At 69.3% G+C, this 111,046-nt stretch carries 113 protein-coding genes and 1 tRNA gene (2 of these 114 only partly in view); 81 read left to right on the top strand and 33 right to left on the bottom strand.

The features are described from left to right. Together QRN40_RS01970 and QRN40_RS01965 are read left to right on the top strand one after the other, a co-directional pair. Window positions 1-1,092: the 3' portion of an amidase gene (locus tag QRN40_RS01970; protein ID WP_285113802.1), read on the top strand. 336 nt of this gene lie to the left of the window's left edge; only the last 1,092 of its 1,428 coding nucleotides appear in the window; its start codon lies beyond the left edge, outside the window; the stop codon is at window positions 1,090-1,092. 71 nt (window positions 1,093-1,163) lie between these two features. Next, window positions 1,164-2,543, top strand: coding sequence for a pyridoxal phosphate-dependent decarboxylase family protein (locus QRN40_RS01965; protein ID WP_285113801.1), 1,380 nt, complete (start codon window positions 1,164-1,166; stop codon window positions 2,541-2,543). 30 nt (window positions 2,544-2,573) lie between these two features. On the opposite strand, the gene QRN40_RS01960 is transcribed toward QRN40_RS01965, so the two are convergent. Together QRN40_RS01960 and QRN40_RS01955 are read right to left on the bottom strand one after the other, a co-directional pair. After that, window positions 2,574-4,370, bottom strand: a complete 1,797-nt coding sequence (locus QRN40_RS01960; protein WP_285113800.1) for a gamma-glutamyltransferase family protein — start codon at window positions 4,368-4,370, stop codon at window positions 2,574-2,576. Between the two features lies 1 nt (window position 4,371). Further along, window positions 4,372-4,746, bottom strand: a complete 375-nt coding sequence (locus QRN40_RS01955; RefSeq protein ID WP_285113799.1) for a DUF1844 domain-containing protein — start codon at window positions 4,744-4,746, stop codon at window positions 4,372-4,374. A gap of 267 nt (window positions 4,747-5,013) precedes the next feature. Here QRN40_RS01955 and infC point away from each other — a divergent pair, with 267 nt between their 5' ends. Genes infC through rplT form a run of 3 tightly spaced genes read left to right on the top strand, consistent with a single transcriptional unit; the run spans window position 5,014 to window position 6,298 of the window. Further along, window positions 5,014-5,670 carry a translation initiation factor IF-3 gene (gene infC, locus QRN40_RS01950; protein ID WP_285117424.1) on the top strand — a complete coding sequence of 219 codons (657 nt, stop codon included), beginning with the start codon at window positions 5,014-5,016 and terminating at the stop codon, window positions 5,668-5,670. Next, entirely contained in the window at window positions 5,670-5,864 is a 195-nt protein-coding gene (rpmI, locus tag QRN40_RS01945) for a 50S ribosomal protein L35 (RefSeq protein ID WP_064111236.1), read from the top strand. Before infC ends, rpmI begins: the two co-directional genes overlap by 1 nt. A 41-nt stretch (window positions 5,865-5,905) precedes the next feature. Then, the gene (gene rplT / locus QRN40_RS01940; protein ID WP_285113798.1) at window positions 5,906-6,298 is read left to right on the top strand and encodes a 50S ribosomal protein L20; all 393 of its coding nucleotides are present in this window, start codon (window positions 5,906-5,908) and stop codon (window positions 6,296-6,298) included. Between the two features lie 67 nt (window positions 6,299-6,365). Here the strand turns inward: rplT and QRN40_RS01935 are convergent, their stop codons facing one another. Further along, a complete protein-coding gene (locus tag QRN40_RS01935) occupies window positions 6,366-6,656 on the bottom strand; it encodes a hypothetical protein (protein ID WP_285113797.1) in 291 nt (96 codons plus the stop codon). A 75-nt stretch (window positions 6,657-6,731) separates the two neighbouring features. Here QRN40_RS01935 and QRN40_RS01930 point away from each other — a divergent pair, with 75 nt between their 5' ends. The 11 genes from QRN40_RS01930 to QRN40_RS01880 all read left to right on the top strand — a co-directional run bounded on the left by QRN40_RS01930 (window position 6,732) and on the right by QRN40_RS01880 (window position 19,189). Further along, window positions 6,732-7,532, top strand: a complete 801-nt coding sequence (locus QRN40_RS01930) for a TrmH family RNA methyltransferase (RefSeq protein ID WP_285113796.1) — start codon at window positions 6,732-6,734, stop codon at window positions 7,530-7,532. Between the two features lie 82 nt (window positions 7,533-7,614). Continuing rightward, complete coding sequence (gene pheS / locus QRN40_RS01925) at window positions 7,615-8,655, top strand: phenylalanine--tRNA ligase subunit alpha (protein WP_285113795.1); 1,041 nt, start codon at window positions 7,615-7,617, stop codon at window positions 8,653-8,655. Continuing rightward, window positions 8,655-11,198, top strand: coding sequence for a phenylalanine--tRNA ligase subunit beta (gene pheT / locus QRN40_RS01920; RefSeq protein ID WP_285113794.1), 2,544 nt, complete (start codon window positions 8,655-8,657; stop codon window positions 11,196-11,198). The genes pheS and pheT overlap by 1 nt, the downstream gene beginning before the upstream one ends. 304 nt (window positions 11,199-11,502) lie before the next feature. Next, complete coding sequence (locus QRN40_RS01915; protein ID WP_285113793.1) at window positions 11,503-12,600, top strand: N-acetyl-gamma-glutamyl-phosphate reductase; 1,098 nt, start codon at window positions 11,503-11,505, stop codon at window positions 12,598-12,600. Between the two features lie 37 nt (window positions 12,601-12,637). Then, entirely contained in the window at window positions 12,638-13,792 is a 1,155-nt protein-coding gene (gene argJ, locus QRN40_RS01910; RefSeq protein ID WP_285113792.1) for a bifunctional glutamate N-acetyltransferase/amino-acid acetyltransferase ArgJ, read from the top strand. 5 nt (window positions 13,793-13,797) lie between these two features. Further along, on the top strand, window positions 13,798-14,724 hold the full coding sequence (gene argB / locus QRN40_RS01905) for an acetylglutamate kinase (protein WP_285117423.1): 927 nt from the start codon (window positions 13,798-13,800) through the stop codon (window positions 14,722-14,724). Window positions 14,725-14,747: 23 nt separating this feature from the next. Further along, window positions 14,748-15,971 carry an acetylornithine transaminase gene (locus QRN40_RS01900; RefSeq protein ID WP_502878931.1) on the top strand — a complete coding sequence of 408 codons (1,224 nt, stop codon included), beginning with the start codon at window positions 14,748-14,750 and terminating at the stop codon, window positions 15,969-15,971. A 69-nt stretch (window positions 15,972-16,040) separates the two neighbouring features. Then, window positions 16,041-16,979: an ornithine carbamoyltransferase gene (gene argF / locus QRN40_RS01895; RefSeq protein ID WP_285113790.1), complete on the top strand. Its 939-nt coding sequence runs from the start codon at window positions 16,041-16,043 to the stop codon at window positions 16,977-16,979. Then, window positions 16,976-18,436, top strand: coding sequence for an argininosuccinate lyase (argH, locus tag QRN40_RS01890; protein WP_285113789.1), 1,461 nt, complete (start codon window positions 16,976-16,978; stop codon window positions 18,434-18,436). The genes argF and argH overlap by 4 nt, the downstream gene beginning before the upstream one ends. After that, on the top strand, window positions 18,436-18,558 hold the full coding sequence (locus QRN40_RS01885; protein ID WP_285113788.1) for a hypothetical protein: 123 nt from the start codon (window positions 18,436-18,438) through the stop codon (window positions 18,556-18,558). Before argH ends, QRN40_RS01885 begins: the two co-directional genes overlap by 1 nt. A 1-nt stretch (window position 18,559) precedes the next feature. Beyond that, window positions 18,560-19,189 (top strand): DNA-3-methyladenine glycosylase, encoded by a 630-nt coding sequence (locus QRN40_RS01880; RefSeq protein WP_285113787.1) that lies wholly within the window; start codon window positions 18,560-18,562, stop codon window positions 19,187-19,189. 90 nt (window positions 19,190-19,279) lie between these two features. Here QRN40_RS01880 and QRN40_RS01875 read toward each other — a convergent pair whose 3' ends face one another. Then, entirely contained in the window at window positions 19,280-19,885 is a 606-nt protein-coding gene (locus QRN40_RS01875; RefSeq protein ID WP_285113786.1) for a hypothetical protein, read from the bottom strand. Next, entirely contained in the window at window positions 19,882-20,520 is a 639-nt protein-coding gene (locus tag QRN40_RS01870) for a DNA-binding protein (protein WP_285113785.1), read from the bottom strand. The genes QRN40_RS01875 and QRN40_RS01870 overlap by 4 nt, the downstream gene beginning before the upstream one ends. 132 nt (window positions 20,521-20,652) lie before the next feature. On the opposite strand from QRN40_RS01870, the gene tyrS reads away from it, so the two are divergent. The 8 genes from tyrS (at window position 20,653) to xerD (ending at window position 29,110) form a co-directional block, all read left to right on the top strand. Continuing rightward, window positions 20,653-21,990 carry a tyrosine--tRNA ligase gene (gene tyrS, locus QRN40_RS01865; protein WP_285113784.1) on the top strand — a complete coding sequence of 446 codons (1,338 nt, stop codon included), beginning with the start codon at window positions 20,653-20,655 and terminating at the stop codon, window positions 21,988-21,990. 38 nt (window positions 21,991-22,028) lie between these two features. Then, window positions 22,029-22,202 (top strand): hypothetical protein, encoded by a 174-nt coding sequence (locus tag QRN40_RS01860; protein WP_285113783.1) that lies wholly within the window; start codon window positions 22,029-22,031, stop codon window positions 22,200-22,202. Beyond that, complete coding sequence (locus tag QRN40_RS01855) at window positions 22,189-22,989, top strand: TlyA family RNA methyltransferase (protein ID WP_285113782.1); 801 nt, start codon at window positions 22,189-22,191, stop codon at window positions 22,987-22,989. The genes QRN40_RS01860 and QRN40_RS01855 overlap by 14 nt, the downstream gene beginning before the upstream one ends. A 98-nt stretch (window positions 22,990-23,087) precedes the next feature. Continuing rightward, the gene (locus QRN40_RS01850) at window positions 23,088-24,005 is read left to right on the top strand and encodes an NAD kinase (protein WP_285117422.1); all 918 of its coding nucleotides are present in this window, start codon (window positions 23,088-23,090) and stop codon (window positions 24,003-24,005) included. Further along, the gene (gene recN / locus QRN40_RS01845; RefSeq protein ID WP_285113781.1) at window positions 23,998-25,740 is read left to right on the top strand and encodes a DNA repair protein RecN; all 1,743 of its coding nucleotides are present in this window, start codon (window positions 23,998-24,000) and stop codon (window positions 25,738-25,740) included. Before QRN40_RS01850 ends, recN begins: the two co-directional genes overlap by 8 nt. Window positions 25,741-25,800: 60 nt before the next feature. Continuing rightward, window positions 25,801-27,567 (top strand): CTP synthase, encoded by a 1,767-nt coding sequence (gene pyrG / locus QRN40_RS01840; protein ID WP_285117421.1) that lies wholly within the window; start codon window positions 25,801-25,803, stop codon window positions 27,565-27,567. Beyond that, entirely contained in the window at window positions 27,567-28,208 is a 642-nt protein-coding gene (locus QRN40_RS01835) for an NUDIX domain-containing protein (protein WP_285113780.1), read from the top strand. The genes pyrG and QRN40_RS01835 overlap by 1 nt, the downstream gene beginning before the upstream one ends. Continuing rightward, window positions 28,205-29,110: a site-specific tyrosine recombinase XerD gene (xerD, locus tag QRN40_RS01830; RefSeq protein WP_285113779.1), complete on the top strand. Its 906-nt coding sequence runs from the start codon at window positions 28,205-28,207 to the stop codon at window positions 29,108-29,110. The genes QRN40_RS01835 and xerD overlap by 4 nt, the downstream gene beginning before the upstream one ends. 212 nt (window positions 29,111-29,322) lie before the next feature. Here xerD and QRN40_RS01825 read toward each other — a convergent pair whose 3' ends face one another. Next, complete coding sequence (locus tag QRN40_RS01825) at window positions 29,323-29,841, bottom strand: GNAT family N-acetyltransferase (protein WP_285117420.1); 519 nt, start codon at window positions 29,839-29,841, stop codon at window positions 29,323-29,325. A 154-nt stretch (window positions 29,842-29,995) separates the two neighbouring features. On the opposite strand from QRN40_RS01825, the gene QRN40_RS01820 reads away from it, so the two are divergent. The 7 genes from QRN40_RS01820 (at window position 29,996) to der (ending at window position 36,413) form a co-directional block, all read left to right on the top strand. After that, window positions 29,996-30,856, top strand: coding sequence for a ParA family protein (locus QRN40_RS01820; RefSeq protein ID WP_502878930.1), 861 nt, complete (start codon window positions 29,996-29,998; stop codon window positions 30,854-30,856). Further along, window positions 30,840-31,676 carry a segregation and condensation protein A gene (locus tag QRN40_RS01815; RefSeq protein ID WP_285113777.1) on the top strand — a complete coding sequence of 279 codons (837 nt, stop codon included), beginning with the start codon at window positions 30,840-30,842 and terminating at the stop codon, window positions 31,674-31,676. Before QRN40_RS01820 ends, QRN40_RS01815 begins: the two co-directional genes overlap by 17 nt. Then, window positions 31,666-32,295 (top strand): SMC-Scp complex subunit ScpB, encoded by a 630-nt coding sequence (scpB, locus tag QRN40_RS01810; RefSeq protein WP_285113776.1) that lies wholly within the window; start codon window positions 31,666-31,668, stop codon window positions 32,293-32,295. The genes QRN40_RS01815 and scpB overlap by 11 nt, the downstream gene beginning before the upstream one ends. Next, window positions 32,285-33,040 (top strand): pseudouridine synthase, encoded by a 756-nt coding sequence (locus QRN40_RS01805; protein ID WP_285113775.1) that lies wholly within the window; start codon window positions 32,285-32,287, stop codon window positions 33,038-33,040. Before scpB ends, QRN40_RS01805 begins: the two co-directional genes overlap by 11 nt. Window positions 33,041-33,158: 118 nt before the next feature. After that, entirely contained in the window at window positions 33,159-34,247 is a 1,089-nt protein-coding gene (locus QRN40_RS01800; protein ID WP_285113774.1) for a prephenate dehydrogenase, read from the top strand. After that, on the top strand, window positions 34,244-34,915 hold the full coding sequence (gene cmk, locus QRN40_RS01795) for a (d)CMP kinase (RefSeq protein ID WP_285113773.1): 672 nt from the start codon (window positions 34,244-34,246) through the stop codon (window positions 34,913-34,915). Before QRN40_RS01800 ends, cmk begins: the two co-directional genes overlap by 4 nt. Next, window positions 34,908-36,413: a ribosome biogenesis GTPase Der gene (der, locus tag QRN40_RS01790; protein ID WP_285113772.1), complete on the top strand. Its 1,506-nt coding sequence runs from the start codon at window positions 34,908-34,910 to the stop codon at window positions 36,411-36,413. Before cmk ends, der begins: the two co-directional genes overlap by 8 nt. Before the next feature lie 26 nt (window positions 36,414-36,439). Here the strand turns inward: der and QRN40_RS01785 are convergent, their stop codons facing one another. After that, window positions 36,440-38,359: a hypothetical protein gene (locus QRN40_RS01785; RefSeq protein WP_285113771.1), complete on the bottom strand. Its 1,920-nt coding sequence runs from the start codon at window positions 38,357-38,359 to the stop codon at window positions 36,440-36,442. Between the two features lie 450 nt (window positions 38,360-38,809). On the opposite strand from QRN40_RS01785, the gene QRN40_RS01780 reads away from it, so the two are divergent. Both QRN40_RS01780 and QRN40_RS01775 read left to right on the top strand, forming a co-directional pair. Further along, window positions 38,810-38,883, top strand: a tRNA-Pro gene (locus QRN40_RS01780). A 303-nt stretch (window positions 38,884-39,186) separates the two neighbouring features. Beyond that, complete coding sequence (locus QRN40_RS01775; protein WP_285113770.1) at window positions 39,187-40,116, top strand: TIR domain-containing protein; 930 nt, start codon at window positions 39,187-39,189, stop codon at window positions 40,114-40,116. Between the two features lie 424 nt (window positions 40,117-40,540). On the opposite strand, the gene QRN40_RS01770 is transcribed toward QRN40_RS01775, so the two are convergent. The 4 genes from QRN40_RS01770 to QRN40_RS01755 all read right to left on the bottom strand — a co-directional run bounded on the left by QRN40_RS01770 (window position 40,541) and on the right by QRN40_RS01755 (window position 43,372). Next, on the bottom strand, window positions 40,541-40,777 hold the full coding sequence (locus QRN40_RS01770) for a hypothetical protein (protein ID WP_285113769.1): 237 nt from the start codon (window positions 40,775-40,777) through the stop codon (window positions 40,541-40,543). Next, window positions 40,747-41,772, bottom strand: a complete 1,026-nt coding sequence (locus tag QRN40_RS01765) for a hypothetical protein (protein ID WP_285113768.1) — start codon at window positions 41,770-41,772, stop codon at window positions 40,747-40,749. Before QRN40_RS01765 ends, QRN40_RS01770 begins: the two co-directional genes overlap by 31 nt. Before the next feature lie 35 nt (window positions 41,773-41,807). Next, on the bottom strand, window positions 41,808-42,596 hold the full coding sequence (locus tag QRN40_RS01760; RefSeq protein ID WP_285113767.1) for a hypothetical protein: 789 nt from the start codon (window positions 42,594-42,596) through the stop codon (window positions 41,808-41,810). A gap of 560 nt (window positions 42,597-43,156) precedes the next feature. Then, window positions 43,157-43,372 (bottom strand): hypothetical protein, encoded by a 216-nt coding sequence (locus QRN40_RS01755; protein ID WP_285113766.1) that lies wholly within the window; start codon window positions 43,370-43,372, stop codon window positions 43,157-43,159. Window positions 43,373-43,660: 288 nt separating this feature from the next. Between QRN40_RS01755 and QRN40_RS01750 the strand changes: the two genes are divergently transcribed. The 9 genes from QRN40_RS01750 to QRN40_RS01710 all read left to right on the top strand — a co-directional run bounded on the left by QRN40_RS01750 (window position 43,661) and on the right by QRN40_RS01710 (window position 52,916). After that, a complete protein-coding gene (locus QRN40_RS01750) occupies window positions 43,661-44,938 on the top strand; it encodes an ABC transporter substrate-binding protein (RefSeq protein ID WP_285113765.1) in 1,278 nt (425 codons plus the stop codon). Beyond that, complete coding sequence (locus QRN40_RS01745; protein ID WP_285117419.1) at window positions 44,938-45,891, top strand: carbohydrate ABC transporter permease; 954 nt, start codon at window positions 44,938-44,940, stop codon at window positions 45,889-45,891. The genes QRN40_RS01750 and QRN40_RS01745 overlap by 1 nt, the downstream gene beginning before the upstream one ends. Next, window positions 45,888-46,727 (top strand): carbohydrate ABC transporter permease, encoded by an 840-nt coding sequence (locus tag QRN40_RS01740; RefSeq protein ID WP_285113764.1) that lies wholly within the window; start codon window positions 45,888-45,890, stop codon window positions 46,725-46,727. The genes QRN40_RS01745 and QRN40_RS01740 overlap by 4 nt, the downstream gene beginning before the upstream one ends. 65 nt (window positions 46,728-46,792) lie before the next feature. After that, window positions 46,793-47,839 carry a LacI family DNA-binding transcriptional regulator gene (locus tag QRN40_RS01735; RefSeq protein ID WP_285113763.1) on the top strand — a complete coding sequence of 349 codons (1,047 nt, stop codon included), beginning with the start codon at window positions 46,793-46,795 and terminating at the stop codon, window positions 47,837-47,839. Between the two features lie 13 nt (window positions 47,840-47,852). Then, entirely contained in the window at window positions 47,853-48,833 is a 981-nt protein-coding gene (locus QRN40_RS01730; protein WP_285113762.1) for a glycoside hydrolase family protein, read from the top strand. After that, window positions 48,830-49,744 carry a carbohydrate kinase family protein gene (locus QRN40_RS01725; RefSeq protein ID WP_285113761.1) on the top strand — a complete coding sequence of 305 codons (915 nt, stop codon included), beginning with the start codon at window positions 48,830-48,832 and terminating at the stop codon, window positions 49,742-49,744. The genes QRN40_RS01730 and QRN40_RS01725 overlap by 4 nt, the downstream gene beginning before the upstream one ends. Window positions 49,745-50,048: 304 nt before the next feature. Further along, a complete protein-coding gene (locus tag QRN40_RS01720; protein ID WP_285113760.1) occupies window positions 50,049-51,251 on the top strand; it encodes a NosD domain-containing protein in 1,203 nt (400 codons plus the stop codon). 70 nt (window positions 51,252-51,321) lie between these two features. Beyond that, window positions 51,322-51,504, top strand: coding sequence for a twin-arginine translocase TatA/TatE family subunit (gene tatA / locus QRN40_RS01715; RefSeq protein WP_285113759.1), 183 nt, complete (start codon window positions 51,322-51,324; stop codon window positions 51,502-51,504). A gap of 44 nt (window positions 51,505-51,548) precedes the next feature. Next, on the top strand, window positions 51,549-52,916 hold the full coding sequence (locus QRN40_RS01710) for a right-handed parallel beta-helix repeat-containing protein (RefSeq protein WP_285113758.1): 1,368 nt from the start codon (window positions 51,549-51,551) through the stop codon (window positions 52,914-52,916). On the opposite strand, the gene QRN40_RS01705 is transcribed toward QRN40_RS01710, so the two are convergent. Beyond that, entirely contained in the window at window positions 52,906-57,099 is a 4,194-nt protein-coding gene (locus tag QRN40_RS01705) for an nSTAND1 domain-containing NTPase (protein ID WP_285113757.1), read from the bottom strand. The two genes, QRN40_RS01710 and QRN40_RS01705, sit on opposite strands and share 11 nt — an antisense overlap. A 147-nt stretch (window positions 57,100-57,246) precedes the next feature. Between QRN40_RS01705 and QRN40_RS01700 the strand changes: the two genes are divergently transcribed. The 3 genes from QRN40_RS01700 to QRN40_RS01690 all read left to right on the top strand — a co-directional run bounded on the left by QRN40_RS01700 (window position 57,247) and on the right by QRN40_RS01690 (window position 58,942). Next, on the top strand, window positions 57,247-57,453 hold the full coding sequence (locus QRN40_RS01700) for a hypothetical protein (RefSeq protein ID WP_285113756.1): 207 nt from the start codon (window positions 57,247-57,249) through the stop codon (window positions 57,451-57,453). Window positions 57,454-57,536: 83 nt separating this feature from the next. Then, complete coding sequence (locus QRN40_RS01695; protein WP_285113755.1) at window positions 57,537-58,460, top strand: S1C family serine protease; 924 nt, start codon at window positions 57,537-57,539, stop codon at window positions 58,458-58,460. Window positions 58,461-58,534: 74 nt separating this feature from the next. After that, complete coding sequence (locus QRN40_RS01690; RefSeq protein WP_285113754.1) at window positions 58,535-58,942, top strand: hypothetical protein; 408 nt, start codon at window positions 58,535-58,537, stop codon at window positions 58,940-58,942. 88 nt (window positions 58,943-59,030) lie between these two features. Here QRN40_RS01690 and QRN40_RS01685 read toward each other — a convergent pair whose 3' ends face one another. Next, window positions 59,031-59,498 carry a winged helix-turn-helix transcriptional regulator gene (locus QRN40_RS01685; RefSeq protein ID WP_285113753.1) on the bottom strand — a complete coding sequence of 156 codons (468 nt, stop codon included), beginning with the start codon at window positions 59,496-59,498 and terminating at the stop codon, window positions 59,031-59,033. A gap of 102 nt (window positions 59,499-59,600) precedes the next feature. Here QRN40_RS01685 and QRN40_RS01680 point away from each other — a divergent pair, with 102 nt between their 5' ends. Together QRN40_RS01680 and QRN40_RS01675 are read left to right on the top strand one after the other, a co-directional pair. After that, entirely contained in the window at window positions 59,601-60,557 is a 957-nt protein-coding gene (locus QRN40_RS01680) for a hypothetical protein (RefSeq protein WP_285113752.1), read from the top strand. Window positions 60,558-60,693: 136 nt separating this feature from the next. Continuing rightward, complete coding sequence (locus tag QRN40_RS01675; protein WP_285113751.1) at window positions 60,694-61,557, top strand: alpha/beta fold hydrolase; 864 nt, start codon at window positions 60,694-60,696, stop codon at window positions 61,555-61,557. A 27-nt stretch (window positions 61,558-61,584) separates the two neighbouring features. On the opposite strand, the gene QRN40_RS01670 is transcribed toward QRN40_RS01675, so the two are convergent. Beyond that, entirely contained in the window at window positions 61,585-62,148 is a 564-nt protein-coding gene (locus QRN40_RS01670; RefSeq protein ID WP_285113750.1) for a DUF302 domain-containing protein, read from the bottom strand. A 190-nt stretch (window positions 62,149-62,338) separates the two neighbouring features. Next, window positions 62,339-63,007, bottom strand: a complete 669-nt coding sequence (locus QRN40_RS01665) for a TetR/AcrR family transcriptional regulator (protein WP_285113749.1) — start codon at window positions 63,005-63,007, stop codon at window positions 62,339-62,341. 23 nt (window positions 63,008-63,030) lie between these two features. Between QRN40_RS01665 and QRN40_RS01660 the strand changes: the two genes are divergently transcribed. The 3 genes from QRN40_RS01660 (at window position 63,031) to QRN40_RS01650 (ending at window position 65,705) form a co-directional block, all read left to right on the top strand. Next, window positions 63,031-63,699, top strand: coding sequence for an NADPH-dependent F420 reductase (locus tag QRN40_RS01660; protein ID WP_285113748.1), 669 nt, complete (start codon window positions 63,031-63,033; stop codon window positions 63,697-63,699). 92 nt (window positions 63,700-63,791) lie between these two features. After that, complete coding sequence (locus QRN40_RS01655; protein WP_285113747.1) at window positions 63,792-64,664, top strand: alpha/beta fold hydrolase; 873 nt, start codon at window positions 63,792-63,794, stop codon at window positions 64,662-64,664. A 144-nt stretch (window positions 64,665-64,808) separates the two neighbouring features. Next, window positions 64,809-65,705 (top strand): LysR family transcriptional regulator, encoded by an 897-nt coding sequence (locus QRN40_RS01650; protein WP_285113746.1) that lies wholly within the window; start codon window positions 64,809-64,811, stop codon window positions 65,703-65,705. A 6-nt stretch (window positions 65,706-65,711) separates the two neighbouring features. Here QRN40_RS01650 and QRN40_RS01645 read toward each other — a convergent pair whose 3' ends face one another. After that, window positions 65,712-66,641, bottom strand: a complete 930-nt coding sequence (locus QRN40_RS01645; RefSeq protein ID WP_285113745.1) for an NmrA family NAD(P)-binding protein — start codon at window positions 66,639-66,641, stop codon at window positions 65,712-65,714. 8 nt (window positions 66,642-66,649) lie between these two features. Continuing rightward, window positions 66,650-67,399 (bottom strand): alpha/beta fold hydrolase, encoded by a 750-nt coding sequence (locus tag QRN40_RS01640; protein ID WP_285113744.1) that lies wholly within the window; start codon window positions 67,397-67,399, stop codon window positions 66,650-66,652. A 193-nt stretch (window positions 67,400-67,592) separates the two neighbouring features. Between QRN40_RS01640 and QRN40_RS01635 the strand changes: the two genes are divergently transcribed. Beyond that, window positions 67,593-68,009: a GNAT family N-acetyltransferase gene (locus tag QRN40_RS01635; protein WP_285113743.1), complete on the top strand. Its 417-nt coding sequence runs from the start codon at window positions 67,593-67,595 to the stop codon at window positions 68,007-68,009. Window positions 68,010-68,030: 21 nt separating this feature from the next. On the opposite strand, the gene QRN40_RS01630 is transcribed toward QRN40_RS01635, so the two are convergent. Beyond that, entirely contained in the window at window positions 68,031-70,865 is a 2,835-nt protein-coding gene (locus tag QRN40_RS01630) for a helix-turn-helix transcriptional regulator (protein WP_285113742.1), read from the bottom strand. 123 nt (window positions 70,866-70,988) lie between these two features. Here QRN40_RS01630 and QRN40_RS01625 point away from each other — a divergent pair, with 123 nt between their 5' ends. After that, window positions 70,989-71,237, top strand: a complete 249-nt coding sequence (locus QRN40_RS01625) for an SCO4226 family nickel-binding protein (RefSeq protein ID WP_285113741.1) — start codon at window positions 70,989-70,991, stop codon at window positions 71,235-71,237. Between the two features lie 102 nt (window positions 71,238-71,339). Here QRN40_RS01625 and QRN40_RS01620 read toward each other — a convergent pair whose 3' ends face one another. Further along, a complete protein-coding gene (locus QRN40_RS01620) occupies window positions 71,340-71,585 on the bottom strand; it encodes a hypothetical protein (RefSeq protein WP_285113740.1) in 246 nt (81 codons plus the stop codon). Between the two features lie 60 nt (window positions 71,586-71,645). Between QRN40_RS01620 and QRN40_RS01615 the strand changes: the two genes are divergently transcribed. Continuing rightward, window positions 71,646-71,975 (top strand): hypothetical protein, encoded by a 330-nt coding sequence (locus QRN40_RS01615; protein ID WP_285113739.1) that lies wholly within the window; start codon window positions 71,646-71,648, stop codon window positions 71,973-71,975. Between the two features lie 6 nt (window positions 71,976-71,981). Here the strand turns inward: QRN40_RS01615 and QRN40_RS01610 are convergent, their stop codons facing one another. Further along, complete coding sequence (locus QRN40_RS01610) at window positions 71,982-72,158, bottom strand: hypothetical protein (protein WP_285113738.1); 177 nt, start codon at window positions 72,156-72,158, stop codon at window positions 71,982-71,984. A 10-nt stretch (window positions 72,159-72,168) separates the two neighbouring features. Further along, window positions 72,169-72,387, bottom strand: a complete 219-nt coding sequence (locus QRN40_RS01605; protein WP_285113737.1) for a hypothetical protein — start codon at window positions 72,385-72,387, stop codon at window positions 72,169-72,171. 89 nt (window positions 72,388-72,476) lie between these two features. Here QRN40_RS01605 and QRN40_RS01600 point away from each other — a divergent pair, with 89 nt between their 5' ends. From QRN40_RS01600 to QRN40_RS01585, 4 genes are all read left to right on the top strand, one after another. After that, window positions 72,477-73,208 (top strand): LuxR C-terminal-related transcriptional regulator, encoded by a 732-nt coding sequence (locus QRN40_RS01600; RefSeq protein ID WP_285113736.1) that lies wholly within the window; start codon window positions 72,477-72,479, stop codon window positions 73,206-73,208. A gap of 149 nt (window positions 73,209-73,357) precedes the next feature. Then, on the top strand, window positions 73,358-74,098 hold the full coding sequence (locus QRN40_RS01595; protein ID WP_285113735.1) for a response regulator transcription factor: 741 nt from the start codon (window positions 73,358-73,360) through the stop codon (window positions 74,096-74,098). Between the two features lie 7 nt (window positions 74,099-74,105). Beyond that, window positions 74,106-74,630: a response regulator transcription factor gene (locus QRN40_RS01590; protein WP_285113734.1), complete on the top strand. Its 525-nt coding sequence runs from the start codon at window positions 74,106-74,108 to the stop codon at window positions 74,628-74,630. Between the two features lie 502 nt (window positions 74,631-75,132). Continuing rightward, entirely contained in the window at window positions 75,133-75,336 is a 204-nt protein-coding gene (locus QRN40_RS01585) for a hypothetical protein (protein WP_285113733.1), read from the top strand. A gap of 112 nt (window positions 75,337-75,448) precedes the next feature. Here the strand turns inward: QRN40_RS01585 and QRN40_RS01580 are convergent, their stop codons facing one another. Next, window positions 75,449-76,084, bottom strand: a complete 636-nt coding sequence (locus QRN40_RS01580) for a response regulator transcription factor (RefSeq protein WP_285113732.1) — start codon at window positions 76,082-76,084, stop codon at window positions 75,449-75,451. Further along, window positions 76,081-77,292 (bottom strand): histidine kinase, encoded by a 1,212-nt coding sequence (locus QRN40_RS01575; RefSeq protein WP_285113731.1) that lies wholly within the window; start codon window positions 77,290-77,292, stop codon window positions 76,081-76,083. Before QRN40_RS01575 ends, QRN40_RS01580 begins: the two co-directional genes overlap by 4 nt. A 189-nt stretch (window positions 77,293-77,481) precedes the next feature. On the opposite strand from QRN40_RS01575, the gene QRN40_RS01570 reads away from it, so the two are divergent. After that, window positions 77,482-78,108 (top strand): putative glycolipid-binding domain-containing protein, encoded by a 627-nt coding sequence (locus QRN40_RS01570; protein ID WP_285113730.1) that lies wholly within the window; start codon window positions 77,482-77,484, stop codon window positions 78,106-78,108. Window positions 78,109-78,125: 17 nt separating this feature from the next. On the opposite strand, the gene QRN40_RS01565 is transcribed toward QRN40_RS01570, so the two are convergent. Both QRN40_RS01565 and QRN40_RS01560 read right to left on the bottom strand, forming a co-directional pair. Then, window positions 78,126-78,344, bottom strand: coding sequence for a hypothetical protein (locus QRN40_RS01565; RefSeq protein ID WP_285113729.1), 219 nt, complete (start codon window positions 78,342-78,344; stop codon window positions 78,126-78,128). 35 nt (window positions 78,345-78,379) lie between these two features. Next, on the bottom strand, window positions 78,380-79,822 hold the full coding sequence (locus QRN40_RS01560; RefSeq protein ID WP_285113728.1) for a GmrSD restriction endonuclease domain-containing protein: 1,443 nt from the start codon (window positions 79,820-79,822) through the stop codon (window positions 78,380-78,382). 176 nt (window positions 79,823-79,998) lie between these two features. On the opposite strand from QRN40_RS01560, the gene QRN40_RS01555 reads away from it, so the two are divergent. Genes QRN40_RS01555 through trxA form a run of 3 tightly spaced genes read left to right on the top strand, consistent with a single transcriptional unit; the run spans window position 79,999 to window position 82,741 of the window. Beyond that, window positions 79,999-80,562, top strand: coding sequence for a PadR family transcriptional regulator (locus tag QRN40_RS01555; RefSeq protein ID WP_285113727.1), 564 nt, complete (start codon window positions 79,999-80,001; stop codon window positions 80,560-80,562). Between the two features lie 5 nt (window positions 80,563-80,567). After that, complete coding sequence (locus QRN40_RS01550) at window positions 80,568-82,316, top strand: ABC1 kinase family protein (protein WP_502878889.1); 1,749 nt, start codon at window positions 80,568-80,570, stop codon at window positions 82,314-82,316. Between the two features lie 38 nt (window positions 82,317-82,354). Continuing rightward, window positions 82,355-82,741, top strand: a complete 387-nt coding sequence (gene trxA, locus QRN40_RS01545) for a thioredoxin (protein WP_285113725.1) — start codon at window positions 82,355-82,357, stop codon at window positions 82,739-82,741. 32 nt (window positions 82,742-82,773) lie between these two features. Here the strand turns inward: trxA and QRN40_RS01540 are convergent, their stop codons facing one another. Continuing rightward, complete coding sequence (locus QRN40_RS01540; protein ID WP_285113724.1) at window positions 82,774-83,079, bottom strand: hypothetical protein; 306 nt, start codon at window positions 83,077-83,079, stop codon at window positions 82,774-82,776. Window positions 83,080-83,497: 418 nt separating this feature from the next. On the opposite strand from QRN40_RS01540, the gene QRN40_RS01535 reads away from it, so the two are divergent. Both QRN40_RS01535 and QRN40_RS01530 read left to right on the top strand, forming a co-directional pair. Then, the gene (locus QRN40_RS01535) at window positions 83,498-85,897 is read left to right on the top strand and encodes an excinuclease ABC subunit UvrA (protein ID WP_502878929.1); all 2,400 of its coding nucleotides are present in this window, start codon (window positions 83,498-83,500) and stop codon (window positions 85,895-85,897) included. 11 nt (window positions 85,898-85,908) lie between these two features. Then, window positions 85,909-86,325 (top strand): DUF4186 domain-containing protein, encoded by a 417-nt coding sequence (locus QRN40_RS01530; RefSeq protein WP_285113723.1) that lies wholly within the window; start codon window positions 85,909-85,911, stop codon window positions 86,323-86,325. Here the strand turns inward: QRN40_RS01530 and QRN40_RS01525 are convergent. Then, the gene (locus tag QRN40_RS01525; protein ID WP_285113722.1) at window positions 86,287-87,300 is read right to left on the bottom strand and encodes a LacI family DNA-binding transcriptional regulator; all 1,014 of its coding nucleotides are present in this window, start codon (window positions 87,298-87,300) and stop codon (window positions 86,287-86,289) included. The two genes, QRN40_RS01530 and QRN40_RS01525, sit on opposite strands and share 39 nt — an antisense overlap. A gap of 142 nt (window positions 87,301-87,442) precedes the next feature. On the opposite strand from QRN40_RS01525, the gene QRN40_RS01520 reads away from it, so the two are divergent. From QRN40_RS01520 to QRN40_RS01480, 9 genes are all read left to right on the top strand, one after another. After that, window positions 87,443-88,975, top strand: coding sequence for a sugar ABC transporter ATP-binding protein (locus QRN40_RS01520; RefSeq protein WP_285113721.1), 1,533 nt, complete (start codon window positions 87,443-87,445; stop codon window positions 88,973-88,975). Window positions 88,976-89,022: 47 nt separating this feature from the next. Beyond that, the gene (locus QRN40_RS01515) at window positions 89,023-90,009 is read left to right on the top strand and encodes an ABC transporter permease (protein WP_285117417.1); all 987 of its coding nucleotides are present in this window, start codon (window positions 89,023-89,025) and stop codon (window positions 90,007-90,009) included. Next, a complete protein-coding gene (locus QRN40_RS01510) occupies window positions 90,006-91,043 on the top strand; it encodes an ABC transporter permease (RefSeq protein WP_285113720.1) in 1,038 nt (345 codons plus the stop codon). Before QRN40_RS01515 ends, QRN40_RS01510 begins: the two co-directional genes overlap by 4 nt. Window positions 91,044-91,091: 48 nt before the next feature. Then, on the top strand, window positions 91,092-92,132 hold the full coding sequence (gene rhaS / locus QRN40_RS01505; protein ID WP_285113719.1) for a rhamnose ABC transporter substrate-binding protein: 1,041 nt from the start codon (window positions 91,092-91,094) through the stop codon (window positions 92,130-92,132). Window positions 92,133-92,220: 88 nt separating this feature from the next. Further along, window positions 92,221-92,595, top strand: a complete 375-nt coding sequence (locus tag QRN40_RS01500; RefSeq protein WP_285113718.1) for an L-rhamnose mutarotase — start codon at window positions 92,221-92,223, stop codon at window positions 92,593-92,595. Then, window positions 92,592-93,755, top strand: coding sequence for an L-rhamnose isomerase (gene rhaI / locus QRN40_RS01495; RefSeq protein ID WP_285113717.1), 1,164 nt, complete (start codon window positions 92,592-92,594; stop codon window positions 93,753-93,755). Before QRN40_RS01500 ends, rhaI begins: the two co-directional genes overlap by 4 nt. Before the next feature lie 5 nt (window positions 93,756-93,760). Beyond that, window positions 93,761-95,812, top strand: a complete 2,052-nt coding sequence (locus QRN40_RS01490; RefSeq protein ID WP_285113716.1) for a bifunctional aldolase/short-chain dehydrogenase — start codon at window positions 93,761-93,763, stop codon at window positions 95,810-95,812. Then, a complete protein-coding gene (locus tag QRN40_RS01485; protein WP_285113715.1) occupies window positions 95,809-97,245 on the top strand; it encodes a rhamnulokinase in 1,437 nt (478 codons plus the stop codon). The genes QRN40_RS01490 and QRN40_RS01485 overlap by 4 nt, the downstream gene beginning before the upstream one ends. An 8-nt stretch (window positions 97,246-97,253) precedes the next feature. Further along, complete coding sequence (locus QRN40_RS01480) at window positions 97,254-98,516, top strand: alpha-hydroxy acid oxidase (protein WP_285113714.1); 1,263 nt, start codon at window positions 97,254-97,256, stop codon at window positions 98,514-98,516. A 99-nt stretch (window positions 98,517-98,615) separates the two neighbouring features. Here QRN40_RS01480 and QRN40_RS01475 read toward each other — a convergent pair whose 3' ends face one another. Further along, on the bottom strand, window positions 98,616-98,909 hold the full coding sequence (locus QRN40_RS01475) for a hypothetical protein (RefSeq protein WP_285113713.1): 294 nt from the start codon (window positions 98,907-98,909) through the stop codon (window positions 98,616-98,618). 99 nt (window positions 98,910-99,008) lie between these two features. On the opposite strand from QRN40_RS01475, the gene QRN40_RS01470 reads away from it, so the two are divergent. From QRN40_RS01470 to QRN40_RS01460, 3 genes are read left to right on the top strand one after another with little or no spacing between them, the layout of a single operon-like run. After that, window positions 99,009-99,494: a MarR family winged helix-turn-helix transcriptional regulator gene (locus tag QRN40_RS01470; RefSeq protein WP_285113712.1), complete on the top strand. Its 486-nt coding sequence runs from the start codon at window positions 99,009-99,011 to the stop codon at window positions 99,492-99,494. Next, window positions 99,491-100,156 (top strand): NADPH-dependent F420 reductase, encoded by a 666-nt coding sequence (locus tag QRN40_RS01465; protein ID WP_285113711.1) that lies wholly within the window; start codon window positions 99,491-99,493, stop codon window positions 100,154-100,156. Before QRN40_RS01470 ends, QRN40_RS01465 begins: the two co-directional genes overlap by 4 nt. Window positions 100,157-100,188: 32 nt before the next feature. Then, complete coding sequence (locus QRN40_RS01460) at window positions 100,189-101,262, top strand: LLM class flavin-dependent oxidoreductase (RefSeq protein ID WP_285113710.1); 1,074 nt, start codon at window positions 100,189-100,191, stop codon at window positions 101,260-101,262. A gap of 18 nt (window positions 101,263-101,280) precedes the next feature. Here the strand turns inward: QRN40_RS01460 and treS are convergent, their stop codons facing one another. Then, the gene (gene treS, locus QRN40_RS01455) at window positions 101,281-103,482 is read right to left on the bottom strand and encodes a maltose alpha-D-glucosyltransferase (RefSeq protein WP_285117416.1); all 2,202 of its coding nucleotides are present in this window, start codon (window positions 103,480-103,482) and stop codon (window positions 101,281-101,283) included. Window positions 103,483-103,660: 178 nt separating this feature from the next. Continuing rightward, window positions 103,661-104,080, bottom strand: a complete 420-nt coding sequence (locus QRN40_RS01450; protein ID WP_285113709.1) for a hypothetical protein — start codon at window positions 104,078-104,080, stop codon at window positions 103,661-103,663. A 117-nt stretch (window positions 104,081-104,197) separates the two neighbouring features. On the opposite strand from QRN40_RS01450, the gene QRN40_RS01445 reads away from it, so the two are divergent. Further along, window positions 104,198-104,554: an ArsR/SmtB family transcription factor gene (locus QRN40_RS01445; protein WP_285113708.1), complete on the top strand. Its 357-nt coding sequence runs from the start codon at window positions 104,198-104,200 to the stop codon at window positions 104,552-104,554. Next, window positions 104,554-105,447 (top strand): SRPBCC family protein, encoded by an 894-nt coding sequence (locus tag QRN40_RS01440; RefSeq protein WP_285113707.1) that lies wholly within the window; start codon window positions 104,554-104,556, stop codon window positions 105,445-105,447. Before QRN40_RS01445 ends, QRN40_RS01440 begins: the two co-directional genes overlap by 1 nt. 9 nt (window positions 105,448-105,456) lie before the next feature. On the opposite strand, the gene QRN40_RS01435 is transcribed toward QRN40_RS01440, so the two are convergent. Continuing rightward, entirely contained in the window at window positions 105,457-106,098 is a 642-nt protein-coding gene (locus QRN40_RS01435) for an NAD(P)-dependent oxidoreductase (RefSeq protein ID WP_285113706.1), read from the bottom strand. Window positions 106,099-106,217: 119 nt separating this feature from the next. Between QRN40_RS01435 and QRN40_RS01430 the strand changes: the two genes are divergently transcribed. From QRN40_RS01430 to QRN40_RS01420, 3 genes are all read left to right on the top strand, one after another. After that, entirely contained in the window at window positions 106,218-107,393 is a 1,176-nt protein-coding gene (locus QRN40_RS01430; protein WP_285113705.1) for an alcohol dehydrogenase catalytic domain-containing protein, read from the top strand. An 80-nt stretch (window positions 107,394-107,473) separates the two neighbouring features. Further along, entirely contained in the window at window positions 107,474-107,791 is a 318-nt protein-coding gene (locus tag QRN40_RS01425) for a hypothetical protein (protein ID WP_285113704.1), read from the top strand. A 72-nt stretch (window positions 107,792-107,863) separates the two neighbouring features. Then, window positions 107,864-108,448, top strand: coding sequence for a YdeI/OmpD-associated family protein (locus tag QRN40_RS01420; RefSeq protein ID WP_285113703.1), 585 nt, complete (start codon window positions 107,864-107,866; stop codon window positions 108,446-108,448). Between the two features lie 21 nt (window positions 108,449-108,469). On the opposite strand, the gene QRN40_RS01415 is transcribed toward QRN40_RS01420, so the two are convergent. Together QRN40_RS01415 and QRN40_RS01410 are read right to left on the bottom strand one after the other, a co-directional pair. Next, the gene (locus QRN40_RS01415) at window positions 108,470-109,930 is read right to left on the bottom strand and encodes an MFS transporter (RefSeq protein ID WP_285113702.1); all 1,461 of its coding nucleotides are present in this window, start codon (window positions 109,928-109,930) and stop codon (window positions 108,470-108,472) included. Between the two features lie 20 nt (window positions 109,931-109,950). Next, window positions 109,951-110,616: a TetR/AcrR family transcriptional regulator gene (locus tag QRN40_RS01410; RefSeq protein ID WP_285113701.1), complete on the bottom strand. Its 666-nt coding sequence runs from the start codon at window positions 110,614-110,616 to the stop codon at window positions 109,951-109,953. Window positions 110,617-110,675: 59 nt separating this feature from the next. Here QRN40_RS01410 and QRN40_RS01405 point away from each other — a divergent pair, with 59 nt between their 5' ends. Next, window positions 110,676-111,046: the start of an SDR family NAD(P)-dependent oxidoreductase gene (locus QRN40_RS01405; protein WP_285113700.1), read on the top strand. The gene runs 496 nt beyond the window's last position; only the first 371 of its 867 coding nucleotides appear in the window; its start codon is at window positions 110,676-110,678; its stop codon lies beyond the right edge, outside the window.

Raw genomic sequence — 111,046 nt, 5'->3', positions numbered from 1 at the left:
GGCGCCGTCAGCCTGGGCAAGACGAACGCGCCGGAGTTCGGGCTTCCCGCCTACACCGAGTCGCTGGCGGCTCCGCCCGCCCGCAACCCGTGGAACCCGGAGCGCGGCGCAGGAGGGTCGAGCGGGGGAGCCGCGGCCGCGGTGGCGGCGGGGATGCTCCCGTTCGCCCCGGGCTCTGACGGCGGCGGATCCATCCGCATCCCGGCCGCGGCCTGCGGGCTGGTCGGTTTGAAGCCGTCGCGCGGTCTCGTCCCGGCGGGCAGCGGTATCGCCTCCCTCGCTGGGCTCGTCGTCGACGGCCCGATCGCCCGCACGACGACGGATGCCGCCCTCCTGCTCGACGGGATGATCGCGAAGCGCAACGGGCGGATCGACCACCACTACACGCTGCGCGCGCCGTACGACGACGACGGTCCGTTCCTCGGCACGGCCGTGCGCGGCGAGGGTCGGTACCAGCTGGGCGTCATGACGACCTCCGCCTGGGACGGCGCCTACGACATCGCGATCGCGCCGGAAGCGACCGACGCGCTCGCCGCGGCGGTCGACGCGTTCGCGTCGCTCGGTCATGGGGTCGAGGAGACGGCGCTCGAACCGGACGACACCTACGCACCGGCCTTCCGGACGATCTGGCAGGCGGGCGCGGCGCGCATCCCGGCCGAGGGAGAAGTGCTCGACCTGCTCGAACCGCTGACCGCGTGGCTGGTCGAGCGGGGGCGCGCCCTCAGCGCGCGCGAGCTCAGCGAGGCCCTGTCGACGCTCACCGCGTACGAGCGTTCGTTCATCAGGCAGCTGTCGTCCTTCGACGCCGTGCTGACGCCCGCGATGGCGATGACCCCGCGTCCGATCGGCTGGTACGACCAGCAGGACGGGGAGCGCAACTTCGAGCAGCAGGTCCAGTACACCCCCTTCACGTCGATGCTCAACGTGACCGGCCTCCCGGCGATCGTGCTGCCCGTGTCGCAGACGGACGACGGCCTTCCGATGGGCGTTCAGCTGATCGGCCGGCCGGGCGGGGAGCGGACCCTGCTGTCGCTCGCCACCCAGCTGGAGCGCCGCATCCGCTGGGCGGACCGCCGTCCGCCGGTCTGGTAGGTCCGACGGCGTCCTGTTTCGCGTCCGGCACTCCCTGGCCTCGCGGCATCGGCCGCCGCTAGCATGCGCGTGTGAGCGATCGGGAAGCGTACGGCCCGGCCCTCGACGATGCTGTCTCGCTCGCCGGGCGCTGGCTCGGCGGTGTGCGCGAGGAGAGCATCCCGCCGACGGCCGATGTGGATCAGGTGAAGGATGGGCTGGGGCGCGAGCTGCCGGACCGGGGTCCGGGGGCGCCGGAGGTGCTGCGGCGCATGGCCGAGGCGATCGAGCCGGGACTGATGCGGATCGGGTCGCCGCGCTTCCACGGCTGGGTCATGGGCGGTGTCCAGCCCGTGTCGCTCGGGGCCGACTGGCTCGTCTCCGCATGGGACCAGAACACCGGACTGCGGACGGTGACCCCGGGTGTCGTCGCGGCGGAGGAGCTGGCGGCCGCCTGGCTGAACGACGTGCTCGGCCTGCCGACGACCGCGGAGGTCGGTTTCGTGACGGGTGCGACGGTCGCCAGCCTGGTCGGCCTGGTCGCCGCGAGGGATGAGGTGCTCCGGCGCGCGGGCTGGGATGCCGCCGCGCAGGGGCTCGCCGGGGGGCCGCGCATCCGATTCCTCGTCGGGGCGGAGCGGCATGGATCGGTGGACAGCTCGGGCCTCGTCGCGGGCCTCGGACGCGGCCGGGTGGTCGAGGCGGACGACCAGGGCAGGATGCGCGCGGACGCGCTGCGGGCGGCGCTCGCCGAGGGCAGTGGCCCGGCGATCGTGTGCCTGCAGGCGGGGAACATCCACTCGGGCGCATTCGATCCGCTGGGGGAGCTCACCGATATCGCGCACGAGGCGGGGGCGTGGGTGCACGTCGACGGCGCGTTCGGGCTGTGGGCCGCTGCCGCGCCGGGCCTGCGGCACCTGACCTCGGGTCTCGAACGCGCCGACTCCTGGGCGACGGATGCGCACAAGACGCTCAACGTGCCCTATGACTGCGGGATCGCGGCCGTGGCCGACGCGGAGGCGCTGCACCGGGCGGTCGCGCAGCACGCAGCGTACCTGGCGTCGTCGGCCGACGTCGCCGACCCGGCGGACCGCGTGCTGGAGCTGTCGCGCCGTGCGCGCGGGCTGCCCGTCTACGCGACGCTCGCCCAGCTCGGACGGGACGGCGTGGCCGAGCTGGTGCAGCAGCTCGCCGACTCCGCGCAGGTGATCGCGGACGGCATCCGCGCGATCCCCGGGGCCGAGGTGCTCAACGACGTGGTCTACACGCAGGTGTGCGCGGCGTTCGGGACCGACGAGCGAACCCGCGCGGTCGGCGCGGCGTTGCTGGCCGGAGGCGACGCCCTCGCCTCGCCGTCGGTGTGGCACGGACGGGCCGTCCTGCGGTTCTCGGTGAGCAACTGGCTGACGGATGCCGCGGAGGCCGGGCGAACGGTGGCGGCGGTGCGTCGCGCGGTGGAGGCGGCGGGCTGACCTTCTCCGGTCGAGTGCGGCCGGCGGCATTCAGCGCCCTGCCGCGTACCCCTGCATCCCGCGTGGATTGGCCGCCGCCGAGAGCAGTCCGGTCGCCGGTTCGCGGCTCACCGAGCTCAGCCGTCCCAGCGTCCAGTCGCCGGCGCGCGTCACCCGGTGGCCGCGCGCTTCGAGCGCCGCGATGACCGCGTCACCCAGCCGGTCCTCGACCACGGCACCGGCGGGCTCCCACGTCCGCGGCCAGAACGACTCCGCGATCGACGTGGTGTGCAGGGCGGGAGCGTCGATCGCCTGCTGCGGGGTGTAGCCGCCGACGATCGTGCGCAGCAGGTAGAGCAGCTGCCACTGGTCCTGCTGGTCGCCGCCCGGGGACCCCAGCGCGGTCACCGGCACCCCGTCGCGCAGCACGATCGTGGGGGTGAGCGTCGTGCGCGGACGGCGGCCCGGGACGAGGGTGGAGGCGCCGCCCTCTTCCAGCCAGGTCATCTGCAGGCGCGTGCCGAGGCAGAATCCGAGCTCCGGGATGGTCGGCGACGACTGCAGCCAGCCGCCGGACGGCGTCGCCGACACGATGTTGCCCCAGCGGTCGACGACGTCGATGTGGCAGGTGTCGCCGCGCGTCTCGCCGCTGCGGGAGACCGTCGGCTCGCCGACGCCTTCACTCGCGACGCCCGACGGCGGCGTGTACTCCGTCCGGAGCGGGAGCGCGAACGGCTCGACGCCGGGGACCGCGCCGGGCCGGAACTCCGCCGACGCCCGCTCGCCGATCAGCGCGCGGCGCTCGGCGGCGTACGCGGGGGAGAGCAGGGTGTCGAGCGGCACCTCCGTGTCGCCGAAGTAGGCGTCCCGGTCGGCGTACGCGAGCTTCTGGGCCTCCAGCACCGTGTGCGCGCCGAGCTCGGTCGAGGGGTCGAGCCGCTCGTCCGGGAAGCCGTCCAGGATGGCGAGGGTCTCCAGCAGCGCCGGGCCCTGGCCCCAGGCGCCCGTTTTCGCGATGGTGTGACCGCGGAACTCCAGGGTCACCGCATCCTCGTAGCCGGCCCGGTAGCCGGCGAAGTCGGACTCGGCGATCACGCCGGCATGGTCGGCGCCGTCCGAGTGGCGGTGCGGAGTGCGGACGAAGGCGGCGATCGCCTGGGCGACCGTCCCCGTGGCCCACTCGGTGCGGGCCGCTTCGATGCGCTCCTCCCGCGTCGCCGCGCCGTCGCCTGCCGCGATCAGGCCGCGGAGCACCCGTGCGTAGGCGGGGTCGACGACGAGGTCGCCCGGCTCCGGGATGCGACCGCCGGGCATCCAGCGCTCCGCCGACGTCGGCCAGTGCTCGGCGAAGAGCGGCGCCACGCGCCGGATCGTCGCACACACCCGCTCCAGCACGGGATGCCCGCCCTCGGCGTAGCCGATGGCGAACGCGAGCACGTCCGCCAGTTCCCACGTGCCGTGGTCCTTCAGGAGCAGCAGCCACGCATCGACGGCGCCCGGGACGGCCGCGGCCAGAGCGCCCGAGCCGGGCACCAGCTCCAGTCCCTCGGCCAGATAGTGCTCGCGCGTCGCGCCGGCCGGGGCCGGTCCCTGGCCCGAGAGCACCACCGGCGTCGGGTCATCGGCCGTGGCGAAGAGCGCCACGAGGTCGCCGCCCGGACCGTTGAGGTGCGGTTCGACGACGTGCAGCACGAACGCACCGGCGGCTGCCGCGTCGAACGCGTTGCCGCCGCGCTCCAGCACGGCCTGGGCCGCCGCCGTCGCCAGCCAGTGGGTGGATGCGGACATCCCGAACGTGCCCTGCAGGGTGGGGCGCGTCGTGAACGCGGGAGGCGGCGTGAAGGCCATGTCAGCTGACGGGGCCGGTGTACTTCTCGCCGGGGCCCTTGCCGATCTCGTCCGGGATGGCGGACGCCTCGCGGAACGCCAGCTGCAGGGAGCGCAGGCCGTCGCGCAGGCTGCGAGCGTGCTGGTCGCCGATGTGCTGCGCGCTGGCCGTGACCAGGCCCGCGAGGGCGTCGATGAGCTTGCGCGCCTCATCCAGGTCCGTCTGGTGCTCCGGGTCGTCGGCCAGCCCGCACTTGACGGCGGCCGCGCTCATCAGGTGCACGGCCGTGGTGGTGATCACCTCGACGGCGGGCACCTCCGCGATGTCGCGCGTCGCCTCGGCAACGTCGTCGTCATGGTGCTCCGCGTCGGAGAAGGCGAAGGATGTGTCGCTCACTGCATTCCTCTGTTAGAATCGTTCGGGCTCCGGGACTTCTGTCCCGGTACGAAAGTGGAGATTCCTCCCACCCGCGCTTGACCGTTTTACAGGTTACCGGGTCGTTGCACTCCGCCACTGCGTGTGAACGCGGTGGTAGTCAGGGTGCTGTACCAGGCTTGCGAAGAACGATTCGCAGGCCGTGCTGGTGCGTGGAACCTCCTCTTTCGCCGAATCGTCGCCAGACGATCCGAGGCTTGAAGAATCGCTCGATCAGAGGAGAAAAACATCAGCGATCCCCGTACGAATGACCGTATCCGCGTCCCCGAAGTTCGACTCGTCGGCCCCAGCGGAGAGCAGGTCGGCGTGGTCAAGATCGAGGTCGCACTGCGACTGGCGCAGGAGGCCGACCTCGACCTGGTCGAAGTCGCGCCCAACTCCAAGCCGCCGGTCGCCAAGATCATGGACTACGGCAAGTTCAAGTACGAGGCTGCGCAGAAGGCCAAGGAGGCCCGGCGCAACCAGGCGAACACGATCCTCAAAGAGGTCCGGTTCCGCCTCAAGATCGACAAGCACGACTACGAGACCAAGCGCAAGCGCGCCGAAGGCTTCCTGAAGTCCGGCGACAAGGTGAAGGCGATGATCCTCTTCCGCGGCCGCGAGCAGTCGCGTCCGGATCAGGGTGTCCGCCTCCTGCAGCGCTTCGCGGAAGACGTCGCCGAGCTCGGCACCGTGGAGTCCAACCCCACGATCGACGGCCGCAACATGGTGATGATCATCAGCCCGCTCAAGAACAAGTCCGAGGCCAAGGCCGAGGCCAATGCAGTACGTGCCGCATCCAAGGCGCGCGCCCAGGGGCGCGAGCAGGATGAGGTTGCTGAGTCAGCCGACGCTGCTCAGTCCGATGAGAGTTCGCCCGCCCAGGCGACGAACGAGGAGAAGTAATGCCCAAGCAGAAGACCCACTCCGGCGCCAAGAAGCGCTTCAAGATCACCGGCAGCGGCAAGGTCATGAAGCAGCAGTCCGGGATGCGCCACAACCTCGAGGTGAAGTCGAGCAGCCGCAAGCGCCGCCTGAACGCCGAGCAGGTCGTCCCCGAGGTGGACGCCAAGGTCATCCGCCGGATGCTCGGCAAGTAACGACTCGCACGCAGACTTTCACACACTAAGGAAATCGACTAATGGCAAGAGTGAAGAGGGCGGTCAACGCCCACAAGAAGCGTCGGGTCATCCTCGAGCGCGCCGAGGGCTACCGCGGACAGCGGTCGCGCCTCTACCGCAAGGCCAAGGAGCAGGTCACCCACTCCCTCGTCTACGCATACCGTGACCGCCGCCAGAAGAAGGGCGACTTCCGTCGCCTCTGGATCCAGCGGATCAACGCCGCGAGCCGTGCCAACGGCCTCACCTACAACCGCTTCATCCAGGGCCTGGGCCTGGCGGGCGTCGAGGTGGACCGTCGCATCCTCGCCGACCTGGCCATCACCGAGCCCGCGACCTTCGCAGCGCTCGTCGAGACCGCCAAGAAGGCGCTCCCGGCCGACACCTCCGCCCCCAAGGCGGACGCCGCCGCGTAACCCGCGTCACGTCACGAACGGCCCGGTCGACTCACGTCGGCCGGGCCGTTCTGCGTCCCGCGGGGGATCAGTCGTCGGCGCCGTGGCCGCCGGAGCCGTGGTCGTCTCCGATGTCGTGCGTGGCCGGGTCGTCGGAGCCGTGGTCGTCGACTGCGGTGGGCACGGGCGCCGGAAGGTCGCTCGGTGTCGGGCGATCGAGACGGTCCTCGAGCACCGGGGCGGGTGTCCCGCTGTGCTCCACCACCCCCGGCGCGTCGTCGCCTCCACCGCCCGTCGCGGCCACCGCCGCAGCCGTCCCGAGCCCGAGGGCCAGGGCCGCTCCGCCGGCGATCAGCGTCAATCTGATGCTCGACCTCATCGTTAAGCCTCCATCCGCTTTTCCTTAACACGAGACGCGAGGCCGTTCGGATCAACGGCACCCTAAGCTGGTGCCATGCTGGACAACCCGCGCTCACCGCGCGTCAGGGCCGTCGCCAAGCTCGCCAAGCGCCCCGCCCGTGCCGAGACCGGGCTGTTCCTCCTCGAAGGACCGCAGGCCGTCGAGGAGGCCCTCGCCTTCCGTCCGGAACTCCTGGTCGACCTGTTCGCCACGCCGACCGCGCTGGAGCGCTATCCCGAGATCGCTCGCGCGGCCGCCGACGTCGATGTCGAGCTGGAGTTCGTCAGCGAGCACGTGCTGGATGCGATGGCCGACACCGTCACCCCCCAGGGGTTCGTCGCCGTCGCCCGGCAGTTCCCCACCTCGGTGCGCGACATCTTCGCCGGCTCGCCGCGTCTCGTCGCCGTCCTCGAGGAGGTGCGCGATCCGGGCAATGCCGGAACGATCATCCGCGCCGCCGACTCCGCCGGTGCCGACGCCGTCGTGCTGAGCGGCCGCACCGTCGACCTGTACAACCCGAAGGTCGTGCGTTCGACGACGGGCTCCCTCTTCCACCTGCCGGTCGCCGTCGGAGCGGACGTCGCCGACGTCGTCGGACGCGCCCACACCGCCGGGATGCAGGTGCTCGCCGCGGACGTCAAGGGCGAGGACCTCCTCTCCGCCCGCCGCGACGGCGAACTCGGGCGTCCGACCGCCTGGGTGTTCGGCAACGAGGCGCACGGACTGGCCGACGAGCTGCTCGGGCTCGTGGACCGGGTCGTCACCGTCCCGATCTACGGCAAGGCCGAGTCGATGAACCTGGCGACGGCCGCATCCGTCTGCCTCTACGAGTCGGCGTTCGCCCAGCGCGCCTGACGCGCTGTCCCCAGCCGACCGTCTCTCCACAGGTCCCGCGCGGACGGGGACACGGGGTGCACGCCGACTAGACTGAGTGACCGTGTCAGATTCCACGGAGATCACCGAATCCGCGGTCGAGTCGGCCGTCTCAGCGGCCCTCGCCGCGATCGATGCCGCCCACGACTCGGCGGCGCTGAAGGCGGTGCGCCACGACCACACCGCCGAGGGTTCGCCGCTCGCGCGGCTGAACGCCGGCATCCGCTCGCTGCCGGGCGACCAGAAGGCCGCGGCCGGCAAGCTCGTCGGCGGTGCGCGTGCCCGGGTCACCCAGGCATTCGCGGCGAAGGAGGCCGAGATCGCGGCGGCGGAGGAGGCGGCGCAGCTCGCGGCGGAGGCCGTCGACGTGACCGCCCTGCCGTCACGCTGGACCCCCGGCGCCCGCCACCCGCTGAGCCTCCTCCAGGAGCGTGTCGGCGACGTCTTCGTCGGGATGGGCTGGGAGATCGCGGAAGGTCCCGAGCTCGAGAGCGAGTGGTACAACTTCGACGCCCTCAACTTCGACGCGGATCACCCGGCGCGCGCCATGCAGGACACGTTCTTCGTCGAGCCCACCGACGCGCACCTCGTGCTGCGCACCCACACCTCCCCGGTGCAGCTGCGCGCTCTGCTCGGCGACGAGCTGCCGGTCTACCGCATCGCGCCGGGCCGCGTGTTCCGCACGGACGAGTTCGACGCGACGCACCTCCCGGTCTTCCACCAGACGGAGGGCATCGCGGTCGACAAGGGACTGACGATGGCACACCTGCGCGGCACGCTCGACCACTTCGTGAAGACGCTCTTCGGCGAGGAAGCGCGCGTCCGCCTGCGCCCCAACTACTTCCCCTTCACCGAGCCGAGCGCCGAGCTCGACCTGTGGCATCCCACCTTCAAGGGCGGTGCCCGCTGGATCGAGTGGGGCGGCTGCGGCATGGTCAACCCGAACGTCCTCCGGTCGGCGGGCATCGATCCCGACGTCTACTCGGGCTTCGCGTTCGGTGTCGGCGTCGAGCGGGCCCTGATGTTCCGCAACGACGTGAAAGACATGCGCGACATGGCCGAAGGCGATGTCCGGTTCTCCCAGCAGTTCGGAATGGTGGTCTGATGCGCGTCCCCCTGAGTTGGCTCGGCGAGTTCGTCGACCTCGAGCCCGGCACGACGCCGGAGGAGGTTCACGCCGCCCTCGTGTCCGTCGGTCTGGAGGAGGAGGACGTCCACACGTTCGAGATCTCCGGCCCGGTGGTCGTCGGCGAGGTGCTGGCGTTCGAGGAGGAGCCGCAGACCAACGGCAAGACCATCCGCTGGTGCGAGGTGCGCGTTGCGCCTGAGGGTCAGAGCGCGGCGGACGGCGGTGGCGACGTGCGCGGGATCGTGTGCGGTGCCCGCAACTTCTTCCCCGGCGACAAGGTCGTAGTGACCCTGCCGGGCGCCGTGCTGCCCGGCCCGTTCCCGATCGCAGCGCGCAAGACCTACGGTCACGTCTCCGACGGCATGATCGCGTCGGCGCGAGAGCTGGGCCTCGGAGAGGACCACGACGGCATCCTGCGCTTGACCACCCTGGGCCTCGACCCGGAGGTGGGCACCGATGCGGTGAGCCTGCTGGGCCTCGACGACGCCGCAGTGGAGGTGAACGTCACTCCCGACCGCGGGTACGCGTTCTCGATCCGCGGCGTCGCCCGCGAGTACTCCCACGCAACGGGCGCGGCCTTCCGCGACCCGGCGGACGCGGTGCCGGTCAGTGCTGTGGCCGACCACCCCAGCGGCTTCAGCGTGACCATCGACGATACGGCCCCGATCCGCGGCAACGTCGGCGCGAGCGTCTTCGTCACCCGCGTGGTGCGCGATGTGGACGCCACCCGTCCGACCCCCGCGTGGATGATCGCGCGGCTCAAGCTCGCAGGCATGCGCTCGATCTCGCTGATCGTCGACATCACGAACTACGTGATGCTCGAACTCGGTCAGCCCATCCACGGCTACGACCTCGACAAGGTCTCCGGAGGGATCGTCGTCCGCCGGGCGAAGCCGGGGGAGACCCTTGTCACGCTGGACGACCAGACTCGGAAGCTCGATCCGGAAGACCTCCTGATCACCGACGATTCGGGCGCGATCGGCCTGGCCGGCGTCATGGGCGGCGCTGCCACCGAGATCGGTGCGGACACGCGCAACGTGCTCATCGAGGCGGCGAACTTCGACCCCGTCTCCATCGCCCGCACCGCTCGCCGGCACAAGCTGCCGAGCGAGGCGTCGAAGCGCTTCGAGCGCGGCGTCGACCCGCAGGTCGCCGTCGCGGCGGCTGCGCGCGTGGTGCAGCTGCTCGAACAGCTCGCGGGCGGACACGCCGACGAGCTCGGTTCGCTGCTCGACGCGTCGCAGGCGGCGGACGCCATCCACCTTCCCGAGGGCTACATCTCGTCGCTGATCGGCGTCGACTACACCGACGACGAAGTGCGCGCGGCCCTCGCCGAGATCGGCGGCACCGTCACCGAGACGGCCGACGGTCTGCTCGTCGTCCCGCCGACCTGGCGCCCCGACCTGCGCGACAAGGCCGACCTGGCGGAGGAGGTCGCCCGGATCGTCGGCTACGACCGCATCCCGTCCATCCTTCCGGTCGCCCCTCCCGGCCGCGGCCTGACCCGCGAGCAGCGGCTGCGGCGCGCGGTGGCGCAGACGCTCGCGGACAACGGAAGCACCGAGGTGCTGTCCTTCCCGTTCACCAGCGAGGCGCAGAACGACCTCTTCGGCTCGGCCGAGGCAGGCCCCGTGCCGGCCGTCCGCCTGGCGAACGCCCTGGATGCGACGGCGCCGTACCTGCGCACGTCCCTGCTGCCCGGCCTGCTGGACGCCGCCAAGCGCAACCTCGCGCGCGGACTCGTCGACCTCCGCGTGTACGAGCTCGGCACGGTCTTCCGTCCGTCCGAGGGCTCCATCGGCAGCGAGTCGCTGCCGCCGGGCGCCGCTCTGCCGAGCTCCGACATCCTCGCCGGGCTGAATGCGGGCATCCCGGCGCAGCCGCGCCACCTCGCGGGCCTCGTCGTGGGCAACGTCGTCGACAAGCAGCCCGGGATGACCGCCGCTCCAGCCGGCCTTGTCGACGCGCTGGACATGGTGCGGCAGACCGCCGCAGCGGTCGGCGTCACGGTCGACCCGGTCCAGTCGTCGCACCAGGCGCTGCACCCGGGACGAACGGCCCGGCTGGTCGCGCGCGCGGCCGACGGCTCGGAGACGCCGGTCGGCTACGCGGGTGAGCTGCTGCCCGCGCTCGCCCACGAGCTCGACCTGCCCCGCGTCGTCGCCGTGTTCGAGCTCGACCTCGACGCGCTCATCGCTGTAGCGCCCGCGGACATCATCGCGGGCGTCATCGCCGGCTTCCCGGCGGCGACGCAGGACCTGTCGCTGGTCGTCGGCCAGGACGTGCCCGCCGGTGACGTCCTCCGCGCGGTGCGCGAGGGGGCGGGCAGCCTGCTCGAAGACATCCGGCTGGTCGACGACTACCGCGGCACCGGGCTGCCGGACGGCCACAAGAGCCTGACCTTCGCACTGCGCTTCCGAGCCGCCGACCGCACCCTCACCGCCGCCGAGGCGAGCGAGGCGAAGCTGGCGGGCTCCGCTCGCGCCGGCGACCTGTTCGGCGCGACCATCCGCGAGTAGCGCGCGAGTACCTCATCCAGTTGACGCGACACGCCGTCCGCACCGCCGGTGCGACGGCGTGTCGCGTCACCTCGTTGGGGCCGCGGCCGGATTTGGCGGCGGGCGGGGCGGGAGCGCTAGGGTTGTCCCATGCTTTCCGTCCGGTGCACCGCTTCGACGCGTGCGGCTCTCGCCGCCCGTCCCCTGCGCCGACGCCTGCGCGACCGCCGAAGCTAGGCGGCGTTCAGGGCGGTCCTCGTGCTGTGGATCGACGTGGGCGTCGCCGTCGCCGAGACAACCGTCGTCCACTCGAAAAGGAAGAAGCATGACTTTCTCGGTCGCCGTCGCAGGCGCATCCGGATACGCGGGCGGTGAGCTGCTGCGCATCCTCGCCGGGCACCCCGACTTCGAGATCCGCACCGTCACCGCGCACCAGAACGCCGGTCACCCGCTGATCGCCCACCAGCCGCACCTGCGCTCGCTCGCGCACCTGACCCTGCAGGACACCACCGCGGAGACGCTCGCCGGGCACGACGTCGTGTTCCTCGCGTTGCCGCACGGCACCTCGGGCGAGATCGCGGCGCAACTGCCCGAGGACACGGTCGTCGTCGACTGCGGCGCCGACCACCGGCTCGAGGATGCGGCCGACTGGGCCGCGTTCTACGGCGGCGAGTACTTCGGCGCCTGGGCGTATGGAGTGCCGGAGCTGCCGATCGCAGGCGCTGGCGCTGGCGCAGGCACAGAGGCAGGCGCAGGCGCAGCTGCGCACCGCGCCGCCAAGCAGCGCGACCGGCTCGTCGGCGCCCGGCGGATCGCCGCTCCCGGCTGCAACGCGAGCGCGGTCTCGCTCGCGCTCGCCCCCGGCATCCTGGCCGGCATCGTCGAGGACGAGGACATCGTCTCCGTGCTCGCCGTCGGCCCGTCCGGGGCGGGCAAGTCGCTCAAGACGATGTACCTGGCCAGTGAGATCCTGGGGTCCGCCAACCCGTACGCGGTCGGCGGGACGCACCGGCACATCCCCGAGATCCAGCAGAACCTCCGCGCAGCGGGCGCCGCATCCCCGACCCTGTCGTTCACTCCGGTGCTCGTGCCCATGTCGCGCGGGATCCTCGCCACGTCGACCGCGCGCGTGAAGCCCGGTGTCACCGCCGAGCAGGTGCAGGCTGCCTGGGAGGAGGCGTACGCGGGGGAACCGTTCGTGCAGGTCCTCCCGGCGGGCTCCGTGCCGCGCACGGCCGACGTGCTGGGCTCGAACACGGTGCTGATCGGCGTCGCCCTCGACCAGGCGGCCGGCCGGGTCGTCACCGTGCTGGCGATCGACAACCTGTACAAAGGGACGGCCGGAGCCGCCGTCCAGTCCGTCAACCTCGCCCTCGGACTCGACGAGACCGCGGGCCTCACCGTGAACGGAGTCGCACCGTGACGAGCAGCACCGCATCCACCCCGACGGGAGCCCGTTCGTGAGCGTCACCGCCGCCTCCGGATTCGCCGCCGCGGGCGTGGTCGCCGGCCTCAAGGCGAGCGGCAACCGCGACCTCGCGCTCGTGCGCAACCTCGGCCCGCTGAACGCCGCGGCCGCCGTGTTCACCACCAACCGCTGCAAGGCGAACCCGGTGCTGTGGAGCGAGCAGGTCATCCAGGACGGCGTCGTCTCCGCCATCGTGCTGAACTCGGGAGGCGCCAACTGCTACACCGGCGCCCAGGGGTTCCAGACGACGCATGCGACGGCCGAGGCCGTCGCTGAGCAGCTGGAGGTGTCGGCCGGGGACGTGCTGGTCTGCTCCACGGGCCTGATCGGCGAGCAGCTCCCGCTCGACAAGCTCGTCGAGGGGGTGTCCCGCGCCGCGCGGGCTCTCGCGACGGATGCCGGGCTGGGCGCCGCGCAGGCCATCATGACCACCGACACGCGTCCGAAGCAGGCCGAGTTCCGGTCGCCGGACGGCTGGACCGTCGGCGGGATGGCGAAGGGCGCCGGGATGCTCGCACCGGGCCTCGCCACCATGCTGGTCGTCCTCACGACCGACGCCGTCCTCACCTCCGAACAGCTGGATGCGGCTCTGCGCTCGGCGACGCGGGTCACCTTCGACCGGCTCGACTCCGACGGCTGCATGTCCACCAACGACACCGTCGCCCTGCTCGGCTCGGGCGCCAGCGGAGAGCAGCCCGACGAGGCCGCTTTCGCGCAGGCCCTCACCGGCGTCTGCCGCGACCTGGCCGAGCAGTTGCAGGCCGACGCCGAGGGGGCGTCGCACGACGTCGCGATCGAGGTCGTCAACGCGGCCAGCGAGGACGACGCGGTCGTCGTCGGCCGCGCCGTCTCTCGGAGCAACCTGCTCAAGGCCGCCATCTTCGGCAACGACCCCAACTGGGGCCGGGTGCTCGCGGCGGTCGGCACCACGGACGCCGCTTTCGATCCGTACGGCATCGACGTCGCCATCAACGGTGTACAGGTGTGTACGGCGGGTGAACCCGACCAGCCGCGCGACCTCGTCGACCTGACGCCGCGCGCGGTGCACATCCTGATCGACCTGCACGCGGGCGAGGAGACGGCGACCATTCTGACCAACGACCTCACGCACGACTACGTGCACGAGAACAGCGCCTACGCGAGCTGATGACGATGACGGACCAGACGATCGACGACGCGACGGACGACGACGCCCTCAACGACCACGACACCGCCGCGGAGAAGGCGGCGACCCTCATCGAGTCGCTGCCGTGGCTGCAGACGTTCCACGACCGGATCATCGTGGTGAAGTTCGGGGGGAACGCGATGGTCAGCGCTGAGCTCCAGCGCACCTTCGCCGAGGACATGGTCTACCTGCGCTATGCCGGCATCCGCCCGGTGGTGGTGCACGGTGGCGGCCCACAGATCTCGGCGATGCTCGACCGGCTCGGCATCGCATCCGAGTTCCGGGGCGGCTACCGTGTCACGACACCGGAGGCGATGGAGGTGGTCCGCATGGTGCTCACCGGGCAGATCAACCGCGACATCGTCGGCAACATCAACAAGCACGGTCCGCTCGCGGCCGGCCTCTCCGGCGAGGACGCGGGACTCTTCCAGGGTCGTCGCCGTGCTGCAGTGATCGACGGCGAAGAGGTCGACCTCGGGCTCGTCGGCGACGTGGTCGCCGTCGACCCGGAGGCCGTGCACGCGCAACTCGCGGCAGGCCGCATCCCGGTCGTCTCGTCCATCGCGCCCGACATCGATGACGCCGGCCAGGCGCTCAACGTGAACGCGGACGCCGCGGCGGCGGCGCTCGCCGTGGCGCTCGGCGCGGCCAAGCTCGTGATCCTCACGGACGTGGCCGGCCTCTACAGCGACTGGCCGAACCGCGACTCGCTGCTGTCGAAGATCGGCGCGGACGAGCTGCGCGAGCTCCTGCCCGCACTGGAGTCGGGCATGATCCCCAAGATGGCCGCCTGCTTGGACGCGGTCGACGGGGGAGTGGAGAAGGCGGCGATCATCGACGGACGCGTGCCGCACTCCATCCTGCTCGAAGTGTTCACGCAGTCCGGGATCGGTACGGAGGTGGTGCCCGCGTGAGCGAGGATCAGGATCGGAGCGCAATGATCACCGAGGCGGAGACGGCCGGGGCGCGGTGGCGCGACGGCGCATGGAAGGCGCCGTTCGGGGATGCGCTGATGCGCACGCTCGCCACGCCCAAGATCATGCTGGCGCGCGGCGAGGGCTGCCGAGTGTGGGATGTGGACGGCAACGAGTACCTCGACTTCCTCGCTGGCATCGCGGTCAATTCGCTGGGGCACGCGCATCCGGCCCTGGTGGATGCCGTGAGCAGCCAGGTTGCGACGCTCGCCCATGTCTCCAACTACTTCTCGACGGCCCCGCAGCTGGAGCTCGCCGCACGCCTGCGCACCATCACGGGCGCCGGCGACCGTGGCCGCGTCCTGTTCGGCAACTCGGGCGCGGAGGCCAATGAGGCGGCGTTCAAGCTCGCCCGGCTCAACAGCAAGGGACCGCACGGCCGCCGGACACGCGTGCTGGCCCTGCACAACGCCTTCCACGGACGCACGATGGGCTCGCTCGCCCTCACCGGGAAGCCCCCGATGCGCGAGGCGTTCGAGCCGCTCCCCGGAGGGGTCGAGCACATCGACTCCACCGTCGCCGCTCTCGAAGCGGCCATCGACGACCGCGTCGCCGCGCTCTTCGTCGAGCCGATCAAGGGAGAGGCCGGCGTGCTCGACCTGCCTGCCGGCTTCCTGAAGCGCGCGCGAGAGCTCACCGAACAGCATGGCGTGCTGCTGATCGTCGACGAGATCCAGACCGGCGTCGGGCGCACCGGCGAGTGGTTCGCCTACCAGCACGACGGCATCCTTCCCGACGCGGTCACCGTCGCGAAGGGCATCGCCGGCGGCATCCCGATCGGAGCACTGGTCACCTTCGGCTGGGCCTCCGACCTGTTCACGCAGGGGCAGCACGGCTCGACGTTCGGCGGCAACCCGCTGTCGACCGCGGCCGGCAACGCGGTGCTCGCGGAGATCGAGCGTTCCGACCTGGTCGGCAACGCCGCGCGCCGCGGCGAGGAGCTGAAGGCGATCATCCGCGCGTACGACTCCCCGCTGATCGGGGAGGTGCGCGGCCACGGCCTGCTCATCGGCATCGGCCTGACCGACGGAGAGGCGCACCGTCTGTCCGACGCGGCCCTGGCGCAGGGGCTCATCATCAACGCGCCCAACGAGTCGAGCATCCGGCTGGCGCCCCCGCTGATCGTGGGGGATGCGGAGCTCGCGGAGTTCCGCGAGCGCTTCGGCCGCGCCCTCGCGGCGCTGTGACCGCGGCGCTGTGACCGCCGCACGGCGACCATCCCCATCCCCACTCCGAACCATGAAAGGGCGGGCAGCATGACCCGGCACTTCCTCCGCGACGACGACCTCTCGCCGGCCGAGCAGGCCGAGGTCCTGACCCTCGCCGCCGAGCTCAAGCGCGACCGGTTCTCGGCGAAGCCCCTGGCCGGTCCGCAGACCGTCGCCGTGATCTTCGACAAGACCTCCACGCGCACCCGGGTCTCCTTCGCCGTCGGCATCGCCGACCTCGGCGGCAGCCCGCTGATCATCCAGAGCGGTGAGAGCCAGCTGGGCGGCAAGGAGTCGCTCGCCGACACCGCCCGCGTACTGGAGCGGATGGTCGCCGCGATCGTGTGGCGGACGTATGCGCAGTCGGGGCTGGACGAGATGGCGGCCGGGACGCGGGTGCCGGTCGTGAACGCGCTGTCGGACGACTTCCACCCGTGTCAGATCCTCGCCGACCTGCTCACTGTGCGCGAGCACAAGGGCCGCACCGAGGGCCTCACCATGAGCTACTTCGGCGACGGCGCCAACAACATGGCGCACTCGTACCTGCTCGGCGGAGTGACGGCGGGGATGCACGTCCGCATCGCCGCTCCCGCCGGCTACACGCCGGCCGAGGCGATCGTGGCCGACGCGCGCGCCATCGCGGAGCGCACCGGAGGCTCGGTCTCGGTGGTCACCGACCCGGCCGAGGCCGCGGCGGGGGCGGACGTGATGGTCACCGACACGTGGGTCTCGATGGGCAAAGAGGATGAGAAGGCCGAGCGGGTCTCCGTCTTCGGGGACTACACGGTCGACTCCCGGCTGATGGGGCTCGCCGCCCCCGACGCGATCTTCCTGCACTGTCTGCCCGCGTACCGGGGATACGAGGTCAGCGAGGACGTGCTCGACGGCCCGCAGTCCGTCATCTGGGACGAGGCGGAGAACCGCCTGCACGCGCAGAAGGCGCTCCTCGCGTGGCTCCTGCAGAAGAACGAGGAGTCCGCAGCATGAGCGACCAGAACGGCACCGACGGCGTCGGGCGGACCGGTGAGGGCTCGCTCTGGGGCGGGCGCTTCGCGGGCGGCCCTTCGCCCGAGCTCGCGGCGCTCAGCAAGTCGACCCACTTCGACTGGGAGCTCGCCGCCTACGACATCGCCGGGTCACGCGCGCATGCGCGAGCCCTCGCCGCGGCCGGCTACCTCACGCCGGAGGAACTGGACGGGATGCTCGCCGCGCTCGACAAGCTGGACCGCGACGTCCTCTCCGGCGCCTTCGCCGCTGCGGGGACCGACGAGGACGTGCACGGCGCGTTGGAGCGCGGACTCATCGAGCGGGCGGGAGCGGACCTCGGCGGCAAGCTGCGCGCGGGCCGCAGCCGCAACGACCAGATCGCCACGCTCATCCGGCTCTACCTCCGCGATCACGCCGGGGTCATCGCCGAGCAGCTGATCGCACTCGTCGATGCCATCGCCTCCCAGGCGGACGCGCATCCCACCGCCGTCATGCCCGGGCGCACGCATCTGCAGCACGCACAGCCCGTGCTGCTGGCCCACCACCTGCTGGCCCACTGCTGGCCGCTGGTGCGCGACCTCGAGCGGATCGCCGACTGGGACAAGCGCGCGGACGTGTCGCCGTACGGCTCCGGCGCGCTCGCCGGCTCCACGCTCGGCCTCGACCCGCTGCTCGTGGCGCGGGAGCTGGGCTTCGCCCGCAGCTCCGAGAACTCGATCGACGGCACGGCGGCCCGGGATGTCGTGGCCGAGTTCGCGTTCGTGGCCGCACAGATCGGGGTCGACCTGTCGCGGTTCGCGGAGGAGATCATCATCTGGAACACCCGGGAGTTCGGCTTCGTCACGCTCGACGACGGCTACTCCACCGGGTCGTCGATCATGCCGCAGAAGAAGAACCCGGACATCGCCGAGCTGGCGCGCGGCAAGGCGGGCCGGCTGATCGGCAATGCGACCGGGCTGCTCACCACCCTGAAGGGCCTGCCGCTCGCGTACAACCGCGATTTGCAGGAGGACAAGGAGCCGGTGTTCGACTCGGTGCGCACCCTCGAGACGGTGCTGCCGGCCTTCACCGGCATGGTGGCGACGCTGCGGTTCCACACCGACCGGATGGCGGAGCTCGCGCCGCAGGGCTTCTCGCTGGCGACCGACGTCGCCGAGTGGCTTGTCAAGCAGCACGTCCCCTTCCGCATCGCCCACGAGCTGAGCGGGAGTCTCGTGCGCTTCGCCGAGGAGAACGACCTCGAACTCCACGAGGTGGACGACGAGCAGCTGGCCGCCATCTCGGTGCTGCTCACGCCCGAGGTGCGCTCAGTCCTCTCGGTGGAGGGATCGGTGGCGAGCCGGGACGGCGTCGGCGGGACCGCCCCCGACCGCGTCTCCGAGCAGCTCGCGGCCCTCACGGACCACGTTCGCAAGGCCGCGCTCGCGCTGCGCGCATCCCGGCGGGACCTCGTCTGATGGCGCGGTTCGAGCCGGAGCGGAAGCACCCGTGGATCATCACGGTCATCGTCGTGGTGGCCGTGGCGGTCGTCGTGGTCGGACTGATCGTCGCCGTCGCCGCGGGCGGCCGGATCTTCTGACGTGACCCTGTACCGGCCCGAGCGCGACGTATTCCTGGCGTCGTCGCTCGAGGTCGCGCCGCGTCTCCTCGGCGCTGTGCTGCGCCACGACTCGCCGGAGGGCGCCGTCGCGCTGCGCATCACCGAGGTGGAGGCGTACATCGGCGACGGCCTCGACCCGGGCTCGCACGCGTTCCGCGGGCGCACGAAGCGCAACGGCGTCATGTACGGACCGCCCGGGCATCTGTACGCCTACTTCACGTACGGGATGCACGTGTGCGCCAACGTGGTCTGCTCGCCGGAGGGCGAAGCGACTGCGGTGCTCCTGCGCGGGGCCGAGGTCGTCGAGGGGGAGGACCTCGCCGAGGCGCGCCGCGTCGGCGGGAGCGGCCGCCGCATCCCGCATCGCGACCTGGCCCGCGGCCCTGCCCGGCTCGTCGTCGCGGCCGGGATGAGCCTGGCCGACGACGGCGCCGACCTGTTCAGCCCGCCGTTCGAGCTCCTGCTGCCGCGCGAGCAGGCGGAGTACGTCACCGGACCGCGGACCGGGGTGTCCGGGCCCGGCGGCGGTGAGGCGTTCCCGTGGCGCTACTGGCTGCCGGGGGACCCGACGGTGTCGCCGTACAAGCGGCATCCCAAATCGCACGACTGACGACCGTGGCGTCGGAGGTCGGGAGCGCTCAGCTACGCGTCGCCGCTGCCGCAACGGAGGAGCCGGCCGTCCTGGCCGGCCCGAGCGTCCTCAGCCGGAGACGATCCGGAACACACCGGCGCAGACGCACGCCCAGATGATGCTGGTGAGCGTGCCGATGATGAAGCGCTCGCGGGCCTCCGCCTCCTCCAGTTCGGTGAAGCGGCCGACGCCCTTGATCGCGATCAGCACGGCGAGGCCCTCGGGGAATCCGGCCATGATCGTGCCCGCGGCGGCGAGCCGCTCCAGCAGGCCGATGGTCGTCCCGCCGCGCAGCACCTCGCGGGTCGTCTCGCCCTCCGGGGTCATCGCACGGACCAGGATGCCGCCGTGGGCACTGGGTTCGATCGAGCTGCGCGTGGCGAGGGTCAGCACGAGCTGGGACACCGGCCAGCCGCCCAGCACCGCGAGAGCCAGGGCGGTGACGCCGAACAGGAGACGGAAGGGGACGGGGGCGTGCTCGGTCGGGATGAGCACGACGATCAGCGCACCGGCCAGCAGCCCGGCGGCCGTGTAGACCAGCGGCCGCCGCGGGCTGCGGATCGTGGCGACGATGCAGCCGAGGGCGGCGATCAGCAGGAGCAGGGCGAGCGCCCACAAGGCGTGCGGTGCGATCCGGGTGAGCAGCACCAGGATCGGCGGCCACGTCGTCGTCATGCGTCCTCCTCGGGATCGTGCGCGTCCGGTCCCTCGCTCTGAGCGGCATCGGCGCGTGCCAGAAGCCTAGTCAGGGCCGGGATGGCCGCGAGCTCGACACGGGCACCTGCTGCCCGTGCGCGGTCGCTGGCGGACTGCGGCGTGATGCCGAGCCGCGCCCCGGCCTCCGCCTGCGTGAGGCCCGCGGAGACCAGGTCGTAGAGCTCCCAGCCGGCCGCGGTGCGTCCGTCGCGCAGGGTCAGGAGGAGGGTGACGAGCGCTTCCGCATCGGCGGCGGGTTCCGGAGCGGCGAGCGCCTCGACGGCCAGCCGCGCCGGAGCGCGCTTGGCACGGGCGACCGCCGTCCGGGCGGCCACGAACGCGTCACCGGTGGCTTCGCGGGTGTTCTCGGGGAGCGGGAGGCGCACGTCGCCGAGGCCCAGGCCGACGCTCCACGCGCCCTCGCGGGTGAGGGTGAGGATCAGGTCGAGCGCCGTGGCCGCATCCGCCGTCAGCACCTGGAGTTCGTCTCCGGCGTTGCGATCCGGTGGCAGGGCGAGGTGCGCTGCGAACCGGTCTGCGATCTCTTCGAGCGCCGGGGCGACGATGTCGGGGCGGCGCCTGCTGTCCACCTGGTCGGCGGTGACGACGAACATGATGTGGCTCCCATCAGGGTGTAGGACCTGATGGAGATGGTATCAGGCCTGTACGCCTGATTACCACCTCATCAGGTCTGGTGTCCTGATATCGGGCAGGTCGGCGCGCCGCCCCGCTGATACCCTGAACGCGTGTCCGAAACCGCCATCTCCCGCGACCAGAGCGCGACGCGCGCGCCTGTCCTCGCCGCGCAGGCCAATGATGCGTCCTTCGACGACGTCTGGGACGAGCTGAAGTGGCGCGGTCTCATCCACGTGTCCACCGATGAGACCGCCCTCAAAGAGCTCCTCTCCGGCGATCCGGTCACGTACTACTGCGGATTCGACCCGACGGCGGCGAGCCTCCACCTCGGCAACCTCGTCCAGCTGCTGACGATGCGCCGCCTTCAGCTGGCCGGACACCGCCCGCTCGGGCTGGTCGGCGGCTCCACCGGCCTGATCGGGGACCCGCGCCCGACCGCCGAGCGCACTCTCAACACCAAGGAGACCGTCGCCGAATGGGTCGGCTACCTGCAGGCCCAGGTCACCCGATTCCTGTCCGACGAGGGCGAGAACGCCGTGCGGCTCGTGAACAACCTCGACTGGACGGCGCCGATGTCGGCGATCGACTTCCTCCGCGAGATCGGCAAGCACTTCCGGGTCGGCACCATGCTCAAGAAGGATGCGGTGGCCGCGCGCCTGAACTCCGACGAGGGCATCTCGTACACCGAGTTCAGCTACCAGATCCTGCAGGGGATGGACTTCCTCGAGCTGTTCCGGCAGTACGGCTGCGTGCTGCAGACCGGCGGCAGCGATCAGTGGGGCAACCTCACCAGCGGCACGGAGCTCATCCGCAAGGTCGAGGGCGCGCACGTGCACGCCATCGGCACGCCGCTGATCACCAACAGCGACGGCACGAAGTTCGGCAAGAGCGAGGGCAACGCCATCTGGCTCAACCCCGCGCTCACGTCGCCCTACGCCATGTACCAGTTCTGGCTCAACACCGACGACGCGGACGTGATCGACCGGCTGAAGGTCTTCACGTTCCTCACGCGTGCCGAGATCGAGGAGCTGGCGCAGAAGGTCGCCGACGAGCCGTTCCGGCGCGAGGCGCAGCGCCGGCTGGCATACGACGTCACCGCTCTGGTGCACGGCGAGTCCGCAACGCAGGCGGTGATCGCAGCGTCCCAGGCCCTGTTCGGTCAGGGCGAGCTCGCCGAGCTCGACCCGGCCACGCTGGAGGCCGCTCTGCGCGAGCTCCCCAACACGACCACGACGGAGCCATCTGCGACGGTCGCGCAGGTGCTGAACGACACGGGGCTCACCGCGAGCCTCGGCGAGTCCCGCCGCGCGGTCGCCCAGGGCGGCATCTACGTCAACAACGCCAAGGTGGAGGATCCGGAGCAGTTGATCGGAGCCTCCGTGCTGCCCGGCGACATGGTGGTGCTGCGCCGCGGGAAGAAGACGCTCGCCGGTGTCTTCGTCGCGTGATCCACGCGCCGGCGGCGGTCGTGACCTACGGTTGACGCATGTCGGATGAACCACAGGATGCCGGTCAGGACGACGGCGTGAGCGACGGCCTCGTCGACCGGCTGGATGTGATCGAGGAGCAGCCGCTCGCCGCGCGCGCCGACGCGTACGCGCACCTGCACGAGCAGCTGCGACGGACGCTGGAGGGCGACGACGACCATGGCCGCGGGTGACCGCCGCCTCGACGTCGCGCTGGCGGAACTCGGACTCGCCCGGTCGCGGTCGCACGCGGCGACGCTGATCGCGGAGGGCCTCGTGACCGTCGACGGCAGCCCGGTGGTGCGCGCGTCAGCCAAGGTGCGCGACGGGCAGGAGGTCCGCGTCGCGGGCGCCGACCACTACGTCAGCAGGGGCGCCCACAAACTGATCGCGGCGCTCGACGCATTCGGCGTCGACCCCGCCGGCCGGCTCGCGCTCGACGCGGGCGCATCCACGGGCGGCTTCAGCCAGGTGCTGCTGGAGCGCGGCGCGTCGCGGGTCATCGCGGTGGACGTCGGCCACGGGCAGCTCTCGTCGGCGCTCGCGGCGGAGGAGCGGCTGGAGTCCTACGAGGGCGTGAATGTCCGCTCGCTCACCGCGGAGGCGCTGGCGTCGCTCACCGGCGACGACGCACGCCCCGACCTGGTGGTCGCCGATCTGTCGTTCATCTCGCTCACCCAGGTGATCCCCGCGCTGGTGGCGACCGCCGCGCGCGGGGCCGACTTCGTTCTGCTGATCAAGCCGCAGTTCGAGGTGGGTCGGCAGGGCATCCGCGAGGGCGTCGTGCGCGACGCGGGACTGCGCGCGGATGCCGTCTCCGACGTCCTCTGGGCCGCCCACGATGCCGGCCTCGGAACGGCGGGGCTGATCGCCTCGCCGATCGCCGGAGGACACGGCAACCGCGAGTTCCTGGCCTGGTTCCGTTCGGGCGCGCCGGACCCGTCCGGGTCGCGCGACGAGGTCGTGCGCCTTTCGCGCTAGGTGAACGTTCTCCACAAACCTGTGGTGGCGGCCTCGCCCTCTTCCCGAAAACAGACAGAATGGGAGGACGGCTTTCGACAGGAGGGAACGTGACACAGATGGGTGCAGCGACGCGGTACATCCTCGTCGTCGCGCACACCGGTCGTCAGGACTCCCTCGAAGCGGGCGTGCGGGCGGCGCGGCAGCTGCTCGACGCGGGCGTCGTCCCGGTGCTGAGCGCGGACGAGCGCAGAGATCTGCTCGAGGCCGATCCCTCACTCGACGCGGTGGCGGTGCTCGGCGACGACGTGGCGCCCAGCGAGCTCGAACTGGTGATCGTGCTGGGCGGCGACGGCACCATCCTGCGTGCGGCCGAACTGGTGCGCGGATGCTCCGCTCCACTGCTCGGCGTTAACCTCGGGCACGTCGGCTTCCTCGCCGAGAGCGAGCGCGACGATCTCGAGACCGCGATCGCCCGCGGGCTTGCGAAGGACTACGAGGTCGAAGAGCGCATGACCCTGTCCGCGCGGGTGAAGGTCGGTCGCGAGGTCGTCTACGAGAGCTGGGCCCTCAACGAGGCGACGGTCGAGAAGGCCAGCCGCGAGCGGATGCTCGAGGTCGTCATCGAGGTCGACGGCCGACCCATGTCGAGCTTCGGCTGCGACGGCGTGGTGATGTCCACCCCGACCGGCTCGACCGCCTACTCGTTCTCGGCCGGTGGTCCGGTGGTCTGGCCGGGTGTCGCGGCACTGCTCCTGGTGCCGCTCAGCGCTCACGCGCTGTTCTCGCGTCCCCTCGTCGTCGACGCCGACTCCTCGCTCGCGGTGGAGCTGCTCGATCGTGCGGGTGGAGCCGGCATCCTCTGGTGCGACGGACGACGGCCCTTCGATCTGCCCCGCGGCGCGCGCGTCGTGGTGCGTCGGTCGCCCATCCCCGTCCGCCTCGCACGACTGCACGCAGGGCCGTTCACCGACCGTCTGGTGCACAAGTTCAACCTCCCCGTCACGGGCTGGAGAGGGCCGGCCGGCCGTGACTGACGTACGCGGAGGCATCGAGGAGATCTCGATCAAAGACCTGGGTGTCATCGCCGACGCCTCGCTCCCGCTGGGGGCGGGCTTCACGGCGATCACCGGCGAGACCGGCGCGGGCAAGACCATGGTGGTCTCGGCGCTCGGACTGCTCCTGGGCGAGCGTGCCGACGCGGGCGCGGTCCGGCTGGGCAGCCCGCAGGCGTGGGTGGAGGGCCGCTGGCGTGTCCCGACCACCGGTGAAGTGGTGGAGCGCGTGCGCGACGCCGGGGGAGACGTCGACCCGATCGACGCAGCGGAGGCGGAGCTCGTTCTCAGCCGCTCGGTCTCGGCGGAGGGCCGCTCCCGGGTCGTCGTCGGAGGGCGCAGCGCTCCCGTCGCTGTGCTGACCGACCTGGGCGAGCAGCTCGTCGTCGTTCACGGGCAGTCCGACCAGATCCGCCTTCGCTCCGCGGTGGCTCAGCGGGCCGCGCTCGACCGGTTCGCCGGCCCAACATTCGCGGAGGCGCTCGGCACCTACGAGCAGGTCTTCCACCGCTGGCGAGACAACCGGGCGGAGCTCGACGAGCTGATCGCCGACCAGGACCGCCGCGCCCGCGAGGCCGACGACCTGCGCGTCGCGATGGCCGAGATCGAGTCCGTGGCGCCGCAGCCGGGCGAGGACGACGAGCTCGCCGAACGCGCCGAGCGCCTCACCAATCTGGAAGACCTCCGGCTCGCCGCGGCCGCCGCACGCGAACTCCTGAGCGCCGAGGAGTCCGAGGGGGTGGATGCGCTCGCCCTGCTCGACAACGCCCGGCGGCAGCTGGAGCGCGTGTCGCCGCACGACACCGCCCTGCAGCCGCTCGCCGACTCCGTGGCCGAGGCGAACTACCTGATCTCCGACATCGCCGCCCAGCTGTCGACGTACCTCGCGACGCTCGACGCCGACGGCGCGCACGAGCTGGAGGTGCTGCAGGAGCGGCGCTCGGAGCTGGCCGTGCTGGTCCGCAAGTACGGCCCGACCCTCGACGACGTCATCCAGACCCTCGAGACCGGCAGCCTGCGCCTGCTCGAGCTCGACAACGACGCCGACCGCATCGGCGAACTGACCCGCGAGGTCGAGACCGACGCCGCCCTCGTCGAAGAGCTGGCGGCCGGGCTCAGCGCCGAGCGCACGGCGGCCGCCGCGCGGCTCTCCGACGCGGTGACCGACGAGCTGTCGGCCCTGGCCATGCCGGATGCGCGCATCGTCGTCGAGGTGACGCAGCGCCCCGACGGCGACCTGCAGACGTACTCGGCGAGCGGACGCGACCAGGTCGCGATCCTGCTGCAGCCGCATCCCGGCGCCGAACCGCGCCCGCTCGGCAAGGGCGCGTCGGGCGGCGAGCTGTCACGCGTCATGCTCGCGATCGAGGTCGTCATCGCGGGCAGCGACCCCGTGCCGACGTTCATCTTCGACGAGGTCGACGCCGGCGTCGGCGGCGCGTCCGCCATCGAGATCGGCCGACGACTCGCCCGGCTCGCCGAGTCGGCGCAGGTCATCGTCGTCACCCACCTGGCGCAGGTCGCCGCATTCGCGAACAACCACCTGACGGTGGTGAAGGGCAGCGACGGCGCGGTCACCGCATCCAGTGTCCGGCGGCTCGACGGCGACGAGCGCATCGCCGAGATGGCGCGACTGCTGTCCGGACTGCCCGACTCCGAATCGGGTCTCGCGCATGCGCGCGAACTCGTCGACATGGCCTCGGCCGCGCGGCGCTGACCGCGACACGAACGCCCGCGCGAGAGCGGGTCCCGGTCGGTGATAGGCTGTAAGCCCGTGGTGGATTATTCAGACGCGGGCCCTCAGAGCGGCAAAAGTTCAGCTAACGGCACTACCAAGCACATCTTCGTGACAGGTGGTGTCGTTTCTTCGTTGGGGAAGGGTCTCACGGCCGCTTCCCTCGGCAATCTCCTGACGGCACGCGGTCTGCGCGTCGTGATGCAGAAGCTCGACCCCTATCTCAACGTGGACCCGGGCACCATGAACCCGTTCCAGCACGGTGAGGTCTTCGTCACCGACGACGGCGCCGAGACCGACCTCGACATCGGCCACTACGAGCGCTTCCTCGACATCAACCTCGGCCAGTCCGCCAACGTCACCACCGGCCAGATCTACTCCAACGTGATCGCGAAGGAGCGCCGCGGCGAGTACCTCGGCGACACCGTCCAGGTCATCCCGCACATCACCGACGAGATCAAGCGCCGGATGCGGCTGCAGGCGCAGCCGGGTCCGGACGGCGAGCCCGCCCCCGACGTCATCATCACCGAGATCGGCGGAACGGTCGGCGACATCGAGTCGCAGCCGTTCATCGAGTCCGCCCGGCAGGTGCGCCACGAGCTGGGACGCAAGAACTGCTTCTTCGTCCACGTATCGCTCGTCCCGTTCATGAACGCCTCCGGCGAGCAGAAGACCAAGCCGACGCAGCACTCGGTCGCGGCCCTCCGCTCCATCGGAATCCAGCCGGATGCGCTGGTGCTCCGGAGCGACCGCCCCGTCTCCGACAGCAACAAGCGCAAGATCGCGCTGATGTGCGACGTGGATGAGCAGGCCGTCGTGAACGCGGTCGACGTCCCCAGCATCTACGACATCCCGACCATGCTCCACGAGCAGGGCCTCGACGCCTACATCATCGACCAGCTCGGCCTGGACAAGGCGGACGACGTCGACTGGGGCGGCTGGGCACGGCTTCTGGAGTCGGTGCACGACCCGAAGCACGAGGTCACCATCGGCCTGGTCGGCAAGTACATCGACCTTCCGGACGCCTACCTGTCGGTCACCGAGGCCCTCCGTGCCGGCGGGTTCGCCCACCGCACCAAGGTGAAGCTGAAGTGGATCGCCTCCGACGAGTGCCAGACGCCCGAGGGGGCTGCGCACCAGCTCAGCGATGTGGATGCGATCTGCGTCCCGGGCGGCTTCGGCGTGCGCGGCATCGAGGGCAAGGTCGGAGCGCTCCGCTTCGCCCGTGAGAACGGCATCCCCGCCCTCGGCCTGTGCCTCGGCCTGCAGTGCATGGTCATCGAGTACGCGCGGCACGAGGCAGGCCTGACGGGTGCGTCGTCCTCCGAGTTCGACCCGGAGACCGAGTTCCCCGTGATCGCGACGATGGCCGAGCAGGTCGACATCATCGCGGGCGGCGACCTGGGCGGCACGATGCGTCTTGGCCTCTACCCGGCGAACCTCGCCGAGGGCTCGCTGGTGTCCGAGCTGTACGGCTCGAGCGAGGCGTCCGAGCGTCACCGCCACCGCTACGAGGTGAACAACAACTACCGCGAGCAGATCGCGGACGCCGGCCTGTGGTTCTCCGGCACCTCGCCGGACGGCCACCTGGTCGAGTACGTCGAGCTGCCGCGGGACGTGCACCCGTTCTACGTGGGCACGCAGGCGCATCCCGAGCTCCGCTCGCGCCCGAACCGCGCGCACCCGCTGTTCGCCGGCCTCGTCGGCGCCGCGCTCGACCGCCAGAAGGCCAGCCTGCTGTTCGAGGTCGCCGAGGCGGACGCCGAGGTCGACGCCGACGCCGACGCCGCGATGGTGGCCGAAGCCTGATGAGCGACGAGCAGGCGACGGGCGGACTCGACGACCAGCCGTTCCGCCCGGAGATCGTCTCGTCCGAGGTGGCCTTCGAGGGGAAGATCTGGAACGTCCGCCGCGATGTCTTCCGCTACAACGGCGAGGAGATCACCCGCGAGTACGTGGACCACACCGGCGCCGTGGGCATCCTCGCGCTGGATGACGACGGTCGCGTCCTGCTCATCCGCCAGTACCGTCACCCGGTGCGGCACCGCGACTGGGAGATCCCGGCCGGGCTGCTCGACATGCACGGCGAGGGCCCGCTCCCGGCCGCCCAGCGCGAGCTGAGTGAGGAGGCCGACCTCGAGGCCGACGAGTGGAATGTGCTCACCGACGTCTTCACGAGCCCCGGCGGCAACGACGAGGCCATCCGCATCTACCTCGCGCGCGGTGTCCGCTCGACCGGCTCCGCATTCGCCCGCGAGGCGGAGGAGGCCGACATCGAGGTGCGCTGGGTGCCGCTCGACGAGGCCGTGGAGGCGGTGATGCAGCGCCGCGTGCACAACGCTCCGCTGATCATCGCGCTGCTCGCCGCCCGGACCGCGCGGGAGACCGGCTGGACCACGCTCGGCGCGGCGGACGAGCCCTGGCCGAGCCACCCCAAGCTGGAGAGATGACCGTCGCGGCCGATGTCGACGCCTTCCTCAGGCACGTCGCCATCGAGCGCGGCCTCTCGGCCAACACGGTGTCCGCGTACCGACGCGATCTGACCGTCTACAGCACCTGGCTCGACGAGCAGGGAGTCGCGGATGTCCGGGCCGTCACGTCGGCGACCCTGTCGGCTTTCGCGGTGCATCTCGGGACGCGCGAGGAGTCGCCGCTCACCGCATCCTCGCTCGCCCGGATGCTGTCGACGGTGCGCGGGTTCCACCGGTTCCTCCTCGACGAGGGGAAGGTGGAGGTGGATGCGTCCCGCGACCTGCGTCCGCCGAAGCTGCCCAGCCGCCTTCCGAAGGCGATCACGGTCGACCAGGTGGCCGCGCTCCTCGCGGCGACCGACGGCGACGAGGTCGCGGCGCTGCGCGACAAGGCGCTCCTCGAGCTCATGTACGCGACCGGTGCCCGCGTCAGCGAGGCCGTGGGGCTGAACGTCGACGACGTGATCGACACGGATGTGGTGCGGCTGACCGGCAAGGGCAGCAAGCAGCGCATCGTGCCGCTCGGCAGCTACGCGCGCGAGGCGGTGTCGGCGTACCTGGTGCGCGCGCGGCCGGTGCTCTCGGCGAAGGGGCGTGCGACCCCGGCGCTGTTCCTCGGGATGCGCGGCGCGCGTCTCTCCCGGCAGAACGTGTGGCTGATCATCCGGGCGGCGGCCGAGCGGGCGGAGCTCGACATCGAGATCTCGCCGCACACCCTCCGCCACTCGTTCGCGACGCACCTGCTGGCCGGGGGAGCGGATGTGCGCGTCGTGCAGGAACTGCTCGGACACTCGTCGGTCGCGACGACCCAGATCTACACGCTAGTCACCGCGGACACCCTGCGCGACGTGTACACGTCCGCGCATCCCCGCGCCCGCTGACCGCGTCGGCTCGCCCGCCGCGATTCGTCACGAATGCGCGCGATTCGTCACGAATCAGCGTGATTCGTCACGAATGCTCGCGCAGACCGCTGCCTCGACGCGGTCGTGGCGGGCCCGCCGACCTGGGCGATGGTGGACATTCGTCACGAATGCGCGCGATTCGTGACGAATCGGCGCGATTCGTCACGAATGCTCGCGCAGCGACGATCGCGTCAGGGGGCCTCGCGGTGACGGCGGCGCGGTGCGCGGCGGCGCAGCCAGACGTACACCGAGCCGCCGTCGAAGCCGACGCGCCGCGTCTTGGAGAAGCCGAGCTTGGCCAGCACTCCGAACGACGGAGCGTTCCACGTCGCGACCGTCGCCCAGATCACGGGGAAGCCGGCGTCGAAGGCGGCGTCGGCGACGGCCGAGGCCGCCTCGGTGGCGTAGCCGCTGCCGACGTACGCGCGCAGGAGCTCGTACGCGAGTTCCGGCTGGGCCGCGCTCGCGCGGCCGACGACCAGGCCGCAGTACCCGACGGGCTCGCCGGTCTCCGCGAGCTCGATCGTGTACAGCCCGAACCCGTGCTCGTCGAAGCGGCGCCGCTGCGCATCCAGCCGCTCCCGCTCCTCCTCGAGCGAGCCGGGCGAAGGGTCGAGGGGATGCTCGGCGAGCAGCGCGAGGTTCCACTCGGCGTCGCGCCCGTCTCGCGGGCGCAGACGCAGACGCGGGGTCTCGAGCGTGGACGGCATCGGCTGCACGCGGCCAGCGTACCGAACCGCCGCGCGTACGCCCCGCATGCGGGGCACGGCGCGGATAGACTGTCCCCTTGAAAGACCGCCCACGAGAGGGACGAGGAACACCCAGGTGACGCGCAACGACGAGGTCGAGACCCAGCTCCCGGGCATGGATGCCGCATCCCTCGCCCCGAAGCCCGGCCCCACCGGTCGGCCCCTGCGCGCGTTCCCGGTACCGGCCCAACTGAAGCAGCACGGGCCCGCCAAGATCGTCGCCCTCTGCAACCAGAAGGGCGGCGTCGGCAAGACGACCACCAGCATCAACCTGGGTGCGTCGCTGGCCGAGTACGGCCGCCGCGTGCTGGCCGTCGACTTCGACCCGCAGGGCGCGCTCTCCGCCGGCCTCGGCGCGCAGACGCACGACGCGACGACGATCTACGACCTCCTGCTGAACCGCAACGCCGACGTGCGGGGCGCCATCCAGTCCACGTCCACCCCGGGGCTCGACATCATCCCGGCGAACATCGACCTGTCGGCCGCGGAGGTGCACCTCGTCAACGAGGTCGCGCGCGAGCAGATCCTCGCCGGCGTGCTGCGCAAGGTCGCGAACGACTACGACGTGATCCTGGTCGACTGCCAGCCGTCGCTCGGCATCCTGACCGTCAACGCGCTGACCGCCAGCCACGGCGTCCTCATCCCGCTGGAGTGCGAGTACTTCGCCCTGCGCGGCGTCGCCCTGCTGATCGAGACGATCGACAAGGTGCGCGAGCGCCTCAACCCCGCGATCGAGCTGGACGGCATCCTGGCCACCATGTACGACTCGCGCACCCTGCACTCCCGCGAGGTGCTGGAGCGCGTCGTCGACGCCTTCGGCGACCGCGTGCTCGAGACCGTCATCTCGCGCACCGTCAAGTTCCCGGACGCGTCGGTCGCGGCCACCCCGATCACGCAGTTCGCGCCAGAGCACCCGGCGGCCGAGGCATACCGTCAGCTGGCGCGGGAACTGGTGTTCCGTGGCGCCGTCGCCTGAGACGGACGAGCCGGAGAGGGCGGATGCGGCCGAGGGACCGGTCGGTTTCCGCGTCTCGCTCGGCGGCTTCGAAGGTCCGTTCGACCTGCTGCTGTCGCTGATCACCAAGCACGAGCTCGACATCACGGAGATCTCGCTGAGCCGCGTGACGGACGAGTTCATCGCCTACCTGCGTGCGCTCGACACCGACGAGAGCCTCGACGAGGCGAGCGAGTTCCTCCTCGTCGCCGCGACGCTGCTCGACCTGAAGGTGGCGGGGCTGCTGCCGCAGGGCGAGCTGGTGGATGCGGAGGATGTCGCGCTGCTCGAGGCCCGCGATCTGCTGTTCGCGCGGCTGCTGCAGTACCGCGCCTTCAAGGAGGCCTCCGCCTGGTTCGCCGGACGGCTGGAGGCCGAGGGGAGCAGGCACGCCCGGCTGGTCCGGCTGGAGGACAAGTTCCGTCAGCGCACACCGGAGCTCGTCTGGACGCTCAGCCTCGACGACTTCGCCGCCCTGGCCACGCTGGCGATGACGCCGCGCGAGATCCCCGTCGTCGGGCTCGACCACCTGCACGCGCCGTTGGTCAGCATCCGCGAGCAGGCGGCGATCGTGGTCGGGATGCTGCGGCACGGCGAGCCGATGAGTTTCCGCCAGCTGGTGGCCGGCGCCGAGCTGAAGGGCGTCGTGGTGGCGCGCTTCCTGGCCGTGCTGGAGTTGTACCGGCGTGCCGCGCTGGCCTTCGAGCAGGTGGAGCCGCTGGGGGAGCTGACGCTGCGGTGGACGGCGGAGCACTGGTCCGAGGAGAATCTGTCGAATCTGGGAGCCGACTATGACGGTTGAGAACATGGCCGAAGCGCCGGGGGTGGACGTCACCGAGACGGATGTGGTCCCCGCTCCGGTGGAGGATGCGCAGATCGAGCGTGCGCTGGAGGCGATCCTCATGGTGGCCGACGAGCCGATGAGCGTCGTGACGCTGGCCACCGCCGTCGGCGCACCGGTCAAGCGCGTGCGCGCCGCGATCGCGACGCTGGTCGCCGACTTCGACGGCGAGGCCGGGGGAGTGCGGCGCGGGTTCGAGCTGCGCGAGGTCGGAGGCGGCTGGCGCATCTACGTGCGCGAGGAGTTCGATTCCGTCGTCGCCGACTACGTGCTGCAGCAGAACCCGACCAAGCTGTCGCAGGCGGCCCTCGAGACGCTGGCGGTGATCGCCTACAAGCAGCCGATCAGCCGCGGCGCCATCGCATCCATCCGGGCGGTCAACGTGGACTCCGTCGTGCGGACGCTCCTCGGGCGCGGACTCATCACCGAGCTCTTCACGGACAGCGAGACCGGAGCCATCAACTACGGCACCACCGAGCTGCTGCTCAGCCAGCTCGGGATCAACTCCATCGACGAGCTGCCGAAGATCTCCCCGCTGCTCGCGGACGGCTCGGACGGGTTCGACGGCGATGTCCGCTGAGACGGGAGCGCAGGGCGAGCGCCTGCAGAAGGTGATGGCGGCCGCCGGGGTCGCCTCCCGTCGCGTGTCCGAGGACCTGATCGTCGCCGGTCGCGTCTCGGTCAACGGAACGGTCGTCACGGAGCTCGGACGACGCGTCGACCCGCTGACGGACAAGGTCGCGGTCGACGGCACGGCCGTGCAGCTGGACACCTCCCGCCGCTACGTCATGTTCAACAAACCCGTCGGCGTCGTCAGCTCGATGCGGGACGAGCAGGGGCGTCCGGACCTGTCGCGCTTCACCGCGGACTACCCGGAGCGACTGTTCAACGTCGGGCGATTGGATGCGGAGACCTCGGGCCTTCTCATCCTCACCAACGACGGCGAACTCGCGCACGTGCTCGCGCATCCCTCGTTCGGTGTGACGAAGACGTACATCGCGCGCGTGCGCGGCGTCGTCACCCCGCAGACGATCGGGCGGCTGACGAAGGGCGTCGAGCTCGACGACGGTCCGATCGCGGCGGACAAGGCCAAGCTGCTGCAGACCAACCAGCGCGGGGACGACTCGCTCGTCGAGGTGACGCTGCACTCCGGCCGCAATCGCATCGTGCGCCGGATGCTCGCCGAGGTCGGACATCCCGTGATCGAACTGGTGCGGCGGCAGTTCGGCCCGCTCCACCTGGGCACGCTGAAGTCGGGCCAGCTGCGCGACTTGACGAAGGCGGAGCTCGGCGAGCTGCTCACGATCTCGCGCGAGAGCCGCTGAGCACGCTGCCCCGTCGAAGATTTGCGCCAAATCTCGCTTCTGGAGGGCCCGTGGCCACGATTTGGCGCAAATGTTGCAGCGGAAAACGGGCGTCGGCGGCGCTGGCTAAGGTGGACGGGTGAGTGAGATTGCTGCGCGCCTGCCGGGAGCTGTCCGCGTCGTCGGCGCGGGGCTGCTCGGCGCGTCCGTCGGACTCGGGCTGCGCGCCCGCGGTGTGGATGTGCTGCTCGCGGATGCGTCGCCCGCGCACCTGCGGCTGGCCGCCGACTACGGCGCGGGCCGGCTGGACGACGGGGCGATCGAGCCCGCGCTGATCGTGGTCGCGGTCCCGCCGGACCTGACCGGGCGCGTCGTCGCCGAGGAGCTGGCCGCGCATCCCGACGCCGTCGTGACGGATGTCGCGAGCGTCAAGGTCGCGCCGCTCGCCGAACTGCAGGACGCGGGCGTCGACCTCTCGCGCTACGTCGGCGGCCATCCGCTCGCCGGCCGGGAGCGCGGCGGCCCGTCGTCGGCCCGCGCGGACCTGTTCATCGGGCGGCCGTGGGTCGTCGCGGCGCGTCCGGAGAACCCGCGCTCGGCGGTCAGCCTCGTGGAGGCGCTCATCCTCGACCTCGGCGCCACCCCGGTCGAGATGGATGCGACCCAGCACGACGCCGCTGTCGCGCTCGTCTCCCACGCCCCTCAGATCGTCTCCTCCCTCATGGCCAAGCGGCTGACGGATTCGCCCGAAGCGGCGCTCGCCCTGGCGGGGCAGGGCGTCCGCGACGTCACGCGCATCGCGGCGAGCGAGCCTGAGCTGTGGGTGCAGATCCTCGGCGCGAACGCTCCGGCCATCGTCGAGATCCTCCGTGCCTACCGCGACGACCTCGACCGGGTGCTCGTGGCGCTCGGCGACGTGGATGCGTCCGGCGCCCGCCGCGCGATCGCGGAGGAGATCGCCGGGGGGAACGTCGGCGTCTCGCGGCTGCCGGGCAAGCACGGCCAGGACCGGAAATATTCGCGCTTCGTGGTGATGGTCGAAGACCGCCCCGGCGAACTGGCCCGGCTGCTGCACGAGCTCGGCGAGCTGGGCGTGAACATGGAGGACCTGCGCCTGGAGCACTCGCCCGGCGCCCCCTTCGGCCTCGCCGACATCGCCGTGCTTCCCGAGGTGCTGCACCGCACCGTGGACGACCTGACCGACCGTGGATGGAGGATCACCGGATGACCGAGACGATCGTGGTGGCGGTCGACGGCCCCGCTGGGAGCGGCAAGTCGAGCGTCAGCAAGGCGACCGCCTCCCGGCTCGGCTGGGCGTACCTCGACACCGGCGCCGCCTATCGTGCGCTCGCCTGGTACGTCGTCCAGCGCGGCATCGATCCCACCGATTCGGATGCGGTGATCGACGCCCTGCCGGACTTCGACTACCGGATCGGCACCGACCCCTCCACCTACCACGTGTTCGTCGGCGATCACGACGTGACCGAGCCCATCCGCACCCCGGAGGTGACCGCCGTTGTCGCTCCGATCGCGCGGGTTCCCGAGGTGCGCGCGTTCCTGACGCAGCTGTTCCGCGACATCATCCGGACGACCGAGCGCGACGGCATCGTGGTCGAGGGGCGTGACATCACGACGGTGGTGTGCCCGGATGCGCCCGTGCGCATCCTGCTCACGGCCGATGAAGCCGTTAGAATGGCGAGGCGTTCCGCGGAACTAGCCGATCACTCCGCCGCCCACGTCGGCGAGGCACTCCGCAGGCGCGACGCGGCTGACGCCCGTGTCGTCGACTTCATGAACGCCGCGGACGGTGTGACCACCGTCGACTCCACCGAACTCGACTTCGACCAGACCGTCGACGCGGTCATCCAGGTCGTACAGAAAGCAGCCCATGTCTGACATCGAAAACGAGCCCACCGGCGACGACGACCTCGTCACCCGGCTGTCGGAGCTCGACGAGGACCTCGCCGTCCAGCGCGCCAACGCGCTCCGCAGCGGACTCGAGGAGTACGAGCTCGACGAGGCCGACCTCGACATCCTCGACACCGCCGGCGAGGACGTGGAGGGCATCACCTTCCTCCCCGCCCTCCCGGTGCTCGCCATCGTCGGCCGCCCGAACGTCGGCAAGTCCGCGCTCGTGAACCGCATCCTCGGCCGGCGCGAAGCCGTCGTGGAGGACACTCCCGGCGTGACGCGCGACCGCGTCTCGTACCAGGCGGAGTGGAACGGCCGCCGGTTCACGCTCGTCGACACCGGTGGCTGGGAGCCCGACGCCCGCGGAATCGACGCGTCGGTCGCCGCCCAGGCCGAGGTCGCGATCGACCTCGCCGACGCGGTGCTCTTCGTCGTGGATGCGACGGTCGGCGCCACCGCGACCGACGAGCGTGTCGTCCGGCTGCTGCGCAAGACCAGCAAGCCTGTGTTCCTCGCCGCCAACAAGGTCGACGACGCGCGGCAGGAGCCGTACGCCACCGAGCTGTGGTCGCTGGGACTCGGCGAGCCGCTTCCCGTCTCCGCCCTCCACGGCCGCGGCGTCGCAGACCTCCTGGACGAGGTCCTCAAGGTGCTGCCGGAGGAGTCGGCCTACGCCAAGCGAGAGGTCGGCGGCCCGCGCCGCGTCGCCATCATCGGACGTCCGAACGTCGGCAAGTCGTCGCTGCTCAACAAGACGGCGGGGGAGGAGCGCGTCGTCGTCAACGACCTCGCCGGCACCACCCGCGACCCCGTCGACGAGCAGGTCGAGCTCGGCGGCAAGGTGTGGCGCTTCGTCGACACCGCCGGCATCCGCCGTCGCGTGCACCTGCAGCAGGGCGCCGACTTCTACGCCTCGCTCCGCACATCCACTGCGCTGGAGAAGGCGGAGGTCGCCGTCGTCGTGCTCGACGTCAGCGAGCCGATCAGCGAGCAGGACGTCCGCATCATCGACCTCGTGCTCGAGTCGGGCCGCGCGCTCGTGCTCGCCTTCAACAAGTGGGACCTGCTGGACGACGAGCGTCGCCGCTACCTGGAGCGCGAGATCGAGCAGGACCTCGCCCACGTCTCCTGGGCCCCGCGCGTGAACATCTCCGCTCGCACCGGCCGCCACCTCGAGAAGCTCGTCCCGGCGCTGGAGCTCGCGCTCGAGTCGTGGGACACGCGCATCCCGACCGGCAAGTTCAACGCGTTCCTGGCCGAGCTCACCGCGGCGCACCCGCACCCGGTGCGCGGCGGCAAGCAGCCGCGCATCCTGTTCGGCACGCAGGCGACGAGCCGGCCGCCGACATTCGTGGTCTTCACCACCGGGTTCCTCGACCCGGGGTACCGGCGCTACATCATCCGCCGCCTGCGCGAGGTGTACGGCTTCGAGGGAACACCTATCGTGCTCAACATGCGCGTGCGCGAGAAGCGCAAGCGCTAGGGGTTCGCAGTGCCCGGCGTCGCCCGTCAGCGCTGGCGGGCGACGTCGAGGACGGGGGCGAACGCGTCCGGCGCGTGGAGGATCACGACCGGCGCGGTCCCGTCCGGGAACAGCCGCTCCACATCCGCCGGGTCGGCGCGGTCGTCGACCGTGATGTCGATCGACTCGCGCCAGCGTCCGTCCGACAGCCGCTGAACGGTCGCCTCCCAGGTGATCCCCGGTGTCGCCCGCGCCTGTAGCCGCAGGTGGATTCCGACCGCGCGACGCCTGTCGAGCAGCGACAGCAGACCGCGGTACACCGCCGTGCGTCCCGCGATGATCACCCACGGGTCGAGCACGCGCACCAGCATGTCCGCGTTCCACAGGATCGTCGTCGCGAACCCGCTGCGCGACTGGTAGACGTCGACGGCGACGACGCCGGGCAGCCGGCGGATCGTCCGCCGCAGCGTTCCCCGGGTGATCCCCTCCTCGACGGTGCTGTGCAGGTACAGCGGGACCGATGGACGCGGCGGCAGGCCACCCGCGCGCATCGTGGCCCGGTCGTGGATGCGCTGCTGCGCCCCGAAGAACGTCGCCAGCTCGCCGAGAACGGCTGCGACGCGCGGGTCGGGCGGGTCCGCCTCGACCGCTGCGGCCGTGTCGGCGTACGCCGTCGATTGGTGCAGCGCGCCGATGCGGAATCCGACCGACAGCGGCGGACGCGCCTTCACCGTGAGGAAGCGCCCGCGCCCCTCCACCCGCACCGGGTTCTCACGTCCCTCGATTCGCGGCACCGGGTCGAGGACGTGCTCCAACGCCAGGACGCTCACGGACTCCGGCACGGCGATGCGCCCGAGCGGCGACCCCGCGACCACCAGGTGCGTCACATCCATCCCCGCGTCGACAGTCGCGGCCGCGAGCTGCGCCGCGACCATGCCACCGAGGCTGAACCCTGCGAGCAGCACCGGCTCTCCGGGCAGGATGCCCGCCTCCCGCATGGTCTGGAGCGCGCCGTCCGTGTAGGCCGGCAGCCGGCCGGCGCCGATGAGCAGGTCGGCCGTGAGGTCGTTGGGTGCGGCGCCTGCGCGCGGGTGCCACGATTTCGTGCTGGCGAGCTGCACCATCCACCGCCGGCCACCCGGCGCACTCAGCTCGACGATGCGCACGACCCCGACGTCGGCCCGGTCGTCCAGGTCGGGGTCGCAGAGGTCGTCGATCTCGCGCTGGCTGAGGAGCAGGTCACGCAATGAACGGATCGACCGTCGCCGCATAGCCCCCGCTGCGATGCCCGGCTGGCCGAGCGGGTCGGGGGAGGGTCCGAGCGGCAGTCCGAGGAGCCCCGCCGGGACGTCCGGTAGGCCGGGCGTCGGAACGTAGTCGTCGCCGCCGTCCGGATCGTCCCACCAGTCGAGCACGTCACTGATCAGGGGGAACGCCCGCGCCAGGAAGTCGTCGTAGCCGACGCGCACCGTGTCGCGTCCATCCCGCAGCAGCCCACGCCGGCGCCCGAGGTCGACCACCTTCAGCAGGAGTCCGGGGAGCGTGAACACCGCAACGTACGGCCGCGCTCGCCACTTCGGAAGGAACAGCCCGACGACGGAGACCAACAGCGCGAGCGGAGCCAGGAGCCACCCGGCGGTGCGCGCCACGCCGCCGACGACCCGAGGCACCAGCGACAGGTACAGGCCGCTGAGGGCGACCCGCCGGGTGGAGGGCGACGACGGCGGCGGCGAACCGAACGGGTACGGGATGCGCTGCCGGCGCTGGATGGCGTACCAGACCCACGCGGCTGCTGCCCCAACCAGCCAGGCCACGAAGGCGACGACGCCCCCGACGATCCCCGCAGCCAGCAGCGCCAGCCCGAGCAGTAGTGCGATCGGGATGCCGACGACGAGGCCGAGGACCAGCGCCAGCCGTCCGGCCGGGGTGCGCCCGCGCCACAGCTGCGGGGACGGCTGCGGCGGCATGCGGTCAGCCTAACCCGCTGCCTCCGACAGTCCCGGCGGCGTCCGCCCGGCGAGTGACCACAACAGGGGTATTTGTACCCCGGTATGTCCTCACTAAGGTGGACATAGCGGGAGTCGTCCGACGTGCCCACCCGAGGGCCGGGCTTCCGCCATTCAAGGACGCACACTCCACCATGAGGTTCACCAGCTACATCGCTGCCCGGACGCGCGCCCGCCAGCTCAGCCGAGGCTCCGCCCGCTGACCCCAAGCTCGGCGGCGGGACGTTGACTCCCCCCATCGCGTCCCGTCGCCGACTCCCTATACTTGCGTTGCTCGCGCCATGCGGTGCTTGCTCAGCTACCGCCACGGCCGTGACGAAGGACATCTGACCGACGTGCGCGAGGCAACTCGTCGACACGCTAAGATGGACGAGTTGCCTCGCGCGAACCCCCGGGCTCGCGCAACGACAACGGGCTGTGGCGCAGCTTGGTAGCGCACTTGACTGGGGGTCAAGGGGTCGCAGGTTCAAATCCTGTCAGCCCGACGTAAATAAGCGCAGATCAGAGGCCGCTTTCGAGTAATCGAAGGTGGCCTCTGTTGCTCTATCGGGCCCGCTGACCCCTACGGTTGACCCTAGGTCTCGGGCTTTCCCGAGTTCAAAAAGAACGCCGTCGAGACGCAACTGGCCCTGTATTCGATCCTCGCGGAGATTCGCGCCGAGCTGGAACGCGAATAGCGCTATATCCGGACCGCGCCAGCGTGATTCGTGGTCCTCATCGTTGTAAACCCTGAGGGCCGCCCCGGGGCTACCCACAAGCTCATTGGTAGATATCGATACCATCACTGAATGGCGACCATGGTTACCTTCAACGACATCCGCGTCGATCGGGACGTTTTGTGGGAGTTAGTCGAGGTTGTCAGCGGCGGAGCAGCCGAGTCGGTTCAGAAGCAGATCGACTTGGGTCTGCACCAAGCTGATACCGATCCATACGGCTTACTAAAGGGGCTGGTTGACGAGAAGGAACGTGCCGCCGCTGAGGGTCTTGCGCCTGGGATGACCTTGAGCGTTCAACTAGCCGCGAGGGGCACTCGCCTCGAGACGGACCTCATGTCGATCGAGCCGCTCGGTCGGTCGAGTTTCGACTGGCTCACTGACGATCTTGACCACTTCATCCTCACCTTTCACCACCCGGAGGCGTGGTCGTTCAAGTTCGATGTGTGGACCTCGGGTTACGTCGCGGTGACAATCGAGAACTCGTTCGTAGCGCCCAGTCCGGCGAGACTGCGTGAGTTTCTTGACCGTATCGAGGCGGTGTTGGAGCGTCACGTCATCCCCGCACCGCCGCCTCCGCCGTTCCGTGTAGTCATGGGCCACGGCAACGATCATCAGTGGCGTATTCTGCGCGACGAGCTGCGCGATCACCATGAGTTCGACGTCTCTGCTTTCGAAGGACGACCCCGTGCGGGCCAGACGATCAATACTGTCCTGGAAGACATGGCGTCCGAGGCGAGTGTGGCTCTCATCGTCCTCACGCGGGCAGACCAGATGAAGGACGGCCGGTGGCGAGCGCGTCAAAATGTGGTCCATGAGGTCGGCTTCTTCCAGGGACGACTCGGATGGACAAACGCCATTGTCGTCGTCGAAGACGGCGTTGAGCTTTTCAGTAATCTCGACGGCACCCAGCAAATCCGGTTCCCGGAGGGCAACATCGGAGCGGCTACCGGTAATGTGGCGGCGACCCTGAGAGCAAAGGAGCGCATTCGCCTCGCACCGTAAAGAGCGGACGTGCAGCCTGGATCGGTCTCTCTGGTGACAAATCGCCCGGGGGGTCACCTCCGGGAGCGAGAGGCCGGCCCGCACCTCGGATCGTCCGCATGTCGAGCCGTTTGAGATGTGACAGCGCGTACCCTCGTACGTGAAGCTGGGCGCGACGACTACGGCCCCCGCGCCCAGCGGTTCCCGGCTGGGGGCGGTGTGGACACCGACACTGCCTTCAGCCAGCCCGCCAAGTGGGAACGCCCGCGGTCGGGTTCCTCCAGTCAAGTGCAGGGGGCGCCGAGCACAGCGCAGCAGCAGCACTCGGGCAGCCCATCGAGTTGTGGCAGGCGAGCAGCCCGAATCAGCGCCGAGCCTGCCACCGGTGGCGTGACCATCGCGGGAGCAGCTCGCCATCTGGTGGCCGCAATGGTCACGCTAGCGTCTAGGACGCGGCCGTCTTGCTCGTCTTCGTGGCGGCCACAGGGGTGGTGTCGGTGAGGGTCATCACTACGATCTTCGGTGGCATGAGGACGTCAACCGAGGCGCGCAGCTCGTTGCGGGCGCGGGTTTCGTTGGTGCTGAAGTGGGTGGTGGAGTCCCGGGTGAACGGCGCACCTTCTTGCCGTATCGGATCTGGACGCCGCCAGTTCAACCGCGACGTCGACGTGGCGAGTTCCATCGGATGCGGTGAGCCCGCATGGGGCCACGTCGCCGAGCGCGACTGGGCTTTGGGGAGGGGTTCGCGAGAAAATGCGCTCGGACCTGATCGTCTTCGTAGGACGCAGCACGCGATGCCAAGGACACAAACAATCCCGCGATGCGGATTGTTAAAGCGGCCTCAGCGTGGGTGTAACGGAAGCGGTAACCGTGAGCGAATTGGTTTCGCAGATTCAGGCCTGATGAAAGAAAGACCAACTCCACGGTGCGAAGCCAATCTTGGTCGAGACCGACCTCCTCGAGCTCCTCAAGATAAGTGTCCATTGCCGGGAACCGTCCGGGCGACGCGCCCTGTTCGATGCGGTAGAGGCTCACGTCGAGGTTCAAAAGCAGGCCCCGAATCCCCGCCTCCGAAAGAGGGATAGCCAGGTTTGCAGCTTCGGTCAGCTCCCCCTCCCAGAAGTGGGAAATCGCCGCACCGAGCACCTCAGAAAGATGGGCGTCGCAATTGAAATAGCGCGCGATGAATTCAGCGAGCGTTTCGTCTGGGATTTCACCGAACCGGCTCTTGATCGTTGTCAGCCCATGCGCGAGAAAGTGTCCTTGATAGAGCGCATGCTCACGTTCGCTCTGGTCGATTGCCGGTCGGCTATCTTGCGTGGACGCAGGGAGGTGGCGCTCGGGCATCATGTGCGCCCCGAAGCTCGCCGTGCCAAAGATGTCAGCTAAGCCAGGCATCTTGAGACGCTGCTCGACCGCTTTGACTTGAGCCTCGTGAGAACCGGTAGGTGCGGGCGTAGCGAAAAACGCGGTGAGTGCTTCCTGCCAAGTTTCCGCCGCTCGATATGGCCGGAGGCGCGCGGCGAATTCGTATGGGTCGATGGTCATCGAGCGATCGTGCGCTCTCATTCCCAGGGTACTTTTCCGCAATGCTTGCATGCCGCGTACCGCTTCGGCGGCGAGGTCATTGATGCCGTATTTGCGCGCCAGCTGGACAGTCTCCTCGAGAGCGAACATACGCAGCGCTTCGTCGCCGGTCGCGGTCGCTTCGTCTAGGTGCGCTTGGACTTGAAGACGCCGGAGGGATGAAAGGTGGGACGTCCCTGCAAAGAGGGCAGCGCGTTCGACCATTGCATCAAAGAAGAAAATCGGCCCGGTGGCTCGAGACACCCGCAATGCGGTGTCGACCACCCTTTCGACCTGCGCATGACTCGGTGATGCGCTTGCGATGGCGGAAGCACTAGCGCAGCGATTGAGTAGCGGAGAAGGTTGAGCGAGATATCCCCACTAAACGCCTTCCCGGAGATCTGATAGGCAGCGTGCCTTACCCGCTGCTCCTCGGCGGCCAGCCGGTAGGTCCGCGCGATCGTCAGCGCTCGGAGGAGGTACGGGCCAGCCTCGTGGGATTCGATCGCGAGTCGAACCGCGTCCATGTACGCGTTGACCGTTTGTTGAGCACCATCGACCCCCGTCCTCGTCGCGGATGACAGCAAGAGGTCGGAGAATCGCGCGACTAAATCGGCGGGCTTTAGCTTAGATGCTAGATCCGACCACAGCTGCCGCGTGGGAAGGTCTGCTTCTGCATACGGAGGCGGCCAGCCGCCGTTGTCGCTCCTGAAAGTCGTGTTGAAGAGCTTGGACTCATCGCTGACGAGTTCGTAGCTAAGAGCCTCTTCGATCGCCCGCAGGATCGCATCTGAGAGATCGATCCCTGCGTTTTCCGCAGCTTTGCGCAGCTGAAGGGGCACTAGCAGCAGGCTTGTCTCGCGCGAGACCTCATTGAGGATGCCGATCACCCGCGAAATCTCGTTTTCATTGAAGACGCCCTCAGATGGGGTCATCGTTTGCCGCTTATCTGACCTGGCTTTGCCAGCCGGATAAGGGTGTCGCGCGAGCTCACGCACTTGTTCATAGTCGCTCCTTCGGGTCGAGCTAGCAGCCTTGCTTGCGACGTATTGTGGCTAGCGGAACTCTATCCATCAGGACAAACGTGTCTGCGCATCGATAGCGCCAAGTCCGACCCTTCCAGGAACGCAGATTCCGCGACGGAGTCCACTTTCTTCAGGACCGCTGGCAAGCAGGCGGTCGCGCTCGGGTCAGGGGCCGTAACTCGGGGAGCGACGTGGCTCGGCCAGCGGATCAGTGGCTTAGCACCGCCGATTCGCCGGTCGGTCGAACTGGGCCTTGCGACGCGGGATCGGAATAAAACGCGGAGAACGGGGTGACCCGCCGCCGAGGAAACGCGTAGTAGCCGACATCCATCGACGCGAGCCTGGGGGGATTCGTGAACAGCCGACCAACGAAAGAGCCGGTGGGCACGTGGTCGCTTTGCGACCGTCGCGCCCACAGGCTCTTTCGTTACTCGCTGCCCTCTATCGGGTCCCCGAGCGCCGAGGCGAATTCATTGACCGAGCGGCGACGCAGAGTCTCCGGTTTCGGTGTCAGCAGCCCTCATACGCCGAGTCAGCTCGCGCAGGGACTCGGCGGGGATTCGGATTTCTCCCCGGTAGACCACGGCTCGCAGGTGGCCGCGATCGATGGCGGCGTGAATTTCCAGCTCCGGAATACCTGCGCGCAATGCGGCAGCCGCGGGAAGGAAGTAATCCGGGTCGTCCATGAGCGGCAAAATAGCACCGCGGACGGCCATACGGCTGTATGGGTTCGTGCGCGCGAACCTGTGTGCCGGCGACAAAGCCCCAGCAGACCTCAGTGTCTGCCGGGGCTTCTGCATGTCACCCCCGCGACGGGCCGCGGTTTGGCAAGTTTTGGCATTTTGGCACGGTTTGGCAGTTGACCTGTGCCCACGCGCCTACATATCTTCGTGCCAAGACGTTTTGCCAAAACGTCTTGGCACAAGTATCCTCATTCATGCAGCCGTTCGCTGCACACCAGAATCGGAGTAACGATGCTTCGCAAGAAGTTCGCGGCCGCCGCAGCGATCGGCACCGCAGTTGCGCTCACCCTGGCCGGGTGCGGCGTCGGGGGAGGAGACACCTCCTCGTCCGACAAATCGATCACGGTGCTCGTGGAAGCGGGCGGTCACGCCGAACTCCAGCCGATCGCCGACCTCTACAAGAAGGACACCGGCACGAAGGTGACCTTCGTAGAACTCCCGTACGACGGCCTCTACAACCGCTTGAACAGCGAGTTCACCTCGGGTGCGGTGTCGTTCGACGTCGCTGCGCTCGACTCCATCTGGCTTCCGGCCTTCAAGGACGCGGTCACGCCGCTGGACAAGCTGTTCACCTCCGACGTGAAGAGCGACCTCTTCCCGGCCCTGGTCAAAGAGGCGAACGTCGACGGCACCTACGCAGGCATGCCGGTCTGGACGAACTCGGAGATCCTGTACTACCGCAAAGACCTCTTCGACGACGCCGCGAACAAGGCGGCGTTCAAGACGAAGTACGGGTACGACCTGGTCCCCCCGACGACTTGGCAGCAATACCAGGACGCGGCCGAGTTCTTCACTCAGCCCGATAAGGGTCTGTACGGCACCGACGTGAAGGGCGCGGTCGAGACCGAGTACCTCGCGACGCTTTCGCAGACCGGCGAGAAGACGATGGTGCTCAACAGCTCGGGCAGCGAGATCTCCCTCGGCGACGAGAACAGCCTGAAGGCGCTCGACTTCTACGCCGGGCTGCAGAAGTATGCGCCCGCGGGTGCCGCGCAGCTCGACTGGGCCGGCGCACAGAACCTGTTCAATCAGGGCAAGACCGCCATGATGCGGTTCTGGGCCCATGCGTACCGGCAGATCCCCAAGGATGCGTCCGTGTACGGCAAGGTCGGTGTCGCTCCGATGATCGCGGGACCCGGCGGAATCGCGGGCGTTCCCGGCGCCTGGTACCTCTCGGTCGCCAAAGCGAGCAAGAAGCAGCAGCAGGGCATGGACTTCGTGAAGTTCGCGTACGAGCACAACGAGCTCAGCGCCAAGACGGACCTCGGCCTCGTCGCCCGCAAGTCGGCGTTCGAGAAGTACCAGGACCAGCCCGGCTACGAGAACTACAAGCCGCTGGTGGAGACCCTGGACGCCCAGGCGACCATCCCGCGGCCTGCCACGCCCAAGTGGCAGCAGATCGTGGACACCGTCCTCGTCCCGATGATCCAGAAGTCGTTGCAGCCCGGCGCTGACAAGCAGGCGCTGCTGAACTCCGCAAAGGAGCAGGTCCAATCGCTAGTCAAGTGATGGAGCAGCGAGTGGGCGGCCGCACCGGCCGCCCGCTCCGCTCTCCTCGTAAACGTTCCCTCCGCACCGCCGACCGGCGCTTCGCGGCACTGCTGATGCTGCCGGCCGGACTGTTCCTCGCCATCTTCATCGGATGGCCGCTCCTCCAGTTCGTCAGCGACAGCTTCTTCACGATCAGCCCGATCGCAGGAGGACCCCGGGAGTTCGTCGGGTTCGCCAACTACGTGACCGCGCTGACCAGCTCCGACTTCACCAACGCCGTGTGGCGAACCATCCTCTACACGGTCATCGTGGTCGCCTTCGAGTTCGTCCTCGGACTGCTGGTCGCGCTCCTCTTCACGTCGCTGGGAAACTCCTCGCGGGTGTTCCGCACGATCTTCCTCTACCCGCTGATGATCGCCCCGATCGTGGCCGGTCTGCTCTGGCGCTTCCTGCTCATCGACAACTTCGGCATCGTCAACGAGCTGCTGAAGACGGCCGGCATCATCCACTCGAGCGACCAGATCCAGTGGCTGAGCGACCCGAACATCGCCCTGTTCTCCGTCGCCATCCCAGACATCTGGCTCACCACGTCCTTCATCACGCTCGTGCTCTTCGCCGGGCTGCAGAACATCCCCGGCGATGTGATCGAGGCGGCACGGCTCGATGGCGCCCGCTACACCACCATCCTTTTCCGCATCATCATCCCCCTGCTCCGGCCGGTGATCGCCGTCGCGCTGATCGTGCGCGGGATCGACGCCGCCCGCGCCTTCGACGTCATCGTCATCCAGACCAACGGCGGACCGCAGCAGAGCACGGAAACGCTCTCCCTGCTGATCTACCGGACGATGGTGCGCTTCGGCGACCCGGGCCTCGCCAGCGCGATGGGAACCCTCTACCTGATCGCGATGCTTGCCGTCGCCCTCTTCGCGATCCTCACCATCTGGCGGCCAGGAAGCGAGACGGAGCGATGAACGGACTGGAAGCGCGCCGCTTGAGCTCCCGCGCCCTGCTCTGGCTGATCCTGATCGCGGTCGTCCTGCTGTACGGGTTCCCATTCCTCTACATGCTGTTCACGTCGTTCAAGACGCCGCTGGAGACCATCTCGGTGCCGCCGAAGCTGCTGCCGAGCGTCTGGACGGTGGACAACTACGTCTCGGCGCTGACGCGCGACGGGGTGCTGGCGTCGTTCATCAACAGCATCATCACCGCCGTCCTGAGCACCCTCATCTCCCTGGTGCTGGCGATCCCCGCCGCCTACGCGGTGACACGGTTCCGCACCCGGACGGGCAGGATCTTCATCGTCCTCGCACTGGTCGCGCGCATGGTGCCGCCGATCGTGATCGGCGTCCCGATGATCTCCATCTTCCGCAATCTGGGCATCTCGGACACGTCGTTGGCGCTGGCCATCGCCCACACCACCATCTCACTCCCGCTCTCGATCTGGCTCATGTCCAGCTTCTTCGAGGCAGTCCCCGGTGAGCTGGAAGAGGCGGCGAAGATCGACGGCAACAGCCGACTCGGCGCACTCTGGCGGGTGGTCATCCCCGTCACCGCAGGAGGTGTCGCCGTCACCGCCATCTTCGCCTTCCTCGCCAGCTGGAACGAGTTCCTGTTCGCACTGCTGCTCACAGCGGTACGGTCGCAGACCACGCCGATCGTCATCGCGAACTTCCAGACCCAGTTCGGTCTCGACTGGGGCTCCATGACCGCCCTCGCAGTCATCTACTCCATTCCTGTGATCCTGCTCACGCTGCTGCTGCAACGGCACATCGTCGCCGGCCTCACGCTCGGAGCGGTCAAGGGCTGAGGTGGGTGGATGTACCGAGGAAGCGCGACTTGGTTCGCAATGACCACGAGGGGGAAGGAAACGCTGTGGCAGTAAAAAGCTCGAGCATCCGAGATGTCGCAGAGTTGGCGGGAGTCTCCGTCACGACTGTTTCGCACGTGCTCAACGAGACGCCGCATACCCGCGTCGCCGAGGAGACACGAGCACGCGTGCGCGACGCAGCGAAGACTCTCGGTTATGGACCCAACCGGGCGGCGCAAGCGCTCCGCACCAATCGTTCGGGGCTCATCGGTCTTCTCAGCGAAGAGATCGCGACGACGCCGCATGCCGGCCGGATCATCCTCGGCGCTCAGGATGCGGCACGAGAACACGACCTCACGCTCGTCATCATCAACACCGAGAGAGAGGCGAGCGGGAACTCCCACAGGGACGATGTGCAGGCGCTGCTCGATCGACAGGTGGATGCGGTGCTGTACGCGACGATGTACCACCGCCAGGTATCCCTTCCGCCGAACCTCCAAGCGCTTCCCGCCGTGCTCATCGACTCGACCGACCGAGCCGGCATCGTGCCGGCTGTCGTGCCCGACGAAGTAGGCGGTGCGATCGCAGCGGTCGGCCACCTCGTCGACGCTGGACACACCCGTATCGGCTTCCTCAACAACGACGACGATGTTCCCGCGACCCATCTCCGGTTCGCCGGATACCGGCAGGTCCTCGACACGCATGGCATCCCGTTCGATGCCACGCTCACGGCCTCCGCGCCGTCCGAGACCCTGCCCGGCTATGAGCTCGCGCGGGAGATGCTGAGCCGACCGGACCGTCCGACGGCGTTGTTCTGCTACAACGACCGGATGGCGATGGGTGCCTACCGCGCCGCCGCAGAGCTGGGGCTCGACATCCCCCGAGACCTGTCGATCGTCGGGTTCGACAACCAGGAGCTCATCGCCGCCAACCTCTTCCCCGGCCTCACCACCGTCGCCCTCCCGCACTACGAGATGGGTGCATGGGCCGTGGAGACGCTCGTCCATCTCCTGCACGGCGAAGCCGAACACCGCCTCCTCGCCGACAAGCCCACACTCCTCGACTGCCCGTTGGTGATCCGCGGGTCCGTGACCCCGCCACGCGCCGACTGAAAGGTACCCGCACATGCTCCGTCTCGCCGCCTCCTGGGTGTGGGATTTCTGGATCGCCGACGACGGCGACCGCTACCACCTCTACTTCCTCAAGGCGTCCCGGGCGCTCCTCGACCCCGACCGCAGGCACTGGCGCGCCACCATAGGACACGCCACGTCGGAAGACCTCATCTCGTGGACGGAACACGCGGACGCCGTCATCCCTGACGACTCACCCGCGTTCGACGACCTCGCCACGTGGACGGGTTCGGTCGTCCGCCAGGAGGACGGAACCTGGCGGATGTTCTACACCGCCGTGAGCCGAAGCGAGGGCGGTCTCACCCAGCGCATCAGTTCCGTGGTGTCGGAGGACCTCTTCACCTGGCACCGCGAAGCCGACCGGCAGGTCATCGAGCCGGATCCGCGCTGGTACGAGACCATCGACACGCGCCAATGGCCTGACCAGGCGTGGCGGGATCCCTGGGTGTTCCAGCACGACGGGGCCTGGCACATGCTCATCACCGCGCGCGCCAACCACGGAGATCCGGATGACCGTGGGGTCATCGGGCACGCCACATCCCCGGACCTCACGACGTGGACAGTCCAGCCGCCCCTGTCCCAGCCGGGATCCGGTTTCGGCCACCTCGAGGTCGTTCAGACCATCACGGTGGAGGGCCGGCCCATCGGGATCTTCTCGTGCCTCGGGTCGGAGCTGTCCCACGCCCGGCGCGCGGAGGATCCGACCGGGGGAGTGTGGGCGTTTCCGACCGACTCCGTGGTCGGGCCGTTCGACGCGGCCCGGTCGTACCGTCTCACCGATGAGCGGTTCTATGTCGGGCGCCTCATCCAGGACAGAAGTGGTGCGTGGCAGCTTCTGGCGTTCCACAACGATGACGAGAACGGCGGCTGGATCGGAGAGATCTCGGATCCGCGCCCCGTCCGCTGGGTCGACGGGCAACTGACACTCCACAGCAGCGAAGCGGTGCAGGCAGAGCAGTTGCGAGTCCATTCGTGAACGCGGGAGCTCTCGTCGTCGGTGAGGCCCTCATCGACGAAGTCGTCACGGGATCGGCGGTGGACAGGTACCCCGGCGGCTCGCCGGCGAACGTAGCTCTTGGCCTCGCCAGACTGAACATGGTCACACGCCTGCACACCGCCATCGGCGATGACGCGGACGGGGAGCTCATCCGCCGACACCTGGCCGGCTCCGGTGTGTCCCTCACCCGGGAATCCATCACCGATCAGCCGACTTCCCGGGCTGTCGCAACCGTCGGAGCCGATGGGTCGGCGACGTACCGGTTCTCTCTCAGCTGGGCGCCGCGGGACCTCGGAGATCTGAGAAAGCCGATGATCGTCCACACCGGTTCACTCGCCGCCTTCCTCGAGCCGGGATGCGACGTCACGAGAGACATCGTCCGCCGCGGACGAGCGGTGGGAGCATTCATCAGTTTCGATCCGAATATGCGCCCGTCGCTGATCGCCGACCCGGACCGCGCCCGCGAGCAGTTCACAGCCCTGGCGCGCGCCAGCAATCTCACCAAGCTCAGCGACGAGGACGTTGACTACCTCTTCCCGGGTAGGTCCATCGAGTACGTCATCGACCGGCTCATCGCCAGCGGAGTCCCGGTCGTCGGCATCACGCGTGGCAGCAAGGGCGCCCTCCTCGCAAGCGGCGAGCACCGGGCCGACATCTCGGCCACTGCCGTCACAGTCGCCGACACCGTCGGTGCCGGCGACTCCTTCATGGCCGCCCTTATCTGGTCGCTCACCGTCGAGAGCGGTGGATGGGACGGTCGCCCCGTCACGGAGAGCCGACTCGTCTCCGTGGGCACGCGAGCGGCCCACCTGGCCGCCATCACCGTCTCGCGGACCGGTGCCGACCTGCCCACCCTCGCCGATCTCGAAGCTGCCTCGCCCATCGCCTGAATATACGCATCCGGCTCTTCCGAAAGGGCGAGGGACTCGCTACTCTAAGCCGCCCGCGATGGGCCAAAACGATTTGCCAAACGAAAGGGGCCTCCAATGACGGACAGGATGCAACCCAGTCGGCGCGCTGTGGTTCAGACCGCCGCAACGGCCGCAGCGATTGCAGCGCTCAACCTGATCGGTACCGACCGCGCCGCGGCCGACACCGCGCCACTCGAACAGGCGAAGCAGCCTTCCCCTCCTCGCCGGGTCCCGGTCGGCCTTCTGTAACAGCGAAGTTGCACGAACTACGAAAGGTAATCCGATGGAATCCAACGTCTACGACGTCACCGACTGGAAAACTCCCGGCAAGCCCGTGGACCCGCGCTACGACATCGGTGCTGTAATCAACAGCATCATCGCAGACATCAAGAGACGCCAGACGAACCCGGCCGACAAACCCGGCGCCGTCATCTACGTCCCGCCGGGCACCTACTCACTGAAGACTCGGGTCGTCGTGGACGTCAGCTTTCTCACCATCCGCGGCTCCGGGCACGGATTCACGTCCCTGTCCATCCGGTATAACTCCGACACCACGGGGTGGAAGGAATTGAACCCCGGCGGAAGCCACATCAAGGTCGAGAACACCGACGGCAACGCCGAGGCGTTCCTCGTCGCCCGCAACGGCAGCCCACGTCTGAGCGCCATCGCATTCGAGAACTTCTGCCTCGACGGCGTCTCCTTCGGAAGCAACCAGAACTCGTATCGCAACGGCAAGATCGGGATCCGGTTCGCCACCGACAACGACTCCGTCCGCGTCCGCGGCATGGGCATGGTCTACCTGGAACAGGCGCTCCTGATCCAGGGGCCGGATGCTCTCGATGTCTCGGGTAACTTCATCGCGGAGTGCGGCACGTGCGTATTCATCTCGGGTGGCAGCCAGGCCGGCAAGATCGAAGACAACCACTTGGGCGCAGGCCCCGTCGGCTTCTCGATTTTCGCCGAGAACAGCAACGGTCTGCTCATCACCGGAAACAACATCTTCCCGCGGGGCATCGACTCGGTTCACCTCAAGAACTCATTCCGATCGAACATCTCCGCCAACCGCCTCCAGTCGTTCTATCCGGGCAGCATCACTCTGGAGGGCAACTGCAAAGAGAACCTCATCAGTTCGAACATGTTCGAACGCCAGGTGGAGACCTATGGGCCGTTCATCGGGGTCGGCAACGGGCTGGACGACGACTTCGGGGTCGTCCAGGTGAACGGCGACGGGAACACCATCACGTCCAATCACGTGACACTCATCATCCCGCCCGAGCAGGTCAAGCCCGCCGGCGGCACCGCCGCCGTCTTCCGCATCAAAAACGGCGACCAGAACTACGTGGGCGCCAACCACGTGATCTCCAACCTCAGCGTCCACACTGTGGTGCTCGATGCGGGCACCACCAACTCCCACGTGTTCGATAGCGGAACCGAGGCGCAATTGCTCGCAAACTCGACGAGTTACGGATTCCGTCCCACACCATGACGTGATGGGGTGCGAGGCGTGACAATCGCCTCGCATCTCGAAGTCGTGCCGGCGAAAGAAAGGCTGCTCCTTGTTCGCGAACCTGACCGGTTGGCACCTACTCATAGTGCTCGCCGTCGTTCTCCTCATCTTCGGCGCCGCGAAGCTACCGGCTCTTGCGCGAGCACTCGGCCAGTCGGCCCGGATCCTCCGCAGTGAAGCAAAGGACCTGCACGACGGCAAAGCGCCTGAGCGCGAAAAATCTGACGAGTGATCAGACACTCTGCCGAATCACTCGAGACACCCCTGGAAGGACCAATGTCGAGCACCACCCGTTATGACGTGACCACCTGGCCCGTCGGCGACGCAGCCGCCGACATCGGCGAGGTGATCAACAGCATCATCGCCGACGTGAAACAGCGCCAGGCCGCTTCCACGATGCGAGACGGCGGCAAGCCGGGCGCCGTGATCTACATCCCGCCGGGGGACTACCGCCTCCGCACGCAGGTGCTGATCGACATCAGCTTTCTTCGCATCGAAGGGTCAGGACACGGCTTCACGTCCTCGAGCATCCGCTTCAACGTCCCAGAAGACGAATGGCCGGACCTTCACGAGCTCTGGCCCGGCGGCAGCCGCGTCATGGTCGATATCGCGGCGGGCACGAACGACGACCAGGCCGCCGGCGCGGCTTTCCTCGTGACGAGAACGGGAAGCCCGCGAATCAGCTCCGTGGAGTTCGCCGACTTCTGCATCGACGGACTCCACTTCGTCGCCGACGGCTCCGATCTCCATCACGAGAACACCTACGTCAACGGCAAGACGGGCGTCTACGTCGCCAGCGCGAACGACTCCTTCCGGTTCAACGGAATGGGATTCGTATACCTCGAGCACGCGCTGACGATCTACAACGCCGACGCACTGTCCATCCACGACAACTTCATCGCTGAGAGCGGCAACTGCATAGAGCTTCGTGGCTGGGGACAAGCATCCAAGGTGACCGACAACCTGATCGGCGCAGGGCCCAAGGGCTACTCCATCTACGCCGAGAACCACGGCGGTCTCCTCATCACGGCGAACAATGTGTTCCCCCGCGGCACCAGCAGCGTCCACCTCACGAGCGTCACCCGCTCCAGCGTGACGAACAACCGCCTCCACTCGTTCTATCCGGGAATGCTGATCCTCGAGCAGAACGCCTCAGAGAACCTCATCGCCTCCAACCACCTGCTGCGCGACCGCGAACCCTGGGCGCCGTTCCTCGACGTCGACAACGGGAGGGACGACCTGTTCGGGCTGCTTCTCATCGAGGGCAGCAACAACTCCGTCATCGGGAATCACTTCTCCGAGGTGGTCGACTCGGTGAAGCTGCGCCCCGAGGGCGCCCCTCCCATCATCATCCGGTTGTCAGAGGGGGCCAACAACTACATTGCAAGCAACAACGTGGTCGCACTGGATGTCCGCGCTGCGTCGGGAGAATCGGCGTTCGACGCGCAGGTCGACGCGCTGCTCGCAAAGGCCGCAAGCCGGCCCCTGGACGTGGTGACCGTCCTCGTGGAGCCGAGCTCTACGGCCAATACCGTGCTTGATTCGGGGACGAGCGCACAGACGAGCTTGGACGTGCTCGCCAACGCTTTCCGCCCTACGCCGACGGTGTCCGCGGACTCCGACCCGCATCCCCTCAGGACGTGAGCGCAGCACACGTGTCTACGCGCTCCTCCCCGGGGAAGTAGGTCGACCACTCCTCCTTCGTGAGTTCGCGCCCCGCCAGTGCGCACGCCTGTGACGCCTGCTCGGCCGGGCGCAGGTCCCAGATGCGGATGCCGTCGGGGAGCGCCTCCAGCAGGGTCTCGCCGTCGGCTGTGAGGTATCCACCCCGCAGTCGCACCCCCGGGGCGTCGCTGTCGACCGGAGTGGCGAGCGCGATGTCCGCCGTCAGGTCGTAGAGCGTGAGTGCGTTGTTGAAGCCGACGTTGAGGAGGGTGCGGCCGTCGGTGCTGACCGAGGTCAGCTGACTGCCGCCGATCGCGCGGGCAAGAGCCGAGATGGGCTTGAGCGTGTGGATGTCGTAGCGGCGGGCATAGTCCGCCGCGACACCGATCAGCTGATCGCCGTCGAGCGCGTAGCTCGAATCGAGGTCGTGGAGGCCGCGGACGAGGAGCTGTCCGGTGGAGATATCGAAGACACCGGTCTCCGAGTGACCCGGGTCGACCGACCACGTGACAACGGCGAGTGCCGAGCCGGGTGTCTCGCTTACCGAGAGCACACTGAACCGAATGTCTGGAACCCTCATGACGGGCCCCAGGGGCTTGCCTGTGGACGGGTCGAAGGCGGCGATGCCCTCCGGCCACCAGGCGAAGGCAGGACGGTCCCATCCGCCGGGCAGGACGGTGAAGGATCTGGGCAACCCGGGGATTCGCAGCGGGATCCTTTCGCCCGTCGATTGGCGCTCCAGCCGCGGCTCGCCCGACTGTTGCTCCGAGTCATAGTGGGGGTACTTCGCCACGACTCCGGAGCCGAGAGGAACGATCCGATCCTCCTCCTCGCCGACCGGGGCGTCACGCTTCAGGTCCCACAGTTGCATGCGACCGCCACCGCCGACGGGCTGGGTGACGACGAGCGATCCTCCGGCCTCCGGACCATCCACGAGTTCGCGCCCCTTCGCGATGACGTCTGAACCGGTGCCACCGCCGTCGATCCGCCAGCGCATCCAGGTCGGAGGTCGGGACACTGCCACCAGTAGGGTTCGGTCATCGATCCGTTCGAACCTCGGAAGTTCGTTCAGCTGAAGCGCGGCATGTGCTCTGCTGGTTTCGCCCGTCGCCAGATCGACGAGTGCAACTCCTTCGTACGACCCGCACGCCATCGTCGTGTCCGTTGCGAGGTGAAGGGAGTAGCAATTCCGCGTCGGATCGGGGAACCGTCGCCAGAGGGTTTCGCCTGTGGCGAGGGAAACGCGCACCGTACCGTCCCATCCCGTCGTCTCGATGCCTCCCCGGCCGTCGGCGATCACATCCATGCTCGATACGTCCCCCTCGAGCGGGATGGTTCGCGTCAGCGCGAGAGTCGCGCGATCGTACAGGCGGAGGTGGTCGCCCGCACCGACGGCGAGAAGGCCGTCGTCGACCAGCGTCACACCGTAGAAGTTCTCGATCCCTTTCGGATGGTCGTCGAAGGTGGGTGCGCTCGAGCGCACCTCGCCCGTCGTCGTGTCGACCGCGATGATGTCTGCGGTGACCGGTTGCGCGACGTACAGAGTGCGCCCCGCTGCGTCGAATGTCATGGTCGGCGACAGCTGCGAGCGAATGAGCCCCGTGCTGGGCAGCGGCTGTCCGGTTCTGAGATCCACGAATGTGAGGTGGATCCAGCAGCACTCATCGGTGTTCGACGGATCCGGGTAGACGGGCGATTGGATCGCCGCGACGGATCCGTCTGCACTCACCTCGACGGCGCGGCCCCAGGCCGGCGGAGCATCAGGGAGACCGAGATCGAAAGTTCGTACGACATCGCCCGTGGCGACATCGACGACCTCGACGGCGGGCTGATCGGGGCGGTCCCGGCCGGAGGAGACGTGCAAGGCCGTCCCCGTGCCGGGGAGCATGTCCATCGAGGGGAAGACCGCACCCTCGTCATGGTGCGTGTCGACGAGCCCCGCCGTGCTCGTCATGACGCCCCAGAGCGCGGAGCGCGTCCGGGGGTCGTCGGGCCACCGTCGGTACGTCTCCGCCGCGAGCAGTGCGGCCGTCTCCCGGTCGTTGTCGATCAGTGAGAGGGACGTCGCCACGAGCGCCTCGATGCGTGCGTCCTCTGCAGCACGCCCTGCCTCTCCGCCGCGCACCGCAGCGAGTCCTCCGCCGAAGATCGCCGCGACCAGCAGCACGCCCGCACCTGCCATCGCCCACCGCAGCCAGCGGTTGATGCGCTTGTCGCGGGCAGCCCGACCTGCAAGTTCCCGGATCTCGTCCCGCTCCTGTTCGGCGGACGCATCGAGGAACTCCCGTTCCACCGTGGTGAGAGCCGGCTCCGACCCGTCTCGCCAGTCGAGAGCTGCCTGCAGCCGGGCACCGCGCAAGAGGTCATCATTGCGCCGACCCGATCCGTCCCACAGCTCTGCTGCGGCGGCGACGGTCGCCACGAGGCGAGCGCCCTCGGCATCCTCCTCCAGCCATTGGTCCAGGCGAGGCCAGGCCGTCGCGAGTGCCTCGTGAGCGACCGTGACCTCGTCGCCGTCGGTCGTGAGCAGCCGGGCTGCCACAAGGCGGTCGAGCACCGCACGCCAGGCCGGGTCGGCGACGAGGGGCGCGAGCGAGGCGGTGCGGCGCACGGATGCGCCATCGGCTCCGCGGTGCACGAGGCGAAGCATGAGGGAGCGGCATGCGCCGGCGCTGTGGGCGTCGAGGGAGCGGTATAAGGTCTCGGCCGACTGGGCGATGGCGCCCGTGATGCCGCCCGACGCCTCGTAGCCGGCCACCGTGAGTGTCGCTCCTTCGCGTCGGACCCAGGTCTCCTCCAAGGCGTGCGAGACGTGGGGGAGGGTGGTCCGCCGGTCGGCCGCATCCCGCACGATCAACTCGACCAGCCCCGGCTCGAGCCGCAGGCCTGCACGGGCGGCCGGGCGCTCGATCGCCTCACGCAGACCCTCCGAATCCAGCGGTCCGATGGCATACACGCCACGACCGATCAGCGCGCCGATCCTCGGGAGACCCGTTGCCCGGTCGAGGAAGTCGCTGCGCAGGGTCATGAGCACGGTCGACCCGCCGACGAGCACCTCCGCGAGGATCCTGCACAGTTCGTCGCGTTCGCGCTCAGGCAGCTGGAGTATTGCTTCGGCTTGATCGACCACCACGATGTCGGCGCGTCCACCCGCGTCGATCCGAGCGCGCAGATCGGTCGCGGCATCGCGACCCGCCGTGATCACTGCGATGCGTCGTCCGTCGGCGATGCGCGGCAGCAACCCCGCCAGCACGAGAGAGGACTTTCCCGATCCGGAGGCGCCGACGACGACGGTGAGGGATCCATCGCGCACGCGTTGCCGCATGGCGTCGATGTCGGCGTCTCGGCCGAAGAAGTCTTCTGTGTCGGCCGAAGAGAAGGGCTGGAGCCCGCGGTAGGGGCAGACGTCGCTCACGTGATGCAGCGGCTTGGCCGCCACCAGCGCCGGATCATGCTGCAGCATCGACGATTCGAGTGCGCGCAGTCGATCACCCGGGTCGATGCCGAGGTCGTCCGCGAGTCGCGCCCGCGCCGACCGGATGCTCGACAGCGCCTCGGCTTGCCGCCCGGCGCGGTAGTTGGCGATAGCGAGGATCGCCCAGCGATTCTCGCGCAGCGGTGACTCGCGCACCAGCCGTTCCGCGTCGGCGACGACGGCGCTGTGCTCGCCCTCCGCGAGCCTGGACTCGAGTAGCTCCTCCTCGACACTGCGGCGGATCTCGACCAGCCTCTCGGCCTCGACCGTCGCCGGTTCCCAGTCGGCCAGCTCGGGGTACGGTGCGCCGCGCCACATCGCGAGCGCCCGCCGGTACGCGGCCACCGCCCTGTCGTTCTCGTCATGGATCGCGTGCTTGCGAGCGTCGGAGACCAGACGTTCGAATTCGAACGCGTCGATCGTCGCGGGGTCGAGGCCGAGGGAGTATTCCGAGCCTCGAGTAGTCACGGCGTCGTGGCCGAGGTAGGCGCGGATTCGCGCCACCGATGTCTTGATCTGCTGCGTCCACGTGCGCGGGAGGGCCGCCCCCCAGTACGCCTCGGCGAGCTCGCCAACGGCGACAGAACGACCCGCCAGCACGATCAGTGCGGTGAGCACGACGCGCTCTCGCGGACTCAGGGTGTGCTCGGTCCCGGTATCCAATGGACCGAGCACTTTCACGGTCATGAGGTCAGTGTGAGCGCGATCCGGAAGGCGGTAAATGCTCGCCTCTGTCGACGAGTACCGGACGAGTACCGGCCGAGGAGCGATCGAGTACCGCGCCCCGTAATCGTGGACGCATCCGTGGCGTCCCGCTTCTGAAAAGGAAACATCATGAACTACGACACTTTCGTCGCCTTCCGCATCGACTCCCGCCGCGCGGCGACTCTGGAGCGCGAGAACGAACTGCGTCGCTCACAGGCCGACCGAGGGCCGACCGTATCGTCCGGCCAACCGGTCGTCGACGCACCGCGCAAACTCGCGTGGTGGGCGGTGTTCGGGCGAATCAACCACAGCCACCGTCCCGTGGCGCATTCGTGAGCGATTCGGAACCGGCGACAGACCAGTAGAAGCCGTGAGCGAACAGCGGCCACACCCTGGCGTGAATGACGCACGCTAGGCGCATGTCCGAAGTTGATCCTCTCGACGCATACTCCCGCGCTGTCGTCTCCGTCGCCGACCTCGTGCTGCCCTCGGTCGCGAGCATCACGGTACGCACCAGCCGGGGTGCCGGAGCGGGTAGCGCCAGCGTCATCACGGCAGATGGGTTCCTTCTCACCAGCGCCCACGTGGTGGAGGGCGCACGATCTGCTCGAGCCGCGTTCACCGATGGAACGTCCGTAGAGGTGTCAGTGGTGGGACGGGATCCGCTCTCCGATCTCGCGGTCCTGAAGTCGATCGATAAGACGCCGGCGCCGGTGCAGCTGGGTGACGCCTCAGGGCTGAGAGTCGGGCAGCTGGTTGTCGCGCTGGGGAACCCCATGGGACTGGCAGGCTCGGTCACAGCCGGGATCGTGTCAGCGCTCGGGCGGTCGCTGCCGACCAGCGCAGGACGAGTGGTCGACGAGGTCATCCAGACGGATGCGGCATTGAACCCGGGAAACAGCGGGGGAGTGCTGGCCGACAGTGCCGGCCGAATGGTCGGCGTGAACACCGCGCTCGCCGGGTTCGGACTCGGGCTCGCCGTCCCCATCAACGAGACGACGAAGGGGATCATCGAGTCGCTCATGACGAAAGGGCGGGTGCGCCGTGCCTGGTTGGGGATCGTGGGGGCCGAAACCGCCTTGAGCCCGGAACTCGCGCGCCGACTGGGCTCCTCGACCGGGCTGAGGGTCGCCGGGGTGTCCGAGGACAGCCCTGCAGCCCTCGGCGGCATCAGGCAGGGCGACATCGTGATCGAGATCGACCACCGGCGCGTCGTCTCGAGTACAGCAGTCCAGAAGGCGATGGTCGAGAACGCGATCGACCACCCCATCGAGGTCACGGTCTGGAGGAACGGCGCCCTCGTCGACGTGATCCTGGTGCCGACCGAGCTGGCCGACGCTTAGCGACTCCACGACCGTTCGGCGCGTGGCTCAAAGTCGCATCCCGCTGCTACCGTGCAGACGGGGGGGGTGCGCTGATGCGTGGACAAAGGGTCGGACTCGTGCTGGCGGTGGCGACGGTGATGCTGAGCGGATGTGTCAGCGCGCCGTCGCCGTTCGATCGAGCCCGCACGCCGGAGGACACAGTTCCCGCGGTCGCTGTGAAGTACGTCGAGCAGGGTGACCCGGGCACATCCCGGTACCAGGGGACCGCGGACGGTCACGACCTCTATCTGCTCCGCGGGACCGGCGAGATGCAGGTCTGCCTGGTTTACACCGACGGCACGGCGGACGGGTCGCTGTCGGCTTGCAGCGGGGGAGCGCGGTTAGGGATGAGCACTCCGAACCGAAGCGAGTTCGAGGTGCAGCTCGCCGGGTTCACGGACAAGCCGGCCGAGGGTCAGGTGCAGCTCTCGCCGTGGGTGCGGCAGACCAGTCAGCGATGAGGGAGTGACCTGAGCGGCAGCGCGGCGTGTTCTCGGCCGCGACGCCGGAACCTGTCAGCCGGCTGTGGCCTGAGTGGGTCAGGCTGTCTCAGCAGGCGTGGTCGGGGGAGCGAACGGAGAACTCACCGGACTTCACGGTTCGGCCGCATGCCTCGCATCTGACGTCCGCCACGAAGACGTTCCCGCACACGTCGTGCGTGAACTCGACCAGTGGCACGTCATCCGGCCGGTACGTGTCGCCCCACCGCTTCAGTACGAGGATCACCTGGCCGAGGTCCTTGCCTTTCTGCGTCAGTTCGTAGCCGGCGCCGGCGGAATCGCCCGATTTGGCCTGGATGATCCCGGTCTCGGCCAGCTTCTTGAGCCGAGCGGAAAGCACATCACGGGGCGCTCCGACGGATCGCAGGATCTCCGTGTAACGGGAGGCGCCGAAGGCGAGCGCTCGCACGATGTGAAGGGACCAGCGGTCGTTGATGGCGTCCAAGGCGACGGCGAGCGAGTCCTTAGTAGGTTTGCTTTTCAAACCGTTTGCTGTACTGTTATCCAAGTTTGACATCCAAACCATTCTAGTCGAGAAAGCGGCGCCATGTCCTCCCCGCAAATCACATCCCGCGGAACTGCAACTCCCAAGACTCATCACAATGCCTGGATTGCCTCCGTGGTGAGCAGCCTGGTCATCGGGGCGGCGTTCATCGCTGTCTATGTGGGCATCCAGCGCGATCCGCAGCCCCTCCACCTGCCTGTGGCGGTTGCGAGTGAGCAACTCGCGACGGCGGCGCAGCAGGGGCTGGGCGACAAGGTCACGGTGACCGAGGTGTCCTCACTCGAAGAGGGCGCTCGCATGGTGCGCAACGGTGACGCAGTCGCCGCTGTCGGACTCAGCTCCCGATCGACCCTGCAGGTCGACTATGCCGGCGCCAAAGGGCTCAGCGAGAGCGGCGCAGCGCGAGCGCTGGTGCACGGTTTGGCCGCACACGCCGGACTCACCGTCCACGAGCAGGACGTCGTCCCGCTTGTGAAGTACGACAGTCGCGGGCTCTCCGCGTTCTACGTCGTCTTCGGTGTCACCCTGGCCTCCTTCGTGCTTGCGCAGGGTCTCACCGGCGCCGCCGGAAAGGTGCGGCTACGCCATCGACTGTATGCAATGGGCGGATTCGCCGTCGTCATCGGCGTCGTAGCTGCCACGATCGCCGGGCCGGTCCTGGGCGCGCTCAATGCACCCTGGATCGCCCTCGCGGCGAGCTTGTCGCTGCTTTCGGCGGCTGTCGCCTTCACGACCAAGGCGCTCGGGGCCTGGCTCGGCGCCGCCGGCATCGGCCTGGCGGTTCTCGCGTTGACCACCGTCGGCAATGCGGTGAGCGGTGCGACGATCGGCTACGACATCCTCCCTCGGTGGGCACAGGTGATCTCCCCGATCCTTCCTCCCGGCGCCGCATTCCGGGCGGTCAATGAGTTCGGCTACTTCGACGGCTCGTCTGCGTGGTCCTCGCTGGTGGTGCTGGCGATCTGGGCGATCGTCGGCTTCGGTCTGGTCCTGGTGCGCTCCGCTGTCGCAGGCAAGCGTTCGACCGCCGCAGCGGCGTCCGTCCAATCAGAGCCGGTGGCGGTGTCCTGACATCCGACGCGATCGGAGAGGGCGACGAGCGGATCACCGGCTCGTCGCCCTTTCGGCGTGAGCGCGCACGGAGCTATGCAGTTCTTGCAACGCGATGCCCTGGCGCCCTGACACTGCAGGGCGGTTAGCTGAAGCCATGAGCAACCGAGAGCTTTATCCCGAGCAGCACACCATCGACAGTGGGGTCTCGCAGGTGTGGGTGGGCGTGCAACCGGGAGAGGGCCCGGCGATCGTCTTGTTGCATGGTTTCCCCGACGACTCGACCATCTACGACCGGTTGACACCGGAGCTCGCGGGCAGGCACGTGGTCACCATCGACTTCGGTGGGTACGGACTGTCGCCCCGGGAGGACCGGCGCTGGACGGATGGGCAGCGCGAGACCGAAGTCGTTGCCGTCCTCGAACAGCTGTCGCTGATCGGTGTCACACTCGTCGGACATGACGCCAGCGTGGCCGTCGCCATCAATGTGACGCTCGACCACCTGTCGTTGGTCGGCAAGCTGGTGCTGCTCAACGGGTATTTCCACTCCGACCCGGCGCTCCGGCTGCCCGACATGATCCGCCTGTTCGGCACGCCAGAACTCCACCTCCTATCGGATGCCCTCATGGAGGATCCGCAACTGCGGGGATGGCTCCTGAACCATTCCGGCCGACAATTCGGGATCGACGCCAGCGCAGCGGAAAATGTCGCCGCTCACTCGATCCTGCCCCAGTACTTCGGCAGTGCCGAGCACCCGGATGCTCGCACTGCGATCAGGCAATGGACGGCGACCCTGTTTCCAGAGATGCACGCAAACGACGTCCGGGTCCGGAACGGCGACCTGCAGCAGTCGACTGTTCCCGTGGTCGTCGCGTTCGGCGACGGCGACCCCTACCTGACCGCAGAGATCGCAGGCAACATCGGGGCGCTGTTCCCGAACGTCGACGTCATGCCGGTCGCAGACGCGTCTCATTGGCCGCAGTGGGACCAGCCGCACGCCGTCGCCGTTCACCTCCGCTAGCCACGGCAGCACCGTGCTCGGAACTGATCAAGCATCTCTGCTCGGTCCGCAATCCGCTGTCTGAAGCAGGGCGGCTGGCACCGGAAGATCCAGTCGGCGCAGCAGTTGAGCGACTTTGCGGTCGACGCCCTCGCCGACCGCGGTAATCGCCGGATCGCCGAACGACCCGAAGCCGCCGCTCGGCTGGTCCGTCGTGAAGTGCACGACGCCGTGTTCGTTCTCGGTGATCGTCATCCGCAAGGGAGCGTAGTTCATCACGCGAGGATCATGGCGGTACATCCGCTCGGCGACGGGGAAGTTGCCGACGAAATAGAACGCGCACTTGGACCGGTTTCCGGCAAGAGCCATCATGCGGGTGACCGAGTCGTGCCAGTACGTCAGCAGCCCGAGTTCCGAGTAGCCCTCGGCATAGGACACGATCTCCTTCCACGACGCCTGCCTGTCGACGAGGTCCGAGAAGGCCTGCTGCGGGTACGCCGGCACGAGCTGTTCGAAGCGCTGGGTGAGCTCCTCGAAGCTGTACTGAGCAACGACGGAGAACCGTGTCGCCGTCCACGCTTCGCCAAGCGGCGGGGTCGCTGATGCGGTCATGATCGCGACTCTAATCGGCGGGGACGGCCCGATTCGGGCGTATGCAAAACGCTGATCGACCGCCGCCGCTATCGACATTGGACCCCGACCATCCGGGGCGGTTGACTCGGAACAGCCCTCACCGAGGGCAGGGCAACCGCCACCGGGGAGGCCGGGAAATGATCATCGAAGGGCGCTCGGGGCGCAGCGGTCACTTCTCCGCAGTTGCCAAGGCGCTTTGGACCGCCATGAGGATCTCCTCAGCGAGCGGAGTGCCCGCTGTCGTTCGCGCCAGCATCGACGCCCCGACGAGTGTTGCGAAACCGGCGATGGCGCGCGCACGCTGCTCTGCCAGCGTGGTCTCGTCGACGTCCTGTTCGTCGCCGAGCGCGCTGACCACCGTGAAGATCCGGTCGAGCTCCTCGGCCCACACCACCCGGAGTGACGCGTCCATCGGTGCCCGTGCGACATCGCCGGCCAACGCGCTGACCGGGCAGCCGACAGCGAGGCTCTCGGGGTCGGCCCAGCTCATGTACAGCTCGACGAACGCCTCCATGGCTGCGTGATGGTCTCCGCGTTCCGCCTCGGAGATGCCGTCCATGATGCCGCGGTGAATATCGAAGGCGTGGCGCAACGCGGCGTCGGTGAGGCTGCTCTTCGAGTCGAAGTGACGGTAGAACCCGCCGGGCGTCATGCCGACGTCGCTCATGACCTCCGGAATCCGCACACCGTCCACGCCGCGCTGCTTGAGCTGGCGTGTGGCGGCGTCGACGATCTCTTCCCGGCGCTGTGCGGTGACAGCCTTCGACGACTTGACCATATTCGAACTTCTCTCTGAGCGATCCGGATCGCCAGTGCCATCGTAAGCAGCTTTGGCCATGCCGTCGCCGACCGTCCGCTTCGATGCAGAGCGAATCGACCCAGCAATCGCACGAAAGGCGAAACATGCGGCTCGGAATAATCGGCGCAGGCGCCCTAGCCCAAGCCTTCACCGTTCGCGCCCTCTCTGCAGGCCACACGGTGACCATCAGTTCCTCGCATCGAACCGACAGTCTCGACGCGACCGCTCACTCGCTCGGGGTCGGCGTTCGCGCCGGCACCAAGTACGAAGCGGCGGATGCGGACGTCGTGTTGCTCGCCGTGCCGTACAGGAATGCTCCGCTCGCACTCGCGGATCTGGGCGACTGGGGAGGCCGGACGCTGATCGATGCGACGAACGACTTCTCTCAGAGCACGCCTCCCTTCCCCGGAGTTCCCTCCTCCAGCGAGGTGATAGCCGAAATGGCGCACGGTGCCCACGTCATCAAGGCGTTCAACACCACTCCCGCACGTGTCTTGGCAAGCGATCCACGGCCGTCGGAGGGATATCGTCGGGTGATCGTCATGAGCGGCGATGATGTGCCGTCCAAAGGCGCTCTTCGTTCCCTGCTCGGCCAGATGGGATTCGCTCCGGTCGATCTGGGTGGTCTCGCCGAGGCGGCGCGGCTTCAGCAACTCCCAGGCGGTCTCCTCGCAGGGCTCGACCTGTTCGTACGCGATTGGGGAACGGAAGTCCAGCGCGTCCGGCGCTGAAATCCGGACGGCAGACGACCATCGAAACCCGGGCGGATGCCATGCGTTTCCGGCATGAGACTTTGCGCTTCCCGCCGCACATACTCGGAGCCATGAAAGCTCACTCCCGTCCTCAGCGAATCAAAGTCGCGGCGATCGCCGTCGCCGTCGCCGGCCTTCTCGCCGTCGCGATCCCCGCCCAGGTCAGCAGCGCCGCCGTCGAGACCAAGCACGTCGCTGCGTCCTCCACCTCCTCCAAGCCGACCATCGTCCTCGTCCATGGAGCGTGGGCGGATGCTTCCAGCTTCACACCGGAGACCGCCGCTCTGCAGGCCGCCGGATACACCGTCCTGGCCGCGCCCAACCCGCTTCGCGGTCTGCAGACGGACACGAAGGCGGTCGCGGACTTCATCAAGCAGCGCACCAGCGGTCCTGTCGTCCTGGTCGGACACTCCTACGGCGGCATGGTGATCACCGGCGCCGCGCTCGCCGACCCGGACGTGAAGGCCCTCGTCTACGTCGACGGCTACGCGCCGGACGACGGTGAGAGCGCTCAAGCCCTCACGAACGCGTCTCCCGGGTCTCTGCTCAACGTCGCTGACCCGAGCACGGTGTTCGACGTCGTCCTCCCTGCGCCGGATGCCTCGCAGGCCGACTGGGACAGCTACATCCGCCAGGACAAATTCAAGTCGGTCTTCGCGGCAAGCCTGCCGTCGGTGGTCACCAAGGTCCTCGCCGCCAGGCAGAGCCCGGTGACGTTCGGCGCCCTCGGTACCCCGTTCCTCGGTACACCGGCATGGAAGACCATCCCCAGCTGGTTCGTCATCGGCACCGCTGACCGACTGCTGCCCGCCGCTGAGCAGCGCCTGATGGCGCAGCGGGCCCACGGCAAGGTCACCGAGGTCGATGCGCCTCACCTGTCCATGCTGGCGAAGCCGCTGGAAGTCACGAAGGTGATCCTGAACGCGGCCGACTCCGTCCGTTAGCACGACTGGCGACCTCTCGGGCAGCACAGTGTCCCGCTCTGCACGAGGAGCGGGACACCGTGCCGTCTACCTGTACAGTGAACCCCACCGTCGTTTAGAGTATGGGCGACCGCTAAAAGGTTGAACCCGAACAGAGGACACATTGTGGATCTGAGAGGTTTGGAGGCCGTGCTGGCCGTGTACGAGAACGGCTCGTTCTCCGCTGCCGCGACGGCGCTGTTCCTGTCTCAGCCAGCCCTCACGCGCCGAGTAGCGCAGCTCGAGCGCGAACTCGATACCCGGCTGTTCGTCCGAACGCCGCACGGTGTTGTCGTCACCGACACGGGCCGAGCCCTCATGGAGCCCGCGCGGCGTGCCATCCGCGAAGCGCAGTCCATTCGTGGTGCCATCGACCTGGTCCGCTCCGGGACGCGCGGGAGACTCAGTGTGGTGGGGATGAGCAACCTCAGCGTCGGGTTCGGGAGCCTGGTCGCCGACTTTCACGAGAGCATGCCGGAAGTCGAGTTCCGGATGGCGTCCGCCGACACCACCGCGGCCGCCGTCGGCATGGTCGAGGCGGGCCTTCACGACCTGGCGATCGTAGATCTTCCGCTGACCTCCGAGACGCTCGTCGCGCATCCGGTAGTCAGCCAGGACTTCCTCATCGTTCTGGGGCCCGGAGGTACCGAGACGCCCCCGGACTCACCGATTCCGACAGTGACAGCCGCGATGATCGAGCGACGCACCATGATTCATCTGCCCACCCAGCAGTTCCCCCAGCAGCGGGGGATGCTCCTGTACGAGATGTTGCGACTCCAACCGGCCGCCCACATGGAGGTTTCCACGTGCAGCCTCCTGGTCCCCATCTCGCAGTCGGGACGCACCGTCGCGGTGGTTCCGCGTCCGGTTGCCCTCGTCGGCCGTGCTGAGGGCCTCGCGCTGGCTGCTCCGCCGAAGCCGATCAAGCGCACCCTGGCGTTCGCACGGCACCCCGGCAACGCCTCGGGCGCCGTGCGGCACTTTCTGAAGCTGGCCGGGGCACCGGCGGCCGCATTCGCGTGAGTGGGATCACCCAGCAGAACCACCGAAGAAGAGCTCTCGGTGATGTGCGATGTAGTTCTCCAATGACTGCGCCGGCTTACCGGTGATGAGCTCGACGTCGTTGCTCGAGCGATCGTACCGGCCGGCACGGTGCAGCTTGGCAACGGTATAGATGTGCTGCCGAACGTGTGAGGGAAGACCGGGAAGGCTGTTGAGCATCCGCTCGTAGACGTCCAACGGGATGTCGCTCACGGACAGTGTTCTGCCGAGAGCCCGCCCATAGCGTTCGGCGAGCTCGTCCAGGTTGAGCGATTCCGGTCCGGTGAGCTCGTATGTCCTTCCTACGTGCGTCGATGGGTCGAGCAGGATCGAGGACACCACCGCGGCCACATCCGTCGCCGCTACCGGTGAGGTCCGTCCGGCGCCGATCGGCAAAGCGAGTGTGTTCGCCGACGCGATCAACTGGCGTGGAGCGATCGAGAACATCGGGTTGTCCATGAACACCGTCGGGCGAACATTCACCACCGGTAGGGGCGCCCACTCCTCGATACGTTCGACCAGCCAGTGCAACCGCTGCTGATCCGATTCATCACTGCTCGTCGCAGTCATCTGGGCGACCGTGAGTTGTGACATGTTCACCAGCGCGTGCAGTTCGCCCAACTCGACGGCGACCGAGCTCATCACGGCAGCCGCCCGCAGATAGTCCGAAGACACGGCCATGTTGAAGAAGACCCGGTGCACGCCGCGGAGCGCGTCGGCGACGTCTTGCGGGTCGGCCAGGTCCCCGACGACGACCTCGGCGCCTAGGCGGCGAAGGTCGTCGGCGCGCCCGTCATCACGATGAATCAGCAGGCGCACCGTCTGGCCGGCCTTCAACAGCGAATGGGCGGTCAGGCGGCTGATGCTGCTCGGGCCTCCGCCCACGCCAGTAAGAAGGACCGGCTCGGACGGTGCCATCGGCTGCCTCAGCTCCTAGTGATGGACGTGGCGGCCTCGACGATCAGGCGGGACACCTTCACCGGCTCGGCGAGCATCGAGAGATGCGGAGCGTGGCCGTCCACCACGACGCTTCCCGCACGTTCAGCCATCGCGCGCTGCTGCGCCTCCGGGATGACGCGGTCGACCCTGCCGACGAAGTACCAGCTCGGCAGCGACTTCCACGCAGGCGTTCCGGTGAACGGTGTCCCCAGAGCGGCCAGTGTCGCCGGCGCCTGTCCGGCCGCCAGAAGGTTCGACTCCGTCTTCGGCAGCGTCTCCGCGAAGATCTCGTGGAACTTGTCTCGCTTGATGTAGCTGTCATAGTCGCCTTGCGGGGCGTCCGCCGCCGGGAGCACGAAGTCGAACACGGTGGTCGGGTCGGGCACGTTCAGCAGCGAACCGGGCAGGGCGTTGCTGAGGGTGGTCGCGCTTTCGCCATCGTCCGGAGCGTACGCGTCGATGTAGACGAGCGCCTTCACCTGGGGGAGGGCAGCAGCCGCGCCGGTGATGAGGACACCACCGTACGAGTGGGCTGCGAGCACCACGGGTCCCGATGTGGCTTGAGCGACGAAATCGCTCACTGCCTTGGTGTCCGACTCCACGCCGCGCAGGGGATTCGGAGCCAGAAGTACGTTGTATCCCTCGAGCTGGAGGGTGGCGGTGACCGCGGCGAAGCTGGCGGAATCCGCCCACGCGCCGTGAACGAGAACGAGGGTCGGCTTGGTTGAACTGGTCATGGCTCGAGTCTGAGACGAGGCGGGCAGGCGAGCCAATGCCAAACGCGCATACCCAGGCCGGCGATTCGGATACCGCTGAACCGTCCAGCTGCCCGTCGGCCGGATGGTCATGCGCTCTCTGCATCCGGGGCGTGGCCGTCACCACCGGAGTTATAGCGTTCGAAAACATCCAGTGCGAACGGAAGGGGCCGTGATGGCCGAAGGAACGAGCGGAACGTTCGAGTACCCGGATGAAGCGGGCTATCCCGATGGGACAGGAACCTTCACCGAGACTCAGCGAATCCTGGTCGAAGAGGTGGAAGCCGGCGTCCCGCTTCAGCCGGGCATCGAGTTCTTCGTCGTCGACAACACGGTCGAACGCGTCTACGAGGCGATCAGCGGCGACACGCTCATCGGAGGCATCACCTATGACCGCCGCGACGACGTGGTCACCGTGATCTCGACATCGGTCTACCCGGAGTTCCGCGGGCAGGGCGTCGCAACCGCCCTCATCGGCAGAGTGCTGGAGATGATCCAGCAGGAGAAGTTGCACGTCCGCGTCGAGTGCCCGATCGTTACGACGTTCATTCGACGACACCCGGAGTACGAGCCCCTCCTCGTGCGCCGGTGAGAGAGAGCAGACCTCGGCCCCTCACCCTTTCTGCGAACTCGCCCAGGCGGCTATCTCGGCCCGTCTGGATGCGCCCAGCTTGGCGAGGATGTGCTCGATGTGTGTCGCCACGGTCTTCGGCGCGATGTGCAGAGCCTCGCCGATCTCGCGGTTCGTCGACCCCGTGGCGACCAGGCGTGCGACTTCTTCCTCGCGCGCGCTGAGAGTCGTCGGCGCGACCCCGGCGGCGAGGCGTGCGTCCACACTGTCGGCCAGACGGGTCAGGGCAGCCGCACCTGATGCCGCCGCCGCATCGCGAGCCCGCGCGACGAGGTGGGCAGCCTCCGCGGGACCGCGGGTGCGGCGGAAGACTTCGGCCAGGTCGAGGAGAGCCTGGGTGCCCTCCCACCAGCGGCCCACGGACGACCAGCCGGTCACGGCTGCCGCCAGCAGGTCCTTCGCGGCAGTGAGCCGGCGTTCCCGGAGTGCAAGGAGACCGGCGGCGTGGGCCACGGCGTTCTCGGTGCCGGGGATGCCGCGGGCGGCGATCAGCGCCTCCGTCGTCTGCAGCCACTCGCGCGCGGCGGTCGGTTCTCCGGCGGCGAGCAGCGCGCGCATGCCGGTCACGACGAACGGGAAGAGGTAGGCGGCGTCGCCGATGGCACGTGACTCCTCGAGCCCGCGCCTGCTCACGACCACAGCGAGGGATGCGTCCGCGGAGAGCAGTGCGACCTCGGCCAGTCCCCACAGCGCCGGCGAGAGGCGCTGGAGTTCCCGCATCCTCTCGCCCAGGTCGGCGGCCCGGGAGAGCACCTCGCGTGCCGTCGCCAGATCGTCGCGTGCGAGGGCGACGTAGCCGAGGACGTGGAGGGCGGTGATCTCCGTCGTGATTCCGCCACGTCCGTCGGCCAGTGCGCGGGACGCGAGCTCCTCCGCCGAGTCCACGTGCCCGGTGGCCCAGCGCACGTGCGCCAGGTGGGCGCCGAGGTAGTGGGCGTCGTTCCAGCGTTCGATTCGGGTGGCGTAGTCGATGCCGTCCTCGAGCCACGCCGCGCCGCGCTGGTACTGCAGAAGCACGGAGGCGCTGGAGCCGAGCATCCGGTAGGCGCGGGCGGCCACCGCCTCGCGATGTTCGGCCGCCGCGGTCCGGGCGGAGGCCTCCAGCAGCTCCCACCCTCGCTCATCACCGGCGAACACCTGGACTGCGCCGCGCGTGACGTCGACGGCCAGCCGTTCGTCCGGGTCGTCTTCCAGCAACGGCCGGGCCTCGGTGGCGTAGGCGAGAGAGGTGTCGAGCCGCCGGTCCAGCATGGCCGCCGCTGCGAGGGCGGCGAGCAACCGACCGCGCACCCGGTCCGCTGCGATCCCTGGCTCAGCGCCGTCCACCCATCCGATCGCTTCGTGGATGAGCGCGTCGCGCGTCGCATAGTCGGATCCGAGCAGGTGGCTCGCTGCGGCGAGCGCCGGGACGACTCCCGCCGCCGCGAGGTCGTCGCCCGCCTCGCGGAACAGTTCCATGGCTCGGCTGAATTCCCGCTCCGCATCCCGGTTGGCGTCGGTCGCAGCGAGTTCCGCACCCAGCCGACGGTGCAGTTCCGCCCGTTCCGCAGCCGGCGTAGCTGACGGCACCGTGCGCTCGGCGCGCCGGTACAGCTCCACCGCCTCCCGATGGGCGGAGAGCGTCGAAGCCCGGTCGGCTGCGCGTCGGGCAAGGACGTAGGCCTCATCGGCTCGGCCCGCGCGCTCGCTGTGCATGGAGCGGATGGCGTCCGAGAGCTGCGGCGCGCCCGTCGCGACCCGCGCATGCATCGTGCGGCGTTCGGCCGAGGGAAGCGCGGCATACACCGCGTCGCGAATGAGAGCGTGCCGGAAGTCGAACGCGTCGGTCGCCGGCACCACGAAGCGCTGGGCGATCAGCTCCTGCAGTGCGTCATCCACGGAGGGCTCCCCGGCGGGGTCCTCGGCGGCCGCCTCGGATGCGGCACCCAGGACCACACGGAGCAGACGGGTGTCGAACTCCCGTCCGATCACGGAGGCGGCGCCGAGCGCACGCGCAGACGCGGGATGCAGCCTCCTGGCCCGCAGGATCACCGCGTCGCCGACGGTTTCCGGCACCCCCTCGAGACCGCTCGCGACGAGCTCCTCCACGTGGAGCGGGATGCCGTCGGCCGCCGCGTACATTCGCTCCACATCGTCCTCGGCAGGCACTTCTCCGGTGATCGACGCGAGCATGCTCCGTGTTCCGTCTCGCCCGAGTCGCGACAGCACGACCTCTTGCGCGTGCCGTCGGGCGAGGAGGCCGGTACGCCAGGCGACGAACTCGGGGTCCGCGTCCACCTCCTCGGATCGGTAGGTGGCCACCACCAGCGACGGGAGATCGCGGAGGCGTGCGGCCACACGCTGCAGCACGTCCAGTGACAACTGGTCCGCCCAGTGCAGGTCTTCGAGGCGCAGCAGCAGCGGCACACGCAGCGCCGCGACGAGGGCGTCCACCAGATCGGCGACGAGCAGCCGACGGGCGCCCGCACCTCCCGCACCGACGTCTCCCGAGACGACGAGGTCCCAGATGCGTTCAGCGTCGGCGTCGTCTCCCGCGTCTCTCACGCCCGACGCGATCGCCAGCAACAGAAGGCCGGGAGTCTGACGGTCGCCGGAGAACGACTCGGCGTGCGCCGTCCGGCCGCCCGCGGTGGTCGCCAGCTCGTCCAACAGGCGCGACTTGCCGATTCCCGCCTCCCCGCCGAGCAGCAGCATGCCGCCGCGCCCGGAGGCCGCCTCGGCGCGGAGCTGCAGGGCTTGGGCCAGCACGTCCTCGCGGCCGACGAAGAGGGGGCACATCCTGGCCGCACCACCCGGGGCCGTGACCCCTCCACTCATGCGCGAAGTGTATCGCCGTCGCTGCGACGCCGGCATCGGCCCTCGGTCGAGATCGGCAGAACGACCGATGCCGCGGCCGACCGGACGGCTCACTCTGAGGGCATCACAAGAGAGGAGCCGATCATGGCTACATTCATCGACGTCCACGACGGATTCGTGGGAGTCACCCGGGACCAGCTGGCCGAAGCGCACGACGCCGACGCGGCGATCGAATCCGAGGAGGGGGTCCACATCGAGCGGGCATGGCTCGACCCCGTCAGCGGCAAGGTGTTCTGCCTGTCGACCGGGCCATCGAAGGAGGCGCTCATGCGCATCCACGAGCGCGCCGGTCACCCGACCGATCAGGTCTACGAGGTGAGCATTCAGGTGTGACGGTCGCACGGATGCGACGCGGGCAAGCTACACGGTGCCGGTAGTCCTTTCCGTCATCGGTGACCGTGCGGAGGAGGAACCGCCACGGTTCTCTTCGGCGGTTCACCAGCCACGGCGTCGTCCTTCTTCAGTTCGCCTGCTGAGGTAGACGACGGTCGCCCACGCCCAGACGGCGAGGACCAGCAGTGCGATGGCGAGGACACCTGCGAACCAATCCCCGCGGGTCAGCCACCTCGCGGCGTCCACGGCGAACACGAGCGAGTACACGATCGCGCTCGTGAGCGCCCACCCGCGGTTGCCGCCGGTAGACCGTGCCCACCACGGGCCCTTCGACGGCATACCTGTCACGGGTCGGACTCTACTCGCGGCTCTCCAGGCCCGTGGCTGCCCTGTCGATACCCTGACGGTATGCGGAGGCGGTGGCGGGGGCTCCTCGTGGGTGGGGCGGGGGCTTTGCTGTTCTCCGCGGTGCTGGTGTTCTTCGTGCAGTTGCACGCCGCCACCGCCGACTGGTGGCCGAAGGCGATCCCCACCCGTGTCCAGTACGACGGGCGTGACTTCACCTGCGGCAACGACCCGCACAAGCTGGACGCCAGCCAGGCCACCGGCCTGGTCGCACGCGGACGGACGATCGGCGGCGGCACCATTTACGCGCCCGCGCGCGACGGGCGCCCGTCCGGTGTCGTGGTTCGAGACGGGAACCGGTTCTATTGGTGCTCGCTCAGCGGGGGGCCGTAGCTGCGATCAGCGATGCCGGGGGCGCGCCGCGAGCAGGACAACGGCGACCACCGCTGCCACCACGGCGAGAATGACGAACGGCAGCCATAACGGTGTCGTACCGACCACGACAATAACGTCCTGGCACGGTCGACCATCTGGTGACGGCGTCGGGCACGACGCCAGGGGCAGCGGGTCGGTCACGGGACGGACTCTACTCGCCGCCCTGTTGACGCTTCGCCCGCTCGTACTGCCGGAAGTTCACGACAGCCTGGACGGTGAAGATGACTCCGAGCCCGATGTTGAGCCACCCGGTAGCGCCGCCGATCACCACACCGAAGATGCCGGCTCCGAACATGAGGGCAGCGCCGACGGTCATCACCCACGCGAAGTTCCGCCAGTACACGGGGCGGCGCGTGCTCGGGTCGGTCACGGGTCGGACTCTAGTCGAAGTGCAGTCTTATAAGTCGGTGGTGTCCGGCGGTACTCTTCATCCGTCACCGCATCGGGGGAGGTTCCCGCATGAGCGTTGACCCGACGGCCACACTCACTCTGTACGCGCAACCGGGCGTCGCCCGTGCCGATTACCTCGCCGCTGCGCTCGAAGCGCTCTCCGCCCAGTTCCCCGGTGAATCCGTCGGGTGGAACAGCTTCAATACGGTCACCGGGGCGGTGGAGATGATGGGGACGCCGCCGGAGGTGTTCGGCCCGGACGCCGCCACTGCGGCCGCGCTCGCCAGCTTGAACGACCATCCGATGGTGATCAGCTACATGGTCAACGGCGAGGGGATGGCACCGCGGCGCATGAGCGACCTCATCAGCCTCACCGACTTGCACCGCACCGAGGCGTATCACCAGTTGCTCCACCCGACCGGCGCGGAATACCAGCTGACTGTGCTGTCGCATCGGGCGACTCGGACAGCGGGGGCCACTTGGACGTTCAATCGCACCAGCCACGACTTCACCGACAACGAGGTCGAACTGGCCACCCATGTGCAGCGCATGCTGGTGCTCATCGAGCGGACCTGGGTCGCCACCACCCAGGTCTCCGAGGAATCGCCGCTGACCGCACGGGAAGCGCAGGTGCTCGCCTTGGTCGGAAACGGGTTCACCGCCCGCGCCATCGGGTACCGGCTGGGCATCGCGGAAAGCACCGTCCACACCCACCTCGAGCACGCGTACCGGAAGCTCGGTGTCAGCGATCGGATGCTCGCTGTGACCACCGCCCGCCGGCAACGTCTCATCCCCTCCTAGACCGGCGAGCGGTGCTCCTCACCACGCCGGTCTCGCCGCCTGCGCGAGAGCCCACGCGCCTGCGCATGGCTCTTCTGTGTTGTGCGGCACGGACAGACGGGTCTACCGTTCACCCATCGGGACCACCGAGCGAGTCCCTTGAGGCGATCGTGGACGGCACGGAACTTGCTTTACGGCTGAGCTATGACCTCGACGGCGTGACCGACCGTGAGGTGTTCCTCGATGCGGTGACGGCGTCGTTGGAGGCAATGTTCCCGTCGGAGTCTCTCGGCTGGGTAGGGCTGAATCCCGTATCGCGCGATCTGGAGATCCGGGGGACCGGCGAAGCCGGCAACCCCGAGGTCCTGGCTGCGGTCAACCGCAACATGTACCGGCATCCGCAGGTCCTCAGCTACACCTCGACGAGCACGATGGACCCGCGGCGCATGAGCGACATCATCGGGGACCGGGACTGGTTGAACCATCCCGTCTTCGCGGAGACCTTCGCCAAATGGAATCTGTCCACGCAGCTGACGATCATAGTCACACCCATGACGCCGAACTCATGGAACGGGTGGGCGTTCAACCGATACCGTCGGGATTACACCGACAGCGAGGTCGAAGCCGCGGCCGCCATCCAACCGGTTCTCGTCGCGTTCAACCGACTGACCGGGCTGGCGACGCCTCACCCGGCCATCGTCGAACGGAACCCGCTGACGAGACGCGAGACCGAGGTGCTCCAATTGGTCGGTGAGGGGTTCACCGCCACCGCCATCGGCTACATCCTTCGCATCTCAACGTCCACAGTGCGGAAACACGTCGAGAGCGCGTACATGAAACTAGGTCAGCACGACCGGGTGACCGCCGTGACGACTGCAGCCCGATTGGGAATCATCCGACTGCCCGGATGAACAGGTCATGCCCGCCTTCCACGAACATCCGGGCGTCCGCAGCTACATCGACCAGCCCGGAGACCTCTCTCCACGACGGGTCAGCGAGCTCCCGCAAACTCACGAGCGCGACTACGCCGAAGCGCTGCACATTTCGCAGGGTCTCCTCGGACACAATCAGCTGTCCATCCTCCACGCCGTCTCCGCTCGCGAAGGGTGGAGCGGTCACGGCTGGATCATCGGCCGTGACCACTCGGACTTCGACGACCCGGACGTCGATGCCGCATCGCAGCTGGCTCCGATCCTGGTCGTGCTGGACCGGCTGCACCGGATGACGCTTCCCGACCAACTCAGCACGGAACGGTGGGAACTGCTCACACCTCGCGAACAACAGATCGTCACCATGCTCAGCTCCAGCATGACCGCGCGGGCGATCGGTAGCTGGGCCGGGATCAGCGAGAGCACCGTCCACGCGCACCTCGAACACGCCTACCGCAAACTCGGAGTTCACGACCGGGTCAGCGCGATTCTCAGCGCACCGCGGCGGCCATAGCTAGCGGACGCGGCTCAGAATGAGCGGCCGCGCCCCGACACGGATGAACGGATCTTCCAGCGCCGGCATCCGCGGGCAGGTCCGGCTCAGATGCGACCAGGCTCTGGCCGCGGTAAGGCAGTGCTCCGGGATCGCATCCGCGGTCACGGCATCGCGAATCGTGGCGATGGCGTCCGGGGCGACGGGGACCTGCTCCGATAACGGGGCTGGGCTCAGACAGAAGCACGTGGCGACGACGGTCGCCGTGAGTCCTCTCAGCATGGTGATCACCTCCCATCACCGCTGATGGTGACGCGCCGCGGCAGTCGGCTGCCATTCGCACAATTGCCTAGGCAGTTCTGCCCATACCGCTCCCTGTCGCCAGCGCGCGACGATCAGCAGCGGAGGTGGAGACCATGTCAGAACCAGAAGCGATCGACCTCGACCGTGTCGCGGACCGGACCATGATCGTCTTCCAGGAGACGATCATTCCCGTGCCGATCTTCGCGCCGGGAGCACGACCGTGAGTGCGGGCAGCCGGACGCGCGTCACTGCAGCAGCCCTCGCCATTCTCGCCGCGCTCTCCCTCAGCGTCACGGCGCCCAGCGCCGCGGACGCGGGGATCAAGGGCGGACCGAGCGTCGTCGCCCTCGTCGCTCCCGGCCAGCCGCCGCTTCCGTGCGTGCCCGGCCGGTACAGGTGCCCGCTCGGGGGCGGGCTGCTCTGAGAGGAGCGGGGGACGCCCCGGCCTGCTGGTCCCTCCGCCGGCCGGGGCGGCGCCGCCGGCCGCACACGTTCGGGACACGGGCGGTCGGCGGCAACTTCGGGAGGCCGCCGCCCTACCGCACGAGTCCGTTCTCGTACGCGAAAGCGACCAGTTGCACGCGCGACGCGAGCTGCAGCTTCGCCAGGATGCTGCGGATGTGCGTCTTGACCGTCGCCTCGGAGATGAAGGCTGTGCGGCCGATGTCGGCGTTCCCGAGTCCTCGTGCGGCCAGCAGGAAGACTTCCTTCTCGCGAACGGACAGCGCCGCGATCGCTTCGGGCCTCCGCTGAGCGAGGCTGCGGAAGAGGTCGGTCGTGGCCTTCGGCGCGATGACGGAATGCCCCTCGTGCACCGTTCGCACGGCAGCGAGGATGAACTCCGGCGTGGCATCCTTCAGCACGAATCCGTCGGCCCCCGCCCGCAGCGCGGCGGCCACGGCGTCGTCGCGCTCGAAGGTGGTCAGCACCACGATGCGCGGCGGTCCGCTGGGAACCTCACGGCGGATCGCCGCCGTCGCCGCGATCCCGTCCAGCACCGGCATGCGGATGTCCATCAGCATGACGTCGGGATGCTCGGCCCGTGCGAGCCGGACCGCGTCCGCGCCATCCGCGGCGGCACCGACGAAGGACAGGTCGGGCTGCGAGTCGATCATCAGTCCGATGCCCTCGCAGAACAGCCGCTGGTCGTCCGCGACGGCCACCCGGATCATGCGGTCACCGCCCGACTCGTCGCTGCGGGGATGTACGCCGTCACGAGGTAGCCGCCCGGAGTGTCGTCGTCAGCACCGGCGTCGAGCCAACCGCCTGCCAGCCGGGCACGTTCCCGCATCCCGATCAGGCCGCGTCCGCCGGAAGTCGTGGACACTGCTTGTGCCGGGTCCGCCGGTCGAGAGGTGATGGAGAGGGCGAGCCCGTCCTCCCGCTGGTCCAGCGCCACCCGGGCCGTCGCTCCCGGGCCCGCGTGCTTCAAGGCGTTGGTCAGCGCCTCCTGAACGATCCGGTACGCGGCCAGCTGCTGCGCGGCCGTGAGTCCGGCCGTCGCTCCGAAGCGCTCGAGAGCCACCTCCACCCCGGATCCGGAGAAGCGCTGCACGAGATCGTCGAGATGCTGCAGCCCGGGATGCTGCGCTCCTTCGGGTGAGCCGACGAGCGTCTCGATCAGGACGCGCACCTCCGTCAGAGACGCGCGGGCCGTGTCCGAGATGGTCGACAACGAATCCGTCATCACACCGGGGCGTTCGGGAGCGACCAGCCGGGCTCCGTCCGCCTGGGCCAGGATCACCGAGAGCGAGTGGGCCATGATGTCGTGAACGTCCTGGGCGACCTGCTCCCGCTCGCTCGTCGCCGCAGCCTCGACCTCCGCCAGCCGGAGCTCGTCGGAGAGTCGCGCGAGTTGATTCCGGCTCTCGCGCTGGCTCGCCGCCATTCCCGCCAGCGTCCCCGCCGCCCAGGCGATCGCCGCGAAGGCGGCGCACAGGACGAAGAGCATGGTCCGAGCTGCGGCGTCACCCCGCCCGGCACCGAACCACCAGGCCAACAGACCCGCCACGGAGATCCCGGCACCGAGAGCGAACACAAGGGCGACGGACCGCCATCGGCCTCCGACCGTCGCCGCGACGACGACGATCACGGGCACGAAGCCGAGATAGATGAGCGGCGCGCCGAAGATCGCTGCCGGCACCAGCAGCTGACCGACGAGAAGAGCTGTTCCGGCCACCAGGGCACCGATCGGGCTGATCCGGCTGATCCCGATGGCGACCGACAGCAGGAGCAGGGCCGCCCAGAACGGCGATTCCGTCCGCACAGAGCCCGGGACGAGCTGGTGGCGGCCCACCTCCGCCATCGCCCACAGCGCGAAGAATCCGATCGCGAACACCGGTTCGGCCAGCCAGCGCTGGCCCCGCAAGAACGACCTCATGAGCACACGCTAGAGCGAAGTCGCCCGCGTCACGGCGCTCAGCACGCTTTTTCAGCCCCAGGGCTGAGAGACCACCCGCATTCCGGCTGCCGGACAACGCCAGGCCCGTGCTCCCGGCCGCATCGATGCCTTGAGCCCCGCACGCCGAGGGTCCATCCTGGAGCGGAGGTGGTCGGGATGCGCGGAGCGGTGAGACACGTCGAGTGGGTGGGCGACGACGATCCGGAGCGGCTGGAGGCGGCGACCATCACACTCGCCGAGGACCGGCTGGATGCGCTCGGCACCTCGCGCACGACCGACTACGTGACCAGCTGGTCGCTCGAGACCGGGCCGAGCTGGGTGACCACGCGGCTCGATGTGGCCGTCTTCGGGCGCGGGTTCAGCCGCCGGCTGGTGCTGGTCCGGGATGCGCACGGCCGCTGGACCAGCGAGGCGGCGCAGGAGGGCGTCCGCACCCACCAGGGGGAGGAGCTCGACGACCCGGGCATCGCGGGCGGCGAGTCCCTCGACGGCGCCGACGACTGCGATCTAGCCCTCTGCCCGGTGACGAACACCATGCCGATCCTGCGGCTCGGCGCCCACCGCCAGGAGGTCGCGGAGACCCGCTTCGTGATGGCGTGGGTCGCGCTGCCGTCACTCGCGGTCATCCGCAGCGAGCAGCTCTACCGTTCCGGGCCGTACGACCCTGCGGCCGGCCACGCGGTCGTCCGGTACACCAGCGCCACCCGGGACTTCACGAGCGAGTTGACCGTCGATCACGACGGTGTCGTCATCGACTATCCGCAGCTCGCCAGGCGCATCCGCGCGGGTCGCTGAGTCTCAGCGCCGGGGAGTCAGCTCTCGCGCTTCCGGAAGTAGGCGTAGGTCGCCCACTCCATCACGGCCAGTGCGGCCGCCAGGATCCCCAGGAGGTAGTTCCAGAAGCTGCCGCCGCTCAGGCCGATCACCACGAAGAGCACGAAGAGGACGGTGTAACCGATCGCCACGATGAGGGCGCCGCGCCGGTTGCGGGCGGCGATCCACCACGGCCGTTTGGGCTGCTGATCGGTCATGACCTCACTCTACGGTTCTCACGGAGAGGCCGGCCCTATTCGCAGCCGATGCCGTCCCCGTCGCGGTCGAGCTTGCGCGAGTATCCGGGCTGGCCGATGTGGATGGGGGCGGCGCCCGCCGCTCGCACGGCGTCGCAGTTCGCGTAGTACACGTCCTGCGCCGGGGGAGCAGGAGCCGGCGGAGCGGGAGCCGGCGGAGCCGGGGGAGCGGGCGCCGGAGCAGCGGGGACAGCCGGAGCGACAGGGACCGGGACCGGGACCGGCGCAGGAGCGGGAGCCGCCGGAGCCGGAGCAGGAGCGGCGACCGTCGGGGTCGGCGTCGGAGCGGCCGGCGTGAACGCCGACGACTCCGCCGCCTGCGACGAGCATCCACTCAGGATGCGCTTCATCGCGGCGCGCTCCGCGCTGGTCACCCACAGGCCGTAGGTCGCCTTCACCGAGATCTGGCGCGCCACGTACTCGCAGCGGAACGGCTTGTTCGCCGGCAGCCAGGTCGCCGCGTCCCCGGCGGACTTCTGTGCGTTGGACTTCCCGTCGACCGCCATCAGGTTCAGCGGGTCGTTCGCCAGGCTGATCCGCTGCGCCTGGGTGAGCTTCTGCGCACCCGTGATCCAGGCGTTCTGCAGGGGCACGATGTGGTCGATCTGCACCAGCGCCGAGGTCTGCGCCCCGCGGACGAAGTGGATGCTCTGCCCGGTGTACTTGTCGTCGAGCGTCCCCGACAACACCTTGCACGGACCCTGGCGGACGGCGTCGGTCAGGTCGCGCGACAGGATGTCGTTGCGGGTGTCGCAGCCGTTGCGGTCCACATCCAGCCAGGCGGCGCCGAAGTCGGCGGTGCGCTGGTAGCCGGTGGAGGGCGCCTTGCCCTTGACCGGGAGGGTCGCCAGCACTTCGAGCGCGGTCTTCGAGGTCACGCTGTTGTCGGCGAGGGCGACGGCCGGTCCGCTCTCGGCGGCGGTGACGGTCTCCGGATCGAGTGGCTCGGCGGTGCGGGCGGTCGGGGTCGCGGACGGCGTCCGCGAGGGCGTCGTGGTGCGGACGCTCGCGGCGTCGACCGCATCGACGGGATGCGCGCCCGCGGCGATACTGCCGCCGACGATGAAGAGGACGACTGCTCCGCCGAGCACGCCGAGGCCGATCGGCCGCGATTTCGGGAGGAGCGCCCATCCACGGCGTCGCGTGATCACCGTGTAGAGGCCGGTGAACAGGGCGACCACCCCGAGCAGCACGAGGACGGCGCCGAAGCCCGCTGGAGCGACGAGCGCGAGAAGGAGCAGCGTCAGTCCGCCGCCCAGCCAGGTGCTCAGCGGGATGCGCCGTGCCGCGCGCGCAGGACGCACCGCGGCCGCGGCCGGTGCCACCGTTCCGGGCTCTGCCGTGTGGTCTGTCCAGGCGGTGCCGTCCCACCAGCGCAGCTCGCCTGCGTCGTCGGGATTCGGGTACCAGCCGGCGGGGGGAAGAGGGGAGTCGGTCACGCGGGTCCTTCTCGGGAGGGGGCTCGAGCACAGTAGCGCGAAACAGGTCGCTCGGTATGGAAAACCCCCTGAACGGGGTGGGCGCGCCCATTCGCTGAGCGAAGGCTGAGCATCCTTCCCGACCTGTGGTCAGCGATATATCGTTAGGTATCGCTGAACGATCAGGGAGGCTCATCATGTCCAACTCATTCCCCAGTGGCGGCTTCGGCCGCATGGACCCGGACGCCATGTGGCAGGCGTTCGAGCAGTTGCGGTCGACGTTCGAGAAGAAGGTCGGCGGCCGGATGGGACGCGGCGATGTCCGCGCCGCCGTGCTGTCCCTGCTCGCCGAGCAGCCGATGCACGGCTACCAGATCATCCGTGAGATCGAGGAGCGCAGCGGCGGCAGCTGGAAGCCGAGCGCAGGCTCCGTCTACCCGACCCTTCAGCTGCTCGCCGACGAGGGCCTGCTCACGACGGAGGAGTCCAACGGCCGCAAGACGTATGCGCTGACCGAAGCCGGCCGCGCGGTGGCCGCGAGCGAAGCATCCACCCCCTGGCAGACCAGCGGGAAGGACTCCGGTACCGGTTCCGGAGCGACCGGTGACCGCCGCGGACCCAACCTGCCCAAAGCCGGCGTCGACCTCGCCCAGGCAGCGGCGCAGGTGCACCGCACGGGCACGCCCGAGCAGGTCCAGGAGGCGGCTGCCGTGCTCGACGAGGCACGGCGGAAGCTCTACTCGATCCTCGCCCAGGGCTGAGCCGGGTGACGCCAGAGCAGGCGCCTGCCGCGGTACCGGCGACGCCCGGGGGGAACGCGCCCGCAGCGCGGGCTCCCGGGGTGACGCCGGCGACCCGCGCCCGCTACCGCCGCATCCTGCGTTTCGCCGGATGGAACCTCGCGGTCACGTGGTGGTACGAGCTGTTCCTGCCGCGCATCGGGTTGGCAAGACTGTCGGCTCGCTCGCGCAGCAGGCGCATGCGCCGGTTCGCCCAGCGATTCCATGTGCTGGCGGTCGATCTCGGCGGCCTCATGATCAAGGTCGGGCAGTTCATGTCGTCACGCCTCGACGTGCTGCCGCCCGAGATCACCAGCGAGCTGGAGGGGCTGCAGGACGAAGTCCCCGCCGTGCCGTTCCCGGCCATCCGGGAGCTTGCGGAGGCCGAGCTCGGCATCCCGCTGGAACTCGCGTTCGCCTCCATCGACCCTGTGCCGGTCGCCGCGGCTTCGCTGGGCCAGGCGCATCGCGGGCTCTTGGTGCCCGAGCTCGCCGCCGAGACGGGGCTGGCGGCGGTCGTGCTGAAGGTGCAGCGCCCCGGCATCGACGCGATCGTGGATGTGGACCTCGCGGCGCTGCGTCGGGTCGGGCGCTGGCTCAGCCATGTCCGCCTGGTCTCCGACCGGGTGGATGCGCCAGCGCTCGTCGAAGAGTTCGCCCGGACCAGCCTCGAAGAGATCGACTACCTGCATGAGGCCGGCAACTCGGAGCGGTTCGCGGAGGAGTTCGCGGGCGACGACCGCGTGGCCGTGCCCGAGGTCGTGTGGGAGCGCACGACCAAGCGCGTCCTCACCCTCGAGGATGTGACGGCCATCAAGATCACCGACGCCGACGCGCTCCGCGCGGCCGGTATCGACCCGGCCGAAGTCGCACCGGTGTTCGCCGAGGTGATGTTCGACCAGCTGTTCACGCGAGGGTTCTTCCACGCCGACCCGCATCCCGGCAACATCTTCGTGACACCGCGACCGGATGCGGTGGGCGAGCGGCCGTGGATCCTGACGTTCGTCGACTTCGGGATGATGGGCGAGGTGCCGCCGGGCACGCGCAGCGGCCTCCGAAAACTGCTGATCGCGGCGGCATCCCGCGACGGCAAGGGGCTGGTGGACGCCATCCGCGACATCGGCGTGCTCCTGCCGACGGCCGACACAGCGGAGCTCGAGCGGGCGATGACGCACCTGTTCGGGCGATTCGGCGGGATGGGCTTCGCCGAGCTGCGCGAGGTGGACCCGCGCGAGTTCCGCGAGTTCGCGGTCGAGTTCGGCGACGTGGTGCGGTCGCTGCCGTTCCAACTGCCCGAGAACTTCCTGCTCATCATTCGCGCGATGTCCCTGACCTCCGGTGTCTGCAGTGCGCTCGATCCGTCGTTCAATCTCTGGGACTCGGTCGAGCCGTATGCGGCACAGCTGCTGCGCGACGAGCGCGGCAACCTGGTCCAGGACATCGCGCAGCAGGCGGTCGAGATCGCGGGGATCGCCCTGCGGCTGCCGAAGCGGTTGGATGCGCTGGCCACGCGCGTCGAGGACGGCACCATCGCCGTCACCTCCCCGCGGCTCGAGCAGCGTGTCGGCCGGCTGGAGCGGACCGCGCGCCGGATCGTGGCCGCCGTCGTCTTCGGCGGCGTGCTGATCGCCGGCGCCATCCTCCACGGAACGGACGAGGTGCTCGGGAACGTCTTCCTCATCGCCTCGGTCGTCCCGCTCGCATTCACCGTCTTCACAGGTCGGCGCGGGAGCTGAGGCGGAATATCGGCTGGTGAGCTTGTGTTTCACCTCACATGGCAACCACCGAGATCACCTCGACCAACCACGACCAGACCGTCTCCGACGGCATCGTGCTGCTCGACTTCTGGGCCGACTGGTGCGGCCCGTGTCACATGTTCGCGCCTGTCTTCGAGAAGGCGTCGGAGCAGCACAGCGACATCACCTTCGGCAAGATCGACACAGAGGCCCAGCAGGAGCTGGCCGCCTCGTACGGAATCCAGTCGATCCCGACCCTCGTCGCCTACCGCGACGGCATCCCGCTGTTCTCCCAGGCCGGCGCCCTCCCCGGCGAGGCCGTCGAGAACCTCATCGAGCAGATCCGCGAACTCGACATGACCGAGGTGCGGAAGCAGTACGACGAGCTGAAGGCGCAGGCCGAGCAGCAGCAGCAGCAGAGCTGAGCGCACTCAGCAGCCCGGAAGGCGCGGGCCCGTCACTCGACGGGCGCCGCGCCTTTCTCGAATTCGGGCTGGGCGACGCCGAGCAGGCGGTCGAGGTAGGTCATCACGATGCCGGCGCCGATGAAGGCGACCCCGAGCGGGACGACGCCGAGCGCGAGGACGCGCGTCAGCACATCCACGAACGCCATCAGGCCCTGGTCGAGCGGCGAGGATGTCGAGGTGGGCAGGATGACACTGAAGAAGACCTGCGGTACCAGCACTGCCAGCAGAAGGCCGGCGACCGCCAACCCGATTCCCCACCTCAGCACGACCTTCGGTCGCAACCTCGATCCGTTCACGCACGTCCCCCTTCGTCGCGGTTCGCTGCTGATGCTAGCGCCGGCCGCCGCTCGCGCCGCCCCGCCGAGCCGATAGTAGGTCCCGTCCTTCGCGCGACCAGGGATTTCTTCGCCGATCGGGTTGCAGACCAGCCGGAAAGCGCGCACCGTCGTCACCGTGACCAACCAAACCTCCTCGGCGATTCAGCCGGACGTCCGGGTGCGAGGCGCCCGCGAGCACAACCTGCGGAACGTGGACCTCACCGTCCCTCGTGATGCAATGGTCGTGTTCACCGGGGTGTCCGGATCGGGGAAGTCGTCCCTGGCCTTCGGAACGCTCTTCGCAGAGTCGCAGCGCAGGTACATGGAGTCCGTCGCCCCGTACGCCCGTCGTCTGATCGACCAGGCCGGTGTCCCCGACGTCGACTCGATCACCGGGATGCCGCCGGCGGTGGCCTTGCAGCAGCAGCGCGGTGGGCGCAACGCCCGCTCGACGGTCGGCAGCATCACGACGCTGTCCAGTCTGGTGCGGATGCTGTACTCACGTGCGGGCGACTACCCCGACGGTCAGCCCATGCTCTACGCGGAGGACTTCTCGGCCAACACGGTGCAGGGCGCCTGCCCGGAATGCCACGGCATCGGCCGGGTGTACGCGGTCACCGAGCAGCAGATGGTGCCCGACCCTTCGCTCACGATCCGGGAGCGGGCCATCGCCTCCTGGCCGACGGCATGGCACGGTCAGAACCAGCGGGACATCCTGGTGTCCCTGGGCTACGACGTCGACACGCCCTGGCGCGACCTGCCGCGCGAGGACCGCGACTGGATCCTGTTCACCGAGGAGCGGCCGACCGCCCCGGTCTACGCGGGGCTCACGCCGGCGCAGACGCGCCGGGCGATCTCCGCGCGGATGGAGCCCAGCTATCAGGGGACGTTCGTCGGTGCCCGCCGCTATGTGCTCGACACCTTCGCCACGACCAAGAGCGCGTCGATGAAGAGGCGAGTCGCGGAGTACCTGACCTCGGCCGTGTGCCCGGTGTGCCACGGCAAGCGTCTCAAGCCGGAGGCCCTCTCGGTGACGTTCGAAGGGCTCGACATCGCCGACTTCTCGCGGCTCCCGCTCCGCGAGCTCTCCAGCCGGCTGACGACATTGGTTGCAGCTCGGGAGGAGCTCGCCACCTCTGGGGCGGCGCTCGATGAGGGTGCGCGCCGCGAGGCGACGCAGCAGCGGATCGCCGCGGGCGGAGCCTCCCACGCTGCCGCACCGGACGTCCGGCGGACCCCGAACCAGTCGGTGGAGAAGCGCGCCGCGGCAGCCCGCCTCGCGGCGGAACTTCTGGAGCGCCTGCGGCCAATCATCGACCTCGGGCTGGGGTATCTGTCGTTGCACCGCACGACACCGACCCTGTCCGGAGGCGAGCTGCAGCGGTTGCGACTCGCCACTCAGCTGAGCTCCGAGCTGTTCGGTGTCGTCTACGTGCTCGACGAGCCCTCGGCCGGCCTCCACCCGCAGGATGTGAGCGCCCTCCTCGGCATCCTCGAGGGGCTGAAGAGGAGAGGGAACAGCCTCTTCGTGGTCGAGCACTCCGTCGACGTGATGCGGCACGCGGACTGGCTGGTCGACATCGGGCCGGGCGCCGGTGAACGAGGCGGGCGGGTCGTCTACAGCGGAGTGCCGGATGGCCTGGCGGACGTGGACGAGTCGGTTACCAGGGACTACCTGTTCGGGCATCGTGGGCTCTCTCCCCGGACTCCGCGCGATCCGTCAGGGTGGCTGAAGCTCGAGCAGATCAACCGGAACAACCTGCGCGACGCGACGGTCTCCTTCCCCCTCGGAGCCTTCACCGCGGTGACCGGAGTATCCGGGTCGGGAAAGTCCAGCCTGGTCAGCCAGGTGCTTCCCGCATTGCTCGGGGACCACCTGGGCCGGCCCGTCGCCGTGAACGAGGACGCGCCCGAGACCGATGACGTGCTCCTCTCGGACGGGCCGGAGCTGCTCGAAGGGACCGTCACCGGAGATCTCGACGGCGTCCGCCGGGTGGTCACCATCGATCAGAGACCCATCGGCCGCACACCGCGTTCCAACGTCGCCACCTACACGGGCCTTTTCGACCATGTCCGGCGCCGATTCGCTGAGACCCCCGAGGCACGGGCGCGGGGATACCGGCCGGGCCGGTTCTCCTTCAACGTGGCCGGCGGCCGCTGCCCGACCTGCGAAGGCGAGGGCGCCGTCATGGTCGAGCTGCTGTTCCTGCCGTCGGTCTACACCGTCTGCCCCGAATGCCACGGTGCCCGATACAACAGCGAAACGCTCGAGGTCACCTGGCGTGAACGGAACATCGCCGAGATCCTCGCGATGTCCGTGGAGGAGGCGCATGCCTTCTTCGGCGGCGAGAACGAGGTCATGCGCTCCCTGACCGCACTCATGGATGTCGGACTCGGCTACCTGAGGCTGGGCCAGCCCGCGACCGAGCTGTCCGGCGGCGAAGCGCAACGCGTGAAGCTCGCCTCCGAGCTGCAGCGCGCCCAGCGCGCCGACACCCTGTACGTGCTCGACGAACCGACCTCCGGTCTGCACTGCGCCGACGCCGACCGCCTCATCGAGCACCTGCAGAGCCTGGTGGATGCCGGAAACACGGTGGTCGTGGTCGAACTCGACATGCGGGTGGTCGCCACCGCGGACTATGTCGTGGATCTGGGGCCCGGCGCGGGGGAGAACGGCGGTACGGTCGTCGCCGCGGGAACACCCCAGGAGGTCGCGGCCGCGACCGGGAGCGCCTCGGCACCCTACCTGGCGGCAGCGCTCGAGAAGGAGCCGGCCGCTGTCGGTGGTGACCGGTAAGTTTCACGATCGTGGACCAGGAGCAGCTCGATCTCAGGCTGGAACGGATCGGCCGGATCCCGTTCCGGGCGAAGTTCCATCTGCGACCCGTCGAGCGCGAATACCTCGCATCCCGCGGCATGGAGGTGATCCGGCAGCACGCGCGAGAATTCGTGGATGCGCGGCTCGCCCCCGCGTTTCCCGCCAAGGACGGAAAGCAGACCCCCTGGGGCGGCCATCCCGTCTTCCGGGCTCAGCACGCCACCGCGACCTGCTGTCGTACCTGTCTGCAGATCAACCACGGGATAGCGAAAGGCCATGAACTGAGCCCCCGCGAGCGTGCGTACGTCGTCGACGTCATCTGTCGCTGGATCGAGCTCGAGTCGCAGCGGAACCGGGCGGTAGGCCGGTCAGGCGCCGGCGGCGGTGCTCTCGCGGGCGACCAGTGACGGCTGGAACTCGACGTGGACCGGGGGAGCGTCGGGCTGGGCGGTGAGCTGAAGGAGGAGGTCCATCGCGGTCGAGCCGATCTCGTGACTGGGCTGGCGGATGGATGACAGCGGCACCACCGCCGCCGAGGCGAAGGCGATGTCGTCGTAGCCGATGAGCGCCATCTCCTCGGGTACCCGGATCCCGTGTTGCAGCAGGGTCTGCAGGAGGCCGATCGCGAGGAGGTCGTTCGCGGCGAAGACGGCGTCGGGGCGATCCTCCGGCCGGCGTTCCGCGAGCGCCGCGCCGACGCGCTGACCGCCCTCGATGGTGAGGCTGTCCGTCTCGAGCTTCTCGATCGTGCTGCCCGGGAGGGAGACGGCGAGCTCGTCCGCAGCGCCCCGGTAGCGGTCGGCGACCTGCTCGATCGCGAACGGCCCGCCGGCGAACGCGATCCGGCGGAAGCCGCGGTCGGCCAGGTGCGAGGCGGCGAGGCACCCGCCGGCAACGTCGTCGACGGCGACCGAGCTGAACGACCGGTCGAGACTGGTGCGGTCGACGAGCACCGAGGGGATGCCGCGCTCGCGCAGGCGTTGCAGCCGCGCGGTGGCGTCGCCGACGGGGGAGATGAGCACGCCGCGGATGCGCTCCTGCTCGAACATCGTCAGGTAGCCCGCTTCGCGCTGCTCGTTCTCGTCCGAGTTGCCGACGAGCACGGAGAGACCGTCGCGCGCCGCGCGATCCTCGGCACCGCGGATGAGGGACGCGAAGAACGGGTTGCCGACGTCGAGCACGACCATGCCGATCCCGCTTCCCTGTCCCATCCGCAGCTGCCGTGCCGCGTTGTTGCGCACGAAGCCGAGCTCGGCGATGGCGGACTGCACGCGCTGCAGCACGGCGTCGGAGACGCGCTCCGGGCGGTTGAGGACGTTCGACACGGTCCCGACGGAGACGCCGGCGAGGGCGGCGACATCCTTGACGCTGGCGGAGGGCATGGAGGTATTATCCACGTTTCACAATCATTGTCGCGAGATATTCAAACGTGACTTGACGCGGCTCGGCTTTTCTGGCAACGTCATTTTCACGTTTCAAATTGAAACGGTTCACAGCACTCGACGTGGAGAAGCGTTCCCGACAATGACGTCCTCAGCAGCCACCGCTCCCGGCGGTCCGCCGGTCCTCGAACTGCGCGGCGTGGCCAAAGCCTTCGGGCAGGTCATCGCTCTCAGCCGAGCCGACCTGACGGTCGAGCAGGCCTCCATCCATGCGCTCGTCGGCGAGAACGGCGCGGGCAAGTCCACCCTCGTCAAGATCGTCGCCGGGCTCTACCAGCGCGACTCGGGCGAGATGCTGTTCCGCGGTGAACCGGTCGACTTCGGCACCACCGCCGAGGCGAAGAGCTCGGGCATCGCGGTCATTTACCAGGAGCCGACGCTCTTCCCGGACCTCTCGGTCACCGAGAACATCTTCATGGGCCGCCAGCCCAGGGACCGGCTGGGGCGGATCGACCGGAAGGCCATGCGCACCGAGGCGCGCGAGATCTTCCGCCGCCTCGGCGTGCACATCGACCCCGACCGCCTGGCCGAGGGCCTCTCCATCGCCGACCAGCAGCTCATCGAGATCGCGAAGGCCATCTCCCTGGATGCGCGGCTCCTGATCATGGACGAGCCGACCGCCGCCCTCTCCGGCGTCGAGGTGGAGCGGCTGTTCGCGGTCGCCCGCAGCCTCCGCGACGAGGGCCGCGGGATCGTCTTCATCTCCCACCGCTTCGACGAGGTCTTCTCGCTGTGCGACCGGATCACGGTCATGCGCGACGGCGCCTACGTCTCGACCGACGACACGGTGGACGTGACGGAGGACGAGATCGTGCGCCGCATGGTCGGCCGGGATGTGACCGAGCTGTTCCCGAAGCAGGTGACGACCGTCGGCGAGCCGCTGCTCGTCGTCGAGCACCTCACCTCGCCGGGCGTCTTCCACGACGTCAGCTTCACGGTCCGGGCCGGCGAGATCGTCGCCCTCGCCGGGCTCGTCGGCGCGGGTCGCAGCGAGATCGCCCGGGCGGTGTTCGGGGTCGACGGCTACACGTCGGGAACTGTCCACGTCGAAGGGCGCGCGGTGCCGAAACGCCGGCCGACCGCGGCGATGGCCGCCGGGCTCGCGCTCGTGCCGGAGGACCGCCGCAAGCAGGGCCTCGTGCTCGAGGAGTCGGTCTCGCGCAACGCGACCCTCGCCATCCGCAACAAGCTGTCGAAGCTCGGATTCATCCGCAGTTCGTCCGAGAACAAGGCCGCGCAGGTGTGGGCGAGCCGGCTGCAGCTCAAGACCAACGCGCTCGACACGCTGACCGGCACGCTGTCCGGCGGCAACCAGCAGAAGGTCGTGCTGGGGAAGTGGCTCGCCACCGACCCGCGCGTCCTCATCATCGACGAGCCCACCCGCGGCATCGACGTCGGGACCAAGGCCGAGGTGCACCGCCTGCTGTCCGAGCTCGCGGGCCGGGGGATCGGCGTGCTCATGATCTCCTCCGAGCTCCCGGAGGTGCTCGGGATGGCCGACCGCGTGCTGGTCGTCCGCGAGGGCCGCATCACGGCCGAACTCGACCGCTCGGTCGCGGACGCCGAGAACGTCATGTACGCCGCCACGCACGCAGTCGAGGAGGCCGCCCGATGACGACACCGACCCTCACCCCCGAGAAGGTCCCGAACGCCGGGGTCCGGATGGCGCGCTCGTTCGTCCGGGCGCGCGAGACGGGCATCCTGGTCGCCATCCTGGTCGTCATCGCGGTGACGACGGCGATCAACCCGTCCTTCCTGTTCAGCGCCGACGGCTGGCGCGACCTCCTGCTCACCCCGGCGATCCTCGCGCTGGTCGCAATCGGCCAGGCGATCGTCATCATCACCCGCAACGTCGACCTGTCCGTCGGATCGGTGGTCGGGCTGACCGCCTACCTGACTGGACGGCTGTTCGCCGACCTCCCGGGCATCCCGATCATCGCGGTCTTCCTCATCGGCGCCCTCGCCGGTGCCGTGCTCGGCCTGATCAACGGCGCGCTGGTCGCCTTCGGCAAGGTCCCCGCGCTCGTGATCACCCTCGGCACGCTGTACGCCTACCGCGGCATCGACGTGCTCTGGGCCGGCAGCAACCGGATCAACGCCAGCGACATCCCGTCCGCGTTCCTCGGGCTCGGGACCGGGTCGTTCCTCAGCATCCCGTACCTCACCATCCTCGCGATCCTGGTGATGCTCGTCGCGGGATGGTTCCTGCGGAACCGCCGCGGCGGTCGCGAGCTGTACGCCATCGGGTCCGACCCGGCCGCCGCCGAGCTGTACGGCCTCAAGGTCACCCGGCGCATCCTCACCGCGTTCGTGCTCTCCGGCGCCTCCGCGGGCCTCGCCGGCGTGCTGTTCGTCGCCCGGTACGGCACGGTCAGCTCGCAGACCGGAACCGGCCTGGAACTGCAGGCCGTCGGCGCGGCCGTCATCGGCGGCGTCGCGATCTTCGGCGGCAGCGGCTCGGTCTACGGCGCCGCCCTCGGCGCGGTCCTGCTGCTCACCATCAACCGGGCGCTGCCCATCCTCGGGATCCAGGACTTCTGGCAGCAGGCGGTGGTCGGCGTCCTGATCATCGGCGCCATCGTCCTCGACCGTCTGCTCTCACTGCGGCTGTCCCGCCGCCTCGTCGCCGAAAGGGAGGTCGCCGCGTGACCGACACCCAGGTGCCCACCCAGGCGCGCCCCCGCACCTACCCGGATTACAGCCGCCCGCTGTGGCAGCGCTGGCTGCTCACCCGCGAGTTCGCGGTGATCGCGGCGCTCGTCGTCGTCGCCATCGTGGCCTCCGCCGTGGTGCCCAACTTCGGCACGCCGGTCACGCTCGGCTTCCTGCTGCTGGATGTGACGCCGATCCTGATGATCGCGCTCCCGATGACCCTCGTCATCGTGACCGGCGAGATCGACCTCTCCGTCGCGAGCACCCTCGGTCTGAGCAGCGTGCTGCTCGGCGTGCTGACCAAGGGCGGCTGGCCGATCGAGGCCGCGATGGTCGTCTGCCTGATCGTCGGGCTGGTCGCCGGTGCGGTGAACGGCTTCCTGGTCACGGTGGTCGGTCTGCCGTCGCTCGCGGTGACGATCGGAACGCTCGCGCTGTTCCGCGGCATTGCGGTGGGACTGCTCGGGACCACGGCGATCACCGACTTCCCGATCTTCTGGCAGACCCTGGTGCAGCAACGGTTCGGCACCACCGGCATCCCCGTCGTCATGGTCCTGGTGCTCGTGCTGATCGTGGTCTTCGCGTTGCTGCTGCACGCCACCCCGTACGGTCGCGGACTGTTCGCCCTGGGCCTCAGCTCGGAGACGGCCTCGTTCTCGGGCGTCAACGTCGGGCGCACCAAGTTCTTCGCCTTCATGCTCACCGGGCTCATCTCGGCGCTCGCCGGGATCTACTGGACGCTGCGCTACGGCAGCGCCCGCGGAGACAACGCCGTCGGACTCGAGCTCTCGGTGATCGCGGCCGTGCTGCTCGGCGGCGTGTCGATCTTCGGAGGGAAGGGCGCCATGCACGGCGTCGTCGCCGGTGTGCTCCTGATCGGCGTGCTCCAGAGCGCGCTGCGGCTCGCGAACGTCAGCTCCGACGCCATCAACATCATCACCGGCGTGCTCCTCATCCTGTCCGTGCTGTCCCCGCGCATCCTCGCGTGGGCGCGCGGCTCCCGTGCCCGGCGACGGCGAAGTAAGCCGTAACGGACCCCCTGCTCCACCCTGCATCCACCCATCCCGAAAGGAACAACGATGTTGCCCTCCACCTCGCGCCGTACCAAGCGCCTGATCGCCATCGGCGCCGGAATCGTCGCCACCGCCCTCGCCGTCACCGGCTGCTCGAGCGGCTCCGGCGGCTCCGGCTCCGGCTCCGGCGACAAGAACTACAAGATCACCTTCCTGCCGAAGAACCTCGGCAACCCGTACTTCGACACCTCCGACAAGGGCGGCGAGACCGCGGTCAAGTCGTTCAAGGGCACCTACAACCAGGTCGGCCCATCGACGGCGACCGCCGACGCCCAGGTCAGCTACATCAACACGCTGACCCAGCAGCAGGTCGGCGCGATCGTGCTCTCGGCCAACGACCCCACCGCCCTGGGGAGCGCCCTCACCCAGGCCAAGTCGGCCGGCGTGAAGATCGTCACGTTCGACTCCGACACCGACGCCAAGTACCGCGACGTCTTCGTGAACCAGGCGACGGCCGAGGGCATCGCCAAGGTGCAGGTCGACACGATCTCGAAGGAGATCGGCGACAGCGGAGAGGTCGCCATCCTGTCGGCCGCCGCCAACGCGACCAACCAGAACGCCTGGATCGACCTCATGAAGAAGGACCTCGCGAAGGACCACCCGAACGTGAAGCTGGTGGACACCGTCTACGGCAACGACGACGACCAGACCTCGTTCGACAAGACCGCGGCGCTGCTGCAGACCCACCCGAACCTGAAGGGCATCATCTCGCCCACCACGGTCGGGATCGCGGCGGCCGCCCGCTACCTGTCCACCTCGGACGCGAAGGGCAAGGTCAAGCTGACCGGGCTCGGCACGCCCAACCAGATGCGCGAGTACGTCAAGGACGGCACGGTCGACGAGTTCGCGCTGTGGAATCCGGAGGACCTCGGCTACCTGGCCGCCTTCGCCGCGAAGGCCCTGATCGACGGGACCATCACCGGCAAGACCGGCGACTCCTTCAAGGCGGGCAAGCTCGGCACCTTCAAGGTGGGCGACAAGGGCACCGTCCTCCTCGGCGACCCGTTCGTGTTCAACAAGGACAACATCGACAAGTTCCACTTCTGATCGCGTCCTGAACCCTCGCCCGGCCGGCGCACGACCGCCGGCCGGGCGACCCCTCCCGTCCCTCTTTCTCTCCTCCTAGGTGGTCCTCATGCAGCGCGCCTGTTTCCGGCTCCGCGTCGATCCGTCGCACCTCGACGAGTACCGCGCCCGGCATGCGGCGGTCTGGCCGGAGATGCTGAACGCATTGAAGGAGACGGGATGGGACAACTACTCCCTCTTCCTCGCCGACGACGGCTGGCTCATCGGCTACGTCGAGGCGCGGGACGACTACCGGTCGGCGCAGCAGCGGATGGAGCTGACCGAGGTCAACTCCCGCTGGCAGGCCGAGATGAGCCGGCTGTTCGACGGACTGGACGGGGCCTCCCCGGATCAGTCGTTCGAGCTGATCCCCGAGATCTTCCACCTCGAGGACCAGCTGGAAACGCTCCACGATGACATCACAAGAAAGGCGCAGGACAAGTGACTGATTTCACGTCGATCCGCGACCAGTTGGCCCTCCAGGCGATCGAACTGCCGAGCTGGGCGTTCGGCAACTCGGGCACCCGGTTCAAGGTGTTCGGCACCCCGGGGACCGCACGCGACCCGTTCGAGAAGATCTCGGACGCCGCACAGGTGCACAAGCACACCGGGCTGGCGCCGAGCGTGGCGCTGCACATCCCGTGGGACCGGGTCGAGAACTACGGCGACCTGAAGAAGCACGCCGAGGACAACGGCGTCGAGCTGGGCACGATCAACTCGAACACGTTCCAGGACGACGACTACAAGTTCGGGTCGGTCACCCACCACGACGACCGGATCCGGCAGAAGGCGATCGACCACCACTTCGAGTGCATCGACGTGATGAACGAGACCGGCTCCCGCGACCTGAAGATCTGGCTGGCCGACGGCACCAACTACCCGGGCCAGGATTCGATGCGCGCCCGGCAGGACCGGCTGGCCGACAGCCTGCAGAAGATCTACGAGCGGATCGGCGAGGGCCAGCGCCTGGTGCTGGAGTACAAGTTCTTCGAGCCGGCGTTCTACCACACGGACGTTCCGGACTGGGGCACAAGCTACGTCCAGACGGCCGCGCTCGGCGATCGCGCGCTCGTCTGCCTCGACACCGGCCACCACGCGCCGGGCACGAACATCGAGTTCATCGTGATGCAGCTGCTGCGGCTCGGGAAGCTCGGCTCGTTCGACTTCAACAGCCGCTTCTACGCCGACGACGACCTGATCGTGGGCGCCGCGGACCCGTTCCAGCTGTTCCGCATCCTGTTCGAGGTGATCCAGGGCGGCGGCTACGCCAACCCGGACGTCGCCTTCATGCTCGACCAGTGCCACAACCTCGAGGCGAAGATCCCGGGCCAGATCCGCTCGGTGCTCAACGTTCAGGAGGCGACCGCGAAAGCGCTGCTGGTCGACACCGAGGCGCTCGACGCGGCGCAGCGCGCGAACGACGTCCTCGCCGCGAACACGGTGTTCATGGATGCGTTCAACACCGACGTCCGCGCGGACCTCGCCGCGTGGCGCGAGTCCCGCGGCCTGCCCGCCGACCCGATGGCCGCCTACAAGGCCAGCGGCTACCAGCAGAAGATCGAGACCGAGCGCGTGGGCGGCACCCAGGCCGGATGGGGAGCCTGAGCCAGATGACCTCGAAAGAACAGGCGAATCAGACCGTCTCGGACCTCTTGGCCCGCTCCAACCGCCTCGGGTCGGATCCCGCGAACACGAACTACGCGGGCGGGAACACGTCCGCCAAGGGGACCGAGACCGACCCGGTGACCGGTGAGCCGGTCGAACTGCTCTGGGTGAAGGGCTCCGGGGGAGACCTCGGGACGCTGACCGAGCAGGGCCTCGCGGTGCTGCGCCTCGATCGCCTCCGCGCGCTGCAGAACGTCTATCCGGGCGTCGAGCGCGAGGACGAGATGGTCGTCGCGTTCGACTACACCTTGCACGGCAAGGGCGGTGCGGCTCCGTCGATCGACACCGCGATGCACGGCCTGGTGGATGCGGCCCACGTCGACCACCTGCACCCCGACTCCGGGATCGCGATCGCGACCGCCGCCGACGGCGAGCGGCTGACGGCGGAGGTGTTCGGCGGACGCGTGGTGTGGGTGCCCTGGCGGCGTCCCGGCTTCCAGCTCGGTCTCGACATCGCCGCGATCAAGGAGGCGAACCCGGACGCGATCGGCACGATCCTGGGCGGCCACGGCATCACGGCCTGGGGCGAGACCAGCGAGGAGGCGGAGGCCAACTCGCTGTGGATCATCCGGACCGCGGCCGACTACATCGAGGCCAACGGCCGTCCCGAGCCGTTCGGCCCGGCGCTTGCGGGGTACGAGCCGCTGCCGGAGGCCGAGCGGCGCGCGAAGGCGGCGGCGCTGGCTCCGCACCTGCGCGCCATCGCCTCCACCGACCGGGTGCAGGTCGGCCACTTCAGCGACTCGGATGTCGTCCTCGACTTCCTGGCGTCGTCCGAGCACCCGCGGCTCGCCGCACTCGGCACGAGCTGCCCCGACCACTTCCTCCGCACCAAGGTGAAGCCGCTCGTGCTGGACCTGCCGGCCGACGCCTCCATCGAGGACTCGGTGGCCCGGCTGGAGGAGCTGCACGAGCTGTACCGCGCCGACTACCAGGCGTATTACGACCGGCACGCCACGGCGGACTCGCCCGCGATCCGCGGCGCAGACCCGGCGATCGTGCTCATCCCCGGCGTCGGGATGTTCTCCTACGGCAAGGACAAGCAGACCGCCCGGGTGGCGGGCGAGTTCTACACGAACGCGATCAACGTGATGCGCGGCGCCGAGGCGCTCTCGACCTACGCGCCCATCCCCGAGTCGGAGAAGTTCCGCATCGAATACTGGGCGCTGGAGGAGGCGAAGCTGCAGCGGATGCCGAAGCCGAAGCCGCTCGCCGGCCGCATCGCGCTCGTCACGGGTGCCGCCTCCGGCATCGGCAAGGCGATCGCGACCCGGCTGGCGGGGGAGGGGGCGTGCGTCGTCATCGCCGACCTCGACCTCGCGAAGGCGCAAGCCGCCGCCGCGGAGATCGGCAATGCCGATGTGGCGATCGGCGTCGCCGCGGATGTGACCGACGAGAAGGCGGTGGAGGCGTCCATCCGGGATGCGCTGCTCGCCTTCGGCGGACTCGACCTGGTGGTCAACAACGCCGGTCTGTCGATCTCGAAGCCGCTGCTGGAGACTACGAACGCCGACTGGGACCTGCAGCACAACGTGATGGCGAAGGGCTCGTTCCTGGTCTCGCGGGCCGCGGCGAAGGTGCTGATCGAGCAGAAGCTCGGCGGCGACATCGTCTACATCTCGTCCAAGAACTCGATCTTCGCGGGGCCGAACAACATCGCCTACTCGGCGACCAAGGCTGACCAGGCGCACCAGGTGCGGCTGCTTGCAGCCGAGCTCGGTGAGCACGGCATCCGTGTCAACGGCATCAACCCGGACGGCGTCGTGCGCGGCTCGGGCATCTTCGCCGGCGGCTGGGGCGCCAAGCGCGCCGCGGTGTACGGCGTGCCCGAGGAGGAGCTGGGCCAGTACTACGCGCAGCGCACCCTGCTCAAGCGCGAGGTGCTGCCCGAGCACGTGGCCAACGCGGTGTTCGTGCTGTGCACGAGCGACCTCGACCACACCACGGGCCTCCACATCCCGGTGGACGCCGGGGTCGCGGCCGCCTTCTTGCGATGAGCGACGCGTTCGGCACCGTCGCTGCGGTCGACCTGGGCGCGACCAGCGGGCGCGTCATGCACGCGCGCGTCGGCCCGGGGACGCTCGACCTGACGGAAGCCGCGCGGTTCCCGAACACGCCCGTCCGGGTGTGGGAGGGCGACCGCGCGGCCCTGCACTGGAACCTGACCGGGCTGTTCGCCAGCGTGCTCGACGGGCTCGCGTCGGTCGCGCGCACCGATCCGGGGCTCGCCTCCATCGGGGTGGACTCCTGGGCGGTCGACTACGGCCTGCTTCGTGCGGGCAGGCTGCTGGGCCAGCCCTACCACTACCGCGACGAGCGGACCGCGCGCGGCGTCTCGCTGGTGCACGACGTCGTCCCGTCGGGGGAGCTGTACCGCGAGGGCGGTCTGCAGTTCCTGCCGTTCAACTCGCTCTACCAGTTGGCGGTGGATGCGGCCGACGGCTCGTTCGAGGCCGCGGAACGCTTCCTGCTCGTCCCCGACCTGATCACGTACTGGCTGACCGGTGCCGAGCACGCGGAGCGGACCAACGCCTCCACCACCGGCCTCCTCACCGCGGACGGTGCCTGGAACGACACCCTCATCGCCCGGCTGGGGCTCCCGCGGCACGCCTTCGCTCCGCTGGTGGATGCGGGCACGCCGGTTGGCGGGCTGCTGCCGTCGCTGGCCGCCGACCTGCCGTTCGGCGGGTCCGGTCCGGCTGTCACGGCGGTCGGCTCGCACGACACCGCGTCGGCCGTGGTCGCGGTGCCGATGGATGCGTCCCGCGCCGCCTACATCTCCTGCGGCACCTGGGGACTCGTCGGGGTGGAGCTGTCGCACCGCGTCGTCTCCGAGGAGGGACGCGCAGCCAACTTCACCAACGAGGGCGGGGTGGATGGGCGCATCCGCTACCTGCACAACGTCATGGGACTGTGGCTGCTGAGCGAGTCCCTGCGGGAGTGGCAGCGCCGGGGCCTGCACGTCGGGCTGGAGACCCTGCTTGCGGAGGCGACCGAGCTGCCCCGTCCCGCCGAGGTGTTCGACGCGGACGATCCGCGCTTCCTCGCACCCGGCGACATGCCCGCGCGGATCGCCGCGTGGTTCGAGGAGCGCGGCCTGCGCGCCCCCGCATCCCCGGCCGGGATCGTGCGCGTCATCGTGGAGAGCCTGGCCGCCGCGTTCGCGTCGACCGTCAAGCAGGCCGCGGCGCTGACCGGGGTGCCGGTGGAGTCCATCCACATCGTCGGCGGCGGCGCCCGAAACGCCCTGCTGTGCCAGGCGACCGCGGACCGCAGCGGGCTGCCCGTGCTCGCCGGCCCGGTCGAGGCGACCGCGATGGGCAACGTCCTCGTCCAGGCCCGCGCGGCGGGCTTCCTCACCGGCGACCTGGAGACGCTCCGCGCCCTGGTCGCCCGCACGACTCAGATCATCCGTTACGACCCTCGATAGGATCTCCCATGGTCACTCGCCAATTCCCGAAGCCGGTCGAACTGCTGGAACTGATGCAGTTCAAGAAGCCGGAGCTGAACCTCAAGAAGCGGCGGCTGGAGTCGGCGCTCACCATCGAGGACCTCGCGCGGATCGCTCGGCGGCGCACGCCGAAGGCGGCGTTCGACTACACCGAGGGTGCCGCCGAGGGGGAACTGTCGCTGGCCCGGGCCCGGCAGGCGTTCCAGGATGTGGAGTTTCACCCGTCGATCCTCCGCGATGTGTCCTCGGTGGACACGTCGTGCGAGATCTGGGGCGGCCCGTCGGCGCTGCCGTTCGGGATCGCGCCGACCGGGTTCACGCGGCTCATGCAGACCGAGGGCGAGACCGCCGGGGCCGGCGCGGCCGCGGCTGCGGGCATCCCGTTCACGCTGTCCACCCTGGGGACGACCTCGATCGAGGGGGTGAAGGCGGCGAACCCGCACGGCCGGAACTGGTTCCAGTTGTATGTGATGCGGCAGAAGGAGATCAGCTACGGCCTCGTCGAGCGGGCAGCGGCGGCAGGGTTCGACACCCTGTTCTTCACGGTGGACACTCCGGTCGCGGGGGCGCGGTTGCGGGATAAGCGCAACGGGTTCTCCATCCCGCCCCAGCTGACCCTCGGGACGATCGTGAATGCGATCCCGCGTCCGTGGTGGTGGTACGACTTCCTGACCACGCCGAAGCTGGAGTTCGCGTCGCTCTCTGCGACCGGCGGAACGGTCGGTGACCTGCTGAACGCGGCGATGGACCCGTCGATCGACTACGACGACCTGGCCGAGATCCGGGCGCTGTGGCCGGGGAAGCTGGTGATCAAGGGTGTGCAGAACGTGGAGGACGCCCGCCGGCTGGTGGACGCCGGCGTGGATGGGATCGTGCTCTCCAACCACGGAGGACGCCAACTCGATCGCGCGCCCATCCCGTTCCACCTCCTCCCCGAGGTCGTGCGCGAGGTCGGCCGCCACACCGAGATCGCGATGGACACCGGCATCATGAACGGCGCCGACATCATCGCCGCCTACGCGCTGGGTGCGAAATTCACCCTCATCGGCCGGGCGTACCTGTACGGCCTGATGGCCGGCGGGCGCGAAGGGGTCGACCGCACCATCCAGATCCTCACCGACCAGCTGGTCCGCACCATGAAGCTGCTGCAGGTCACCTCCCTCGCCGAACTCGGACCGCAGCACGTGACGCAGCTCGCGCGGCTGCAGCCGCTGCGCCGCGACACGTCGCGCGACGGCGTCGACGCCTGACGATTTGCGCCAATTGTGCGGAATGGCCTCGCCATACCCCACATTTGGCGCAAATGATGCCGGGGGCAGGCGAAAGGGCCACGCCGGACGGCCGGGACGCTAGCGCGGGGTGTACTCGTAGACGACGGCGGAGAAGTGGTCGCCGAGCTCGACCCACGACTCGGGGCCGTGGAAGGCCAGCCGGTACTGGACGTTGAGGAGCGGACCCAGCACGTCGAGCACGTCGGGGTGGAACGGCGTCCCCGGCGGGAAGCCGAGTCCGAAGCTGTGGATGATGCTGTCGTCCGCCGCACGCAGCCACACGCCCCAGCCCTGGCTGACCGGCGTCGCGACCACCCGGAAGACGTGCGCGGGGTCGTAGTCGGCGGGCAGGGCGTCCGGCAGCTCGGTCATGCTGCAACGCTACAAGGCGCGCGCCGCGGCGGGAACAATCCGACGGCCATCGTGGTTGATTGACGTGTCACCTACATGGACGAGATCACGAAGGACCCCATGACCCCCACCGACGCCCCGGAGCGCCTCACCGACCGCGAGCTCGCCGTCTGGCGCGCGCTGCTCGACACCACCGCAGACCTGCGCAGACTCCTCGCGGCAGAACTGCAGCAGGTCGAGCTCTCGCCGGGCGACTACGCCGTCCTGCTGGCGCTGACGGAGGCGCCCGACCGCGCGTTGCGCTCCTCCGAGGTCGCCGACGCGATCGACTGGGAGCGGAGCCGTGTCTCCCACCAGCTCGGCCGCATGGAACGGCGGGGGCTCATCCTGCGCACCGAATGTCCCGGCGACAACCGCGGCGCCCTCGTCGTCCTCACCGACGACGGCTACGACGCGATCCGGCGGGCGTCCGGCCCGCACCTGCGAGCCGTCAAGCGCCTGTTCGCAGACGCCCTGCAACCCCAGCAGATCGAGAGCCTCGCCGAAGTGCTCGAAAGCATCCGTCACCATCTCGACTCCACCGTTCCGGAAGGACTCACCGCATGACCACCGACACCCTTCGGCCGCGCGTCGCGATCCTCGGCGTCGGGCACGTCGGCTCCGCGCTCGCGCGCATCCTGCTCGACGCCGGGTACGACGTGGACGTGGCCGCCTCCGGCGACCCGCAGCGCATCCAGCTGATCGCCTCCGTCGTCATGCCCGGCGCGCGTGCCCGCTGGGCCGCGGACGCCGTCGCGGACGCAGACGTCGTCATCCTCGCCATCCCGCTGCACCGCTTCGCGACGCTCGACCACGGGATGCTCGCGGGCAAGCTCGTCATCGACTCGATGAACTACTGGGCGCCGACCGACGGCATCCAGCCGCTCTTCGAGGACCCGTCACTCACCAGCAGCGAGATCGTGCAGCAGCGTCTGGCCACATCCACGGTCGTCAAGACCTTCAACCACATCGGCTACCACGAGATGGAGGAGGACCGGCGGCCCGCCGGCGATCCCGACCGCCGCGCGCTGGGCGTCGCCTCCGACGACCCTGAGGCGGCCGCTCTCGTCGCCTCCCTCATCCAGGACGTCGGCTACGACGTCGTCCTCGCCGAGAGCCTCCGCGACGGCGTCGCGTTCGAGCCCGGCGGACCGGTGTTCGGGGCGCGCCTCGACGCGAGCGCTTTCCGCGCCGCCGTCGCCGGCGAGCTCGAACCGGCCGCCGCCTGACACACCTTCCCACCCCCGGAAAGAACCCACAAATGAATACCGCACCAGAGCCCACCACCGACACCACCACCGAGCCGGGCTTCCCGCTCACCTTCGGCCTCAACACCTTCGGCGACGTCACCCGAGACGCCTCGGGGCAGCCGATCTCGCACGCTCAGACCATCCGCGACCTCGTCGGCCACGGCGTCGCCGCAGAAGAGGCAGGTCTCCACTACTTCGGGATCGGCGAGCACCACACCGACGACATGCCGCTCTCAGCGGCCGACGTCGTACTCGGCGCGATCGCCGCGCGCACCGAGCGCATCCACCTTGGTTCCGCCGTCACCGTGCTCAGCTCGGACGACCCGGTCCGGGTGTTCCAGCGCTACTCCACCCTGAACGCGGTCTCCGACGGCCGCGCCGAGATCATCCTGGGCCGCGGCTCCAGCATCGACTCGTTCCCGCTGTTCGGCTTCGACCTGTCCGACTATGAGGAACTGTTCGAGGAGAAGACGAACCTCTTCGCGCACCTGCTCGAGGGAGGTCCGGTCACCTGGGAGGGGAACACCCGGCGCGGACTGCGGGACCAGGATGTGGTGCCCCACCTCGCGGCGCCCCTCCCGACGTGGATCGGCGTGGGCGGCAGCCCCGAGTCCGTCATCCGGACGGCGCATTACGGCTTCTCGCTCATGCTGGCAGTCATCGGCGGCCCGGTCGCGCGCTTCGCGCCGTACACGGAGCTGTTCCACCAGGCGCTCGAGCAGTTCGGCCGGCCGCAGCAGCCGATCGGGCTGCACTCGCCGGGGCACGTCGCCGCGACCGACGAGCAGGCGCGCGAGGAGTTCTGGCCGCACTTCCGCGACATGATGACCAAGGTCAGCGCCACCCGCGGGTTCGCCATTCCGACCGAGGCGTCGTTCCAGCGGGAACTCGGGCCGGACGGAAGCCTCTACGTCGGCTCGCCCGAGACGGTGGCCACCAAGATCGCGGCCAACCTCCCGGTGGTCGGCGCCAACCGCTTCGATCTGAAGTACGGGATCCCCGGCATGACGAACGAGTCGCTGCTCACCAACATCCGGCTGTTCGGCGAGGAGGTCGTCCCCCGGGTGCGCGAGCTGCTCGCCTGATTCCAGGCGCTCCGCCCGCTACCCGTCCGCCGGCGTCCGCTGCAGCACCAGGAAGCGGGCGCCGTACGCCGGCACGCTCACCGGGAAGCTCGCCAGGTCGTCGACCGTCCCCACCTCGCTGTCGTCGGCCGCATCCACGACCAGCGCGCGGTGGGGGAGCGCCTCCGAACGGACGGTGCCCTCCACTGCGTCGCCCGTCATGTTGAGCACGGTCAGCTGCACGATCGGCAGGCCCTGCTCATCCACCGACTCCAGCTCGTGCACCATGACCAGCATCCCGGGATGCGCGACGTCGGGCACGTCCACCTGACGGGCCGTGGCGATGCCCCAGCGGTTCCGGATGCGCAGCAGCGCGCCCAGACGGCTCGCGAACGAGTCGCGCGTGCCGAGCTGCTCGGGCAGCGTGCCGTACAGGGAGCGCGCCCGCGGCATCCCGGACGCCGACCGCTCCGCCTCCGGCGCCACGCCGAGCAGGTCGTGAGCGCCGCGCTCCACCCAGCGGGTGTCGCCCTCCGCGATCAGGTCGGCCACCTCGGAGCGCGGAATGGTCAGCGAACCGAGCAGGTCCCATCCCGACAGCGCGAACACGCCGGGCTGCCAGGCGTTGAAGGCCGCGAGCAGCAGGTGCGCGTCACGGATCGCCGGGATGTCGTTCTCGGTGATCGACTCCAGGGTGGCGTGTCCCTGCGTCGCCGCGATCAGCGACGCGGACGTGCAGGCGATCCCGTTGGTCGTGAAGACGAGGTTGTAGTCCGCGGTCGGCTCGGTGATGGCGTCGACGAGGTCCTGGCGGATGCGGTGGGCCAGCTCGCCGCCGGTGATCTCCTCGCCGCGGAACGTGTACACCTGGTTCTGGTGCAGCGTCGCCCAGTGCACGAGTTCGTAGGTGAGCTCGTCGTGGTTCTGCATGCCGTGCACCAGGGAGACCGGCTCGACGCCCAGCTCCAGCGACGTGCGCAGCGTCAGCCGCAGGAACTCGGTGTCGCCGGTCGCGAGAGCGTGGTGGTAGGCGGGACGGTTGATGAAGTCGTACGACAGGTCGGCGCCGACCGCGCCGGTGTCGCGGATGTCCTCGACCGTCAGGTTCAGCTCCTGGAAGGTGAACCCGCCGACCTTGCGCACCATGCCCGCGATGATGTGGTTCGCCGCGTGCGAGAGCGGGTGCCCCTCCGACCAGGCGGGCATCCCTTCGGCACTCTTCTCCACGCCGAGGAAGCCGTTCGCATCCAGCCGCAGGGCGCTCGTGCCCAGATCGCCGAGGGAGTGCAGCGCGTCGCCGATCACCAGGCGCATGCCCGAGAAGGTCGGGTCGAGCCAGTTCACCGACGGCTGGCCCTCCTTGAAGTAGTGGAGGTACACCCAGCGGCGGGTGATGCCGTCGACCCCGATGACGGGGGCTGTCGCACTCCAGTTCGTCTCCTTGACGCCGGGGGCGAAGAAGATGACGCGCTGCAACTCGCCGATGATGTACCCGCGGTCGGCGAGCGCCGCCTCGGTCGACTCGTCCAGGTTCACCGAGTCACGGCCGTCCGGCACCTCGGGGAGCAGGTGCCACTCGTCCGGCGGGATCTCGACCATGTGGTAGATCCCGGGGTAGTCCTTGTACGCCATCTCGGCGAGGCGGAAGTCCGCGCCCTTGCCGGTGTGGCCCGGGACGATGTCGTCGATGACGACGCCGCCGTGCTCCTCGGCCACGTCCGTCATCCGGCGGAACGTCTCCTCGTCGCCGAACGCCGGGTCGATCTGCGTGCCGATGCGGTCGAAGTGTCCGTCGACGCTCGGCGTCTCCTGCCAGCCGCGGATGCCGCCGGCCCGCTTCACCGGACCGGTGTGGACGCCGTTGATCCCGATCCGCTCGAACGCCGACCACAGCTCCGGGTCGGCCAGAGCGGTCAGGAACGACTCGTGCGGGCGCGTGATCAGCGAGATCGGGTACGCGGTGAACCACACGTCCGAGGTCGAGACCGCGCGGCGCGCGTCCGGCCGGGCGTACGGGTTTCGCCACATGCTGGGGGAGCCGGACAGCTGACGGCTCAGCACATCCGCATCCTTCAGCATCGACTGGCGGACCAGCCACTCCACGTACGCCGGGTTCTGCCCGTTCGCCGCTCGCGGGTCGGAGAAGGTGCGGCGGATGCTGCCGCCGCGCAGATTCGCGCGCGGACGCAGGCGGCGAGGGCGTGCGGGATACAGCTGCTCGTCGTACGTGATCTCCTGCATCTCGGGGACGGCCTCCTCGGCCTCCTCCGTCTCCGGCAGAGTCTCCGTCGCCCCTCCAGCTTGCGTGTCCTGCTCCGTCACCTCGAGTGCCTCGTCGTCCACGTGGTCTCCTTCCCTGACTGCCAACGTAAACCCGGAAACGTGCGCCGTCTCCCGCGCGGGGTCAGGTTTCAGGATGTCATTCGCTGAGACGCTCGATCAGCTGCCCCTTGCTGAGCTTTGAGACGTTCCGGAGTCCGCGGGCGCGGGCCGCATCCCGCAGCGCCTGAACGGTCAGCTGGTCGAGCTCCGGATCGTGCGGGGCCGTGGTGGCGGCCGAGCCGGCGAACTCCGCAGCGGTGTCGACCTGGTCGTCGCGCACCGACGGGAGGGGCGGGGTGAGGTCCGGGACGGTGGCGGGGTCGGCATCGGCTTTCCCTTCGGGCGCGGCAGGCTTGTCGGAGCCCAGCCGGGCGACCTGCTTCCGGAGGGCGTGCGCGCGTTTCTTCGCCTTCTTCTTGTCGAGCCGCTTCACGGCGGTGATGGCGTCGGCGACCGCGTCTTCCGCCCGCTTGAGGGCCTTCTCGGCCGCCTTCTCGAGTTTCTTCTGCTTCGCCATGCCGTCTCCGCTCCGTCCATCGGATCCCGTTCCCCTACGTCATGAACGGTGCCACCAGGTCGCCGCGTCGGCAACCCGCGCCTTCGTTGCATCAGTACAGAGTGATATCATGGGCGCATGAACTCGTTCGCGCTTCTCGCCGACCCGGTACGGCGACGGATGGTCGAGCTGCTCGCGGAGGAGGAGGCGGCCGCGGGCGCCGTGGGCGCCGTCGTGATGCGCGAGTTCGGGATCGGGCAGCCGGCCGTGTCCAACCAGCTCCGCGTGCTGCGCGAGGCGGATGTGGTCACGGCGGAGCGCCGCGGCTCCCAGCGCATCTACCGGCTGCGGCCGGGAGCGCTCGACGAGGTCGCCGCGTGGGTGGAGCGGTACGCGGGCCTGTGGGGTCAGCGGATGGATGCGCTCGAGACGGAGCTCGCGCGCGGCCGGTCGCCGCGTCGCCTGGCCGGGGATGAGTCGGACGAGGAGGAATGATGGACGACCGCATCGTCCGCGCACTGATCGGGTCGCGCGAGCAGCCCGAGATCGTGCTGCGCCGCGAGTACGACGCGACACCGGAGGAGGTGCGCGACGCGTGCACGTCCCTCCCGCGGCTGGCCCGCTGGCTGGGGACCGTCGGCGGAGCGCCCGCCGGCGTCGGCGACGCGTTCACCGTCGACCTGGGATCCGGTGCGTCCGCGGCCGGCCGCGTGCTCCACTGCGACCGGTCGTCCGTCGCCGTGTCGTGGGCGGCGGACTCGGAGCCCGGCAGCATCCTGGAGGCGCGGCGGACGCCCGAGGGTCCCGGCCGGACCGCACTCGAGCTGCGTCATCGGATCGCCCGTCCGGAGACCGTCGCCGCCGACGGCTTCGCATGGGAGCACCTGGTCGACTCCCTGGCGCACTCGGTGGAGGGGGTGAACCCACCCGCACCGAACCGCAGCACCTGGGAGCGTCTGGCGCTCCGCCCGCTCGACCTATCGCGGACGATCGCCGCCGACCGGTCGCGCGTGTGGGATGCCCTGAGCACCGCCGAGGGGTTGCGCAGCTGGTGGTGGCGGCACTGGCCCGACGTCACGATCCAGGCCGACGTGCGCCCCGGCGGCGGCTACCGCATCGTCGCACCGGCCGCGGGCATCGTGCTCGAGGGCACGTACCTGGCCGTCGAGCCGAGGGAACGGCTGGCGTTCACCTGGGTGTGGCGCGACGAGGACGGCAGCAGCAGGGACGAAGCCGTGGAGATGCGGTTGACCGGCGACGGTCACCAGACCGGCCTCAACGTGCGGCACACCGGGCCGTGGGCGGACGACGCCCCCGCCGAGTCCTACCTCCAGGGGTGGCGGTTCACCCTCGGAGAGCTCGACGCGGTCGTCGCCAGCGCCCCCTGACAGAGCGAGTCAGTACACGAAGTGGATCTGCGAGCGGCTCCGGGTCGGGGTCTCGATCTCGTCGATGACCGCCTGGGCGAAGTCCTCGCCGCCGATGATCGACACGCCCTCGTCGTCGAAGAGTGCGACGTCCTCGCCCACGCGGTAGGTGCCGCGCCGGTCCTGCTGCGGTGCGTACGCGCCGTAGGTGCCCGCCGGGCTGACGAACAACCAGTCCAGACCCTCGGGTGCGTTGTCGATCAGGTCGCCGAGCACCGCGTTCAGCTCGCGCGCCTCGTCGGCGAACTGCGGCGGGATGTCGTCGCCCTCCGCGAACCGAGGGGCGTCAGGAGCCGGGCGCAGCGAACTGAACCCGCCGATGACGACCAGGCGAGCACCGGATGCCGCCGCCAGCTCGGCGAGGCGGCCGTAGCGCCGACCGAGCGTTCCGGCGCTGTCGCCGCGCGGGGAGACGGTGGCGACGATCACGTCGGCGCCGTCGATCGCCTGCTCCGGCTCGTCCGCCGAGCCGGTCAGGTACGTCACGCCGTCGACGGGCTCGCTCGGCTCCGAGCGGCTCAGCGAGGTCACGTGATGTCCGCGGGACGCGGCCTCCGCCGCGATGTGCGATCCGGTGAACCCGGTGCCTCCGATGATCGAGATGTTCGCCATGTCGTCGCCTTCCTCCGGGGGCGACCGTCGCCCCTCACGGTTCCGAACCCCGAGGCGCGACGCTTTCTTCCCGGCCGCCACCGGTAGCGTCCGACCGGCCCTCGGCGTATGAACGGTCCATGAGAGCACTCACCTGGCAGGCCACCAAGAAGGTCGAAGTCGTCGACGTCCCCGATCCGATCATCCAGGAGCCGACGGACGTGATCGTGCGCATCACCTCCACGGCCATCTGCGGCAGCGACCTGCACCTGTACGACGTGCTCGGTCCGTTCCTCGCCAAGGGCGACGTGCTCGGCCACGAGCCGATGGGCATCGTGGAGGAGGTGGGCTCCGCGGTGCGCACCCTCGGTGTCGGCGACCGGGTGGTCATCCCGTTCGTGATCGCGTGCGGCGAGTGCTTCATGTGCCGGCGCGGCCTGACGACGCAGTGCGAGACGACGCAGAACTACGATCACGGCACCGGGGCGAGCCTGTACGGCTACACGGAGCTGTACGGTTCGGTGCCCGGCGGACAGGCCGAGCGGCTGCGCGTTCCGCTGGCGGACTTCAACGCGTACAAGGTCGGCTCCGAGCTGCCCGACGAGCGCTACCTCTTCCTGAGCGACATCCTGCCGACGGCGTGGCAGGGCGTGCAGTACGCGCAGTTGCCCGAGCACGGGGTGCTTGGCGTGATCGGACTGGGGCCGGTCGGCCAGTTCGTGAGCCGCATCGGCGTGCACCTCGGCCACCGCGTGATCGCGGTCGACCCGGTCCCGGAGCGGCGCGCGATGGCGGAGCGGCACGGCGTCGACACGTTCGACCTGAGCGACGACATCCCGGCGTGGTTCCGCGAGGCGACCGACGGGCGCGGTCCGGACTCGGTGGTCGACGCGGTCGGGATGGAGGCGCACGGCAACCCCGCGACGGCGGCCGCGCAGTCGGCGGTGGGACTCCTGCCCGATGCGGTCGCGCAGAAGCTGATGACGACCGTCGGCGTGGACCGCATGGCCGCGATGACGCTGGCGTTCGACGCCGTCCGCCGCGGCGGGACCGTCTCCCTCAGCGGTGTCTACGCCGGCGTCGCCGACCCGGTGCCGTTCATGAACCTCTTCGACAAGCAGGTGACGATCCGGATGGGGCAGTGCAACGTGCAGGCCTGGCGCGACGAGATCCTGCCGCTGGTGGAGGACCCGGCCGACCCGCTCGGCACCGAGGACCTCGTCACCCACAAGGTCCCGTTGGAGGACGCGCCGCACATGTACGACGTGTTCCGAGACAAGGAGGACGGCTGCATCAAGGTGGTGCTCACGCCCTGACCCGGCGCGCCGCGCGGAGCCACCGTCTCCCGTGATGTCAACCGCCTGCGCGTCGGCGGATCGGGCCTACCGTCCTCCCCATGAGGCACGTGACCTATGCGGACCAGTCCCTGCTGATAGGCGATGAAGCGGCGGACCTCTTGATGAGGTACGCGACGGCCCTCGGCCAGAGCGGCGGGGCCGACGCGGTGACCCTGCGCGCGCTCGGCTCCGACGGAAACGACGTGGACGCCACGTTCCTGCTGGGCCCGGGGTCGGTGCTGATGGTGGAGACCGCGAACACCGAGACTCCCGAACCGGACAACCTCGCGGTCACCGCGTACCTGCGGGAGCGGGTGGATGCGCTCACCCGGCCGTTCGGCCTGGGCGCCGACGATCGGGCACCGGGCGACGACTAGTCCCCCCGGGCATCCCGATCCTGGCTTCCCGCCCCTGGCGCGGCGTCATAGGCATGAGGAATAGTGGCAGCCATGGCGCAGCCGGACACCGACCACCTGATCGTGGCCGATGCCGCCGCGTGGCGCGCCTGGCTTGACGACAACGAGCTCACCTCCGACGGCGTCTGGCTCGTCCTCGCCAAGAAGGGGACGACCGACCCGACCTCGCTCACCTACAGCGACGCGCTCGCCGAGGCGCTGTGCAGCGGCTGGATCGACGGTCGGCGGCGCTCGCGCGACGAGACCACCTTCGTGCAGCGCTACACCCCGAGGCGGAAGTCGTCCCTGTGGTCGCAGCGCAACATCGGCCTGGTCGCCACCCTCACCGCCGAGGGCCGGATGCGCCCGAGCGGCCAGGCCGAGATCGAGCGCGCCCGGGCGGACGGCCGCTGGGAGCGCGCGTACGCCGGCTCGGCATCGGCCGAGGTGCCCGAGGACCTCCAGGCGGCGCTCGCCGCATCCCCGGCCGCCGCCGAAGGGTTCCAGCGGCTGAACGCACAGAACCGGTACGCGGTGCTCCACCGCGTGATCACCGCTCCGAGCACGACCAGCCGCGCCAACCGCCTCGCGAAGCTGGTGGCGATGCTGGAGCGCGGGGAGACGCCCTACCCGCAGTAGCCCGGAGCGGCCGGACAGGGGTCAGACGCCCGTCTTCCCGGCCTTGTGCCGCTCCCGCAGGTCCACCAGCCCCACGACGAGCGCGACCGCGAGCAGCGCCAGCGTCACCAGGTAGCCCGCACGGACGGCGTCGTGGTACTGCCCGACCGGATGGTCGCCGCCGCCCGGGACCATGGCGAAGAACACGGCCGTCACCAGCGCGACGCCGACGGCCGTGCCGACCCGCTGACCCAGCTGGGCGATGGAGCCGGCGGCGCTGCCCTCCTCCGGCGGCACCTCCGACAGGGTGAGCGTCTGGTTCGGCGAGATGACGAAGCCGCCGCCGATTCCGCCGACCAGCGTCGAGGCGGCCATGAACCACTCCGCGGAGGACGGGGGCGCCAGGGTCGCCGAGGCCAGCAGCGCGCCGATCCCGACGATGACGATCACCAGGCCGACCACGACGAGGGCGCGTCCGAATCGCTGGACCAGCCGACCGCCCACGAACGCCGACACGGCGGCGCCGAGGGCGAAGGGCACGCTCACCAGGCCGGCGGCGAGCGGTTGCGCGTGGAGTCCCTCCTGGAGGAACAGCGTCGTGACCAGGAAGCTCGCGGGAAGGCCGGCGAAGTACACCGCGGCGATGAGGATGCCGTTGCGGTACGACGCCAGGCGGAACAGGTCCAGATGGACGATCGGGGACAGACCCCGGCGGGCGTACGCCCGCTCCCAGAGCAGGAAGGCCGCGCCGAACGCGACGAAGGCGACCAGCCAGAGCCAGCGGAGCGGGTCGTCGGACGGAGAGCCCGTGGTCAGCAGGAACGGGAGCATCAGCCCGAGGATGGCGCCGGCGAGCAGGACCAGCCCGACCGGGTCGAGTTCCGTCCCGCCCGAGCCGCGATCCTGCGTCCGTGGCAGATAGCGCAGCGCGAAGAACAGCGCGATGGCCCCGCAGGGCACGTTGAACCAGAACAGCAGGCGCCAGCCCTCTTCGGCGCCTCCGATCGCGATCAGGGATCCGGCGAGGCTCGGCCCGATGGCGGTGGCGATACCGACCATCGCCCCGAAGACGCCGAAGGCGCGCCCCCGCTCCTCCCCGCGATAGAGCTGCTGGATCATCCCGAGCACCTGCGGCATCTGCACGCCCGCGGCGGCGCCCTGCAGGAACCGGGTGATCGTCAGCCAGAGGATATTCGGCGCCAGCGCGCACAAGGCGCTCGCCAGGCTGAACCCGATCAGGCCGATGACGAACATCGCGCGGCGCGAGCGGGTGTCGCCGAGGCGACCGGACGGGACGAGGGTCAGCCCGAAGGCGAGCGCGTAGCCGGCCACGATCAGCTGCAGCTGGGTCGAGTCGGCGTGCAGCGAGCGCTGGATCGACGGAAGCGCGACGTTCACCCCGGACAGGTCGAGGATGGTGAGCGCACCGACGGCGATGGACACTGCGAAGGCGGGAGCCCGGCCCTGGTGGGTCATGGGCGGGGCGGAGGAGACGTCGGTCACGCCGACACCGTACGCCCGCTTCAGCCGGCCAGCGCCCCCGTCAGATAGGCGGCCAGGATGCGCCGGAGCCGCGGTTCCAGGTCGATCAGGGCGTGGCCGAGCCGCGGGTCGGAACGGTACAGCTCGGCGATCTCGGGCGGCGGGGTGGAGATCTGCCAGAAGGTGCCCGCCAGCGACGTGGCGACCGCGACGAGGTCGGCGGCCGCGGTGCGCGGCAGCTCGGGGAGCGTCTCCCGGACCGCGTCGGCGATCCGCGCGAGACTCGCGCCCGTGGTCAGCTTGAAGGCGCGCACCGCTTCGACCGACACGTTGCGCTCCAGGTTGAGGGGAGCCTGGGCGAGCAGGTCGCAGAACGGTCCGCGGGCGGCGAGCGTCGAGGCGAAGGCCGCAGCGACCCCGTGCGGGGTGGAGGCGGCGGCGATCCGGTCGGACAGTACGGGCGTCCACTCCCGCCAGCCGTCCGCTGTGAGCCGCAGGAAGATCTCCTCGCGGGTCTCGAAGTAACGGAGCATCGCCGACTTGTGCATCCCGACGGCATCGGCGATGTCGGTGAGGGTGACGGCGCGGATGCCGCGCTCGGCGCCGAGGGCGCGCGCGGCATCCAGGATGGCCTGCTCGCGTGCCGCCTTCGCTTCGGGGGAACGGGCGCGCTGGAAGGCGGTCTCGCGGTCGGTGGCGTCGCTCATGCTGACAGTTTACTGCAACCGGGTTGCATTAGTTAAAGAAACGATGTTTCATTATCCCCATGGAACAGACATGGTTCATCACCGGATCCTCGCGCGGCTTCGGCCGCGCCCTCGTCGTCGCCGCCCTTCAGGCCGGCGATCGGGTGGCCGCCACGGCGCGCCGCCCCGAGCAGCTCGACGACCTGGTCGCCGAGTACGGAGACCGCATCCTCCCGCTCGCCCTCGATGTCACCGACCCCGCCCGCGCCGGGGAGGCGCTGCGCGAAACGCGCGACCGCTTCGGCCGCGTCGACGTCATCGTCAACAACGCCGGCTACGCCAACGTGTCCCCGATCGAGACGACGGACGACGCCGACTTCCGCACCCAGTTCGAGACGAACTTCTGGGGCGTGTACAACGTCAGCAAGGCGGCGATCCCGCTGCTGCGTGC

The sequence above is a fragment of the Leifsonia sp. fls2-241-R2A-40a genome (assembly GCF_030209575.1).
GTDB lineage: Bacteria > Actinomycetota > Actinomycetes > Actinomycetales > Microbacteriaceae > Leifsonia.
Note: the sequence above shows the minus strand (reverse complement) of the source record. Positions and strands in the feature narration are given on the sequence as shown.

What these genes read in the sequence shown, in the direction of transcription:
- pheT (WP_285113794.1), top strand. Translation starts at nt 8,655, where the DNA reads ATGCGCGTCCCCCTGAGTTGGCTCGGCGAGTTCGTCGACCTCGAGCCC.
- QRN40_RS01915 (WP_285113793.1), top strand. Translation starts at nt 11,503, where the DNA reads ATGACTTTCTCGGTCGCCGTCGCAGGCGCATCCGGATACGCGGGCGGT.
- QRN40_RS01590 (WP_285113734.1), top strand. Translation starts at nt 74,106, where the DNA reads ATGCCCGCCTTCCACGAACATCCGGGCGTCCGCAGCTACATCGACCAG.
- QRN40_RS01720 (WP_285113760.1), top strand. Translation starts at nt 50,049, where the DNA reads ATGGAATCCAACGTCTACGACGTCACCGACTGGAAAACTCCCGGCAAG.
- QRN40_RS01575 (WP_285113731.1), bottom strand. Translation starts at nt 77,292, where the DNA reads ATGAGGTCGTTCTTGCGGGGCCAGCGCTGGCTGGCCGAACCGGTGTTC.
- QRN40_RS01705 (WP_285113757.1), bottom strand. Translation starts at nt 57,099, where the DNA reads ATGACCGTGAAAGTGCTCGGTCCATTGGATACCGGGACCGAGCACACC.
- QRN40_RS01785 (WP_285113771.1), bottom strand. Translation starts at nt 38,359, where the DNA reads ATGCCGCCGCAGCCGTCCCCGCAGCTGTGGCGCGGGCGCACCCCGGCC.
- QRN40_RS01835 (WP_285113780.1), top strand. Translation starts at nt 27,567, where the DNA reads ATGAGCGACGAGCAGGCGACGGGCGGACTCGACGACCAGCCGTTCCGC.
- scpB (WP_285113776.1), top strand. Translation starts at nt 31,666, where the DNA reads ATGACGGTTGAGAACATGGCCGAAGCGCCGGGGGTGGACGTCACCGAG.
- QRN40_RS01900 (WP_502878931.1), top strand. Translation starts at nt 14,748, where the DNA reads ATGATCACCGAGGCGGAGACGGCCGGGGCGCGGTGGCGCGACGGCGCA.
- QRN40_RS01430 (WP_285113705.1), top strand. Translation starts at nt 106,218, where the DNA reads ATGAGAGCACTCACCTGGCAGGCCACCAAGAAGGTCGAAGTCGTCGAC.
- QRN40_RS01555 (WP_285113727.1), top strand. Translation starts at nt 79,999, where the DNA reads ATGTCCAACTCATTCCCCAGTGGCGGCTTCGGCCGCATGGACCCGGAC.
- QRN40_RS01875 (WP_285113786.1), bottom strand. Translation starts at nt 19,885, where the DNA reads ATGACGACGACGTGGCCGCCGATCCTGGTGCTGCTCACCCGGATCGCA.
- QRN40_RS01460 (WP_285113710.1), top strand. Translation starts at nt 100,189, where the DNA reads ATGAATACCGCACCAGAGCCCACCACCGACACCACCACCGAGCCGGGC.
- QRN40_RS01470 (WP_285113712.1), top strand. Translation starts at nt 99,009, where the DNA reads ATGACCCCCACCGACGCCCCGGAGCGCCTCACCGACCGCGAGCTCGCC.
- QRN40_RS01465 (WP_285113711.1), top strand. Translation starts at nt 99,491, where the DNA reads ATGACCACCGACACCCTTCGGCCGCGCGTCGCGATCCTCGGCGTCGGG.
- trxA (WP_285113725.1), top strand. Translation starts at nt 82,355, where the DNA reads ATGGCAACCACCGAGATCACCTCGACCAACCACGACCAGACCGTCTCC.
- rplT (WP_285113798.1), top strand. Translation starts at nt 5,906, where the DNA reads ATGGCAAGAGTGAAGAGGGCGGTCAACGCCCACAAGAAGCGTCGGGTC.
- QRN40_RS01820 (WP_502878930.1), top strand. Translation starts at nt 29,996, where the DNA reads ATGGATGCCGCATCCCTCGCCCCGAAGCCCGGCCCCACCGGTCGGCCC.
- QRN40_RS01685 (WP_285113753.1), bottom strand. Translation starts at nt 59,498, where the DNA reads ATGTCAAACTTGGATAACAGTACAGCAAACGGTTTGAAAAGCAAACCT.
- QRN40_RS01860 (WP_285113783.1), top strand. Translation starts at nt 22,029, where the DNA reads ATGTCGGATGAACCACAGGATGCCGGTCAGGACGACGGCGTGAGCGAC.
- QRN40_RS01870 (WP_285113785.1), bottom strand. Translation starts at nt 20,520, where the DNA reads ATGTTCGTCGTCACCGCCGACCAGGTGGACAGCAGGCGCCGCCCCGAC.
- QRN40_RS01420 (WP_285113703.1), top strand. Translation starts at nt 107,864, where the DNA reads ATGGCGCAGCCGGACACCGACCACCTGATCGTGGCCGATGCCGCCGCG.
- QRN40_RS01825 (WP_285117420.1), bottom strand. Translation starts at nt 29,841, where the DNA reads ATGCCGTCCACGCTCGAGACCCCGCGTCTGCGTCTGCGCCCGCGAGAC.
- QRN40_RS01655 (WP_285113747.1), top strand. Translation starts at nt 63,792, where the DNA reads ATGAAAGCTCACTCCCGTCCTCAGCGAATCAAAGTCGCGGCGATCGCC.
- QRN40_RS01475 (WP_285113713.1), bottom strand. Translation starts at nt 98,909, where the DNA reads ATGACCGAGCTGCCGGACGCCCTGCCCGCCGACTACGACCCCGCGCAC.
- QRN40_RS01625 (WP_285113741.1), top strand. Translation starts at nt 70,989, where the DNA reads ATGGCTACATTCATCGACGTCCACGACGGATTCGTGGGAGTCACCCGG.
- QRN40_RS01525 (WP_285113722.1), bottom strand. Translation starts at nt 87,300, where the DNA reads ATGCCCTCCGCCAGCGTCAAGGATGTCGCCGCCCTCGCCGGCGTCTCC.
- QRN40_RS01565 (WP_285113729.1), bottom strand. Translation starts at nt 78,344, where the DNA reads ATGACCGATCAGCAGCCCAAACGGCCGTGGTGGATCGCCGCCCGCAAC.
- QRN40_RS01855 (WP_285113782.1), top strand. Translation starts at nt 22,189, where the DNA reads ATGGCCGCGGGTGACCGCCGCCTCGACGTCGCGCTGGCGGAACTCGGA.
- QRN40_RS01435 (WP_285113706.1), bottom strand. Translation starts at nt 106,098, where the DNA reads ATGGCGAACATCTCGATCATCGGAGGCACCGGGTTCACCGGATCGCAC.
- argB (WP_285117423.1), top strand. Translation starts at nt 13,798, where the DNA reads ATGACGGACCAGACGATCGACGACGCGACGGACGACGACGCCCTCAAC.
- QRN40_RS01520 (WP_285113721.1), top strand. Translation starts at nt 87,443, where the DNA reads ATGACGTCCTCAGCAGCCACCGCTCCCGGCGGTCCGCCGGTCCTCGAA.
- QRN40_RS01670 (WP_285113750.1), bottom strand. Translation starts at nt 62,148, where the DNA reads ATGACCGCATCAGCGACCCCGCCGCTTGGCGAAGCGTGGACGGCGACA.
- QRN40_RS01580 (WP_285113732.1), bottom strand. Translation starts at nt 76,084, where the DNA reads ATGATCCGGGTGGCCGTCGCGGACGACCAGCGGCTGTTCTGCGAGGGC.
- QRN40_RS01690 (WP_285113754.1), top strand. Translation starts at nt 58,535, where the DNA reads ATGCGTGGACAAAGGGTCGGACTCGTGCTGGCGGTGGCGACGGTGATG.
- QRN40_RS01480 (WP_285113714.1), top strand. Translation starts at nt 97,254, where the DNA reads ATGGTCACTCGCCAATTCCCGAAGCCGGTCGAACTGCTGGAACTGATG.
- QRN40_RS01710 (WP_285113758.1), top strand. Translation starts at nt 51,549, where the DNA reads ATGTCGAGCACCACCCGTTATGACGTGACCACCTGGCCCGTCGGCGAC.
- treS (WP_285117416.1), bottom strand. Translation starts at nt 103,482, where the DNA reads ATGCAGGAGATCACGTACGACGAGCAGCTGTATCCCGCACGCCCTCGC.
- QRN40_RS01765 (WP_285113768.1), bottom strand. Translation starts at nt 41,772, where the DNA reads ATGTTCGCTCTCGAGGAGACTGTCCAGCTGGCGCGCAAATACGGCATC.
- QRN40_RS01960 (WP_285113800.1), bottom strand. Translation starts at nt 4,370, where the DNA reads ATGGCCTTCACGCCGCCTCCCGCGTTCACGACGCGCCCCACCCTGCAG.
- QRN40_RS01750 (WP_285113765.1), top strand. Translation starts at nt 43,661, where the DNA reads ATGCTTCGCAAGAAGTTCGCGGCCGCCGCAGCGATCGGCACCGCAGTT.
- argF (WP_285113790.1), top strand. Translation starts at nt 16,041, where the DNA reads ATGACCCGGCACTTCCTCCGCGACGACGACCTCTCGCCGGCCGAGCAG.
- QRN40_RS01515 (WP_285117417.1), top strand. Translation starts at nt 89,023, where the DNA reads ATGGCGCGCTCGTTCGTCCGGGCGCGCGAGACGGGCATCCTGGTCGCC.
- rhaS (WP_285113719.1), top strand. Translation starts at nt 91,092, where the DNA reads ATGTTGCCCTCCACCTCGCGCCGTACCAAGCGCCTGATCGCCATCGGC.
- QRN40_RS01630 (WP_285113742.1), bottom strand. Translation starts at nt 70,865, where the DNA reads ATGAGTGGAGGGGTCACGGCCCCGGGTGGTGCGGCCAGGATGTGCCCC.
- rpmI (WP_064111236.1), top strand. Translation starts at nt 5,670, where the DNA reads ATGCCCAAGCAGAAGACCCACTCCGGCGCCAAGAAGCGCTTCAAGATC.
- QRN40_RS01635 (WP_285113743.1), top strand. Translation starts at nt 67,593, where the DNA reads ATGGCCGAAGGAACGAGCGGAACGTTCGAGTACCCGGATGAAGCGGGC.
- QRN40_RS01775 (WP_285113770.1), top strand. Translation starts at nt 39,187, where the DNA reads ATGGCGACCATGGTTACCTTCAACGACATCCGCGTCGATCGGGACGTT.
- QRN40_RS01440 (WP_285113707.1), top strand. Translation starts at nt 104,554, where the DNA reads ATGGACGACCGCATCGTCCGCGCACTGATCGGGTCGCGCGAGCAGCCC.
- QRN40_RS01410 (WP_285113701.1), bottom strand. Translation starts at nt 110,616, where the DNA reads ATGAGCGACGCCACCGACCGCGAGACCGCCTTCCAGCGCGCCCGTTCC.
- QRN40_RS01600 (WP_285113736.1), top strand. Translation starts at nt 72,477, where the DNA reads ATGAGCGTTGACCCGACGGCCACACTCACTCTGTACGCGCAACCGGGC.
- QRN40_RS01755 (WP_285113766.1), bottom strand. Translation starts at nt 43,372, where the DNA reads ATGGACGACCCGGATTACTTCCTTCCCGCGGCTGCCGCATTGCGCGCA.
- cmk (WP_285113773.1), top strand. Translation starts at nt 34,244, where the DNA reads ATGACCGAGACGATCGTGGTGGCGGTCGACGGCCCCGCTGGGAGCGGC.
- QRN40_RS01665 (WP_285113749.1), bottom strand. Translation starts at nt 63,007, where the DNA reads ATGGCCAAAGCTGCTTACGATGGCACTGGCGATCCGGATCGCTCAGAG.
- QRN40_RS01645 (WP_285113745.1), bottom strand. Translation starts at nt 66,641, where the DNA reads ATGGCACCGTCCGAGCCGGTCCTTCTTACTGGCGTGGGCGGAGGCCCG.
- QRN40_RS01660 (WP_285113748.1), top strand. Translation starts at nt 63,031, where the DNA reads ATGCAGAGCGAATCGACCCAGCAATCGCACGAAAGGCGAAACATGCGG.
- QRN40_RS01675 (WP_285113751.1), top strand. Translation starts at nt 60,694, where the DNA reads ATGAGCAACCGAGAGCTTTATCCCGAGCAGCACACCATCGACAGTGGG.
- der (WP_285113772.1), top strand. Translation starts at nt 34,908, where the DNA reads ATGTCTGACATCGAAAACGAGCCCACCGGCGACGACGACCTCGTCACC.
- QRN40_RS01450 (WP_285113709.1), bottom strand. Translation starts at nt 104,080, where the DNA reads ATGGCGAAGCAGAAGAAACTCGAGAAGGCGGCCGAGAAGGCCCTCAAG.
- QRN40_RS01770 (WP_285113769.1), bottom strand. Translation starts at nt 40,777, where the DNA reads ATGGAACTCGCCACGTCGACGTCGCGGTTGAACTGGCGGCGTCCAGAT.
- QRN40_RS01805 (WP_285113775.1), top strand. Translation starts at nt 32,285, where the DNA reads ATGTCCGCTGAGACGGGAGCGCAGGGCGAGCGCCTGCAGAAGGTGATG.
- QRN40_RS01740 (WP_285113764.1), top strand. Translation starts at nt 45,888, where the DNA reads ATGAACGGACTGGAAGCGCGCCGCTTGAGCTCCCGCGCCCTGCTCTGG.
- QRN40_RS01730 (WP_285113762.1), top strand. Translation starts at nt 47,853, where the DNA reads ATGCTCCGTCTCGCCGCCTCCTGGGTGTGGGATTTCTGGATCGCCGAC.
- QRN40_RS01745 (WP_285117419.1), top strand. Translation starts at nt 44,938, where the DNA reads ATGGAGCAGCGAGTGGGCGGCCGCACCGGCCGCCCGCTCCGCTCTCCT.
- QRN40_RS01700 (WP_285113756.1), top strand. Translation starts at nt 57,247, where the DNA reads ATGAACTACGACACTTTCGTCGCCTTCCGCATCGACTCCCGCCGCGCG.
- QRN40_RS01490 (WP_285113716.1), top strand. Translation starts at nt 93,761, where the DNA reads ATGACCTCGAAAGAACAGGCGAATCAGACCGTCTCGGACCTCTTGGCC.
- QRN40_RS01425 (WP_285113704.1), top strand. Translation starts at nt 107,474, where the DNA reads ATGAGGCACGTGACCTATGCGGACCAGTCCCTGCTGATAGGCGATGAA.
- QRN40_RS01445 (WP_285113708.1), top strand. Translation starts at nt 104,198, where the DNA reads ATGAACTCGTTCGCGCTTCTCGCCGACCCGGTACGGCGACGGATGGTC.
- QRN40_RS01850 (WP_285117422.1), top strand. Translation starts at nt 23,088, where the DNA reads ATGGGTGCAGCGACGCGGTACATCCTCGTCGTCGCGCACACCGGTCGT.
- argH (WP_285113789.1), top strand. Translation starts at nt 16,976, where the DNA reads ATGAGCGACCAGAACGGCACCGACGGCGTCGGGCGGACCGGTGAGGGC.
- QRN40_RS01760 (WP_285113767.1), bottom strand. Translation starts at nt 42,596, where the DNA reads ATGACCCCATCTGAGGGCGTCTTCAATGAAAACGAGATTTCGCGGGTG.
- QRN40_RS01640 (WP_285113744.1), bottom strand. Translation starts at nt 67,399, where the DNA reads ATGACCAGTTCAACCAAGCCGACCCTCGTTCTCGTTCACGGCGCGTGG.
- QRN40_RS01885 (WP_285113788.1), top strand. Translation starts at nt 18,436, where the DNA reads ATGGCGCGGTTCGAGCCGGAGCGGAAGCACCCGTGGATCATCACGGTC.
- QRN40_RS01500 (WP_285113718.1), top strand. Translation starts at nt 92,221, where the DNA reads ATGCAGCGCGCCTGTTTCCGGCTCCGCGTCGATCCGTCGCACCTCGAC.
- QRN40_RS01615 (WP_285113739.1), top strand. Translation starts at nt 71,646, where the DNA reads ATGCGGAGGCGGTGGCGGGGGCTCCTCGTGGGTGGGGCGGGGGCTTTG.
- QRN40_RS01930 (WP_285113796.1), top strand. Translation starts at nt 6,732, where the DNA reads ATGCTGGACAACCCGCGCTCACCGCGCGTCAGGGCCGTCGCCAAGCTC.
- QRN40_RS01485 (WP_285113715.1), top strand. Translation starts at nt 95,809, where the DNA reads ATGAGCGACGCGTTCGGCACCGTCGCTGCGGTCGACCTGGGCGCGACC.
- QRN40_RS01695 (WP_285113755.1), top strand. Translation starts at nt 57,537, where the DNA reads ATGTCCGAAGTTGATCCTCTCGACGCATACTCCCGCGCTGTCGTCTCC.
- QRN40_RS01935 (WP_285113797.1), bottom strand. Translation starts at nt 6,656, where the DNA reads ATGAGGTCGAGCATCAGATTGACGCTGATCGCCGGCGGAGCGGCCCTG.
- QRN40_RS01535 (WP_502878929.1), top strand. Translation starts at nt 83,498, where the DNA reads ATGCCGCCGGCGGTGGCCTTGCAGCAGCAGCGCGGTGGGCGCAACGCC.
- xerD (WP_285113779.1), top strand. Translation starts at nt 28,205, where the DNA reads ATGACCGTCGCGGCCGATGTCGACGCCTTCCTCAGGCACGTCGCCATC.